The sequence below is a fragment of the Desulfogranum mediterraneum DSM 13871 genome, from assembly GCF_000429965.1.
Classification (GTDB): domain Bacteria; phylum Desulfobacterota; class Desulfobulbia; order Desulfobulbales; family Desulfobulbaceae; genus Desulfogranum; species Desulfogranum mediterraneum.
This window is the reverse complement of record NZ_AUCW01000013.1, coordinates 57672-170056: the sequence shown is the minus strand read 5'-3', so window position 1 is coordinate 170056 and position 112385 is coordinate 57672. Positions and strand designations below refer to the sequence as shown.

The 112385-nt window shown below is 60.4% G+C and carries 98 protein-coding genes (2 of these 98 cut by a window edge); 54 read left to right on the top strand and 44 right to left on the bottom strand.

The annotated features are described in order from the left end of the window. The 3 genes from G494_RS0106375 to G494_RS0106365 form a co-directional block, all read left to right on the top strand. Positions 1-842 carry the 3' portion of an NADH-quinone oxidoreductase subunit B family protein gene (locus G494_RS0106375; protein ID WP_028583860.1) on the top strand. The gene continues 145 nt to the left of window position 1, outside the view, so the window shows 842 of its 987 coding nt (coding positions 146-987); its start codon lies off the left edge, out of view; the stop codon is at positions 840-842. Between the two features lie 130 nt (positions 843-972). Next, the gene (locus G494_RS0106370) at positions 973-2439 is read left to right on the top strand and encodes a Ni/Fe hydrogenase subunit alpha (RefSeq protein ID WP_028583859.1); all 1467 of its coding nucleotides are present in this window, start codon (positions 973-975) and stop codon (positions 2437-2439) included. 69 nt (positions 2440-2508) lie between these two features. Further along, positions 2509-2988: a hydrogenase maturation protease gene (locus G494_RS0106365; protein ID WP_028583858.1), complete on the top strand. Its 480-nt coding sequence runs from the start codon at positions 2509-2511 to the stop codon at positions 2986-2988. Between the two features lie 92 nt (positions 2989-3080). On the opposite strand, the gene G494_RS26650 is transcribed toward G494_RS0106365, so the two are convergent. The 3 genes from G494_RS26650 to G494_RS0106350 form a co-directional block, all read right to left on the bottom strand. Beyond that, complete coding sequence (locus G494_RS26650) at positions 3081-3224, bottom strand: hypothetical protein (RefSeq protein WP_153305779.1); 144 nt, start codon at positions 3222-3224, stop codon at positions 3081-3083. A gap of 136 nt (positions 3225-3360) precedes the next feature. After that, positions 3361-5799 carry an AsmA family protein gene (locus tag G494_RS0106355; protein WP_028583857.1) on the bottom strand — a complete coding sequence of 813 codons (2439 nt, stop codon included), beginning with the start codon at positions 5797-5799 and terminating at the stop codon, positions 3361-3363. Positions 5800-6149: 350 nt separating this feature from the next. After that, positions 6150-6407 carry an AI-2E family transporter gene (locus tag G494_RS0106350; RefSeq protein ID WP_028583856.1) on the bottom strand — a complete coding sequence of 86 codons (258 nt, stop codon included), beginning with the start codon at positions 6405-6407 and terminating at the stop codon, positions 6150-6152. An 842-nt stretch (positions 6408-7249) separates the two neighbouring features. Between G494_RS0106350 and G494_RS0106340 the strand changes: the two genes are divergently transcribed. From G494_RS0106340 to purU, 7 genes are all read left to right on the top strand, one after another. Continuing rightward, on the top strand, positions 7250-7774 hold the full coding sequence (locus tag G494_RS0106340) for a YgjV family protein (RefSeq protein ID WP_028583855.1): 525 nt from the start codon (positions 7250-7252) through the stop codon (positions 7772-7774). An 11-nt stretch (positions 7775-7785) separates the two neighbouring features. Continuing rightward, positions 7786-8745: a GSCFA domain-containing protein gene (locus G494_RS0106335; RefSeq protein WP_028583854.1), complete on the top strand. Its 960-nt coding sequence runs from the start codon at positions 7786-7788 to the stop codon at positions 8743-8745. A 41-nt stretch (positions 8746-8786) separates the two neighbouring features. Beyond that, complete coding sequence (locus G494_RS0106330; protein ID WP_028583853.1) at positions 8787-9062, top strand: Lrp/AsnC family transcriptional regulator; 276 nt, start codon at positions 8787-8789, stop codon at positions 9060-9062. Positions 9063-9072: 10 nt separating this feature from the next. Continuing rightward, a complete protein-coding gene (locus G494_RS0106325) occupies positions 9073-9495 on the top strand; it encodes a PaaI family thioesterase (RefSeq protein WP_035245633.1) in 423 nt (140 codons plus the stop codon). Positions 9496-9586: 91 nt separating this feature from the next. Beyond that, entirely contained in the window at positions 9587-9790 is a 204-nt protein-coding gene (locus tag G494_RS0106320; RefSeq protein WP_153305777.1) for a hypothetical protein, read from the top strand. 532 nt (positions 9791-10322) lie between these two features. Further along, complete coding sequence (locus G494_RS0106310; RefSeq protein ID WP_028583850.1) at positions 10323-10763, top strand: hypothetical protein; 441 nt, start codon at positions 10323-10325, stop codon at positions 10761-10763. Positions 10764-11115: 352 nt separating this feature from the next. Then, positions 11116-11997 (top strand): formyltetrahydrofolate deformylase, encoded by an 882-nt coding sequence (gene purU / locus G494_RS0106305; protein ID WP_028583849.1) that lies wholly within the window; start codon positions 11116-11118, stop codon positions 11995-11997. 41 nt (positions 11998-12038) lie between these two features. On the opposite strand, the gene G494_RS0106300 is transcribed toward purU, so the two are convergent. Beyond that, positions 12039-12326, bottom strand: a complete 288-nt coding sequence (locus G494_RS0106300; RefSeq protein ID WP_153305776.1) for a DUF7352 domain-containing protein — start codon at positions 12324-12326, stop codon at positions 12039-12041. Between the two features lie 287 nt (positions 12327-12613). On the opposite strand from G494_RS0106300, the gene G494_RS0106295 reads away from it, so the two are divergent. Beyond that, positions 12614-14503 carry a transketolase C-terminal domain-containing protein gene (locus tag G494_RS0106295; RefSeq protein ID WP_028583847.1) on the top strand — a complete coding sequence of 630 codons (1890 nt, stop codon included), beginning with the start codon at positions 12614-12616 and terminating at the stop codon, positions 14501-14503. 61 nt (positions 14504-14564) lie between these two features. Here G494_RS0106295 and G494_RS22235 read toward each other — a convergent pair whose 3' ends face one another. The 4 genes from G494_RS22235 to pyk form a co-directional block, all read right to left on the bottom strand. Beyond that, positions 14565-15860 (bottom strand): two-component system sensor histidine kinase NtrB, encoded by a 1296-nt coding sequence (locus G494_RS22235; protein WP_028583846.1) that lies wholly within the window; start codon positions 15858-15860, stop codon positions 14565-14567. Between the two features lie 327 nt (positions 15861-16187). After that, a complete protein-coding gene (locus G494_RS0106285; RefSeq protein ID WP_084456484.1) occupies positions 16188-18182 on the bottom strand; it encodes a phosphoenolpyruvate carboxykinase domain-containing protein in 1995 nt (664 codons plus the stop codon). Between the two features lie 479 nt (positions 18183-18661). After that, on the bottom strand, positions 18662-19363 hold the full coding sequence (gene pgl / locus G494_RS0106280; protein ID WP_035245631.1) for a 6-phosphogluconolactonase: 702 nt from the start codon (positions 19361-19363) through the stop codon (positions 18662-18664). An 8-nt stretch (positions 19364-19371) separates the two neighbouring features. After that, the gene (gene pyk / locus G494_RS0106275; protein ID WP_035245629.1) at positions 19372-20814 is read right to left on the bottom strand and encodes a pyruvate kinase; all 1443 of its coding nucleotides are present in this window, start codon (positions 20812-20814) and stop codon (positions 19372-19374) included. Between the two features lie 475 nt (positions 20815-21289). On the opposite strand from pyk, the gene radA reads away from it, so the two are divergent. The 3 genes from radA to G494_RS27240 all read left to right on the top strand — a co-directional run bounded on the left by radA (position 21290) and on the right by G494_RS27240 (position 23750). Beyond that, positions 21290-22657: a DNA repair protein RadA gene (gene radA, locus G494_RS0106270; protein ID WP_028583842.1), complete on the top strand. Its 1368-nt coding sequence runs from the start codon at positions 21290-21292 to the stop codon at positions 22655-22657. 82 nt (positions 22658-22739) lie between these two features. Further along, complete coding sequence (locus G494_RS22230) at positions 22740-23351, top strand: hypothetical protein (RefSeq protein WP_035245627.1); 612 nt, start codon at positions 22740-22742, stop codon at positions 23349-23351. A gap of 237 nt (positions 23352-23588) precedes the next feature. Further along, complete coding sequence (locus tag G494_RS27240) at positions 23589-23750, top strand: LiaI-LiaF-like domain-containing protein (RefSeq protein ID WP_167331678.1); 162 nt, start codon at positions 23589-23591, stop codon at positions 23748-23750. A gap of 35 nt (positions 23751-23785) precedes the next feature. Here G494_RS27240 and G494_RS0106250 read toward each other — a convergent pair whose 3' ends face one another. Further along, positions 23786-24172 carry a cupin domain-containing protein gene (locus tag G494_RS0106250; RefSeq protein ID WP_232362497.1) on the bottom strand — a complete coding sequence of 129 codons (387 nt, stop codon included), beginning with the start codon at positions 24170-24172 and terminating at the stop codon, positions 23786-23788. A gap of 238 nt (positions 24173-24410) precedes the next feature. Between G494_RS0106250 and G494_RS0106245 the strand changes: the two genes are divergently transcribed. Beyond that, complete coding sequence (locus G494_RS0106245) at positions 24411-26444, top strand: molybdopterin-containing oxidoreductase family protein (protein WP_028583840.1); 2034 nt, start codon at positions 24411-24413, stop codon at positions 26442-26444. Continuing rightward, positions 26444-28132, top strand: a complete 1689-nt coding sequence (locus G494_RS0106240) for a TPM domain-containing protein (RefSeq protein WP_028583839.1) — start codon at positions 26444-26446, stop codon at positions 28130-28132. Before G494_RS0106245 ends, G494_RS0106240 begins: the two co-directional genes overlap by 1 nt. Positions 28133-28165: 33 nt before the next feature. Here the strand turns inward: G494_RS0106240 and G494_RS0106235 are convergent, their stop codons facing one another. The 4 genes from G494_RS0106235 to G494_RS0106220 form a co-directional block, all read right to left on the bottom strand. After that, positions 28166-28693, bottom strand: coding sequence for a nitroreductase family protein (locus tag G494_RS0106235; RefSeq protein ID WP_028583838.1), 528 nt, complete (start codon positions 28691-28693; stop codon positions 28166-28168). 165 nt (positions 28694-28858) lie between these two features. Beyond that, positions 28859-32386, bottom strand: coding sequence for a translocation/assembly module TamB domain-containing protein (locus G494_RS27890; RefSeq protein ID WP_028583837.1), 3528 nt, complete (start codon positions 32384-32386; stop codon positions 28859-28861). Further along, positions 32386-34173, bottom strand: coding sequence for an autotransporter assembly complex protein TamA (locus tag G494_RS0106225; RefSeq protein WP_028583836.1), 1788 nt, complete (start codon positions 34171-34173; stop codon positions 32386-32388). Before G494_RS0106225 ends, G494_RS27890 begins: the two co-directional genes overlap by 1 nt. Positions 34174-34202: 29 nt before the next feature. Beyond that, positions 34203-34544, bottom strand: a complete 342-nt coding sequence (locus G494_RS0106220; protein ID WP_028583835.1) for a zinc ribbon domain-containing protein YjdM — start codon at positions 34542-34544, stop codon at positions 34203-34205. A 248-nt stretch (positions 34545-34792) separates the two neighbouring features. On the opposite strand from G494_RS0106220, the gene ade reads away from it, so the two are divergent. After that, the gene (gene ade / locus G494_RS0106215) at positions 34793-36526 is read left to right on the top strand and encodes an adenine deaminase (protein WP_028583834.1); all 1734 of its coding nucleotides are present in this window, start codon (positions 34793-34795) and stop codon (positions 36524-36526) included. Between the two features lie 128 nt (positions 36527-36654). Here ade and G494_RS0106210 read toward each other — a convergent pair whose 3' ends face one another. The 4 genes from G494_RS0106210 to G494_RS22225 form a co-directional block, all read right to left on the bottom strand. Beyond that, on the bottom strand, positions 36655-37398 hold the full coding sequence (locus tag G494_RS0106210; protein WP_028583833.1) for an ABC transporter permease: 744 nt from the start codon (positions 37396-37398) through the stop codon (positions 36655-36657). Then, positions 37382-38125 (bottom strand): ABC transporter ATP-binding protein, encoded by a 744-nt coding sequence (locus G494_RS0106205; RefSeq protein ID WP_028583832.1) that lies wholly within the window; start codon positions 38123-38125, stop codon positions 37382-37384. Before G494_RS0106205 ends, G494_RS0106210 begins: the two co-directional genes overlap by 17 nt. A gap of 7 nt (positions 38126-38132) precedes the next feature. Continuing rightward, complete coding sequence (locus G494_RS0106200; protein WP_028583831.1) at positions 38133-39077, bottom strand: MetQ/NlpA family ABC transporter substrate-binding protein; 945 nt, start codon at positions 39075-39077, stop codon at positions 38133-38135. A gap of 348 nt (positions 39078-39425) precedes the next feature. Beyond that, positions 39426-40199 (bottom strand): class I SAM-dependent methyltransferase, encoded by a 774-nt coding sequence (locus G494_RS22225; RefSeq protein ID WP_161629946.1) that lies wholly within the window; start codon positions 40197-40199, stop codon positions 39426-39428. Between the two features lie 407 nt (positions 40200-40606). Between G494_RS22225 and G494_RS0106185 the strand changes: the two genes are divergently transcribed. Continuing rightward, the gene (locus tag G494_RS0106185) at positions 40607-41152 is read left to right on the top strand and encodes a GNAT family N-acetyltransferase (RefSeq protein WP_035245625.1); all 546 of its coding nucleotides are present in this window, start codon (positions 40607-40609) and stop codon (positions 41150-41152) included. 67 nt (positions 41153-41219) lie between these two features. Here the strand turns inward: G494_RS0106185 and G494_RS22220 are convergent, their stop codons facing one another. Beyond that, entirely contained in the window at positions 41220-42521 is a 1302-nt protein-coding gene (locus G494_RS22220) for a sodium:solute symporter family protein (protein WP_051305451.1), read from the bottom strand. Between the two features lie 296 nt (positions 42522-42817). Here G494_RS22220 and G494_RS0106175 point away from each other — a divergent pair, with 296 nt between their 5' ends. Beyond that, positions 42818-43024 (top strand): hypothetical protein, encoded by a 207-nt coding sequence (locus tag G494_RS0106175; RefSeq protein WP_028583828.1) that lies wholly within the window; start codon positions 42818-42820, stop codon positions 43022-43024. Positions 43025-43040: 16 nt separating this feature from the next. Here G494_RS0106175 and G494_RS0106170 read toward each other — a convergent pair whose 3' ends face one another. The 5 genes from G494_RS0106170 to G494_RS22215 all read right to left on the bottom strand — a co-directional run bounded on the left by G494_RS0106170 (position 43041) and on the right by G494_RS22215 (position 50486). Continuing rightward, complete coding sequence (locus G494_RS0106170; RefSeq protein ID WP_028583827.1) at positions 43041-44510, bottom strand: SDR family oxidoreductase; 1470 nt, start codon at positions 44508-44510, stop codon at positions 43041-43043. Further along, complete coding sequence (locus G494_RS0106165) at positions 44503-45462, bottom strand: YbgA family protein (RefSeq protein WP_028583826.1); 960 nt, start codon at positions 45460-45462, stop codon at positions 44503-44505. Before G494_RS0106165 ends, G494_RS0106170 begins: the two co-directional genes overlap by 8 nt. Before the next feature lie 276 nt (positions 45463-45738). Next, positions 45739-45927 (bottom strand): ferredoxin, encoded by a 189-nt coding sequence (locus tag G494_RS0106160; protein ID WP_028583825.1) that lies wholly within the window; start codon positions 45925-45927, stop codon positions 45739-45741. 315 nt (positions 45928-46242) lie between these two features. Continuing rightward, positions 46243-49407 (bottom strand): efflux RND transporter permease subunit, encoded by a 3165-nt coding sequence (locus G494_RS0106155; RefSeq protein WP_028583824.1) that lies wholly within the window; start codon positions 49405-49407, stop codon positions 46243-46245. After that, entirely contained in the window at positions 49404-50486 is a 1083-nt protein-coding gene (locus G494_RS22215; RefSeq protein WP_051305450.1) for an efflux RND transporter periplasmic adaptor subunit, read from the bottom strand. Before G494_RS22215 ends, G494_RS0106155 begins: the two co-directional genes overlap by 4 nt. A 149-nt stretch (positions 50487-50635) precedes the next feature. Between G494_RS22215 and G494_RS0106145 the strand changes: the two genes are divergently transcribed. The 8 genes from G494_RS0106145 to G494_RS22205 all read left to right on the top strand — a co-directional run bounded on the left by G494_RS0106145 (position 50636) and on the right by G494_RS22205 (position 57316). Next, the gene (locus G494_RS0106145; RefSeq protein WP_051305449.1) at positions 50636-51574 is read left to right on the top strand and encodes a YceI family protein; all 939 of its coding nucleotides are present in this window, start codon (positions 50636-50638) and stop codon (positions 51572-51574) included. A gap of 249 nt (positions 51575-51823) precedes the next feature. Continuing rightward, positions 51824-52357, top strand: coding sequence for a chalcone isomerase family protein (locus G494_RS25205; RefSeq protein ID WP_051305448.1), 534 nt, complete (start codon positions 51824-51826; stop codon positions 52355-52357). A 16-nt stretch (positions 52358-52373) separates the two neighbouring features. Beyond that, a complete protein-coding gene (locus tag G494_RS0106130) occupies positions 52374-52790 on the top strand; it encodes a nuclear transport factor 2 family protein (protein WP_028583822.1) in 417 nt (138 codons plus the stop codon). Then, the gene (locus G494_RS0106125; protein WP_028583821.1) at positions 52787-53515 is read left to right on the top strand and encodes an SDR family NAD(P)-dependent oxidoreductase; all 729 of its coding nucleotides are present in this window, start codon (positions 52787-52789) and stop codon (positions 53513-53515) included. The genes G494_RS0106130 and G494_RS0106125 overlap by 4 nt, the downstream gene beginning before the upstream one ends. Continuing rightward, entirely contained in the window at positions 53512-54750 is a 1239-nt protein-coding gene (locus G494_RS0106120) for an NAD(P)/FAD-dependent oxidoreductase (protein WP_035245624.1), read from the top strand. The genes G494_RS0106125 and G494_RS0106120 overlap by 4 nt, the downstream gene beginning before the upstream one ends. Beyond that, positions 54747-55499: a DUF1365 domain-containing protein gene (locus tag G494_RS0106115; RefSeq protein WP_028583819.1), complete on the top strand. Its 753-nt coding sequence runs from the start codon at positions 54747-54749 to the stop codon at positions 55497-55499. The genes G494_RS0106120 and G494_RS0106115 overlap by 4 nt, the downstream gene beginning before the upstream one ends. Continuing rightward, the gene (locus G494_RS0106110) at positions 55496-56749 is read left to right on the top strand and encodes an SAM-dependent methyltransferase (protein WP_035245623.1); all 1254 of its coding nucleotides are present in this window, start codon (positions 55496-55498) and stop codon (positions 56747-56749) included. The genes G494_RS0106115 and G494_RS0106110 overlap by 4 nt, the downstream gene beginning before the upstream one ends. 9 nt (positions 56750-56758) lie before the next feature. Beyond that, the gene (locus G494_RS22205) at positions 56759-57316 is read left to right on the top strand and encodes a DUF2878 domain-containing protein (RefSeq protein ID WP_084456482.1); all 558 of its coding nucleotides are present in this window, start codon (positions 56759-56761) and stop codon (positions 57314-57316) included. A 266-nt stretch (positions 57317-57582) separates the two neighbouring features. Here the strand turns inward: G494_RS22205 and G494_RS0106100 are convergent, their stop codons facing one another. Both G494_RS0106100 and G494_RS27235 read right to left on the bottom strand, forming a co-directional pair. Beyond that, positions 57583-59196 carry a sodium:solute symporter family protein gene (locus G494_RS0106100; protein ID WP_028583817.1) on the bottom strand — a complete coding sequence of 538 codons (1614 nt, stop codon included), beginning with the start codon at positions 59194-59196 and terminating at the stop codon, positions 57583-57585. 11 nt (positions 59197-59207) lie between these two features. Next, positions 59208-59384, bottom strand: a complete 177-nt coding sequence (locus tag G494_RS27235) for a symporter small accessory protein (protein WP_167331677.1) — start codon at positions 59382-59384, stop codon at positions 59208-59210. A gap of 363 nt (positions 59385-59747) precedes the next feature. Between G494_RS27235 and G494_RS0106090 the strand changes: the two genes are divergently transcribed. After that, positions 59748-60218 carry an Lrp/AsnC family transcriptional regulator gene (locus G494_RS0106090; RefSeq protein WP_028583816.1) on the top strand — a complete coding sequence of 157 codons (471 nt, stop codon included), beginning with the start codon at positions 59748-59750 and terminating at the stop codon, positions 60216-60218. 318 nt (positions 60219-60536) lie between these two features. Here G494_RS0106090 and G494_RS27230 read toward each other — a convergent pair whose 3' ends face one another. Next, a complete protein-coding gene (locus G494_RS27230; RefSeq protein WP_167331676.1) occupies positions 60537-60707 on the bottom strand; it encodes a hypothetical protein in 171 nt (56 codons plus the stop codon). Between the two features lie 528 nt (positions 60708-61235). On the opposite strand from G494_RS27230, the gene ilvB reads away from it, so the two are divergent. Beyond that, a complete protein-coding gene (gene ilvB / locus G494_RS0106080; RefSeq protein WP_028583815.1) occupies positions 61236-62918 on the top strand; it encodes an acetolactate synthase large subunit in 1683 nt (560 codons plus the stop codon). After that, positions 62905-63216 carry an ACT domain-containing protein gene (locus G494_RS0106075; protein ID WP_035245622.1) on the top strand — a complete coding sequence of 104 codons (312 nt, stop codon included), beginning with the start codon at positions 62905-62907 and terminating at the stop codon, positions 63214-63216. The genes ilvB and G494_RS0106075 overlap by 14 nt, the downstream gene beginning before the upstream one ends. A 645-nt stretch (positions 63217-63861) precedes the next feature. On the opposite strand, the gene pyrF is transcribed toward G494_RS0106075, so the two are convergent. The 9 genes from pyrF to G494_RS0106030 all read right to left on the bottom strand — a co-directional run bounded on the left by pyrF (position 63862) and on the right by G494_RS0106030 (position 71373). Beyond that, a complete protein-coding gene (gene pyrF, locus G494_RS0106070) occupies positions 63862-64569 on the bottom strand; it encodes an orotidine-5'-phosphate decarboxylase (protein WP_028583813.1) in 708 nt (235 codons plus the stop codon). Further along, positions 64566-64898 (bottom strand): hypothetical protein, encoded by a 333-nt coding sequence (locus G494_RS0106065; protein WP_028583812.1) that lies wholly within the window; start codon positions 64896-64898, stop codon positions 64566-64568. The genes pyrF and G494_RS0106065 overlap by 4 nt, the downstream gene beginning before the upstream one ends. A gap of 33 nt (positions 64899-64931) precedes the next feature. Further along, positions 64932-66245, bottom strand: coding sequence for a PhoH family protein (locus tag G494_RS0106060; protein WP_028583811.1), 1314 nt, complete (start codon positions 66243-66245; stop codon positions 64932-64934). Between the two features lie 175 nt (positions 66246-66420). Then, on the bottom strand, positions 66421-67530 hold the full coding sequence (locus G494_RS0106055; RefSeq protein WP_028583810.1) for a M24 family metallopeptidase: 1110 nt from the start codon (positions 67528-67530) through the stop codon (positions 66421-66423). Position 67531: 1 nt separating this feature from the next. After that, complete coding sequence (locus G494_RS0106050; protein WP_028583809.1) at positions 67532-68122, bottom strand: DUF6657 family protein; 591 nt, start codon at positions 68120-68122, stop codon at positions 67532-67534. A gap of 73 nt (positions 68123-68195) precedes the next feature. Continuing rightward, positions 68196-69614 carry a 16S rRNA (cytosine(967)-C(5))-methyltransferase RsmB gene (gene rsmB / locus G494_RS0106045; RefSeq protein ID WP_084456480.1) on the bottom strand — a complete coding sequence of 473 codons (1419 nt, stop codon included), beginning with the start codon at positions 69612-69614 and terminating at the stop codon, positions 68196-68198. A gap of 218 nt (positions 69615-69832) precedes the next feature. Further along, positions 69833-70360, bottom strand: a complete 528-nt coding sequence (locus G494_RS0106040) for an Hsp20/alpha crystallin family protein (RefSeq protein ID WP_028583807.1) — start codon at positions 70358-70360, stop codon at positions 69833-69835. A gap of 118 nt (positions 70361-70478) precedes the next feature. Further along, positions 70479-70865, bottom strand: coding sequence for an Hsp20/alpha crystallin family protein (locus G494_RS0106035; protein ID WP_028583806.1), 387 nt, complete (start codon positions 70863-70865; stop codon positions 70479-70481). A 61-nt stretch (positions 70866-70926) separates the two neighbouring features. Beyond that, positions 70927-71373 (bottom strand): Hsp20/alpha crystallin family protein, encoded by a 447-nt coding sequence (locus G494_RS0106030; RefSeq protein WP_028583805.1) that lies wholly within the window; start codon positions 71371-71373, stop codon positions 70927-70929. A gap of 208 nt (positions 71374-71581) precedes the next feature. Here G494_RS0106030 and G494_RS0106025 point away from each other — a divergent pair, with 208 nt between their 5' ends. Further along, a complete protein-coding gene (locus G494_RS0106025) occupies positions 71582-72154 on the top strand; it encodes a hypothetical protein (RefSeq protein WP_028583804.1) in 573 nt (190 codons plus the stop codon). Positions 72155-72157: 3 nt separating this feature from the next. Here the strand turns inward: G494_RS0106025 and G494_RS0106020 are convergent, their stop codons facing one another. Next, a complete protein-coding gene (locus tag G494_RS0106020; RefSeq protein ID WP_028583803.1) occupies positions 72158-73051 on the bottom strand; it encodes a metal ABC transporter solute-binding protein, Zn/Mn family in 894 nt (297 codons plus the stop codon). 256 nt (positions 73052-73307) lie between these two features. Between G494_RS0106020 and G494_RS0106015 the strand changes: the two genes are divergently transcribed. Then, positions 73308-76421 (top strand): DUF748 domain-containing protein, encoded by a 3114-nt coding sequence (locus G494_RS0106015; RefSeq protein ID WP_028583802.1) that lies wholly within the window; start codon positions 73308-73310, stop codon positions 76419-76421. A gap of 77 nt (positions 76422-76498) precedes the next feature. After that, a complete protein-coding gene (locus G494_RS0106010; protein ID WP_028583801.1) occupies positions 76499-77341 on the top strand; it encodes a competence/damage-inducible protein A in 843 nt (280 codons plus the stop codon). A gap of 138 nt (positions 77342-77479) precedes the next feature. On the opposite strand, the gene G494_RS0106005 is transcribed toward G494_RS0106010, so the two are convergent. Beyond that, positions 77480-78181 (bottom strand): hypothetical protein, encoded by a 702-nt coding sequence (locus tag G494_RS0106005; RefSeq protein WP_028583800.1) that lies wholly within the window; start codon positions 78179-78181, stop codon positions 77480-77482. 301 nt (positions 78182-78482) lie between these two features. Between G494_RS0106005 and G494_RS0106000 the strand changes: the two genes are divergently transcribed. Beyond that, positions 78483-79409, top strand: a complete 927-nt coding sequence (locus tag G494_RS0106000; RefSeq protein WP_051305444.1) for an HAD family hydrolase — start codon at positions 78483-78485, stop codon at positions 79407-79409. A gap of 188 nt (positions 79410-79597) precedes the next feature. Here G494_RS0106000 and G494_RS0105995 read toward each other — a convergent pair whose 3' ends face one another. Next, a complete protein-coding gene (locus G494_RS0105995) occupies positions 79598-79996 on the bottom strand; it encodes a hypothetical protein (RefSeq protein WP_028583798.1) in 399 nt (132 codons plus the stop codon). Positions 79997-80852: 856 nt separating this feature from the next. On the opposite strand from G494_RS0105995, the gene G494_RS0105990 reads away from it, so the two are divergent. The 3 genes from G494_RS0105990 (at position 80853) to G494_RS0105980 (ending at position 83175) form a co-directional block, all read left to right on the top strand. Further along, positions 80853-81446, top strand: a complete 594-nt coding sequence (locus tag G494_RS0105990) for a metallophosphoesterase family protein (RefSeq protein WP_028583797.1) — start codon at positions 80853-80855, stop codon at positions 81444-81446. Beyond that, positions 81430-82545 (top strand): ParB N-terminal domain-containing protein, encoded by a 1116-nt coding sequence (locus tag G494_RS22195; RefSeq protein ID WP_051305443.1) that lies wholly within the window; start codon positions 81430-81432, stop codon positions 82543-82545. Before G494_RS0105990 ends, G494_RS22195 begins: the two co-directional genes overlap by 17 nt. 84 nt (positions 82546-82629) lie before the next feature. Next, positions 82630-83175 (top strand): nitroreductase family protein, encoded by a 546-nt coding sequence (locus G494_RS0105980; protein ID WP_028583796.1) that lies wholly within the window; start codon positions 82630-82632, stop codon positions 83173-83175. Here the strand turns inward: G494_RS0105980 and G494_RS0105975 are convergent. Next, positions 83162-85666, bottom strand: coding sequence for an AMP-binding protein (locus tag G494_RS0105975; protein ID WP_028583795.1), 2505 nt, complete (start codon positions 85664-85666; stop codon positions 83162-83164). The two genes, G494_RS0105980 and G494_RS0105975, sit on opposite strands and share 14 nt — an antisense overlap. Before the next feature lie 410 nt (positions 85667-86076). On the opposite strand from G494_RS0105975, the gene sbtM reads away from it, so the two are divergent. The 9 genes from sbtM (at position 86077) to G494_RS22180 (ending at position 95878) form a co-directional block, all read left to right on the top strand. Beyond that, positions 86077-87537, top strand: coding sequence for a thio(seleno)oxazole modification radical SAM maturase SbtM (sbtM, locus tag G494_RS22190; protein WP_051305442.1), 1461 nt, complete (start codon positions 86077-86079; stop codon positions 87535-87537). Positions 87538-87710: 173 nt separating this feature from the next. Then, on the top strand, positions 87711-89396 hold the full coding sequence (gene ettA, locus G494_RS0105965) for an energy-dependent translational throttle protein EttA (protein ID WP_028583794.1): 1686 nt from the start codon (positions 87711-87713) through the stop codon (positions 89394-89396). Between the two features lie 100 nt (positions 89397-89496). Further along, a complete protein-coding gene (locus tag G494_RS0105960; RefSeq protein ID WP_153305775.1) occupies positions 89497-90735 on the top strand; it encodes a hypothetical protein in 1239 nt (412 codons plus the stop codon). 323 nt (positions 90736-91058) lie between these two features. Beyond that, on the top strand, positions 91059-92213 hold the full coding sequence (gene metX, locus G494_RS0105955; protein ID WP_051305441.1) for a homoserine O-acetyltransferase MetX: 1155 nt from the start codon (positions 91059-91061) through the stop codon (positions 92211-92213). After that, the gene (gene metW / locus G494_RS0105950) at positions 92194-92826 is read left to right on the top strand and encodes a methionine biosynthesis protein MetW (protein WP_232362496.1); all 633 of its coding nucleotides are present in this window, start codon (positions 92194-92196) and stop codon (positions 92824-92826) included. The genes metX and metW overlap by 20 nt, the downstream gene beginning before the upstream one ends. Positions 92827-92831: 5 nt before the next feature. After that, a complete protein-coding gene (locus tag G494_RS22185; protein ID WP_035245680.1) occupies positions 92832-93821 on the top strand; it encodes a serine O-acetyltransferase in 990 nt (329 codons plus the stop codon). Continuing rightward, positions 93818-94744 (top strand): cysteine synthase A, encoded by a 927-nt coding sequence (gene cysK, locus G494_RS0105940; protein ID WP_028583790.1) that lies wholly within the window; start codon positions 93818-93820, stop codon positions 94742-94744. Before G494_RS22185 ends, cysK begins: the two co-directional genes overlap by 4 nt. Positions 94745-94754: 10 nt before the next feature. Further along, positions 94755-95204 (top strand): MOSC domain-containing protein, encoded by a 450-nt coding sequence (locus G494_RS0105935; protein ID WP_028583789.1) that lies wholly within the window; start codon positions 94755-94757, stop codon positions 95202-95204. Further along, positions 95204-95878 carry a zinc/iron-chelating domain-containing protein gene (locus tag G494_RS22180; RefSeq protein ID WP_051305440.1) on the top strand — a complete coding sequence of 225 codons (675 nt, stop codon included), beginning with the start codon at positions 95204-95206 and terminating at the stop codon, positions 95876-95878. The genes G494_RS0105935 and G494_RS22180 overlap by 1 nt, the downstream gene beginning before the upstream one ends. A 51-nt stretch (positions 95879-95929) precedes the next feature. Here G494_RS22180 and G494_RS0105925 read toward each other — a convergent pair whose 3' ends face one another. Together G494_RS0105925 and G494_RS0105920 are read right to left on the bottom strand one after the other, a co-directional pair. Continuing rightward, the gene (locus tag G494_RS0105925; protein WP_028583788.1) at positions 95930-96157 is read right to left on the bottom strand and encodes a DUF2798 domain-containing protein; all 228 of its coding nucleotides are present in this window, start codon (positions 96155-96157) and stop codon (positions 95930-95932) included. A 50-nt stretch (positions 96158-96207) separates the two neighbouring features. Beyond that, a complete protein-coding gene (locus G494_RS0105920; RefSeq protein ID WP_028583787.1) occupies positions 96208-96570 on the bottom strand; it encodes a DUF2628 domain-containing protein in 363 nt (120 codons plus the stop codon). Positions 96571-97084: 514 nt separating this feature from the next. On the opposite strand from G494_RS0105920, the gene G494_RS22175 reads away from it, so the two are divergent. The 4 genes from G494_RS22175 to G494_RS0105895 all read left to right on the top strand — a co-directional run bounded on the left by G494_RS22175 (position 97085) and on the right by G494_RS0105895 (position 100777). Beyond that, a complete protein-coding gene (locus G494_RS22175) occupies positions 97085-97561 on the top strand; it encodes a MauE/DoxX family redox-associated membrane protein (protein ID WP_051305439.1) in 477 nt (158 codons plus the stop codon). A 2-nt stretch (positions 97562-97563) separates the two neighbouring features. After that, the gene (locus tag G494_RS0105910; protein ID WP_028583786.1) at positions 97564-98091 is read left to right on the top strand and encodes a rhodanese-like domain-containing protein; all 528 of its coding nucleotides are present in this window, start codon (positions 97564-97566) and stop codon (positions 98089-98091) included. 260 nt (positions 98092-98351) lie between these two features. Next, positions 98352-99623 carry a M48 family metallopeptidase gene (locus G494_RS0105900; protein WP_035245621.1) on the top strand — a complete coding sequence of 424 codons (1272 nt, stop codon included), beginning with the start codon at positions 98352-98354 and terminating at the stop codon, positions 99621-99623. After that, the gene (locus G494_RS0105895; RefSeq protein WP_028583783.1) at positions 99620-100777 is read left to right on the top strand and encodes a DUF2786 domain-containing protein; all 1158 of its coding nucleotides are present in this window, start codon (positions 99620-99622) and stop codon (positions 100775-100777) included. Before G494_RS0105900 ends, G494_RS0105895 begins: the two co-directional genes overlap by 4 nt. A gap of 85 nt (positions 100778-100862) precedes the next feature. On the opposite strand, the gene G494_RS0105890 is transcribed toward G494_RS0105895, so the two are convergent. Together G494_RS0105890 and G494_RS0105885 are read right to left on the bottom strand one after the other, a co-directional pair. After that, positions 100863-103715: a bifunctional diguanylate cyclase/phosphodiesterase gene (locus G494_RS0105890; protein ID WP_035245619.1), complete on the bottom strand. Its 2853-nt coding sequence runs from the start codon at positions 103713-103715 to the stop codon at positions 100863-100865. A gap of 104 nt (positions 103716-103819) precedes the next feature. Then, positions 103820-104686 (bottom strand): D-amino-acid transaminase, encoded by an 867-nt coding sequence (locus G494_RS0105885; RefSeq protein ID WP_028583781.1) that lies wholly within the window; start codon positions 104684-104686, stop codon positions 103820-103822. Between the two features lie 495 nt (positions 104687-105181). Here G494_RS0105885 and G494_RS22170 point away from each other — a divergent pair, with 495 nt between their 5' ends. The 4 genes from G494_RS22170 to G494_RS25195 all read left to right on the top strand — a co-directional run bounded on the left by G494_RS22170 (position 105182) and on the right by G494_RS25195 (position 111588). Continuing rightward, complete coding sequence (locus tag G494_RS22170; protein ID WP_084456474.1) at positions 105182-106483, top strand: OmpP1/FadL family transporter; 1302 nt, start codon at positions 105182-105184, stop codon at positions 106481-106483. Positions 106484-106610: 127 nt separating this feature from the next. Further along, entirely contained in the window at positions 106611-108131 is a 1521-nt protein-coding gene (locus tag G494_RS0105870; protein WP_028583780.1) for a cyclic nucleotide-binding domain-containing protein, read from the top strand. A 3-nt stretch (positions 108132-108134) separates the two neighbouring features. Beyond that, complete coding sequence (locus tag G494_RS25200; RefSeq protein ID WP_051305437.1) at positions 108135-109847, top strand: HD-GYP domain-containing protein; 1713 nt, start codon at positions 108135-108137, stop codon at positions 109845-109847. A gap of 22 nt (positions 109848-109869) precedes the next feature. After that, complete coding sequence (locus G494_RS25195; RefSeq protein ID WP_051305436.1) at positions 109870-111588, top strand: HD domain-containing phosphohydrolase; 1719 nt, start codon at positions 109870-109872, stop codon at positions 111586-111588. Between the two features lie 143 nt (positions 111589-111731). On the opposite strand, the gene G494_RS0105855 is transcribed toward G494_RS25195, so the two are convergent. Next, positions 111732-112385, bottom strand: the 3' portion of a protein-coding gene (locus tag G494_RS0105855; protein ID WP_028583779.1) for a helicase-related protein. It continues 345 nt past the right edge of the window; the window shows 654 of its 999 coding nt (coding positions 346-999); its start codon lies off the right edge, out of view — the gene reads right to left on this strand; its stop codon occupies positions 111732-111734.

Sequence of the window (112385 nt, the reverse complement as noted above, 5' to 3'; positions counted from 1 at the left end):
AGTATTGCGACCTGGAGGAGATGGAGGATAACTCCATTGATGTGGCCTTTGTGGACGGCATGATCCGCAACACCGAGAATGAGCACACCGTCAAGGTGCTCCGGGCCAAGTCCAAGGTCCTGGTGGCCTTTGGTGCCTGCGCCACCCTGGGCGGTATCGGTGCCCTGGGTGATCTCCACACCAAGGAGGAACTCTTCAAGCAGGCCTACCAGGACTCCTTTTCCACGGATAACCCCGACGGGGTGATGCCCTCGCCCGAGTATCTCCTGGACGGCAAGTATGAGCTGACCATCCCGGCCCTCTTGGATAACTGTGCCACCGTCGATCAGATCGTGGATGTGGAGTACTATGTGGGCGGCTGTCCGCCCCACCCCAAGTTCGTAGGCCAGATCCTGACCTCGCTGCTGGCCGGTGAGCTGCCCCCGCCAGGCTCCTGGATCACCAGCGGCAAGGCGGTCTGTGATTCCTGTTCCCGTAACCCGGTGCGCAACGGTCAGGAGCGGCTGCCCGTGGGTGAGATCAAACGGACCATCGACGGTACCCCGGATCCTGATACCTGCCTGCTTCAGCAGGGCTATATGTGCTTTGGCCCGGTCACCCAGGGTGACTGTGAGGGCTCCTGTCTGAACGTCAACATGCCCTGTCGGGGCTGTGGCGGTCCGCTTCCCGGGATCAAGGACTTTGGGGCCCGTTGCGTGTCCACCATCGCCTCCAGCATGGCCGATGATGCGGCCGTGGATCAGTTTATCGACAAGTATAACGATATGGCCAAGATGTTTTACCGTTATGCCCACACCGCCGGCAGCCTCAACCGCAAGGTTGCGGCCTTGAAGGACAAGTAAAGGCCCGGCAAGGGACGTATCGGTAATCGGGCCCTGCCGTAGCCAGCCTTAAAGAGGCTTGGCCCGCCAAGAAACAGACACCCGGCTTCGGAGGCCGGGTGGTGATGCAGAGATTGCAAGGAACAGCACCATGAAAAAGATTGAGATTAATCCGATCACCCGCTTGGAGGGGCATGGCAAGATTGCCATCTTCCTCGATGACAACGGCAACGTGGATGATGCCTTCTTCCAGACCGTTGAGTTCAGGGGATTTGAGAAGTTCTTACAGGGCATGCCCATGGAAGAGGTGCCCCGGACCGTGTCCACGGTCTGCGGGGTCTGCCGTGGGGTCCACTATATGGCCTCCACCAAGGCGGCGGACGGGGTCTTTGGAGTCACCCCGCCCCCGGCCGGTCAGAAACTGCGGGAGCTCTTCTTTAATGCCCACTATGTGGAAGACCACGCGGTCATCCTCTATGCCCTGGGATTTCCCGATTTTGTGGTCGGACCGGAGGCCAACCCGGCCGAGCGCAACGTGGTCGGCTTGATCAACAAGGTCGGAGTCGAGCTCGGTCGTGAGGTCCTGCGCAAGCGCGGCCTGGCCGTGAAGATCTTTGAACTGCTCGGCGGCAAGCCCAACCATGCCGTGGCAGCCCTGCCTGGGGGCTGGTCCAAGGGGCTGGATGAGGAGGAGCGCAGGCAGGTAGAGGCCTGGTCCGAGGAACTGGTGGAACTGGGCGAGATGACGCTCAAGATCTTTGATGACGTGGTCCTTAAGAATGACGCCTACATGGAGCTGGTCACCGGGGATGTCTTCAAGGTGGAGGTGGGCTACATGGGCTCGGTCAATGACCAGGACCAGATCACCTACTACGAAGGCACCCAGAAGATCATCGACAGTGGTGGCAATCCGGTGGGCAGCTTCCAGGGTAAGGAGTACCTGGACTTCATCTCGGAGCGGGTCCAGCCCTGGACCTACCTCAAGTTTCCCTATCAGAAGAAGATCGGCGACTGGCAGGGCATCGTCGAGGGACCCGGTACCAACATCTACTCCGTCGGCCCCCTGGCCAGGATGAATATTGCCAAGGGTATGGATACCCCCAAGGCCCAGGCCCATTTTGAGCGCTTTCACGCCACCTTCGGGGCCAAGCCGGTCCATAATATCCTGGCCTACCACTGGGCCCGGGCCATCGAGATGCTCAATGCCGCGGAAAAATGTCTGGCCCTGTCCCGTGATCCCGAGATCACCTCCAAGGATATCTGGAACAAGCCCACCTCCTGTCCCGGAGAAGGGGTGGGGATCATCGAGGCGCCCCGGGGCACCCTGATCCATCACTACTGCACCGATGACAAGGGGATCGTCACCGACGCCAACCTGATCGTGGCCACCACCCATAACAACGCGCCCATCAACCTGGCCGTGAAAAAGGCGGCCAAGCATTTCATTCGGGGCGGCGAGGTGAGCGAGAGCATGCTCAACTATGTGGAGATGGCCTTCCGCCCCTATGACCTCTGCCTGGCCTGTGCCACCCACACCATTACCGCTGGCCAGACGCCCCTGGAAGTGGAGATCTTTGACCACAACGGCAAGCTCTTCAAGGCCATGAAAAACTTCTAGGCCCAGCTGCGCCGGAGACCTCCGCAGGTCTCCGGTGTTTTTTCGTTTCTCGTCTTCCACGGTGTTCGCATGGATAAAAAAACAGTAGTCATTGGTATCGGAAACCCCTACCTCCAGGATGATCGTGCCGGGGTGGTGGTGGTGGAAAAGCTGGAGGAACTCGGTATCCCCTGTGCCACGGAGATCGTCTACACCGTCGGCTTTGAGGTGATGGACAAGGTCAAGGGCTATGAAAAGGCGGTGATTGTCGATGCCTGCATGCTCGGCAATGAACCGGGCTCCCTGTTGGAGGTGAGCGTAGATGAGATCTTCACCAATAACGCCCTGGTCAACTCCCATGCCATTACCCTGGGAACCACCCTGAAGACCGGTTATATCTGTTTTCCCGAGGAGATGCCTGCCGAGATCCATCTGATCCTGATCGAGGTCAGGGATATCAAGGAGTTCACCCAGCAGATGTCGGCAGAGGTGGAGACGGCGGTTGAGCAGGCCGTGGCCCGGATCAGCGAGATCGTTGCAACAGAGCGGCCGCTGGCGGTTAACTCATAGTCCCTCCTCTTTCCCTCCTGCCCCCGGAGGGGTGTGGGGACCTTGGCAGCAACCTTGTCCTGGAGCAGGGCCCTGTTTCGCAGGCTGGTGGCTCAAGAAGAATCGAACCTAGCCGGGCCGGCCAGGCCCGGCTCCATGATCATCATGATCATGTCCAGAGGCAGCAGCTCTATGCTGTCGTCTTTCCGCAGGGTAAGGGCCTCCCTGGTGCTGCTCCCCCCTGACACAGACAACACCACACTCACCGCATTGCAGTTGTGCTTTATCAGCAGAGAGCTGCAATGTTGCGCGGTCCAGCGTGGTCATTCACCGCTCCAATCCGCTGCTCTTGTCTGTATACCCGTCACCACCTCTGTGACTTTTCAAGGTACCCTATTGCTCCTGGTGCCGGTTTTCCCAGGCCATTCGACAGGCTTCGGCCCCATCTTCCGGGACCTCGCCGGCAAAGATCCGTCGCAGGGGGACATGAATCGGACTGGTGATAAAAGAGGCCAGCGAATGGGTGAGGAGGATTGTATTGATACCAATACCAAAGTCATCAAAGCGGCCACTGACCCGGATCGGAGTGGCCAGGCTGAAGAACTCCGGCTTCTTGGTTTGTGGGGTCGCCCTCAGCGTGAGGCGCTGCTTTTTGAAGTCAATGTGTGCCGAGCCTTCGACACTCATATGGGTTGTGTCCATGAACAGGATTCGATCCTCCATGATCCCCTGCTCCAGCTGGAAGCTGGCAACCAGGCAGTTGATCAGCGAAGATGGTCCCTCATCCACCTTCGAGGCCAGTGCCGAGAGCAGGTTGACGGCCCAGAGGTCGATGATGCCGGCATCAAAATTTTCTGGAACAAAGGCAAAATCGAGGTGGCCTCTGGCGTTGGCCATCAGTTGATTAAGGCTGGGAGCCGTAGCCTCCAGGAACATATCCAGATGGAGCCGGCCGCCCATCTTGGTTTGCGGTTTCGCCCGACGGGCCAGGATGCCCAGGTCGAGCCCTTCGATCCTGGCCCCAAGTTGGATTTCTCCAGCCGTCCTGCCTGGGACGTAGGAGAATTCGGTTCGAGCCGTTCCTTCTGCCAGCTGCAGCTCCAGGGGAGTGATCTGAAATCGTCCATCCTGGAGCTTGATCTTCAGCCTACCGCTGCCCAGGGTATCTCCGGAGGACTGGACCTTGTCCAGCCGGACCTGCAGCTCTGCGTTGGCCCTGGCCAGAGTCTCAGGAGAGAACAGGGAGACCATCTCTTGACGGCGTTTTGTTCCTTCTCTATTTTCCGCTTGGGTTGCAGCTTTCTCTTCAACAGCCGCTGCTGATGTTTTTTCCGGTGTCCATTGACCCAGTTCAAAATCATCAAGCTGGAGCAGGCTGCTGCTCAGTTGGATCTCCACCGCCGGTTTCTCTCCTTCCAGGTTAATATGCATCCTGCCGTTGAGATCACTTGCACCGATCTTGATTTCCAGCTTGGAAAGAGTATAGCCTGTTTTGTCCATCCCAAAGATCCCCTTCAGCCTGTAGGGGCCAAGGGGAGGGAGGGAAAGCTTGAGGAGCTGGTCAAGCTGGTTGAGCTTCTCCCCCTGGAGTTCCATGGACAATGTGATGTTTGTATTGGAGAGGGGAACGGCGGCCTTGCCGTGGAAGTCAAGCCTGGTGTCCGCGGCTTTTACCGTTATCTGCAGGGGCAGTTGTTGTGGTTTGCTCAGATAATGCACCAGGGCCATGCCCTGGATGTCGATGGTGATCGGGGTGGTCTCAACCATGCCCCGGAGATGCAGGCTCACCGCCTTGCCGGCAGGCACCTCTACGACCCCCTGGCTGATGGCGATGGGAACGCCCTCTCCCTTTCCGGCACCCTGCAGGGTGTAGGCACCGTCCTGCAGGGAAAGAGAGAGCTTGGACCGGGTGACCATATCGTGGAGATTGTCGCCCCTGAGGCTGAGGCGAAGGGCAAGATGATCGGTCGTTGCCTCTATGCCTTCAGCAAGCTGCAGCCACTCCAGCAGGGCGCCGATATCGATCTTGTCCAGGGTAGCGTTAAGATCCAGCTGTGGGCTCTCCCCCTTCCTGCCGAAACTCCCCCTGGCTGTAAAGGGGCTGGCAACGATCTGACCGCTGATTGAGAGCGGGTAGAGCTGCTGTCTGGGGTGAAACTCTGCCAGTTCATTTCCCTCCAGGGTGAAGCTGTACGGCTTGCCCTGCACACTGCCGGCAGCGGTTATCTTCAGGGGCTGTCCCTGTTGAGCCGTACCCTGGAGTTGTTCCAGGGTAAAGCTAAGGATCCGTTCCAGGCTGCAGTCACGGTAGCGGATCTTGAGTTGCTCCAGGCGGAGTGTGTCCACGGCCTGCAGGCCGACGCCATCTGCTGGAGGAGTGGGCCGGGCTTGATGCCCAGGAGCGCTCCCTGCTCTTGAACCGAGCTGCCAGTTGTTGATTCCCGCTGTGTTGGTTTCCAGGTTTAATCTTCCCCCTACAGCTGTGACCTCACCAAGATCGAGCTCTTTCTTCAGGAGGGCCGGGAGTCCCACTTGGACCCGGGCAAGCTCAATGGCGGCAAAAACCGTATCGGTCCAGCCTGGAGGGTTATCGATCTGTACGCCTCGGACTTCCAGGGTCGGTCTGAGGCCTGGCTGGATGGTGATTGAACCCGCGATGGTTACCTTCCGCTCCAGGGTAGTCGAGAGTGCTGTTTCCACCCCGGGCCTGATGGAATCGAGCCTGAGTGGTATCTCGAGGACGGCCATGATGATGAGGGGGGTGAGTGCAAGAGCACCGAGGGCAAGGGTGCTGATCAACATCCAGGTGAAGATTTTTTTTATCATTGCCATGGAGTTTTTTCCCGCAGTTCAGGCTTAAATCCAGCTCGTGGAGAGCTGGCTTGGAACACTCTGTTTGGCTCTGTTGCTGGAACGCAGCAGCCTTTCAACGATATAGGTCCTGCCACGGAGAATAAACCGGCAAAAAGTATTTGGGCGATATCAAGGCAGGACCTGTTCCTGGCAGTGCTTGCTGCCACGGTCGAGGTCGTGAGCAGGAGGAGAAAGGCGCTCTGCCCGGAGTCCAATGCCCTGGCATGGGGGCCGGCGGAGACCAGCTACGCTCACTCCTTCCTGCTGGTACCTCTGTTGGTCTCTTAAGGGGGTGCCTCCTGGCCATGCTCTTCATCCCCCTGCTCCAGTCATGCCATGAACAGGGTATACATGATGGCAAGGACCACTGCGCCGACAAAGAGGCCGATGATGCCAAAGAGCATCATGCCGCCGAGGGCTCCGAGGAGAACGACCAGCATGGGGATTTTGATCCCCCTTCCCATGAGCAGCGGTTTTAAGAAGCCGTCACTGGCAATGATCACCAGAATCCAGAGGAGAAAGAGTAGCGCATGGATGGTCTCGGCAAGGGAAAAGAGGGAGACGGCCACCCCGACGACAGCCAACATAACCCTGCGGACGGTTAGCCTTGCCCATATGTTGGTTCGGCTGCGTGCGGCTGCTCTGATGGCGAGTCTGCATAGAGGCTGTAGCTTTTTCCTTCTCATTCCAGGGTATCATAAGGGCCTTGTTGGAATCAAATCCCGAAGGGGCAGGGAAGAGGATCCGATCAGCCCGAGCAGAAGAGCCGCTCAGCTGGAGCGCGGCGTGCTCCCCCCTGCTTCAGTCAAGGGGGGCTGTCGATTCTGCCGGTCTTGGTGCATCGACCGGGGGCGGCTGAGGTGAAGCCCATTGGCCCGGTGCTCAGCTGGATCATAAAATTTTGTCTGCAGGATCGACTCTCCCCGAACTCTCCGGGCAGATGGGAGAAAATATGCCAAGACCTGGTTGAAAGCAATCCCTTGGCCTGCCTCTAAGGATGAGTTTTCAGGGACAAGGACCAGCCTGGCGCAATGAGCCGCTCGTCACCGGCTTTTTTCAGCAGAGCTCTCGCCTGCTGCCGGAGATTGCCGCGATCTGGGGGTGCCGCTCCCATCTTACCTGATTTGTATTGAACAAGGCAGGGGATATGGGCTAGGTTCTACCATGATTATGGCGGGCTCTGACCATCCGGCTTGGTGCAAGATGAACCATGGTGTTCAAGCCGGAGCCTGTCCGTCCAGAGATGACCTTTTCGGGAGGCGAGGATGCCGGGGCATTGGAGTACAGCTTGCACAGGCAGAGCTCACTTTCCAGAGGATGAATCTTCGGCCTAAGGCCGAAACAGGTTCAGGCATGGGCGCAAGCACGACGCTTGCCTGCTCTTGCCAGGGCCCGCTTTTTTCCATCGGCTTTGTTGCAGGGAGTAGCCATGTCCCCCTTTGTTCTTTCCCAGGTCCTGGTCGCCATCGCCATCTGCACGGATCTGCTCTCCTTTCAGTTTAAAAATCGGCGACAGATCCTCTGCTGCCTGATCATCTCCTCGATCCTGATCGCGGTCCATTTCATGCTCCTGGCCCACTGGACCGCCGCCGGACTGGGAGTCCTGGCCGGGCTGCGTTTTTTCGTCGGTTACTGGACCACCTCCAAGAAGATGATGGGCCTCTTCCTCACCTGCAGCCTGGGGGTGGGAGTCTTTACCTATGGAGGGCCCCTCAGTCTGCTCTGCACCTGTGGTGCCCTCTGCAATACCGTGGGCTCCTTTGCCGGCGAAGACCGGCGGATGCGCCAGTGGATGTTTCTGGGTACTGGCTGTTGGTTGAGTCATAACCTCTTGGCCGGCTCACCCACGGCCGTGCTCCTGGAGACGATCTTCTTGGCCAGCAACCTGGTGGGCTACTATCGCTACTATCTCAGGCCCTCGCTGGGGACCTGTCCCACCTCCCCGGTCAATTGAGCGAGGTGGAGGTGGCACGGTCCCTGGTCCATCCTGAGCACCTGTTTGCTCCCTGGCAGGTCTGGCCGGGCTCCTATGACAATCCTCAGGCGGACGGCAACTTCCCCCGGCCTGCTGAGTGCGGGTTCCGGATTGATCGCCAGACCCCCATGGCCTCCATGGGTTCCTGCTTTGCCCGGGAGATCAAGTCCTACCTGCTCAACAAGGGGTATCGTTATCTCTGCGAAGAGCAGGAAAATCCGGCCGCCGTCCATGCCAGTGCAGCCTGGGAACGGACCTATAACACCTTTTCCATGCGTCAGATCTTTGACTATACCTTCGCCTCCTTCAGCCCCCGGCTCCGCTGGTGGCCCCTGGCCGACGGTGAACGGGTCCAGGATCCCTATCGGCGGGTGATCCTCTATCGGAGCCGGGAGGAGGCAGAAGCCGACTTTGTCCTCCATTGCCAGGCCTCCAGGCGGGTGCTGCAGACGGCCCGGGTCCTCATTCTCACCCTGGGTTTGACCGAGATCTGGGAAGATCGGGAGGACGGCAGTGTGATTGCCCTGCCAGGAGGTCCCTATGCCAACCAGGGGGGCGACATGTCCAGGTATCGCTTCAGGGTCTCCAGATTCCAGGAAAACCTGGAGAACCTGGAGCATATCCATGGCCTGCTGCGCCAACACAACCCCAGCTGCCAGCTGGTGGTCACGGTCTCTCCGGTCCATCTCTGGGCCACCTTTCGTCGGGATCTGGATGTGATCAGTGCCAGCTGCAACTCCAAATCCACCCTCCGGGCCGTGGCCGATGAGTTTGTCGCCGGCCACGAGCAGGTGCATTATTTTCCAGCCTATGAGATGGCCACCATCTACAGAGGCCTGCTGGGAAAGAGTTACCTTGCCCAGGGCAGGGAGAATTTCCATGTCAATAAGGAGACCGTGAAGTGTATCATGGCCAATTTTTTAAAATTCTATCACCCTGTCTCGGCCTGAGTGGATGGTTGGTTCGGGGAGCTAACGTTTAAGGAGAGCTGATGGTTACCTCAATAATACTTATCAATGCCACCCGGAATAAAATCAATGGCTTGGCAGAACAGCTGGCTGAGTTGGAGGGAGTCTCCGAGGTCTACTCGGTCAGTGGTTCCTATGACCTGGTCGCCATTGCCCGAGTCCCTGCCAACGAGGACCTGGCCCGCCTGGTCACCGATCGGATGTACCGTCTGGAGGGGATCGAGCGGACCGAGACCATGCTGGCCTTTAAGGCCTTTTCCAGGCATGATCTGGAGCGGATGTTTTCCCTGGGGATGTAGGGAGGTGGGGATGAAGGTGCGTAATCCGGAGTATGCACAGGATGTGGCGGCGGTCTTCAGCGGAGCGCCCTTTATCAGGGAGTTGGGGGTCGAACTGGAGGCTGTCGAGCCTGGGTGCTGTCGGGCCCGGGTCCAGGTGCGGCCTGACCATCTTCAACACCTGGGTCGGGTCCACGGGGGCGTGATCTCATCCCTGGCCGGACATGCGGCCCTGGGTGCCGCCATCTCGGTGGTTCCCCGGGGTGAGGTCCTGGTGGCCCCTGAGTTTACCTTTAAGATGTTTCGCGGGGTAGATTCGGGGCTGCTTCAGGCCAGGGCTACGGTGGTTAAGTCCGGGGCTGTGCTGGTCTTTGCAGAGTCAGAGGTGTTTTCTTGCACCCAGGAGAGGCGGCAGCTCCTGGCCAAGGGCAGCTATACCTTTACCCGGGTATGAGCCTGGCTGGTGACGGTAGGGGAGAGTCGATGGAGGTCCTGGTATGAGGGTGTCGGAGCGAGTCCTGGATTATGCGGATGGGGAGTTTGCTGTGAACCCCAGACCCCTGCTTGAGGCCGGCTGCGGTCGATCCTTGGCAGAGGAAGAGTTGGCAGGGCTGTTGGAGGAGTATCCCACGGCCTCCAGTTGGTTGGCGAGCTTGAATGAAGAGGCACTTCTGCGACTGACGGCCTGGCTGGAGCAACGTCATGGCTGCTACGCTCGTTTTGGCAGAGCTCAGCCACCCACGGGTTGAGGCCCCATGCAGGGGCGGAGAGAGGGGCGGAGAGGCTGTGGCGATGATCCCGCTATTCCATGGGCGCCAGCAGTCGCAGCTGACAGGGTTTACAGAGGACTTTTTCAGTGTCCAGAACGCTTCTGCAGCTGGCACATCGCCTCTTGGGGCGCTGTTTTTCGTCTTTAGGCTGCTGCTTCCTGGTGAAGATGGAGCAGGAAAAAAGGGGCATGGGGATTGTCCTTGTCGGCTGTCGGGCCAGACGCTTTGTTTGGAAAGTCGGAAAAAGGTCGGTTCCGTGTTCCCTTGTGGAGACAAGGCTATTATTTAAAGCGATCGATGGAGATGTCAAGGAAAAAGGGAAGGGTTCAGTAGCTCTTGGGGCTGATGACAACTTCTGTCCCCTGGGAAGAGGGGGAAGCGGCCAATGGCTGCCGGCCTGTCGGCGGTGTTGCTTTTTCCGGGCCTGGCATTACTTTATGGGTAAGGCTTTTGTTCCCTGACAGGACCATGGTCCTGTCAGCAACGCTTTCTAGCTCGAAAGGAGAGATCTATGGCAGGATGTAATGTCTTTAATCAGGAACACCAGATGCTGCTCGTCCATTTCTTTGGTGAGGTAACTGCCAGTGACCTGGAGTTGCAGGCGGTCTCTGTCTTCTCCCATCCCGACTTCAGTGCAAGCACCAAAGAGTTGATTAATTTTTCCGATGTGGAAAGTTTTGCCGCTGATGTGGACATGGAGCGGCTTGCAGCCATTGTCAAGATCAATAAGGATCAGTTGGAGAGGTATCCTGAGCTCAAGATCGCCATCCTTGCCCCGGATCCCCTCTCCTTTAACCTGGCCAGGATCTATCAGGAGAAGAGTCGAGACCATCAGCGGCAGGGGAAGATCAAGATCTTTACCAGCAAGTCCGAGGCCGTCCAGTGGCTGGGTGGGAAGGGCCGCCAGTGGGATCTCCTGATCGAACGGGTCTCCACCATGTGTACCATCTGAAACTCCACATCCGCACAGGGAGCACCTGCCGCTCTTGAACTTTGCCCCCCTGGGGAGCGAAAGCAGAGCGCGGAGCATCTGTGATCAAGACCGACCCTGAAAGGCTGCGTCCAGGAAGGCGCAGCCTTTTTGCGTCCTATCCCGGCGGCTCTTCGGCCTGTCTCAGCTGAGGTGCCTGGCCGGCGCCTTCTGCCGGTCCTTGCATATCTCTTTCAGATCTTTTATCCTATCCCCCTTTGTGTGTGCTGTTGACCTTGAGCCGGCATCAGGGCAGGCAGGCCATGGGCAGGACAGCCGGAAGGTCCGGCTGATTGACCCGGATTATATTTCTCCAGGATGAGTGTAAGATATTATGGAACCTCTATACAACGGTGCAAAGGCATCTTCGGCAATCCTGTTGCTCCACTGTCAGGACAGCAAGGGTATCGTGGCCTCGGTCAGCGAGTTTATCTTTAAGAATAACGGCAATATCATCTACCTGGATCAGCATGTTGATGCCTCCCAGGGGGTCTTGTTCATGCGGGTTGAGTGGGACCTGAGCCGGTTCACCATTCCCGAGGAAAAGATCGGAGAATACTTTGACACCCTGATCGCCGGCAAGTATCAGATGCAGTGGGAGTTGCACCTGCCCCACTATGTGCCCAGGATGGCCCTGTTTGTCTCCAAGTTGCCCCACTGCCTCTATGACCTGCTGGCCCGTTGGAAATCAGGGGAGATCAGGGTGGAGATTCCCCTGATCATCAGTAACCATGAAGATATGCGCGGGGTCGCCGAGCAGTTTGAGATCCCCTATCATCACTTTGAGATGACGCCGCAGAGCAAGAAGGCATGCGAGGCCGAGCAGTTGGAGCTGCTGGCCGAGCATGGGATCGATTTCATTGTCCTGGCCCGCTATATGCAAATCCTCTCCGGTTCCTTCATCGATCACTATCAGAACAGGATCATCAATATCCATCACTCCTTTTTACCGGCATTTCCAGGAGCCAAGCCCTACCATTCCGCCTTTGAGAGGGGGGTCAAGATCATCGGTGCCACCAGTCACTATGTAACCGCCGACCTGGACGCGGGACCGATTATTGCCCAGGATGTGATCCAGGTCAGCCATGCCGACTCGGTCCAGGACCTGGTCCGTAAGGGGCGTGACCTGGAAAAGGTCATTCTTTCCCGGGCCATCTGGCATCACCTCAAGCACCAGACCCTGGTGTATCAGAACCGGACCATCGTCTTTACCTAGAGACAGCGCCTTAAAAGGCGGTGAGGCGCAGCCGGGATGGTTCAGCCCTCCCGGCTCTCGTTGCTCGGCTCGATAAAGGCGTGAAACTCCAGGGAGCCGCCAAAGAGCTGGAAACTGCCGCAGTAGCTGCCGGGATCATCCGGAACTTCCGTGCCCGTGGCATAGACGCTCAAGGTGCGTTCTTCCTCGGGTTGTGCTGGGTCGACCAGGGCCCAGAGGATAGGGGCGTCATCTTCCTTGGTCTGGACGCTGAGGATCTCGCTGCCCGCAGGCAACTGGATGGTTTGCAGTTTGTTCGGCTGGAGATGGTATCTTCTGATTGTTTTCATGGGCTGGGCTTGACCTGGTTGAAGGGTTGAGGGCGTGAAGGATAACAGAGTGAACTGTATACCAGAAACCCGGTAAAAATCCAGGGCCATGCGCGCTCCTTACCCGGCCGGAACCCCCTTGAACTCCGGGTAACTCTCCTTGACTGGGAAAAAAAATGGGCTTGCGGATTTTGATAATTCTGGTATCTGTGCAGAGACCTGTGTGCGCAGCACAGCTGTTTTGTATCAGAAAAATTGATAAACCCTTCTGTTTTTGACACTCCATACTACCCCCTAGGATATTTATTATGAATTTTCCCATCGACTTATCCGGTTACACGCCGCTTCAATTTTCCCTGACCCAGCAGGGAATGAGTGGTGAGCAGCGTGCCGCACTGGAGAACAACATCTCCCTGGTACGCGACAGTATTGTCTTCTTTACTGCCCTGGCCAACACCAAAGGACTGGGCGGCCACACCGGGGGCGCCTTTGATATCGTGCCGGAACTGCTCATTGTCGATGGCTTTATGAAGGGCAACGACTCCTGTTATCCGGTCTACTTTGATGAGGCCGGACACCGGGTGGCCATTCAGTATATGATGGCGGTGCTCAACGGTCATGCTGCGCCTGAATCCCTGCTCCACTATCGGGAGTTCAACCAGGGACTCTACGGTCATCCGGAACGCGACGAAGAGAACGGGGTCTTCTTCAGCTCCGGCAGGCTGGGCCATCTCTGGAGTCATGTCAACGGTGTTGCCGAGGCCCATCCGGAGAAGATCGTGTTCATGTTCGGCAGCGACGGCTCCCAGCAGGAGGGCGATGACGCCGAGGCCGCCCGCTATGCAGTGGCCCGTAAACTGAACGTCAAGCTGATGATCGATGACAACGATGTCACCATTGCCGGTCATCCCAGCGAGTATATGCAGGGCTATGACGTGGCCAAGACCCTGGGCGGCCATGGCGTGACCGTGGAGAGCTGTGCCGGTGAGGAGTTGGATGTCCTCTTTGCCCGGGTTCAGCAGGCCATCACCACTGCCGGACCTGCGGCAGTGGTCTGCAAGCGGCTGATGGCCGTGGGCGTTCCCGGTATTGAGGGGCTGCCCAAGGGCCACGATGTCATCCCGGTGTCCATGGCCATAGATTATTTGAAGAGCCGCAACCAGAACGCTGCCGTAGAGCTGCTCTCCCAGGAGGTGCAGGCAGGCGAGAAGCCCGTCTTCCTGGGCAGCAGCGTGGAAAAGGGCAAGAACCGGGATGAGTTCGGTAAGATTATCTCTGAGATCCTGGCTGGGGTTGAAGAGCCGGCCTCCAAGGTGATCGTGGTGGATTCCGACCTGGAAGGGTCCTGCGGCTTGCACCATGTACGCAAAAACTGTCCTGAGGTCTATGTCCATGGCGGGATCATGGAGCGCAACAACTTCTCTGTGGCAGCAGGTTTTGGTTCTGTACCCGGCAAGCAGGGGATCTGCGGGACCTTCTCTGCCTTTCAGGAGATGGTCATCTCCGAGATTACCATGGCCCGGCTCAACCAGGCCAATGTCCTGGCCCACTTCTCCCACTCCGGGGTAGATGACATGGCCGACAACACCTGTCACTTCGGGATCAACAACTTCTTTGCCGATAACGGTCTGGCAGAGCACGATAATACCCGGCTCTACTTCCCGGCCGATCCCCTCCAGTTGAAGGCCATCCTCGGCAAGGTCTACCATGATGCGGGGCTGCGTTTTGTCTACTCCACCAGGTCAGCCACCCCCTTTATCCTGAATGAGGCCGGAGAGAAGCTCTACGGCGAGGGCTACACCTTTAGCCCGGACAAGGATGAGGTGGTTCGTTCGGGTGAACATGGCTACATCGTCTCCTACGGTGAGATGCTCTACCGCTGTCTCCATGTGGTGGAAGAGCTTCGTAGCCAGGGAATCAAGGTCGGTTTGATCAACAAGCCGGTGCTTAATGTGGTGGATGAAGAGATGATCGCCACCCTGGGCAACAGTCCCTTTGTGCTGGTGGTAGAGACCCAGAACAGCAAGACCGGCCTGGGCAGCCGCTATGGAACCTGGCTGCTGGAGCGGGGCTTTGCTCCCAGGTATGCGGCCATGGGTACCTGGAAAGACGGTGCCGGCGGCCTCTCTGAACAGATTCCCTACCAGGGCATGTCCGGAGCAGAGATCCGCGCCAGGATCGAAGAGCTGATGGCCTAAGCCGCCTCATCTCCGAGCAGTTGGTTATCACGGAGCTTCCCGCCAGGGAAGCTCCGTTTTTTTATGGCTGAGTCTCTGGGGAGGCGGCCTGACGCGGCAGGCTGATGGTAAAGGTCGTCCCCTTGCCCGGGACCGAGTCGAAACTGAGGGTGCCGCCATGTTTTTCGCTGACAATGGTGCGGGCAATGGCCAGTCCCTGACCTGAGCCGCGGCCCACGTCCTTGGTGGTAAAGAAGGGGTCAAAGATCCGTTCCCGTATCTTGGGATCAATCCCCGCTCCGTCATCGCTCACCGTGATGAGGACCTTATCCTCATCTGCGCGGCTGCTAATGGTGATCAGCCCCGGTTCACTGGTGGCGCTTGTCTTTTCTGCAATGGCATGGGCCGCGTTGACCACCAGGTTGAGGATCACCTGCCCCATATCTCCCTGAAATACCTCGATCTCCGGGATCGCTCCCAGCTCAAGCTGCACCTCTGCACAGTACTTATACTCATTCCTGCAGACGATCAGGGTGTTGTTGATCACCTGGTTGAGGTCGGTGAGCTGCCGGGTTTCCTCACTGCTATGGGAAAAACCCTTAAGCCCCTGGACCAGCTCGCGGACCCGGTCGACACCATGCTGGGTCTGGGTAAAGGCCTTGGGAACCTCTTCCAGGAGATACTCCAGGTCTGCCTCTTCTTCCTGGTCGCTCAACTGCTGGTTGATCTCGCTTGAAACTGGCCGGAGTTGTTCGTTCTTCCTGAGGCGGCTGTACTCCTGGAGCAGCTGGAGGAGGTCTTCGAATCCCTGTTCGAGAAAGGAGAGGTTGTTGCCGATGAACTGGATCGGGGTGTTGATCTCATGGGCAATGCCTGCGGAGAGCTCGCCAATGGACTGGAGCTTCAGGTTGTGGACTCTTTTGGCCTCCTGGAGGCGCTGTTCGGTGATGTTGCGAAAGGTGAGGATGGCGCCGCTGATCTGATTGTGCTCGTTGCGGTTGGCGCAGACGATGAAGTCTGCGGAAAAGCTGGAGCCGTCCCTTTTCCAGAAGACATCGCCGTCCACATGGTGGGAGCTGCCGTCTTCCAGGGCGGCAAAGAGGGGGCAGAATTCCCAGGGGTAGGCACTGCCGTCATCCAGGGTGTGATGGATGACGGGGTGACACTCCAGGCCGACCAGTTCTTCCCGGCTCCAGCCCAGGATATGGAGGGCCTCCTGGTTGGCCTCGATGATGCGACCCTCACGGTCCACCTCAACCACCGCCACATTGATCCATTTGAGGAGCATCTGGTGCTGATACTGCAGCTGCTTGAGGGTCTCGGTCAGGCGTTCAATGGATCGTTCAGCCGGGTCTGGCTGCTGTTCTTGCTGGGGCATGGGATCCCGAGTGTTCAGGTTGAGTAGGTCAGGAAAGGTCTCTTCGCCTGTCGGTTTCCACCCATAGTAGGGGATAGAGACAAGTGGAAACAAGCTATTTTATGGGTGGAGCCAGGATTTCTGACAGGGAGCGGTCGCTCTTTGCCGGGACAGGGCCGAAGGAGGGCCTGGGGAGGAGGGGGCGCAGCCAGCGGCCATCGGCAAGGTTTTCGGGCAGAGAACCTTGCCATGTTCATCAGGGCCGGTACAGCCGGAGAGGTCGGCTGTACCGGTCTTAAGGCTTAGGCCCGGGCCAGGATGATCCCCGGCCCGGGTTGATCCGTCGGCTCAGCGGGGCTGATTGGCCGCCACATAGGCGATCATCTCATCCGGGGTGACGATGGAGCCTGCAGAGGCCTTCAGGGCGATCAGGTCCCGTCGCCAGGTGGACAGTACCCGGAAGAAGGCGTCGTTCATCCCCTTTTCCTTGGAGAACTCGGTGATGGACATGTCGATCCGTTCCACCAGGTTGTCCACGTAGAGGGAGAACTGCTTGGTGTAGATCTCCTTGCTGTACTCCTTGTTGATCACCTCGGTGAAGAGGGGCTGCAGGTCCTCGTACCTGGGGATACGGCCAATGGGAGTCCAGATGCTCTCCACCTTGCCCTGGTGCATCAGGGCCATGATCCGCATCCAGACCTTGGTGTCCCGCTTCTCACCGACCAGGCCGTCGGCCTCGCCCGGTGCCAGGCTGCCGCGGCCGCTCTTGTGCAGCCAGTAGTTCACCTGGAAGCCCGAGGGCAGGTTGTCCTGGTTGATGGCAGGATTCTCGCCAAAGGCTTTGTAGTGGTTGATGTAGTGGGCCAGGGGGCCGGGGAAAAAGGCCTCGTTGGCATAGGGAGAGCGCTTCTCACTGCCGTCTGCGCCGATCTCGGTGGCCGTGGTGGCGGAGCGGATGATGGCGCCGTGGACCACGGTACTCATCCAGTCGTGGGCCATGACGATGGTGGGCATGGTGGTATAGTCCCGCCCGCCAAAGAGCAGGCCGCTGAGTTTTACTCCGGCGGGATCTTCAGTGGCCGAATCATAGTTCTCCAGGGTATCCAGGGAGATGGTGAAGCGGGCATTCTTATGGGAGGCCAGGGTGCCTGCCTGGGAAGACCATTCCCCCAGGAAGTTGCGTCCCTTCCTGGGAAAGGGTTCGCCCATGCCGTTCCAGTAGGGGCGGCCTTCGGAGACCAGCAGGTTGGAGAAGATCACCTCGTTGCCCTCGCCCTCCAGCACCTTCAAGGTCTCAGGATCATCCTGCTGGTTGACCCCTTCGATGATGCCGAACATCCCCTTTTCCGGATTCACCGCCCGGACCTCGCCGCTCTCGGGCTCGATGAAGATCTTGGCCAGGTCATCGCCCACCAGGTGGGTGCCGGTCATGGCGGTACCGGTCTTGCCGCAGCCCGAGGGGTAGGCGCCGCCAAAGTAGACGACCTCATCCCCCATCTCAAAGCCGGCAATGAACATGTGCTCGTCCAGTCGTTCACCAAAGTGGTTGCGAATATTGTTCATATTGGCAAAGCGGTGATTGATCTTCTTCGGGGCAATGGAGTTGCCGGCATACTGGTTGTTGCTGGAGTAGGAGCGGAAACGCTCCACATCCATATAGATGCGCCGCTGGTTGAGGTCGGCGGAGACCTTGGTCTCGGTGAGGCGGCCGGCACTGTGGTAGTTGATGAACATGTAGCCCTTCTTGGCCACATCATCGGAAAAGGCCTTGGGGCTCATCATCCGGTAGAGCAGGAACTCGCTGTGGGTGACATAGAAGGAGTCCGTAACCTGGAGGGTCGGGTCGGAGACCGGACAGCCCACAGGGCCGCGGGATATGAAGGAGATGACCATCTCCTTGCGCTTCATGATATCGGTGATGATGTTACGCGCCTCCACCACACCGGCATGGAGTTCCTCTTTCTTCTGCAGGGAGCTGATCTCGGTGTCGGTGTAGGCCAGGTACTTGGTGTTGGCCGTATCCCTGCCCTGGTCGTTGGGGCCGTCAAAGTGGCAGGTGTGGTTGGCCTTGGCCAGATGGAACTCTTCACCCAACTCCAGGGCCTGCTCACGGACATAGGCGATATCTTCTGCCGAGCCGGTGTTGATAAAGATGGAGGCAGGGCTCATGCGGGTGGCGCCGTTGTAGATGGGGATGATGACCTCCGGGCTGAGGCCCATCAATTTTTCCTGATTAGAGGCGTCCATCAAGCTGACGAGATAGGTCCGCATCATTTCCAGGCGTGAAATGTCGACATCCATCTTGCTTCGGGTCTGACCGGGTGTTCCAGTAGTATTTTTCATGATAGCTGTGGGGTATGGAAAGAGTTAATCCTGGGTTTTTGCCCAAGGCTGAGCGAAAAATCATCCAAAATTAACATAGATATTACATAACCAATAAAATTTCTATATTTTTCCCCTGGTTGACAGGGAAAAGAGGTGAGCCTTCGCGGAGAAATGCAGTTCAGGACCCAGGAAATCAGGCCGGAGCGCCTGCAGATTGGGAAAGGTTGAGCACCGCATTTCCGCGGGCAGCAGCCGGCCGCCAGTGGAGTCCAGGTCAATTGAGGCGCCATCCTGAGCAGGGCGGAGCAATTGTTTGCTGGCCCTGGGCAGAGTTGCGCTCCAGCAAGCCTTGAAAAAGGAGATTTTTCGATCAAGGTCAAGGCCGCACACCTTTTGCCGTATCTCTCTGCTTGATCTTCCGGGGGGGGGAGTTGTTGCAGGCAAGGCCGGACTTGGAAGAGAACGCAACTCTTCAAGCTGGCCTTATCAAGCTGGCCTCATGCTGCCCAGTAGACCGAGACCGGCACCTCCTCCTGATGAAGGATGGCCCGGATGGGCATCTCCTCGGGATCGGTGCCCTCCAGGGCCTGGTTGTAGACCGCAAGCTTTTGTTTTCCCGTTAAAAGGAGGAGGACTTTCCGGCTGTCCAGCAGGCTGTCCAGGGACATGGTCATCCGCAGGTGGGGGGCACGGGGCGGGCTGATAGCGCAGCAGGGAACCGGTTCGGTACGATCAAGGCCCCTCTTGAGTTCCGGGCTGCCGGGAAAGAGGGAGGCGGTGTGGCCATCCTCGCCCATGCCCAGGAGCACCAGCTCAAAGGGGCGGGGCAGGAGGGCAAGGCGGCGGCTGACCTCGGCCTCTGCCAGCTGGGGAGAGGCTGCGCCGTTGTAGAGGCCGCTAAAGGCGGCCGCAGCTGCCTGGTGCTGGAGCAGGGTGGTGCGGACCAAACCCTCGTTGCTCTCGGGCGAGTCCGGGGGCAGCCAGCGTTCATCGGCCAGGGTGATGCTTACCCTGGGCCAGAGAAAGTTCTGCCGGGCCAGTTCCCGGAACAGCGGCAGCGGACTGCTGCCGCCGGAGAGGACCATGCTCACCTGGTCCTGGCGGAGCAGGCCCTGCTCCAGGGCCCGGAGGATATCCCTGGAGAGGGTCTGGATCAGGTTTGGGCGGTCATCACAGCAGATGAATCGTGGCCTGGCCATGGGGTTTCCTAGCAGATCTCCCGCAGATCAATGATCTCCATCTTGTGGTTGCGGTTGGCATTTTCCGGGGAGGGCCCTTCGGTCTGGATGATACAGCTGCCCTGGAGTTTGTAGCGCACCGCATAGTCCCTGGCAAAATCAGTCCAGTCAAAGGGGTGGTTGCTCTCATAGATGGGAAAGACCCCGTAGCTGAAGAGCAGCTCCTGGCAGGTCTGCTCATTGGCGCTGACCGCCAGGATCCAGGTGGGCAGCTTGAAGCGGGCCAGTCGTCTGGCGGTCAGGCCGCTGTCCGTGGGCGAGAGGATGGCCGCCACATCGTTGGACTGGAGGATGATGCTCTTCACGCTGGAGGCGATGTAGTCGACCTCCCGGATGGGCTGGTAGATGGGCTGGTTCGGGGTCTTGGTGTAGCTGAGCCGGGTGCGATGGGGCTCGGTGGCCTGGGCAATCTGCACCAGCATCCGGGTGGCCTCCAGGGGGTAGTTGCCCAGGGCAGACTCTTCGGAGAGCATCACCGCGTCGGTACCGTCGAGGATGGCGTTGGCCACATCCGTGGCCTCGGCCCGGGTGGGGCGGCGGTTGCTGGTCATGGACTCCAGCATCTGGGTGGCGGTGATCACCGGTCGGCCAAAGAGGTTGGCCCTGCTGGTGATCTTCTTCTGGATCATGGCGATCTCCTCGATGGGGATCTCCACCCCCAGGTCACCCCGGGCCACCATCACCCCGTCGGCCACCTCCAGGATCTCGTCGATCTTCTCGTGGATGGAGGCGCGTTCGATCTTGGCTATGATGAAGGGCTGGTAACCCATCTCTTTGGCTGCCTTGCGCACCGCCCTGATGTCGGCGGCATCGTTGACAAAGGACTGGCTGATCGCGTCCACTCCATGTTCCAGGGCAAAGGCCATGCACTCCCGATCATGGGCGGTGAAGGCGGAGATGCCCAAGTCGATGCCCGGCAGGTTGAGTCCCTTCTGGGAGCGGAGGTTGCCGCCCACGGTGACGATACAGTGGACCCTGGGGCCATCCACCTCTTCGACCCGCAGCTGGATCAGGCCGTCGTTGAGAAAGATGGTGTCCCCGGTCCGGACCACCTTGGGCAGGGGCTTGAAGGTCACCGAGACCTGTTCCCAGTCCCCCATGATGGCTTCGGTGGTCAGGGTAAAGGGGCTGCCGATTTTGATCTCCACCGGTTCCTTGACCAGGCGGCCGATCCGGATCTTGGGCCCGGGCAGGTCGGCCATGATGGCCACCCGGGTACCGACCTTGTCGGCGGCAGCCCGGATTCTTCTGATGAGCTCGCCGTGGGAGCTGAAATCGCCGTGGGAAAAATTCAGGCGGGCGATATTGAGGCCCGCCTCGATCAGCTTTTCCAGCATGGCCGGAGAATCCGATGCCGGGCCAATGGTGCAGACCACCTTGGTCTTATGTGCAGGGAGCAGCTTGGTACTCATGATCTTCTCCTTGGGGGCAGGGGATGGGGTGGTTGTTGTCTCAATCCGTGTTTCCGAGCTTGTCTCGGACTGGCCTCCTCTCCTTGTCAAGGTAGGGTTCTGTTGTTTTCCTGGGCTTAGCTTGAAGTTAAGGGATGGTGAGGATTCGGTCATGACGTCCATCCAGAGAACCGCACTCTCCTCCCCAGGGCCGTCTTGACGAAGGCCCTGCAGGGGGCCCTGTTTCCGCTCCTGGAACCTGCAGTGGGACGGAGGGGAGGGCAAATATCTCCCTCTTCAAGCTCCCCTTTCACTTGCTTTCCCGGAACAGTTGTGGTGACATACGGGTATCTGAGGCACCACAGGGTATACCATAAGGTTCTTTGGTGTCTTTACCAAGGGAAATCAAGCCGGTCGCCGGGGCAATCCCGGGCCAGGCAAGAGCAAATAAAAAAAGGGTCAGGCCTGGGGCCCGGCAGAGCAACGAGGAGCAGCGGTGAGTCGGAGCAAGAGAGCGCAGCCGGTCTTTATCTGCAGTCAGTGTGGACATGAGAGCAGAAAATGGCTGGGACAGTGTCCGGACTGTTCCGCCTGGGATACCCTGGCGGAACAGCAACAAGCCCAGGTCCGCTATGGCAGGCAGCAACCTGCGGCCCCGGAATCCTTGGCTGGAGGTGATCTGGCCGAGCAGGCCCGGCTGGTCACTGCCATCGCTGAGATGGACCGGGTCCTGGGTGGGGGAATCGTACCCGGTTCCATGATCCTTATCGGGGGTGATCCCGGGATCGGCAAGTCCACCCTGATCCTCCAGCTGCTGGCCGCCCTCAGCCGTGAGGATGCCAAGACCCTCTATATGACCGGAGAGGAGTCGGCCCGGCAGATCAAGATGCGGGCCAGACGTCTGGGGATCGACAACCCGGATATCTATATCTCCACAGAAAACAGCGTAGAGGCCATCATCCAGCTGGCCGGCGAGATGCAGCCGGTCCTGCTGGCCGTGGATTCCATCCAGACCATGTTCAGCGAAGAGGTGGCAAGTGCCCCGGGTTCGGTGACCCAGGTGCGCGAATCCACTGCCCGGCTGCTGACCCTGGCCAAGACCAGGGGGCTGCCGGTGCTGCTGGTGGGCCATGTCACCAAGGACGGCGCCATCGCCGGCCCCAGGGTGCTGGAGCACATGGTGGATACGGTGCTCTACTTTGAAGGTGACCGGGGCCAGGTCTTCCGGGTGGTACGCACGGTCAAGAACCGTTTCGGCTCCACCAACGAGATCGGCGTCTTTGAGATGAAGGAGAGCGGCCTGGCCGAGGTCGCCAACCCCTCGGCCCTGTTTCTGGCGGAACGGCCCGAGCATGTGCCCGGTTCCGTGGTCCTGCCCAGTATCGAGGGGACCCGGCCCATCCTGGTGGAGGTCCAGGCCCTGGTCAGTCGTTCCAATCCGGGCAACGCCCGCCGCACCGCCATCGGCACCGATCCCCAGCGCCTGGCCCTGCTCACCGCGGTCCTGGAGAAGAAACTGGGGGTCACCCTGTTTGACCATGACATCTTTCTCAATGTCGCCGGCGGCATCCGCATCGATGAGCCGGCCATCGATCTGGGGGTGGTGGTGGCGCTGTTGTCCAGTCTCTTTGAAAAGGAGGTGGCTCCCACCACCGTTGTCTGCGGCGAGGTGGGCCTGGCCGGGGAGATCCGGGCGGTTGGCCAGATGGAGCAGCGCTTGCAGGAGGCCTGGCGTCTGGGGTTTCGGACCTTTATCATGCCGGAATCCAGTCTCCGTGCCAGTGACGAGCAGGCACGGCAGGGGATGACCTGCGTGCCGGTACGGACCGTGAACCAGCTGGCGGATTATCTCTTTCAGGGCTGAGCCCTGTTCTTGGGAGCTGCCCCGCAGTCCGGGGGGCTCCTTGAGGTGTTGAAGCGGCTTATAGAAACACAATGGAGGTTGTATGGATTTCAAGCTACACTTTGAGCGGTCATGGCAGGTGTTTACCACCTTTCTGCCCTCGCTGTTGATGGTCACCGTGGTCCTGATGGGCGGCTCCATGCTGAGCCTTGGAATTCTGGCGCCGGTGTTGGCGGCCGGCTACATGCAGTCCCTGCTCCTGGCCGTGCGGGAGGGAAGAAAGCCCGAGGTGCGGGACCTCTTCGGTCAGATGCAGCTCTTTCTCCCCCTGCTGGGATTCGGGCTGCTGATCGCCCTGGCCGTGGTCGTGGGCCTGGCCATGCTGGTCCTGCCCGGGCTGTTGGTAATCGTGGCGGTCTCTTTTTTCTGCATCTACATGCTGCCTCTGATGACCGATCGAGAGCTGGGGTTGTTTGACGCCCTGCAGGAAAGCTCGCGTATGGCCATGGAGCAGCCCCTGAGCGAGCATGTCGCGGTGGTGGCGGTCTATCTGGTCCTCTCCTCCCTGGGGAGTTCCATGGTCCTGGGCAGTCTCCTGACTACCCCCTTTGCCACCCTCTTTGTGCTCTCGGTCTATGAGGCCAAGATTGTCCGTCAGCTGCCCGGGCCATCGGCCACGCAGCAGGGGCCGCCTCCGCCGCCCCCGGGAAGCTGACTCGCAGCGCTGGTCAAGAGAGCTGAAACAGGGTCCTCCGCTCGGCTGAGGGCGGAGGAAGCAATGAAATGAACTTTAAAGGGTACCTTGAAAAATTAGATTTTTCGATCAAGGTCAAGGCGCGCTATAAATTTTACCGCAGGCATATATTTGATATTCCGAGGATAAAACTTTGAGCGCAACGCCGAGATTGGAAGAAAAAGCATTTTTTCAAGGTGGCCTAAAGGATGAACTGCTATGCGGGGCAAGCTGATCCCTATTCTTCTGATCGTGGTGGGGACCTTCTTTCTCCTCTCCAACCTGGATTTTCTCCCCATGGGGCAGATCAGGGCCATCCTCCGCGAGTGGTGGCCCCTGATCTTGATCGTGGTGGGGGTGCTGCAGTTGCGGGGAAGGTAGCTCTTGCCGCTTGGGCACCAGGGGCTGGAGAGCGCTCAGGTTTCGCTCTCTTCCAGTTCCTGGTAGCAGGCCTCCTGGAACCTGGGGGTACAGACCGCCAGGAAGAGGAGGTCGCCCTGGCCGTTGTTGGTGATCCGCTGGCTGACCCCGGCCGGGATCAGGACGCTGTCGCCGGCCCGGACCGGGCGGGGAGGGCTGCTGCCGAGCTCGACCAGGCCGCTGCCCTCCAGGATCAGGTAGCGCTCGGTGATACCGCTGAGCCGGTGGCGGCGGGTGGTGGTGCCGGCAGTGACCCTGGCCCTGGCCACGGAACAGGCCTGGTCCCCGGGCTGGTTGTGGAGTTCGCTGATATAACAGCCTTCCCGGAAGTAGTATTCTCTGACCTGGGGGCTGGCTGCTATGGTCTCGGGGTGTTTGGACACGGTGGTGCTCTCTGGGTTGAAAGGAGTGGAGGAGTGGGGCTGGCTAGGGTAGGAATCTACCACGGCTGCCTTTCGTTTGATACTGAAAAAGGCTGTCATCGGAAAATGGATCATAGCCGCTGATCTCTGTTTTCCCTGCCCGGGAGAGAGCAAGGCAGGTGGAGGGATGGCCAGAGTCAAAGGGGCGGCAGCAGTGCCGTTCGCTGCCGGTTGAAGAGCAAAAGCGAGGGAGGAAGCCATGGAGACCAAAAGAACCGTATGTCCCCTGGACTGTCCGGACAGCTGCGGCATGATCGCCACCCTGGAGGCAGGCAGGGTTACCGAGCTGAACGGGGATAAGGAGCATCCCTACACCCGGGGGGTGATCTGTCGCAAGATGCGGGGCTATCCCCAGCGGCTCTACATGAAAGATCGGCTGTTGGAACCCCTGCTCCGGGTGGGCCCCAAGGGCGCGGCCGAGTTTCGGCCCATCAGCTGGGATGCAGCCCTGGAGCTGATGGCAGAGCGGCTGCAGGAGGTACAACAGCGCTACGGCGGCGAGGCCATCCTGCCCTACGCCTATGCCGGCAACATGGGGCTGGTCAACCGCTTTGCCGGCTTTCCCCTGTTCCATAAGCTCAACGCCTCCCGGCTGGAGCAGACCATCTGCTCTGCAGCAGCCGGCAGCGGCTGGGAAAAACAGTGCGCTACCCTCCCGGGAAGTCCCCCGGAACAGGCTGCAGAGGCCAGCCTGGTGGTCGCCTGGGGGATCAATATCAAGGTCACCAACCTCCATTTCTGGCAGTACGTGGCCCGGGCCAGGAAGCAGGGGGCCCGATTGGTGGTGATTGACCCCTATCGTAATGCCACGGCCTCTTCAGCCGATGAGCACCTGATGGTCAGGCCCGGGGGGGATACGGCCCTGGCCCTGGGGCTCCTCAAGCAGTTGATTCAGGATCAGGGCTTGGATCAGGCCTTTATCCGGCAGCATACCCGGGGATTTGCCACCCTGGCCGCCTACCTCGGTGAGTTGGGTTGGGAGGAGCTGACCCGGCAGAGCGGCATCAGCCGGGCAGCGATCCATAACCTGGCCCGCCTCCTGGTGAGCAACCCGCAGACCTTTGTCCGCATTGGGGTGGGGCTCAGCCGCAACAGCCGCGGCGGGATGGCGGTGCGGGCCATCACCGCCCTGGCCGCCGGCCTGGGTCTGTTTCGGGGTGGGCCCGGTCGGGGGGTGCTGCTCTTCAGCGGCGCCTTTCGGGGCAAACAGGAGAAACTCTGCTACCCTGCTCTGGCCAGCGAAGCCAGCCGGAGGGTAAACATGATCCACCTGGGACATGCCCTGACCCGGCTGCAGCCGCCGGTGCGGGCCCTGGTGGTCTATAACGCCAACCCCCTGTCCGCCAATCCGGACACCACCATGGTGCGTCAGGGGCTGGCCCGGGATGACCTCTTCACCGTGGTCCATGAGCAGCTGATGACCCCCACGGCCCGTTACGCCGATCTGCTCCTGCCTGCCACCACCTTCCTGGAGAACCATGATCTCTATAGCGGCTATGGCCACTTCTATCTCCAGGTTGCTCGACCGGTGGTGGAACCCCAGGGGCAGGCCAGGTCCAACTTCGAGCTCTTCCAGGGGCTGGCCCGGCAGATGGGCTTCAGCGATCCGCCTTTTCTCCAGAGCTGCGAGGAGCGGATCCTTGATTATCTCCAGGATCTGGAGGGCCTCCCGAAAGGGATCGATCCGGAGGAGGTCCTGGCCGGTCAGCCGGTGCTTTCCAGCAGGAGTTGTTCCCCCGAGGGCCCCCTCATCCAGCTGGGCGGCAGCTATGATTTCGCCCCCTCCGGGATCGGGCCGGAGCCCTCCATACCCTGCCTGACGCCGGGCGGCGAGTTTACCGATCCGGACCTGCTGGCCAGGTTTCCCCTGCGCTTGATCATTCCGCCCCATGACGACCTGCTCAACTCCACCTTTGGCGAGCGCTATCCCGGGCGCGTCGGCGAGGTCCTGGTTCATCCCCAGGATGCAGCTCCCCTGAAGATCGGTGACCAGACCAGGGTCTGGCTCTACAATCACCGGGGCCGGGTCCAGCGTCTGGCCAGGATCAGCAGCGATACCCAGCCGGGGCTGGTGGTGGCCGAGGGGCTCTTCTGGCCCCAGGAGTCGGTGGAACACCCCGATGAGGGTGCGGCGATCAACGACCTCACCTCCCAGAAGGTGAGCGACATGGGAGGTGGCGCCACCTTTCACGAGTCCCTGGTGGGCCTGGCCCCGGTGGACGAGGGACCCTGATGGGACCGTGGCGGTTCGGCCTGCGGCCCGGACAGGGCAGGGGGGGCAGCTGGTCAGTCCCGCTCCGGGCTGCGCTCTCGCTGCTCCTTGTCCTGATCCAGCTCGCGGCCTGCTCCCGGGAGCAGCCCTCTCTGGAGCAGCTGCTGGCCAGCCGGCCCGAGGAAGGGCAGCAGCTCTTTGACTCTCTGGGCAGCCTGGAGGATCTCCGCGAATCCACTGTTCAGGCCCTGCAGTCCCTGAAGAACCGCTATGATCTGGAGATGGTGATCGTCCTCCTGCCCACCCTGGAGGGACGCTATACCACCAGCCAGGCCGCGGTGGAGCTGTTCAGCAACTGGCGGATCGGCCAGGACGCCTCCCGAGGCGGGGTGCTCCTGCTCCTGGTGGAGGAGAGTAAGGAGGTCAAGCTGGAGATCAGCCATGAGCTGGAAGGGGTGTTGACCGACCTCTTTACCGGCAGGGTGGAGCGCAGTCAACTGCCGCCCCGCTTTGCCGCCGGTCAGTTGGAGCTCGGCCTGGTGGCACTGCTGGAGGAGGTGGAGGCCCGGGTCCAGCTCCTGGAAGAGGAGATCCCCAGCCAGGAGGCGGTGGCCAAGCTGGAGGCCCGCTACCTCTCCCAGGGCGCCGGGGCCGGCCTCCGTCTCCAGGCGACCGGGGGCCAGGTCGCCGGCCAGGCCCGCCTCAATCCGGCCTATCCGGCGGGAAAGAGCCCGGAAGAGGCCTGGCAGATCATGCTGCGCCGCTGGCAGGCCATGGAGCGAGATCCCAACCTCCAGCTGCTGCTCCCCACCGGCCGCCTGGCCTACCGCGACTTTGCGACCATGGACCGGCAAGGCCTGCAGGAGCAGTATGCCACCTACCGCAACCGGACTTACCAGGTCCTGGAGAAGGGCGATTATGCGGTGATCTTTTTCGGCCGGCGCCAGGGCTGGGACAATGCCCCCTTTCTGTTCTGCCGGACCCCCGAGGGCTGGCAGTTTGATCTGGTCCACCAGAAACGGTTCATCCGCATGGGGCCCTCACCCACCTGGGGGGTGGAGTTTGGCGAGCATCCCTATATGGAGCTGCTCTGGGAGGCCTTTCGTTTTTATGGCCAGGATCTTCCCTCCCTGGGGGCGGAAGGCTATCAGCTCGGCAAAGATCCGGCCCTGGCCGCCGCCATCCTCAAGCTGGAGGCACGGGCGGCCGGAGCCGAGGACTTTGCCGTCCTGCTCGAGTTGGGGCGCCTCTACGCCCTGACCTCCATGAGCCGCAAGGCCCTGACCACCCTGAACAGGGCGGTCCGCCTTGAGCCTGCAGATCCGCGGCCCTACCCTTACCTGGCCCTGGCCCATGTCAACGGTTTCTATCAGTATCAGAGTGGACTGGAGGCTCTGGACAGGGCCGTGGCCCTGGGAGGGGCTGTGCCCTTTGTCTATAACCTGCAGGGCTATCTCCACTATCAGCAGAAACAGTACCTCCAGGCTGCCCGGGCCTTTGAACAGACCCTGGTCCTGGAGGGGGAGGACCCCTATGCCCACTACTACCTGGCCTTCAGCTATGCCTGGCTCTCCAACCTGGCAGGCTCCCCGGCCAGGAGGGCCGAATACCGGCAGCGCTACCGCAGCCATGCGGCCAGGGTGCAGAGCCAGGCCTCGATGCCTGAGCTCAGAAAACGACGCTTCCGGGAGTGGCTGGAAAACAACTAGTCCCTGCTGTACTTCCTGAGAGGGCGCCTGTCCCTAGTTGCTAAAGCGCTCGAAGTGGACCTGGTTCTGGAGCAGGCTCTCCTCGCTATGACCGGGTTTTTCTTCCACCGGGTGGCCGATGCCGATGATGGCCTCCACCATGATCTGCTCGGGAAGGTTGAGCAGTCTGCTCAGGTACTCCTGGGCGCTCTTTTCTGCGTCATGCTCCCGGAGGCGGATCTGGGCCCAGCAGGAACCCAGGCCCAGGTCCGCGGCAGCCAGGTGGAGGATCAGGGCGGCGATGGAGGCGTCTTCCACCCAGACATCGGTCTTGCTGCTATCGGCACAGACCACCACGGCCAGGGGCGCATTCTTGAGAAAGGCGGCGCCATGGGGCTTGGCCGTGGCCAGCTGCCTGATCGTCTCCTGCTCCTGGATGACCAGAAATTCCCAGGGGTTGATCCCCTTGGAAGAGGGAGAGCGGAGGGCTGCCTCCAGCAGCAGGTCCAGGTCTTGGCGACTGACTGCCTGGTTGCTAAAGCGGCGGATACTACGTCGTTTTCGTAAGAGCTTGATCAGCATGATAGCCTCGTCAGGTATGGATTGATAAGAACGCCCGGGTCTTGGTGCTGCTGCCTCTCCCCGGGTATATGGTCCCAGAGATACCCTCGAGCCAGGGGGGCGTCAACTGTTCCCTGGCCCTTATTCTCGGAGCAGAGCAGGAACACCGCCTGGGGCTCCAGAGAGTTACTGCTCGAATTCATAGGAGATATCACCGCTGCTCTGGGCGTTGCCGGTTTCGGTTTTCAGGTAAAAACCCTTGCCCAGGGAGTAGCGGGTGAAGAAGCTGGCTGAATCGTCCAGCAGGTTACGGCCATAACTGATATAGAAGCGCGGGGTCAGCCAGGAGCCGATGATCAGGGAGACGCTCTCCAGTCCCGGGTCAGGGCTCAGCTGGATGTTGTCGATATGGAGCAGCTCTTTTGAGCGTTGCACCACCCTGTTCACCGCGCCGAATCCCACCCGCTCGGCCAGATCACTCACCACCCCACTGGTATCTGTCCCTTCTCCCGGTTCGTTGCTGCCGTTGAGCAGTCGCTGGATGATCTCGTACTGTTCCATGGGCGGGGAGGAGTAAAAATGAATTTCCGGAGCACTGAGAAAACCACCGATCTCTACGCCTGCGGTCACGCCGTCCTGGCGCTTCTCCGTCCGGATCTCCAGTCCTGGGTCGTCAAGGGGGCCGCCGCTGTAGATCAGGCGGCCCAGGTCAATATCCAGCCGTTTCCCGTAGAGACTGAAGCCGCCCTGCCGGATCAGCAGGGAGCCGCTCCCCGTGGGGAGTGCTCCTCGGCTGTTCTCGATCTGCAGCTCTCCCTGGAGTTGTCCCCGCAGCCCCTTGGCATTGATACGGACCTCTTCGCCGGCCCGCAGGGTTATGTCGCTGCGCAGGGCCCAGGGCGATGACTCTTCTTTGCCAGGCTCATCCACCACCCGTACATCTGCGGAGGGGTGGATCACCCCGTCCTCTTCTCCTGAGCTGATTTCGGCTTGGGGAAAGGTGATGGTGCCGTTGATGACCGCCTCCCGGCGATCCACCATGATCTCCAGTTCAGGCGTGACCAGGGCCTGAAGCTCATCCGTGTTGATCAGCTCGAAGTCTTTGCCCTCCACCCGGAGGTGGAGAGTTTCCAGGGCCTGGCCCGGGGGGAGAGGGGTGGAGCTGATGGTGATGGAGCCGGGCCCGGAGCCGGCGGTCGCCAGCAGGCTGAGCTGCTTGTCAGCCAGCTCGGCCCTGGCAGAGAGCGGATCCAGGCTGATCCCCAGGGGGAAGATGCGCCCCTGGCCCTGTTCAAGATCAAGGTGGCCGCGGAGTTCGGGCTCCCTGGCCGAGCCGCCGATGGCCAGCACTCCGTTCAGGGCTCCCTGAATCCTGCCATACTCCTGGATAAGGGGGTTGATCACCGAGATGTCCCGGAACCCGAGGACAAGCCTGCCGTCCAGCCGGGCATTCTTGAATCCCGCAGCTGTTGCCTGGTCAAGGCTCATCTTCAGGCTGGAGTTGAGGCGGCCCTGGTCCGCCAGCAGCAGCTTCCCGCTGGCCTGGAGTAGCCCCCTGCCATAGTCGGCGCTGAGCTGGGCCTGGAGCTGGTGGAGCAGCTCCAGTTCCGTGGTGATGATCTCTGCAGGGGGCTGGAAGGCGCCTCTCTCCAGTTTGAGACGCAATCGGCCCTGCTGCAGCTCCTCTCCCCGGCCGTCCAGGGTCAGCGAGCCCCGGATATCGCCCTCCAGGACCAGGGCTTGGGGAAAGAGGGGGTGGAGGGAGTCCAGCGAGAGCCCGGGAATCGTGGCTGCCATGGTCCAGGAGCGGCTTGGTCCATAGGAGCCGGAGAGGCAGAGTTTGTCCTCCAGATCGCTGCCCAGGCAGCCCTGCTCCAGGCTGAAGCCGCCCTTCGCGCCTGGCTGCCAGTGGAGGGCGGCTGGCTGGTCGAGCCGCCACTCGGCCCTTGACAGGCCCTGGAGCTGGAGCTCCTGGAGGCTGCCCTGCCAGCCCTGGCTGTTCTTTTCGCCGTTCAGGCTCAGGCTCAGCTCCGTCTCTCCGGCCTTGAGCCTTGCCTGGATACGGGGTTGGCTGAGGGTGCCTGCAGCCTTGAGCTGGAGCTGATCAAGATCCTGGCCCTGCACCTTGAGTCCCTCGGCCTCGAGGTGCAGGGCCAGGGGGCTGTCCGAGGTGAAGCCGGTTCTTGCCTGGAGGGAGACGGTTGCCAGCTCCAGTTGCTGCCAGTGCAGCCCTGCAGCCTCCATGGAGGTGATCAGGGTCGGGCGGGCCTGGTTTCCCTGGATGGACCCCTGGCCATTGCCGCTGCCGGAGAGTCCCGGCCAGAGTTCTTCAAGCCTGGGGGCGGTCAGTCGGAATTGCAGTGCAGGCTTGGGACCCCATACCCCCTGGAGAGCCAGCCGGGCGGCCCCGCTGCTCAGCTGCAGGTCGCGCAGCTCCAGGGTGGCGCCGTCGAGTTGGGCGCTCCCCCGGGCCTGGACCGGGTAGCCTCGGAGTCGCCCCTGCAGCCCGTTCAGGGAAATGGTGGTCCGGATGGTCTGCCCGTCCTGGCCATCCAGGGGCTGAAGCCCACCTTGTATGCTGAGGGTCTCAAGCTCCAAGGCTCCCGGCCACCGGGGGTACCATTGACCTGGATCGATGCTGCTGGCGGAGATGTCCGCCTGCCAGGAGAGCCGCTCCTGCCAGGAGAGGGCCCCACTGCCCTGGAGAAGGCTCTTCCCCTGCCTGAGCTGCAGCTGGCGGAGGGTGAGACCTGTTGTTTTCAGTTCCAGCTCGGCCTGAAGGGAAGCAGGGGGACGGTGGGGGGGCGTGGGCGGAGCGATCTCTCCGCTCAGGCTAAGCCCGGTTCTCTCCAGGTTGCCTGAGCCGTGCAGCCTGAGTTCGTCCAGGGCGATCTCCGGCCAAGCCTGCTGCAGGAGGGCGAGGCAGACTCGCCTGCTGTGGGCACGAAACTGCCACTGAGGGCTGGGGGCATCCAGCTCGAATCTTGCCTCCAGCTCGGCCTGGAAGGGCTGCTCCAGGACGGCTTGGAGAGAGGGGCGGAACAGGGGGCCTTCGAGATGGGCCCTTCCTGCGAGCTCCTCCCAGCCGGGAGGCTGGAGACGATAGTCAAGCTCCAGGGCCAGGGGGTAGTCACCACGGGTCGTCAGCCTGCCCCGGAGGTTCAGGCGGAGTCGCTCCTGCTGCAGCTGGAGGGAGCCGATGCTCAGGCTGGTCTCCCTGAAGAGGGTCTTGTTCAGCTGAACAGGACCAAGGTTGAGGCGGCTGCTGCCGTCGGCGGCCAGGATCTCCAGCCCCTCCAGCTGTCCGGTTCTGATCTCCAACTCCAGGGGCAGGGAGATCCGGGGCAGTGGCCCGGGCAGGCTCGCCGAGCTCTCTGCGGCAGGGGGTGATTCCCGGTACTGAACGCGGCCCAGCTCGAGCCGACTGATGGTCAGGCGACGGCGGAGCAGCTGGCTGGGGTCAAGGAGCAACTCCAGGTCGGCTGTGCGGATGCTCTGGTTCTGGTCGGTATAGCTCAGGCCGCTCAGCCTGGCGCCGGTCAGCAGGGAACCCTGGACCTGGTCCACCACCAGTCGGCCGGGCAGCAGCAGCTCGCCGAGGTGCAGCAGGGTGCTCAGGCCCGAAGTGCTCAGGCTGAGGTAGCCGCAGCAGAGCACGATCAGGCTGGTCAGCAGGAGCAGGGCCACCAGGGCCGGGCGGAGGATTGCACGCATCAGAAGTCCGCCCCCATGGTGAAGTGGAGCCGCCAGCAGTTCCCCTGGTCCAGGGCCTTGGCGATATCCAGGCGTAGTTGGCCAAAGGAGGCGCTCCAGCGCAGGCCGATTCCGGCGCCCTGGCGCATCCGGAGCTCATCCCAGGAGTTGCTTGCGGTGCCGGAGTCAAAGAAGAGGGCTGCCCCCCACTCCCCAAAGAGCTGCTGTTCCAGCTCAAGACTGTAGGTCAACAGGTAGCGGCCGCCGATGACGTTGCCGGCAGCGTCTTCAGGGCCGATCCGTTTGTAGCCATAGCCGCGGACGCTCTGATCGCCACCGGCATAGAAGCGTAGCGAGGGCGGCAGGGCATAGAATTCGTCGGCTGCGGTGGCACCGATCTCTCCCCTGGAGATCAGGCGCAAGGAGCGAAACAGGGAGAGGATACCCTTGGCCTGCAGGGTCCCCTGGGTAAAGGTGGTATCTGAGAGCAGGTTGTGATCGCCGCCGATCAACCTGGCGCTGAGACTGAGGCCGTGATCGGCTCTGATGCGATTGTCGGTCCAGCGCCAGCTCACCAGGGCGCCGGGACTCAGCACCGTGGCGTGGCCGCTGTCCAGGCCGGCGACAAAGTCCTCGTCAAGGAAACGGACAAAGAGACTCAGCTCGCCCTTATCCGTGAGCCGGTCATAGCCGATGGTGGAGTTCCAGCCCTTGGTCTCGGTATTGTCAAAGTTTTCGTTTTCCCACTTGGCCACCAGGGATAAACGCTCCTTTTTGGGGTTACTGATGGGGATGGTGTAGACCCCGCCAAAGTGGCTCTTGCGCTGGGAGGGCTGCAACTGGATATCCAGCTGGTGACCGTAGCGGTTGAGCCGCTGGTTGTACCAGTCCAGGCGGCCCCGAAAACCGGTATCCGTGCCGTAGCCGAGCCCGGCCCCGTAGCGGTTGTTTACTCCCGGGGTGAGGAGCATGGTGATGGGCACCTGGCGGCCACGGGCCTGGTCCAGGTCATAGCGGGCCTCGGCAGTGGCAAAGTAGCCGCTGGCCAAGAGGGATTGGCGCATCCGGGTCAGGAGGCGGGGGGAAAAGGGATCGCCCTGCCTGGACGGGGCAATCCGTTCCAGCAGACCGTGATCCAGGAAGTCGCACTCAAAGGTGATGGGACCAAAGTAGTAGCGGGGACCCAACTCCAGGGTCAGGGTGATGGTCGCGCTTGCCTCCTGTCGGCGGACGTCGATCCGGTGTCTGCTGAAACGGGCCTGCTGATAGCCCTGGTTGAGGGCTGCCGTGGCCAGGCGCTGTTTGCCCTGGGTGTAGAGGCGTTGGTCCAGGATATCCCCCTGGCCCAGGGGAAACTCGGCAAGCAGCTGCCGGAGCCAGGGATCCTCGCAGCCCTCACCCGGACAGTTGATGGTGACCTGTTCGACCCGTACCGTCGGCCCTGGTTCCACCCTGATGGTGATGACCGGCGGTTGGGACTCCAGCTCCCGCTCAATGGTGATTCGTGGGGAGTAGTAGCCAAAGGGCTGCAGCGCCCGCTCGATCTCCCGGGGTGCCTTGTTCAGGTAGCCGGTCAGTTGCCGGCTGGAGTAGGGGGCCTGCTGCTGGTATTTTTTGAGGGAGAGTGAGGCCAGCGCATTTTCCCGGAGTTCATCCGGGAGGCCGTGGAGGAGGATGCGGGGCCCCTGCCCGGTCTGCGCCAGGGCCAGGTTCGGCAGGCAGCAGCAGAGCAGGAGCAGGGAGAGGAGCGCCGGCAGCAGGGAGCCTGCCCGGGAAGGACCGTTATGGCTGCAGTGGCGCAGGACCATGACCGCTCTGTTGGGCGCAGCCTGATCGGCTAGACCTTCTTGACGAACTGGGATTTCAGCTTCATGGCCCCGATTCCGGGGATCTTGCAGTCGATGTCATGGTCACCCTCGACCAGACGGATGTTTTTCACCTTGGTGCCCACCTTGATTACGCTGGAGGAGCCCTTGACCTTGAGGTTCTTGGTCACGGTTATGGTATCTCCATCTGCCAGGGGGTTACCGTTGGCGTCCCGGATGGACGATTCCTGGGACGCGGTCTCGGCCGGTTGTTCGCTGGACCACTCGTGGCCGCACTCCGGGCAGATGAAGAGGCTGCGGTCCTGGTAGGCATATGTTGAACTGCAGAGGGGACAGTTGGGTGGTTGACTCATGGTGTTTCCTTGCTTGTTGCTGTGTTGTCTGGGGTGGCTGGGGAGTGTCTCTGCCAGGGGAAGAGGCTGGATCAGCTCAGGGCTGCCCTCTGTTTGAGGACCCCTTGATTATTGTTGTCTGTTTTTTCAGGGACCAGTATACAGAAAAGCGGGGCATCCAGCCGTATTTTTCTGGAGCCATAATCAGGCCTGCAGGCACCCCTTGGGGTGTGCCATGAGTAAGGAGGGTAGAGATGAGTCGAGCAAAGATGGTGAGCAGAGAGGCCTTGAGCCGGCGGATAGCCATGGCAGCGGGTCGTGAACCGGTGGAGCTGTTGATCACCAACGGCCGGATTGTGGATGTCTTTAACCAGGAGATCATCCAGGGATCCCTGGCCATCGCCGGGGGCACCATCATCGGCGTCGGCGACTATCGCGCTGCCCGGACCATGGATGTCGGCGGCCGCTACCTCCTGCCCGGCCTGATGGACAGCCATGTCCATATCGAGTCCAGCCTGCTGACCCCCCGGGGCTTTGCCGCCACTGTCCTGCCCATGGGGACCACCACCGTGATCGCCGATCCCCACGAGATTGCCAATGTCCAGGGCAGCGACGGGATCCGTTTCATGCTGGAACAGAGCCGGGAGCTGCCCCTCAACATCCGCTATATGCTGCCCTCCTGTGTGCCGGCCTCGCCCTTTGAGAACAGCGGCGCGGTCCTGGGGGCCAAGGAGCTGGCCGCCTTTATCGGGGAGGAGCAGGTCTTGGGTCTTGGCGAGGCCATGAATTTCCCCGGAGTGGTCGCGGCCGATCCCGCGATCCTGGACAAATTGCTCCTGGCTCTGCAGCGGGGGAGGGTGGTGGACGGTCACAGCCCGGGCCTGGAGGGGATGGGCTTGAGCGGCTATGCCGCAGCCGGGGTTCGCACCGACCACGAGTGCTCCACAGTCGAAGAGATGCTTGCCCGCATCCGGCGGGGGATGTATGTCCAGATCCGGGAGGGCTCGGCGGTGCGTAACCTGGCTGCGCTGGTTCAGGGGCTGAGTCCGGCCAACAGCCGCCGTTGCCTCTTCTGTACCGATGACCGGGAGCCTGAGGATATCATCCGGCGCGGCCATATCAACGGTATCCTTGCCGCGGCCGTGGCTGCAGGGGTCGAGCCGCTCCAGGCCGTGACCATGGCCACCCTCAACCCGGCGGAGTGTTATGGCCTGGACAGCAAGGGGGCCCTGGCACCGGGCTATGATGCGGACCTGATTGTGGTGGAAGACCTCCGGGACTTTGTGGTGGACCAGGTCCTGGTCCGGGGCCGTCTGGTGGCCTCCCGAGGGCGGATGGAGCCGGGCGGGATCGCCGAGCCTGCCGGCTCCACCGTCAATACGGTCCGGATCCGGCCGCTGGCTGCGGCTGACTTTGGCCTGGAGGTCCAGGGGGCCCGAGCCCGGGTGATCGGCCTGGAGCCGCGATCCATCCTGACCAGAGAGCGTATCCGCGAGATCCGGGCGGACGACCAGGGGTGGTTTCAGGCAGAGCTCAACCCCGGTCTGACCAAGCTGGCCGTTATCGAACGCCACCGGGCCAGCGGCAATATCGGTCTGGGGCTGTTGGAGAACTACCAGCTCAACAGAGGCGCCATTGCCACCACCATTGCCCACGATGCCCATAATATCGTGGTTGCCGGTAGCCGTGACCAGGATATGCTGGTGGCTGTTCGCGAGCTGGAACGCCTGGGCGGTGGCATCGTCCTGGCCAGAGAGGGAGCGATCCTGGGGGCGCTGCCCCTGCCGGTGGCCGGCCTGATGAGCCAGGCCTCTGCAGCCGAGGTGGGAGCGCGCCTGGAGGAACTCATCAGCCTGGCCCACCGAGAGCTTGGGGTCAATCCGGCGATTCAGCCCTTCATGAGCCTCAGCTTCATGAGCCTCTCGGTCATTCCGGAGCTGAAGCTCACCGATCAGGGACTCCTGGATGTGAGCCGGATGGAGCTGGTGGATCTCTGGCTCTAGGCTCTGGTTGCGGGAACGGAGCTGGGGCGTGCTCTTCAGTTCCCGGCCATTCTCCCTGCTGAAAGTGAGCTGGCTTGGGAAAGGCGGAGACCAAGGTGCTGTTCAATCCTTGGGTCTGGTTCTGCCTCTTATTCCAGGTGGTTCCAGGGGCAGAACCGTCGCTCCAGGCGGTCCAGCAGCAGGTAGAGGCCAAAGCCCAGCAGGGCCATACCGGTGATGGCGCTATAGAGGGCGATATAGTCGGCACGGCCCCAGGAGTCCATGATCAGGTAGCCCAGCCCCCTGGTGGTGGCAAAGGATTCCACAAAAAAGAGGATCGCCACGGCGGTGCCGATGGAGATCCGCAGGGCGGTCAGGATCTTGGGCAGGGTGGCCGGCAGGATCACGTGGCAATAGAGCTGCCAGCTGCCGGCCCCCAGGGTCTGCAGCGAGTAGAGGTAGTTGGGGGGGATATCTCTGCTCGCATCCCGGGTGGTCACCAGGATCTGAAAAAAGATGATCACCCCAATCAGGACGATCTTGGAGAGGTTGCCGATCCCAAAGAGAATGATCACCAGGGGCAGCAGGACCACGTGGGGCATGGGGTAGAGCAGGTAGATAAAGGGTGAGAGCCTGCGGTTAAGGGCGGGTTCGTTGCCGATGAGCAAGCCCAGGGGAATGGCGCTCACCGCACCCAGGGCGACCCCGGCCAGGGCCCGCAGCCCACTGATCAGGATGTCGTCCAGCAGTCGGCCGCTGAGCAGCTCGGTTCCAAATTCTGTCAGGACCTGCCAGGGTTGGGGCAGGGCCATGGAGTTAAGCAGCAGGGCGGCAATCTCCCAGCCGCAGAGCAGCAGGGCCGCAGCCAGCAGCAGGTCACGCTTGGCGCACATCGCACTCCTCCAGCAGGGTCGAACGCAACAGGTTGCAGCGCTGAAAAAAGAGGCTGCTCTGGCGGTAGTTGATCTTCCCTGCCTCCCTGTTTTCCACCTGGGCGATGATTCTTCCCGGCGCATTGCCCAGGACAATGATCCGGCGACCGAGAAACACGGCCTCTTCAATGGAGTGGGTGACCACCACCGGCATCACCTGCCGTTCCTGCCAGAGCTCCAGGATCAGGTTCTGCAACCGTTCCCTGGTCAGGGCGTCCAGGGAGGAGAGGGGTTCATCCATGAGCAGGATATCCGGTTGAATGACCAGGGCCCGTGCCAGGGCCACCCGCTGCTGCATCCCGCCTGAGAGTTGGCCCGGATAGTAGCGGCTGAAGGCGGCCAGGCCCATCTCTTCCAGGGCCGCTCGTACCCGCAGGCTGCACTCAGCTTTGGCTACCTTCTGCAGTCTCAGGCCCAGGGCAACGTTTTCCGCGACGCTCTTCCAGGGAAAGAGACCGTAATTCTGGAGGATGGTACCGCAGCGGGCCCCCTCGGCAAGCCGTACCCTTCCCTGTTCGGCCTGGAGTAAGCCGGCGAGCAGAAAGAGCAGGGTGCTCTTGCCGCAGCCCGAGGGCCCGATGATGGCGCAACTCTGCCCTGCCTTGACCTGAAAGGAGACATCCTGGAGCACCTGCTGTCGCACTCCCTGGGACTGATAGCAGAAGGAGAGCTGTTCGACCGTGATCATGAAGAGCTCAGTGATACAGGTCAATGGCGACGAGCTGTTCATAGGCCAGGGGCCTGACCAGGCCTTTGCCAACCAGCCACTCCATCACCGGTGTGTAGAGCTCGCGGGGAAAGGGTGCGGGCCTGGGGTAGTGGGGGATCGGGTAGTCGGGCGCCAGCTGGGGCGGGATCCGGCCCTTTTCAACAAAGAGCGGGCGGTACTGTTCAGGATTGGAGTTGATCAGCTCCACGGCCCTGGTATAGGCCCGAAAAAAGCGGGCAACATCCTCCGACCGCTGAGCCAGGACCTCTTTGCGAAAGACCATCACCGTCTGGGAGAGGCTCTCGCTGCTCTGGCCATCGCTGAGTAGTCTGACCGCGCCCTTGCTCGCCGCTATCGAGGCCAGCGGCTCGGGTAGGGTTGCTGCCTGGATGGCGTTGGCCAGCAGCATCTGCATCCGGATGGGCATCTTCTTGACCTCGATCTTGTGGATCTCTGCTGGAGTGAATCCCTGGGCGGTCAGCATCCGGTCCGTGACATACTCGATGATGGTGGAGTTGGAGACCCCGATGGCTACCTCTTTCAGCTCCTCCACCCTCTTCAGCCCTGACTTGGGGGCTGCCAGGATGGCAAAGGTCCCTTCAGCAGCTGTTGCTCCCAGGCAGAGCGAGGTGATTTGGATCAGGCCGCGGCCCTGATCCAGCAGGATGGCGCCCACCGGATCATCGATGGCGCCGTCTATGGCCCCGGCGGTCAGGGCGCTGTCCCGCTCCAGGGCGCTCAAGAAGGGGATCAGTTCCACTGCCAACCCCTCCTGGCGGTAGAGCCCCTGCTCCTCGGCCAGGTAGAGCGGGACCACGTCTTCAATCAGCAGGGTCCCGATCTTCAGGGGGGCAGCCGCCTGAACAGGGCTGGTGATCGCCAGTAGGACGAAAACGACGAAGAGAACGAAGCAGGAGCTGAACTGTTTCATGGGGGTATCCTTCTAGTTGAGAGGAGCGGCACGGTCGGGACCAGCCCGGTTGACGCTGCTCATCATCCCTCAGGGATGGTAAAAAAAGCCGTTCTGTCCAGGTAAAGGGGAGGGCTCCCTGTACAGCCCGGAAGTAGGTAGCGTCTCCGGGAAAAAACGGGTGGCTGACCGGAAATGATCCATTAAACTACCATCTTCTGGACTGCTCGGGGAGGGGAAAGAGGAGGTTTTTGCAAGAAAAATGGGGCTGTGCTGCCTGGCACCGGTTGAGGCGCCAGGCAGATGTCAGTTTGTCAGCTTGTTAGCTTGGATTAAGTTTCTGTAGTTCAGCCAACCCTTGGCTGCCAGCTATTTGCTTGCGAGACAGAAGGTCACGGCCTCCGAGCCGTACAGCTCAGAATCAGGGAGAACGCCATCAGAGCAGGCCGTGGTCCGGAAGCCTGCAGCCGAGAGCAGCACGGCAAGATCGTTCTGGGAAAAGGTATGTATCCAGAAGCGATACACCTCCCTGCCCCCATCCTCATCGATGATTGTATGCTGGTTCAAGCTTACCTGCTCCTCTTCATAATAGAACGACTCGCTAAGCGCCAGGTAGGGAGAATCCCTCCAGAAACCCTTTAAAGAGAGTTCCCAGTCCTTTGCTGCTGTTGTTGTTACTGCTCCATTATGATTGAGCACGTCAAAGAGAAAGGTCCCCCCAGGTTTGAGGGCTCGATAGATCTTGTTGAGAAGGTGTGTCCGCTGTTCAGGGACCAGGACGCCGAAATCAGTGAATATCAACAGGATAAGGTCGTAGCTGTTTTCTGCTGTCAGCTCCAGGTAGTCCTGCTGCAGATAGGAGACAGCCAGCTTGTTGCTCTGGGCTGATTTCTTGGCGTAGCTGAGGGAGTTGGCCGAAACATCCATGCCCGTGACCCGGTGTCCAGCTCGGGCGAGTCGCTCGGCGTAGAGTCCAGGTCCACATCCAAGGTCAAGGATGTTCAGCCCTTCCCCGGGTACCTGCTCCAGGATCCATTGGACGGTGGAGGAGATGGTGCCTTCTCTCCTGCTTGCCAGATCCGTGTCCTGGCTCAGGTGGGTTTCCAGAAGTTGGGTGGAGATATGCTCATCCGTCCACATCATGGCAGTTCCTGGGGTATAGATTTCCGGCTTTTTCGTTGTCTTTATCAGTTTTTTGATGTTCATGATAACCTTGCTCCGACCCTTATAACGAAAAGAGACTAAAAAGGAGGAGCTCTCCTTGTCATCTGGGCGGAATGTTGGAGTACAAATAGTGGAAGGTCGGCGCTGAAAGGTCACCTTTCGATGGGCAGTGCCTCACTGCAGGCGCACCTCTCCTCTCTGATGACTACGACTTGGCTTCCCTTGGGTGGGCAAAAAGGGGGGATATATGATCAGGCGGTTTTCATGATAGGGCAAGGAGTAATGGAGATGGTCCCGGCTGTCAAGGTAATTGTCGTTCCCTTCTTGCTGGAGCTGCGGGCCGATTTCAGGGACAAATTTTCAAGGAAACAGGGAGGATCGTTCGCATGGAGGTGAGAACAGCCAGCGCATTGGAGAGAGAGGCCGTTGCAACCATCCATCAACAGGCCTTTGGCCCGGAGATGGGAGCTGTCACTGCCGAACTTGTCCGGGTCATGCTGGAGGATCCGACCGCCATGCCGATGTGCTCCCTGGTGGCGGTTGAGGGGGGGCAGCTGACAGGACATGTGCTCTTTACCAGGGCCACCATCGGCGAAGCCCCTGGGGAGGTCTCTGCCCGGATACTTGCCCCCCTGGCCGTTTTGCCGGAGGTGCAACATCGGGGAGTGGGCGGAAAACTCATCCGGGCAGGGTTGCGCTGTTTAAGGGCATCAGGGGTTGAGCTGGTTTTTGTCCTTGGACATCCGGGCTACTATCCGCGCTATGGCTTCAGACCCGCAGGAGTTCTTGGTTATCAGGCCCCCTATCCGATACCTGAGGAACATGCCGCAGCCTGGATGGTGCAGGAGTTGACTCAGGGAGTGATCGGCAGGGTCAGAGGGCAGGTCCACTGCTGCGCAACCCTGGATCAGCCCGAGCACTGGCGGGAATAGGGGCCTTACCCCGGCCAGCCGGCGTATCCCAAAGGCCTGGGGGCGCAGGAACGGGGAGTCCCGGACGCTAGCAGAGATTGAGACCGATGTAGGCGAGGGGAAGGGTGTAGAGGATGAAGAGGACCAGGCGGGATCGATGGTGCTTTTTCAAAAAAACCAGGACACAGAGGCCTGCAAAGACGGCAGAGCCTCTCAGACCCATGGACATATAGCTCCACTCGAGGATGGTTGAATCAAGGCCGGTGGTCACCAGCAGTGCAGCAAGCAGGAGCACCAGCGAGGTGATCATCCTGAGCAGTCGCAGCTGGGGGATCCTCTGGAACACACCCCGGGGCCTGGTGAGGAAATCGCAGTAGATGTTGGTGGTCACGCCGAGTACCAGGCCTGCCCCTGTTGCGAGTACAATCAACAACAGGCCGGCAGCAAAGAATGCGGCGATCAGCGGTGAAAAACTCTGGAACAGGAAAAAGGGCAGGGCCTGGGCACTGTTGGCTCCAAGTTCAGGGGAATGAGCCCTGAGATAGAGACCGATAACAAGGCCAAGGACGCCGATGGGCGGGATCACTGCCGCACTCAAAAAGGCCCCGTTTCGGGCCTGCCTGACATCCTTGGCCGAAAAGATGGCCTGCAGATAGATCTGGGTGGACAAGACCCCCACCACCATGGACAAGAGGTCCATGGCCGCAGAGCCGGCACCATAATGTGCAAGGCTCAGCAGCTCGCTGTCCCGGGGAAGCTGGCTGATAATCTGCTGCAGACCTCCCCCCCGGTAGAGGGCCAGGGTCGCACTGATGGCCATGATCAGGTAGAGCATAAAAAATTTAAGCTTGCCCACTAGGCCGGCAGCGGAAATACCCCCTGTACCGACAAACAGGCCGATGAGCAGCATGGTGAAGAGTACAGAGAGAAAATCTCCAAAGCCAAAAACGGACTGCAAGATGGCTATGGAGGCCAGGAACTGGGCCACCACATGGATGAACATCCCGGTTGAACTGAGGGCGCTGCTGTAATATCTGAATCCCTGGCCAAAAGAGTTGCCCAGATATTCTGCAACCGTGACCACCCCCTGTTCGCGAAGGGCCTTGGCAAAGAAACAGCCGAGCAACAGGCAGGAGAGGCTGCTGCCAAAGGTAAATATGCAGGCAGAGATGCCATGGGTATAGGCCGTCTGGACCGTTCCCATGGTGGAGATGCCCCCGACCAGGGTACCGATAATCACCCAGGAGACCCCGGTGAAGGGCAGGGAGCGGTCTGCAAGCGCAAACTGGCTTGCAGAGCGAAGAGCTGAGGAGCGTCTGGTGGTGAGCAGTGCGATCAGGGCGAAGGTGATGATAAAGGTGGTTTTATAGAGGATGGAGTCTATCTGCATGGAAAGAGCCGCGGCAAGGGTGAGCTGGCAGGAGCTGGAGACAGGAATCTTGAGTTTCCCGATGGGTTCTCCTTGTACACCCCAAGGCCGGGGAGGGCAAGGTTCGGCGATGGACTTCAGGCGAGCTTGAAGAACAGGGAGGCCTGTTCAGGTGCAGGGCAGACGAGAAAGAGGACCACCGGTGGAGACAGGGATCCGGAGGATAGTCCGAGGATAATTTGTCAGGATAACGCCGTGGTCGGGCAAGAGGCTAATGATTCAGGTGCATTGCGGCAGCTCAACGTAGAGGAGCGGACATGTCAGCAGGACAGGGCGGAGAGCCAAAACAACAGGGGGGGCTTGGCCGGCCGGCCGGACTCAACTGCAGCGGCTGTGGGATTGAGCTTGAGCCGCTGGCCGAGGAGCTGATCTGGGAGGATGATCAGCCCTTTTGCAGCTGGTGCTGGAGCAATGACTGCTGCCGGGTCAGTCGGGAGGCGGCCGGGCAGGGAGGAGAAGAGTAAACCTTTCCCCGATGGCTTAGGGCGATGGCGGCTTTTTTGTCTCTGTACGGGCAGCCCGGACAATGGTCCGGGCCAGGTTGGTGAAGACAAAGAAGTGAAAGGGGTAGACCGCGTACCAGTAGAGCCTGCCCCACAGGCCCCGGGGGATGAAATGGGCGGTCTGGACCAGTTGGCGGGGTTGGACATCAAATTCCAGCCAGGCCTGGCCAGGGAGTTTCATCTGGGCATAGAGCAGTAATCGTTTGTTTTCCTTGAGGTCGACCACCTTCCAGAAGTCAAGGGCATCGCCCAGCCGCAGCTGCCGGTGGAGTCGTCTGCCCCGGTTCAGGCCATAACCGCCAAAGATCTTGTCGATCAGGCCCCGAAGCTGCCAGAGCAGGTTGTAGCGGAACCAGCCGTTGGGGCCGCCGATGGCACAGGCACTCTGGAAGACCGCCTCCTGCTCTTGCTGCTCTGTGTAGACCACGGTGCGGCTGTCGCGGAGGATGGCGCCGCTGGGGTCATCGAAGTCTTTGATGTCACAGGCCTGCAGGCCGGAGCTGTCGCACCAGCGGCTGAGGACCTGGTGCTGCTCCAGCTCCCGGAGGGCGCGGGCCACGCTCTCCCTAAAGGAGCTGGTTCTAATCCCAGGGAAATAGTGGGCCGCAGCCTGGTTTTGGAGGATGGTCTCGCTCTTCAGCCCCTCCACCAGGGCTGCGGCCAGTCCAAGGGGAATGGGGGTGAAGAGGATCAGCCAGTAGGAGGAGAGCCTGGGGGAGAGCAGGGGCACCGGAATGAGCAGCCGTTTCAGGCCCATGACCTCGGCTGCCTGGGCCATCATCTCCTGGAAACTGAGTTGCTCGGCCCCGATATCGACCACTAGGTTGTCCTCATACCCCAGCTCAAGGGAACCCTCCAGGTAGGCCAGGACATCGTCGATACCGATGGGCTGGGTCTTGGTTCGCACCCAGGAGGGGGTGATCATCAGGGGCAGCTTCTGGGTGAGGTTGCGGATGATCTCGAAGCTGGCGCTGCCTGAGCCGATGATCACGCCGGCCCTGAGCCAGATGGTCTGGATTTCCCGGGGCCGATTGCTGAGGATCTCGCCGGTTTCGATCCGACTGAGCAGGTGTGCGCTGGCATCGGCCTTGACCCCCAATCCGCCCAGATAGATGATCCTCCGGACCCCGGAGGCGATACAGCAGTCTCTGAAATTCTCCGCACTCCGCCGGTCCAGCTCCTGATAATCCTGAGTCGAGCCCATGGAGTGGATCAGGTAATAGGCCGTATCCACGCCTTCCAGGGCCTGGGAGAGTGCTTCCCGGTCAAAGGTGTCTCCCTCGTGGATATCCACCTGCTCGCTCAGGATACGCTGGACCTTGTTGCGGTTGCGGACCAGGATCCGAATGGGGTGGTTGGTATCAGCCAGCAGCCGATGGCTCAGCCTTCTGCCGATATAGCCGGTGGCACCGGTGATCAGGATGGTGGCGGGCATGGTCTCAGGCATGGTTGCGCAGTTTCAGTTCCAGGGGATGGGGATGCAGGTAGTATTGGCGCTGGAGGTAGGGCTCCTTATACTTGCGGACATAGTGGTTGATCAGGGTGATGGGAACAATCAGGGGCAGATGCTGCTCACCGTAGCGCTCAATCAGCTCAAGCAGCTCTTTCTTTTCGTCACTGGAGAGCAGCTTCTTAAAGTGGCCCACGATGTGGAGCAGGACGTTGAGGTGTTTCTTGACCGTGGGCTTGAGCCGCATGGCAGCCATCAGGGGGGCCTGGTAGCGCTCAAGCAGGGTGGGCAAGTCCTGACTGCCTGCCTCGGCGACGATCTTGCCGAGCTGTCGGTAGAGCTTTTCGCTGTGGGCCCGGAGGAGCATCTTGTGCTCGCTGTGGAAGGCGACCAGTTTGCCCGGGCTGGGGGCGGCCAGGAGCGCTCGCCAACGGCGGTAGACAAAGACCGATTCGATAAAGTTTTCCCTGAGTCCCATATCGTGCAGGCGGCCCTCCTCTTCGGTGGGCAGCAGCGGGAAGTGTTCCTTGAAGATCCTGGCAAACAGCCCCACGCCAACGGCTCGGGGGACATTGTTGTGGTCATAGACCTTGACCCGTTCCATCCCCGAGGAGGGTGACTTGCTCTTAAAGATAAAACCGCAGATCTCCTCATCCTCCAGCTCGCGTACCCGTCGCCGGGCCCAGCGGTTCATCTGCTCGCTGAGGTCGATCCGGGAGGTGACGGTCACCAACCTGGGGGCTTCGGGATCCCCCACCAGCCGCATGGCCTCCCGGGGGACCGGCAGGCCGCACTCCACCTCCGGGCAGACCGGTACAAAATCGAAAAATCGGGAGAGGGTATCGGTGAGATAGGGGTCGCGCTGGTGGCCGCCGTTATAGCGGACCTGGTTGCCCAGCAGGCAGGAGCTGATGCCAAGGCGGATCTTGTCGTTGTTTTCCTGGGCCATGGTCCGTCCTCCTTGCAGGTTGAGGAATCTTCTCTCTCTGCACTATAGCATGAATGAGCTGGAAACGAAGCAGGGAATGGTTCCCAAAAGGACCGGGGCTCAGCCCTGGTCAGCGGCACTTGGCCTGAGGACGCTGCTGATCTTGGACGGTGATGACAGGGGGGATGGTGAAAGAACTGCAGAGCTGCAGAACTGCCAGGGGGGCAGGTACTGGAGAGGATCTGGTCAGTGCGGTCTCGCAGGCGGGCCGACACCGGCCAGATCAGGTGGGAGCGGTTATTCTTTGAAGATACACTCTGCCGGGCAGGAGGCGATGGCCTCGTCCACGCAGTCTGCCCCGGGATCGGCGCCGTCGATGACATAGGCCTTGGTCTCGTCATCATCAAAGGCAAAGACATCCGGGCAGATCTCTACACAGGCCTCACAGCCGATACACTCTTCCTGGTCGATTCGTATTTCTGCCATGCTGTTTCCTCCACTGTTGGGGTTAGGGCGATCCTTGAGCGGATCGATGGTACTTCTCTGTTGATATTGGGATAATCACCGCCACAGGGCCATCATCGCTGTCCTGAAAAACGGACAGCGGAGCTGGAGGGCGGGAGCACCTGTTGCCGGTCGTCACGGAGGCGTCAGGCAGTGGTGGTGTCTGCTGCTTCCGTCATCGAGGCCTTCCTGTCTGCAGAATATGCCGCTGGAGAGCCGGTATCTTTTCTGATCATGATCTGCAGCCATTGTACCCCTCTGCCCGTAAGTTGCAATCTCTTGCTTGCCTTTTTTAGCTTAGGGTATCTTTTTTTGTCGGTCAAAAGATTTTGTGACCATCTCCCACTGCACCGGAATGATGATGATGGTCAGCAGGGTGGCGCTGCAGAGGCCGGTGACAAAGGTCATGGCCATGGACCCCCAGACGATGGAGTATTCCGGAATTCCCAGGGCCATGGGCAGCAGTCCCAGGGTGGTGGTGAAGGTGGTGAGCAGGATGGGGCGCAGGCGGGTGTTGGTGGCCGTGATGATGGCCTGCTGGCGGCTCATTCCGCTCTGGTAGCAGCGGTTGAGAAAGGCCACCAGCACCAGGGAGTCGTTGACCACCACCCCGGTCACCCCGATCACCGCCACAAAGCTGTTGATGGTAAAGAGGGTTCTGGAGAAGAAGGTGCCGAAGATCACCCCGATCAGGGCAAAGACGATGGCTGTGATGATGATCAGGGGTTGGAGGTAGGATTGGAACTGGGCCGCCAGAATCAGGTAGATGACCAGGGTGGCAACGATAAAGGCATGGGAGAGGGAGATAAAGGATTGGCGGGTGGACTCATGCTCACCGGCAAAGATCAGCGTGGCCCCGGGGAAGGCGCTGCGGATGGTCTGGTAGTAGTCCCGGGTCATGGCGACCACCGCAGCCGCCGAGAGGGAGGCCCCTGGTTTGAGGTTGGCGGTCAGGGTGATGGCCCGCTGCTGCTGGAAACGGTTGAGGATGCCCGGTTCCCGGCTAAACTCCAGGGTGCAGAGATCACCCAGGCGGATCATTCCCCTGGGGTGTTCGATCACCGGGGTATCCAGGAGCTGGAGCAGGTCCACCTCCCTGGGGCGGGCCATCTTGACGATCAGGTCCACCTGCTCTTCGGGCAGGCGCATTCTGCCCACCAGCCGGCCGTTGAGGGTCGCTGCGGCCAGGGCAACGACCTCGCCCGGGTCCAGCCCCCACTCTGCCACCCGTTCCTTGAGCAGGCGGATACGAAAGACCCGGTTGACCTTGCCCTGGTCGTTTTTCACATCCCGGAGCAGCGGCCCTGTATCGGGGTTGCTGGTGAGGAAGGTGCTGAGGCTTGCTGCCAAGGCGGCCACCCCGGCCTCACTGGTGCCCAGAACCCGAATGGTGAGGTCCTTGCCCGTGGGGGGGCCGTCTTTTTCCGGTCGGACCACCATGGTGAAGTCGGCGGGCAGGTGCGGGGCGAGCAGGCTGCGCATATATTCCAGGTGGCGGACCACGTCGTTTTCCGGGTAATCGCTCAGCCGCCTCTGCTCCGACGGGGGGAGGGTGACGGCGATGTGGCCCAGGGTGTTGCCGTACTGGGGGGTGAAATCTTCATCAATATAGTAGCCGCTGAACCCCAGGGCCGATTCCGCCATGCCCGGTCCCTGGTCATGGATGATCCGGGAGAGCTCGAGGATGGTCTGGTTGGTGGTCTCCATGGAGGTCCCGGCAGGGCCGAAGAGTTCCACGTAGTAGAGGGAGTAGTTGTCCGGGAAAAACTGGATTCGCAGCAGCTTGCTCTTGCCCTGGAAAGAGAGCACAAAGATCAGCAGTGCCAGGCCAAAGGCTACCAGCAGCAGCGCCTGGCAGCTGAGGCGAAAACGCAGGGCCAGTCGGATGGCCCGGTTAAAGACGCTCCGCAGCCCTGCCATGATCCGGCCATCCCCATGTCTCCGCTCCGGTCGATGCTGTTCCCCTGCCCCGGAGGAGGCGCGACGCCGGCCGAACTCCAGGTAATGGCAGGGCAGGATGAGCAGGCACTCCAACAGCGAGGCCAGCAGGGCAAAGACGATGGTCTTGGGGATGATGGCAAAAAAATCGCCCACCATACCGGTCATCAGCAGCATGGGCAGGAAGGCGGCAACCGTGGTCAGGGTGGCCGAGAGCACCGGCAGGAAGACCTCGGAGGTGCCGGTGACGATGGCCATCTCCAGCGGGCGCCCCTCCTGGATATGGCGATAGATGTTCTCCACCACCACGATGGCATCATCGACAATGATCCCTGAGACCAGGACAAAGGCAAAGAGGGAGACCTCGTTGATGGAGTTGCCGGTCAGGTACATCAGGATCAGGGTGACCAGGAAGGCAAAGGGGATGCCGATGGTGGTGAGGGCGGCGTTGCGGAAACCCATGAAGGCCCAGATGAGCCAGCAGACCAGGACAATTCCGACCAGGAGGTTGACCCCCAGGACCCGGATCGAGTCCCGGATGTTTTTGCTCGAGTCCTGGCTGACGGAGAGGGTGATCTCTTCCCGGGCATAGAGGGGGGCGAGACGCTCCACCAGTTGACGGACCCCTGCGGCAATGGCCAGGCTATTGCCCTGCTCGCTCTTCAGTATTTGGAGGGTGACGCACTCCCTGCCGTTTACCGAGGCGATGATAAAGGGATCCCGGTGGCTGTGGAGCGCATCCCCGGTTACGTCGGCCACCCGGGTGAACGAACCATCGCCGTCGGTGCGGATGATCGTCTCCAGCAGCTGGTCCCTGGTGGTGAACTGTTCATCCACCCGGAGGCTGAACTCCCCCTCCGGGGTGAGTCCGTGACCGGCGGGCAGGGTGAGGTTGGCCCGGGCCAGGGCGGTGGCGACTTGGCTGAAGGTCAAGCCCCGCTGGCTGAGTTTCTCCTGGTCCAGGAGGAGGTGGAACTCCGGGGTATACGCTCCCAGCAGCTTGACCTCCTGGACGCCCGGGATGGCGCTGAGGGGGATCTTCAACTCCTCGGCAACCAGCTTGAGGGTGGTGTTGCTCTGCCTGCCCGAGACATTGACGCTGATGGCCGGGAACCAGTCCCCCACATCCAGCAGGTTGAACACCGGTGGATCGGCACCCGGAGGCAGGTCCTTGGTAATGGAGAGCACCTTGATCCGGACATCGTCAAAGAGTTTGCGGTAGTCACTGTCATCGGCAAACTTGATGACGATGTTGGAGCGCTCCCGGTAGCTGCTCGAACGGATGTAGTCGATATCTTCCAGGCGCTCCAGGCCGTCTTCGATTTCCCTGGTGACCAGGGTCTCCACCTCCTCGGGTGAGGCCCCGGGGAGAAAGGTGTTGATGTACATCTTGCCGAACTGGATGTTGGGATAGCGATCGATGGGCAGCAGGAAAACGATAAAGGCCCCGATCACGATCAGGAGCACAAACAGGAGGTTGATGACCACCTTCTGCCTGAGGGTGAAGTCGACAACCCGGTTCATGGCGCTGGTGAGGGGGGGCTCTGTTGAAGAAAGCGATCACCGCTGCTCAGGCCCTTGGCGCTGATGATCGCCAGCTCGCCCTCTGCACTGCTGCCCAGGAGGATGACCTGGACCCGTTCTTTATCGGTCCTGACCAGCCAGTGGGCATCATAGCGGCTGAGCAGGGCTGTCTTCGGCACCAGAAAGGCCTGGCTGGTCTCTCTGCTGGTCAGCCGGAGGAGGCTTCGGATGCCGCCCCGGATCCGGGTGCTGCCATGGCGGCCAGGGATGAGCAGCTGGACAGGGATCTTTCTGGTGCCTGCCTCAAACTCCGGTGAGACCCGGTGGATTGCGGCGGGAAGCGTGAGCTTGAGATCCGGGAGGCGCAGGGAGAGCTGTGGTTCTGCCTGCAGGGCCTGCAGTTCCGGAAAGGTGACGGCAAAGGGGACGGTGAGCTCCCGGTAATCGCCCACCCGGGCCACGGCCTGGCCGGTCTGGACAAACTCGCCCGGTTCCACCATTCGCTCGATCAGCTCCCAACCCGGCGGGGCGGTAATGGTGGAGCGCCGGAGTTGTTCCCGGATCCGCTCTTCCTGGTTGTCCAGCTCTTTGAGGGAGAGCCTGTGGAGCTCGGCCTGGAGGCGGACCTCGTCCAGGCTGGCCTGGGGAATCGATTTCTGATCGTGGAGGGTGGTATAGCGGCGGAGGCTGCGCTGCTCGGTGGCCAGTCGGCGTTCCACCTTTTTTCGGGCCAGTCGCTTGGCCTCAAGCTCCAGCCGGAGGAAAGTGGTGTCCAGCAGGACGAGCCTGCCCGAGGCAGGCAGGGAATCCCCCTGATCGAGCAGCACCTCCAGGCAGCGGCCGTTGAGTTCGCTGCTGATGGTACGTTGTTCTTTGGCCCGGGTAAAGCCGGTGAGGGTGAATTCGCGCAGGTAGGGACGGAGGGTAACGGTTTCGGCGGCCTTGGAGGGGGCAGAGAGCGGGAAGAGGATGAACAGCAGCGCCAGCACTGTCCGGACTCTGGTGCTCGTCAGCCGGCAGCAGGGACGGGGGCAGGGGGAGTGCTGGGGGGAGACCCCCTGGGCTAGGGCGAGCAGCATAGTCTACGATGGCCCTCCATGCTCGGTTTATTGGTGGTGGCTGCTTTTTAATAGAGTAATGCTTATTCTTTACATGGCCTATAAAAAAGGAGTGCTGCCCCTTTAAACTGTACTGCAGCTGTTCCTTGCTGCTTTCAGGGAGGTTCCCCATGTCTACCCATCCCGCGGCTACCCAGCTCAGCGTCGAAGAACTGCATCGCTGGCAGGGAGAAGAGCGATCCTTCGTCCTTATCGATACCCTCCTGGCCGACCATTTCAGACAACGGCACCTGCCCGGGGCGGTGAATGTCTGCGTCTTTGAGGTGAGTTTCACCAGGCAGGTGCAGGCCCTGGTGGCGGGCAAGGAGGATCTGGTCGTGGTCTATGGCTCCAGCCCGCGTTCCCTGGATGGACAGCTGGCAGCCGAGAAACTTGTGCTCAAGGGATACAGCCGGGTGTTTGTCCTAAGCGGCGGCCTCGAGGCCTGGCAGCTGGCCGGGTACCCTCTGGAGGGAGAGGGCGGCGCAGAGAGCGGGGGTGCCGACGCCTCCGGGACCCTGGTCCACCTGGATGACGGCAGCTACCGGATCGATACCACGGCCAGCACGGTCCACTGGACCGGCAGGAATCCCACCACCAGCCATTTTGGCACCATCAACCTTGTCCGGGGGGCACTGGTGGTCAGGGATCGGCTCCTCAGCGGCAGCCTGGAGGTCGAGATGGACTCCCTGGTCAGTACCAGCCTGGAGGGAAGCGAGCTGGCCCCGGTTCTGATCCGCCACCTCCAGTCCTATGATTTCTTCCACACCAGTCGCTATCCCACGGCCAGGTTGGAGATCCGTCCCTCTGAACCCCTGCAGACGCCCTACCGGACCGCCCCCAACTACACCATCAACGGACTCCTGGAGCTCAAGGGGGTCAAGGCTGAGCAGCAGTTCATGGCCACCCTGCTCCAGACCCCGGAACAGGAGCTGCTCCTGGAGGCCCACTTTGATCTCGATCGTACCCGCTGGCAGGTCATCTATGGCTCCAGCCGTTTTTTTGAACACCTGGGGATGCATCTGATCTCTGACCTGATCTCGATCCAGCTGCGCCTGGTTGGCCGTTGACGGGATCGGGCAGGGGGCTGCGCTCAAGCCCGTGGGCGCGCCTGGGGATAGCTTGAGTTGTCATCTTTTCCCCCCTTGAGATCGCTTGCTCGCTGTTTTAGGGTAGGTATCAGGGTATCAGGGTATCAGGGTATCAGGGTATCAGGGTATCAGGACGATGAGCTGTTCCTGCAGGGGTTTGGCAGCGCAGCTGACCTTGAAGAGCTGTTTGGCTGCGCACATCTTGTTTTATCAGACCAGGAGGTCGCCATGACGACCAGGGCATGGCTGTTCAGCCTGTTGCTTCTCCTCACAGCGCTGGATGGTCTGGCTGCTCCCCCGGGGATGCAGCTCCACGGGAAGGCAAGCCTCTACTATCTTGGCTTTATCCGGGTCTACGATGTCAGCCTCTATACCAGGGGGACTGTGACTGCCCGGGAGATCCTCGCCCCTGAGACCTCCAAGTGTCTGCGCCTTGATTACAACCTCTCCTTAACGGTAGAGGATATCATCCAGGGGGAAAACCAGGTGCTCTCGGCCCAGCATAGTCCTCTCTATCTTGCCGGCTTCCAGGGGGCCCTGGAGCTGATTCGGCAAGGCTACCGCGATGTGGCCGCGGGTGATGACTTTACCCTCTGCTACCATGCCTCCAGTGGCCAGACCACGCTCTCCCTCAACGGCAGAGAGCTGGTCACGGTGGCAGCGCCTGCCTTTGCCCAGCTCTATTTCGGTATCTGGCTCCATCCTGAGGAGCCGCTGGACCGTGAGCTGCGTAATCGCCTCCTGGAGCGACACGTCCCCTGATTCAGCTGGAGGAACCATGGATCATTTTATTGCAACCTATCAGCAGCTGGATGGCAGTAATCTTGCCTCCCTGGCCACCATCTACAGCCCGGATATCCATTTTATCGATCCGGTCCATGAGATTCACGGCCTGGCCCCACTCACCGCCTACTTTGCAGGACTCTATCGTGAGATCCGGGCCATCGAGTTCAGCTGCAGCCATCAGCTCCAGCTTGGCCTGGAGGGGTACCTCCAGTGGCAGCTGAGCTTCTCCCATTCCCGTCTGGCAAGGGGGCGTCCCGTGCTGGTCCAGGGGGCCAGTTACCTCCGTTTTCAATCCGGGGGTAAGGTTGAGCTGCATCGGGACTACTTTGATCTGGGCGCCATGCTCTACGAACAACTGCCCCTCCTGGGCAGGGTGATCACCACCATCAAGGGGAGGCTGGCACGATGAGGATTCTGATCACCGGGGCGACCTCTGGAATCGGCAGGGCCTTAAGTCTCGATTATCACCGGCAGGGGCATGAACTCTGGGCCGTGGGCCGCAACCGGGCTGCCCTGGCAGAGCTGGAGTCGCGGGGCATTCATGTCTGTCGGCTCGATCTCCGGCAGCGGGAGGAGAGTCTGGCCTGGTTCTCCCGACTCCATGACCAGGGATTGGGCCTGGATCTGGCCATTCTCAACGCCGGGACCTGTGAGTATCTTGATCTGCCTGTGTTTGACAGCGCCCTGGTCAGCAGGGTGATGCGGGCCAACCTGGACTCCATGGCCGTGTCCATCGAGGGGGTGCTGCCCCTGTTGCGCCGGGGAACCAGGCCCCAGCTGGTGGGTGTCGGTTCTTCGGCAGCCTACCTGCCCCTGCCCCGGGCCGAGGCCTACGGGGCCTCCAAGGCTGCGGTGGCCTACCTGCTGGAGAGTCTCCGCCTGGATCTCTACCGGGAAGGGATTGCGGTGAGCCTGGTCTGTCCGGGGTTTGTCCAGACGCCCCTCACCGATCGCAACGACTTTCCCATGCCCTGCCGGGTCAGCACGGCCCGGGCCAGCAGGATCATCCGCCGGGGAATCGGCCGCCGGCAGGCAGAGATTCATTTCCCCTGGCGCTTTACCCTGCTGCTCAAGCTTGGAGCGCTGCTGCCCGGCGGATGGTGGTGCCGTCTTGCCCAGAGGATGATATCATGAAGAAGCGCCAGCAGATAGCCGTTGTCGGTTCCGGAATCGCCGGCCTGAGCTGCGCCCATCGCCTGGCCAGGGACCATGAGGTGACCCTGTTTGAGGCCGCAGATTATCTCGGTGGACACACCCATACCGTTGCGGTGGAGCAGCAGGGGGAAGCGGCTCGAATCGATACCGGCTTCATCGTCTTCAACGATCGCACCTATCCCCGCTTCATGGCTCTGCTTGAGGAGCTGGGGGTGGCCTTCCAACCCACAGAGATGAGCTTTTCGGTGCGTAACGATGCCCTGGATCTGGAGTATAACGGCAACAATCTCAACAGCCTCTTTAGCCAGCGGCTCAACCTGGTGCGGCCCCTGTTCTGGAGGCTGCTTGCGGAGATTATCCGTTTCAACCGTGAGGTTCGCCTGGAGGGGGAATCGTCGCAGACCCTTGGCCAGTTCCTGGAGCAGCATCGCTACTCCTCCCTGTTTCAGGAAAACTATATTCTGCCCATGGTCTCTGCCATCTGGTCCATGGGGCTGGAGGATTGTCTGCAGTTTCCCCTGGCCTTCTTTGTTCGCTTCTTTGAAAATCATGGCCTGCTGGACCTGGTCAACCGGCCACAGTGGTTCACCGTGGTCGGCGGCTCCAGCAGTTATCTGGCGCCCCTGAGCAAGCCCTTTGAACGACAGATTCGTCTGCAGACCGCGGTGGAGCAGGTGGAGCGATTGGCCCAGGGGGTGGGGGTGAAGGCGGGGCAGGAGTGGTATCGGTTTGATCAGCTGGTGCTGGCCTGTCATGCTGACCAGGCCCTGGCCCTGTTGAGGGAGCCGAGCCCGGAGGAGCGGCAGGTGCTCGGCGGCTTCAGTTGCGCTGAGAATCTGGTGGTTCTCCATACCGATACCTCCCTCTTGCCCAAGAGGAGAGCGGCCTGGGCCAGTTGGAACTATCGGCTCCGGGAGGGAGCCGGACGGCAGACCATCCTGAGTTACAACATGAATATTCTTCAGCGGCTCAACCTGGCCACGACCTACCTGGTCAGCCTGAACCAGGAGGTGGAGGAGCGATATCTCCTGGGGCGGTTCAACTATCGTCACCCCATCTACACCCAGGGTGCGCTTGCAGCCCAGTCCCGCTGGTCCGAGATCTCGGGACAGGAGGGTATTCACTACTGTGGGGCCTACTGGTTCAATGGGTTTCACGAGGATGGGGTCCGCAGCGGCCAGCGGGTGGCAGCGATGATCGGGGAGCGGAAATGAACACCCTTCCCGAGGACAGGGCCCTCTATGTGGGGACCATCGGTCACCGGCGCTATCTCCCCCATGTCCATAGCTTCCGCTATCCCCTGTTCATGTGGTGGTTCAACCTGGACGCCCTGGAGACACAGCCCTGCCTTGGTCGCTGGTTTTCAGTCAGACGCCGGGCCCTGAGCCGGTTTTATCGGCCAGACTACTTCGGTGATCCGGCCGAGCCCCTGGGCGATGCCATCCGCAGGCGGATGGAGGAACTGACCGCTCGGCCGGTCAGCGGCCGGGTCTATGGCCTGCTCAATCTCCGTACTCTGGGCTGCTACTTCAGTCCGGTGAATCTCTACTATGGCTATGACCGGCAGGGGGGGTTCAGCCACTTTATGGCCGAGGTCTCCAATATCCCCTGGAATCAGCGCCACCAGTACGGCCACTATGTGGGTGACGGCAGCCTGGATCCCAGACAGGCCAAGGCCTTTCACGTCTCACCCTTCAACCCCATGGATCAGCACTATTGCTGGCAGCTTCAAGCTCCTGCCAGGGAGTTGGAGGTGCGGCTTGAGCTCCATGACCGGCGAGGCCGGGTCTTTGCCGCTGCCCTGGAGTTGCAGGCCCGGCCCTTTTCCCTGTCCTCGGTGCGACGGCAGCTTGTGAAACAACCGGCCATGACCGTTTTTATGGTGGCTGCTATCCATTGGCAGGCCCTGAAACTCTACCTCAAGGGCGTGCCCTATGTCCCCTATCCCAAGGAGATGCCATGACCCGTGCAACAACCACTCAACCTGTGCTCTCCAGCCACGACCACGCTTCGCTGCTGGATCGTTGGGCCCGGAGGTTGGTCTTCAAGATGCTTGGCCGGGTGCGCTCCGGCCGGATTATTCTCAGCGAGGGCGAGCGGTGTCACACCTTTGGTGCGGCCGGCGGACGGAGTGTCCATATTACCGTGCATGAGCCGTCGGTGTATCGCAGGGTCCTCTTTGGGGGGTCCATTGGTGCCGGAGAGGCCTATGTGGATCATCATTGGGAGGTGGATGATCTCACCGGCCTGGTGAGGATCATGACCTTGAATATGGGGCTGGTGGACCGGATGGAACAGGGCTTAGCCTGGCTGCAGCGCCCGGCCATGCTCCTGGCCCACCTGCTCAGCGCCAACAGTCGTCGCCAGGCCAGGGATAACATCCTGGCCCATTACGATCTGGGGAACAGGATGTATCAATCCTTTCTGGATCCCACCATGATGTACTCTGCGGCTATCTATCCCCACCAGGAGGCTGGGCTTCCAGAGGCGGCCCTTCATAAGCTGGATCTGGTCTGTCGGAAACTGGATCTGCGCCCCGGGGACCGGCTGATGGAGATCGGCAGCGGCTGGGGCGGCCTGGCCATCCATGCGGCCCGCCACTATGGCTGCCAGGTGACCACCACCACCATCTCCGACGCGCAGTACAGGGAGGCTGAGCAGCGGATCAGGTCCCAGGGTCTGAGCGAGCGGATCACCCTGCTCAGACAGGACTATCGTGAGCTCAGCGGCCGCTTTGACAAGGTGGTCAGTATCGAGATGATCGAGGCCGTAGGCCACCGTTATCTGCCCCTGTTCTTCAAAAAATGCCAGGAGCTGCTCAAGCCCGACGGCATCCTCCTGCTCCAGGCAATAACCATCCAGGATCAAAAGTACAGCCAGTATCTTCGTTCCGTAGACTTCATCCAGCGCCATATCTTTCCGGGTGGCTGCCTGCTCTCCAATCAGAAAATGCAGCAGCTGCTGGCGGAAGAGACCGAGCTGGTGGTCCGGCGGCTTGATGATTTCGGCTTTGATTATGCCCGGACCCTGCGGGACTGGCGCCGCCGTTTTGAGGCCGGTTTTCCCGCCCTGCGGGAACAGGGATATGATGAGTCCTTCAGGCGGCTCTGGGAGTTCTATCTCTGCTACTGCGAGGGGGGCTTCTGGGAACGCGCCATCAGCGTGGTCCAGCTGGTGGCCACCGGCCCGGCAAACCGGACCGTCATCCCCTAGCCCGCCGGGATGTGGCTGCTGCTCAATCTTGCCCTCTATCAGGGGGTCTGGCTGCTCTCGGTGTTGTGGGCAGATCTAGGGGGAGTGTTCTCTCTGCCCCTGTTGCTGCTCCATTGTCTGCTCAGCCCCTATCTGGGCCGCGATATCCTCTTGATGCTGGTGCTGCTGGTGCTGGGCTGTCTGTTGGACGGCAGCCTCCAGGCCCTGCAGTTTATCACCTTTACAGAGGCTGGCCGGCCCATTCCCTTCTGGTTGGCCATGATCTGGCTGGCCCTGGCTACCCTCCCCAACCATGCCTTGGCCTGGCTGCAGGGCAGACCAGGGCTCTCCGCCGGTTTCGGCGCCCTGGGCGGCCCTCTGGCCTACTGGGCCGGAGTAGAGTTGGGAGCCGCAACGTTCAGCCAGCCGCTGATCCCTTCGCTGGCGCTCCTGGCCCTGGTCTGGGCGATCCTCTGGCCGCTGGTGATGGGACTGAGCCGCAGCCTGGCCGGCTGTGGCTGGTTCGGTTCGGGCGGCAAAGGGGCTTCTGAAGGGGTGAGCAGGGATAAGACCGGCCGCCGGGGGTGAAGGAGCGTCGTGATCAGCTCCCTTCACATCCGGCTGAAGATCCGCATAGCTGAAGCGTCTGAAAGCGAGGATGGCCTTGAATAGGAGCGTTGGTCAGGATTCCTGTGCGTGTTTTCTAACAATGGAGGAGCTGATGGGACATTGAGCATGAGCTGCTGGTCGCTTCCTTGCGTTGTCTGCTTCAGCAGGGGGGCTCAGCGGCGATGATCGGCTGAGGGTGAATCAGCCCGGGGATGGTGGCCGGCACTATCCCCGGGCCAATGATGCTAACGGATGTTGTGAAAACAGCGCTCGATGTGTTCCCGGGGCAGCTGGCTGCCCCGGCGGCCGAACCAGAGGGTGGCTGCAATGGAGATGGGCAGGGCAATGACCAGGGGATCGACCAGGGTCCAGAGGGTGCCTGCAGCCAGGGAGTCTACCCCGAACAGGGACTTGCAGAGCAGGAGCGGCTTGGACTCCTTCTCATGGATAAAGAAGATCCAGAACATGCTCACCGAGGTGCCGGTTATGAAGCTGGCATAGGCCCCGGCCTTGGACATCCTGGGCAGGTAGATCGCCCCAAAGTACATGGGCAGAAAGGCGGCGGCGCAGATCCCGAAGAAGATCGCCGTGCCCCGGGCAATGATGGCGGTGCCGCCCTCGAAGAAGGCGGGCAGGCCCCAGGCCAGGAAGTAGCTGACCAGGATGGCAAAGAGGATGCCGATCTTGGTGATCAGTACCGAGTTGCCCTGCCGTCCCAGGGCCTTCTCGTAGATGTCCCTTCCCAGAGAGGTGCCCATGGCGTGGAACTGTGAGCTCAGGGTGGACATGGCTGCCGAGAGCAGGGTGACCATGAAGATGGCGGTGAACCACTGGGGCATGGCATGGCTGATATAGAGGGGGATGATCTGGGCCACATTCTTCTGGGCAGCCACCAGGGCGATCTTGCCGCTGGTTTCCGGGTCATAGGAGTAGAAGAAGACGTTGGAGAGGGCGCCGATGATGAAGGCCACGCCCACGGCCACCAGGACGAAGATGCTGCCGATGAGCACCGCCCGGTTGAGTTCCCGGTTGCTCTTCACGGTCATGAAGCGAACAATCAGCTGGGGTTGGGCCAGCACCCCGATACCCACCCCCAGGATGATGGTGGTTACCACCACCAACCAGTAGGGGGAGCCAAAGGCAGGAAAGGTGGTCCAGCCGGTGTGGCCCTTGGCTCCGAAGATCTGGATGGCAATCTCCTTCATGGCGCTGAGCTGCTCGTGGGCCGGGATCACGCCGCCCAGTTTCTGGTAGGTGATCACCAGCAGCACCACCATTCCGCAGAACATGATGGAGCCCTGGAAGGCATCGGTGTACATCACCCCCTTTAAGCCCCCCATGATCACATAGATGGCAATGATAATGGTCAGAAAGAAGAGGGCCGCGTTGTAGTCGGTGGAGAGGATCTGGGCCACAAATTTCGCCCCTCCCATCAGGACCACACTGGCATAGAGGGGCATGGCCAGGAAGATCAGCCCCCCGATGAGGCCCTGGAGTCCCCGGGAGTTAAAACGCAGCCCCAGAAATTCGGGAAAGGTGTGGGCATTGATATTCAGCCCCATGATCCGGGTGCGGCGGCCAAAGAAGACAAAGGCGATGAAGATGCCGATAAAGATGGTCAGAAAGGTCAGCCAGAGCAGGCTCATGCCAAAGACCGCAGCAGCCCCGCCAAAGCCGATGATGGCCGAGGTGCTGATAAAGGTGGCTCCATAGGACATGGCCATGACAAAGGGGTGGATCTTACGGCCGGCCACCATGTAGTCGGCAGCACTGCTGGTGTTGCGGTAGGCCTTGAGGGTCAGAAAACCGATAATGAAAAGGTAGACCAGCACCACGCTGGTCAACAATGGCATACTCATGATAGCTCTCCCTAGAGGTTTTCCTTAACCTTGCTCTCTTCCTCTTTCCAGAGCTGTTCCTGCTCCAGCTCCTCCTCTGTGATGTAGCCCCTGTTCCAGTTGAGTAATCCATAGATGATGCAGAGAACGGTGCTGAGAACGGTGAGGACCATTCCCAAGGGTACGGCAACTCCTTCCAGGCCTAGCATGATCAAACGCTCCTTGGTTCACGTTGTCGATGATAAAGATGGTGGTGAGGGTAAAGCAGCAGTTCTGCTTAAGTTCCTTAGGTGTGGTGGCAGACTGTATAAGGTAATATTCGGTCAGTGTCAATGATCGGTTAATTGTTTGCCAGGCGGCGATCGGTCGAGGTGGGGCGGGGAGGGGCGCAGCTGGGGGCTTTTAGAAAAAGTAGAGGGGCTTGCTTTGGGTTGCAATCTGAAGAGAATTTAGCGATAGTGCCTGCGGAGTGAATAAGGGGTACTTTGAAAAGTTTTTTTTCAAGGTGGCCAGTAGCCCGCAATTATCTTGGCTGCCCAGCGAGTGAGCCAGGGCAGCAAAGAGAGTGAACCATGTCCTTTGATCGAATCGATACCAAAATTCTCAACATTCTTCAGCAGGATGGTCGGATAACCAACGCCAGGTTGGCCAAGGAGATCGGCATCTCTCCGCCGGCCATGCTGGAGCGGGTCAGGCGCTTGGAGGCCTCGGGGGTGATCGATCATTACGCGGCCATCCTGGATCGGGAAAAGGCGGGCTTTGGTCTGCTGGCCATCGTCATCGTCTCCCTCAGTCTGCACCAGATCCCTTCCCTCCAGCAGATCAAGGAGCAGCTGGTCGAGCTGGAAGAGGTGCAGGAATGTCTGCAGCTCACCGGGGATGTGGATTTTTTGCTCAAGGTGGCTATCAAGGACATGCGCACTTATACCGATTTTATCAATGACAGCCTCTCCGGGATACCCGGGATTCAGAATATCCGGACCTCCTTTGTCCTGGATACCCTCAAGTCCGAAACCATGCTGCCCATCCGCACTACACCCTGAGGGGGGGCAGGCTGAGGGGCCAAAAAAAACTGCTTACCGGCAATACCCAGTCGAAATTACCTGTTCCTGCCTCTACCGTCATGCCCGCGCAGGCAGACATCCAGGTTAAGGGTGCCGCATCCTTCGCCAAGACTGGGTTCCCGCGTAGGCGGGAAGGACAGCCAAAACGGGAATGAAGGGAGGGGAGAGCCCCTCGCTGCTCATGGCTTGGGAGATTCGGATAAACCCCAAAAAAGAGCTGCATCTCAGAGGTAAGCAAAAAAAAGCATCCGACCTCAATGGTCGGATGCTTTTTTCCAGGATCTGGGGGAACAGGGGTTACCAGCGTTCCGTGCCCACAATCTGGTTGACATCTTCGCAGGTTTTTTTCTCGGATTCGCGCAGGTTCTCAAATTTCTTTTCTTCGAGATGATCGTTGTCCACGGTACAAACATACTCTTTTCCTTTCTCATCGTTGACCCATGCCAGGGAACCAAAATCACCTTTCATGACTGAACTCCTTAAGGCTTGATTATAAAATAGATCGCTTGGCATCGGCTGAGGCGACAGCCGTTCCAGCTCAAATAGTTACAGGCGGGAAGGGGTCCCTTGGGTCGTGTTGGTGTCGACCTTCAGGGGAATCACTTCCTTTGTTTTTTAATAGTAAGAATCGGTCCCAATAAGGCAAGGGCCTATCTTCTTTTTTTATCGTTTAAAGTGGCGCCTGGCTCGTGTGGAAAAAATCTTGACTGAGCTGAGAAAGCCTGTTACTCCTTTAGGCACACTACGTATTCATTCTTCAGACCAAGGCCTTCTTTCCATGATCCAGACCGCACTCCTTCCCAACATCGCAGCTGATTTCAGCAGCCTTATTGTGGTCGTAGCAGTGGTCGTCGTGGTGATTATTCGAGTGAGGAGCGAGGCGCCGTAGCGGTTACTGAAACGAATGTTCAACCCCTGCCGGCGCCAGCCGGCGGGGGTTTTTTTTTGCCCCCGCCGACGGCCGGTACACTTTGAGGTATCATCAGGAGAGCTATCATGGAGCAGTTAACGGGAGCAACACTTACCATCAGGTTGTTGGAACACTATGGGATAACCACCATCGCCGGTATTCCAGGAGGGGCCAATCTGCCCCTCTATGAGGCCCTGTCCCAATCCAGCGTCATTCGTCATGTCCTGGCGCGCCACGAACAGGGGGCCGGTTTCATGGCCCAGGGCATGGCCCGCTCCAGCGGCCGGCCTGCGGTCTGTTTTGCCACCTCCGGGCCCGGGGCCACCAACATCCTCACCGCCATTGCCGATGCCTATCTGGACTCCATTCCGGTGATCTGTATCACCGGCCAGGTTCCCCAGGACTTGATCGGTACCGATGCCTTCCAGGAGGTGGATATCTACGGCCTGACCATCCCCATCACCAAGCATAACTACCTGGTCCGCTCCGGCGAAGAGCTGCTCAAGGTCATCCCCGAGGCCTTTGCCATCGCCAGCAGCGGTCGTCCCGGGCCGGTGGTGATCGATATCCCCAAGGATGTCCAGTTGGAAACGGTCCAGGTGGCCGGACTGCCCGAAATTCCGGCCCTGGCAGCCCCTGTCCAGGTACCGGCCGAGTCGCTCCACCAGGCGGCGAGCCTGATCAATCAGGCCAAGGCGCCGGTGCTCTACCTGGGCGGCGGGGTCGTCCACAGCGGAGCCGGCCTGCTTGCCCGCCGCTTGGCCGAGCGGAGCCAGCTGCCCACCACCATGACCCTGATGGGCCTGGGGATTATCCCTCCCGAACATGAACTCTACATGGGGATGCTGGGGATGCATGCGGCCCGCTCCACCAATATCATGCTGGATGAGTGTGATCTGCTGATAGCCGCCGGGGTCCGCTTCGATGACCGGGCCACCGGCAAGATCGCCGAGTTCTGCCCGGATGCCAGGATCATCCACCTGGATATCGATCCCAGTGAGATCTCCAAGCTCAAGCAGGCCCATCTGGGCCTGGTGGGGGATATCGCCCAGACCCTGGAGCGTCTCCTGCCCCTGGTCAGCCGCCGGGAGCGTCCGCTCTGGCAGCAGCGGGTCCGGCAGCTGCGGGCCGCACATCCCTTCTTCTGTGCCGAGGAACTCGATTTCAGCCGTCCCTACGGGATCATCCTCCGGATCGCCGAGATCATCGGCGACCAGGCCCTGGTGGCCACCGATGTGGGCAAGCATCAGATGTGGACCGCCCAGATCTATCCCCTCCAGCGGCCCAGGCAGTTCCTCACCTCCGGAGGTCTCGGTACCATGGGCTTTGGGCTGCCCACCGCCATCGGTGCTGCCCTCCAGCATCCTGATAAGCCGGTGGTCTGCATCAGTGGAGACGGCTCCATCATGATGAATATCCAGGAACTGGCCACCGCCGTGGAACAGGATCTCAACCTCAAGGTGGTGGTGCTCAACAATCAATCCCTGGGCCTGGTGCGGCAGCAGCAGAAGCTCTTCTATGGGGGGCGGATCTTTGCCTCGGAGTACCGGCATAACCCGGATCTCGCCGCCATCGCCCGGGGTTTCGGGATGAAGGCCTTTGACTGCGGCCAGACCCTGCTCTTTGACGAGGTGCTCGCGGTGGCTCTGCAGACCCCGGGGCCCTGTCTGATCAACATCCCCATCGATATCGACGAAGAGGTCTACCCCATGGTTCCCCCGGGAGCCGCAAATTCCGTGATGATAGGTGAAAAATATGAGTGTGCCTGAGTCTAGTCCAACCACAAAGCAAAGCCTGGCCGTCCTGGAACTCCTGGTTCGCAACCACCCCGGAGTGATGTCCCAGGTCTGCGGCCTCTTTTCGAGGCGGGCCTATAATGTCGATGGGATTGTCTGCCTGCCTGTGGCTGGGGGGGGAAACAGCAGGATCTTTCTGCGGGTGGATGAGGAGGGGCGGCTGGATCAGATCGTCAGGCAGATCGAGAAGCTGAGCGATGTCCGGGGGGTTCGGCGCTTTTCCGGGGCCCATCCGCTGTTCAGCGAGATCCAGCCCCACTTCGACAGCTGAGCGCCCAGGGCCTAAGAACAGGGGTGCCCTGGCAGTGGTGAGGGCCAGGGCCCTCTGGGGGGCGGTGTTTAGAGCGCGTTTCCTGGGGAGCAATCCAGACAGCCGCTCTGGTCATCCACAAAAAAGCCCCCGGAAGATGGGGTGGATGGTGCGTCAATGAGGGAAAAGGGGGAAGGGCCCTCAAGTACCTGTCGAGGTGCCTCTGTCGCGGAGTGCTCGGTGAGCGGAATATCGTCTCCAGTCATAATGGCCAGGTCTCATCCAAATAGGTTGAAAGCGACTTAAGGGAGACACCGTTTTGTACCCTTCCAGGTGAAGAGTTCTTGCGTCCCAGTGCAGTATGTCTTGCTGCAGTATGTCTTGCCTAAGGGGTTCAGGTGAGTGCTGGGCTATGGGTTCCTTCATGGCAACGCAAAGAGGATGGGTCGCCTGGGCCGCCTGGCCAGCCGGTCAGATGCGTGGGTGTAAAAGCTGACAAGAGGGGCTGCTCGCTGGAGGAGATGTTTTCGGGAAAGAGCCTTGGCTCAGGTTCGGTCGGGGGGCGGACCCGGAATGGGGGCATCTCTGCGGCCACCCCTTCTCTCAAGGAGGAGGGGTGGCCGTTTCTCTTGGAACCGCTGTTCAGCGTTTCGGTGCCTCAGGGCTTCAGGGTGTCAGGGCGGCAGCGATTTCTGCCTGGATGGCGGCGATCACCTCCACGGGCTGCCCGGCATCCCGGATGGGTCTGCCCACCACCAGATAAGTGGCCCCGTCGGCAATGGCCTGGCCGGGGGTGGCGATCCGCTGTTGGTCGTTGTCGGCGCTTCCGCTGGGTCGGATTCCCGGGGTGACCATCAGAAAGTCCCGGCCGAGTCGAGCCCTGAGCAGGGAGGCCTCCCGGGCGGAACAGACCACCCCGTGGCAGCCCAGGTCCAGGGCAGTGGTGGCCCGCTCCAGGACCAGCTCTTCCAGGCTCCCGGGATAGCGGAGTTCCCTGAGGTGCTCCTCGCCCAGGCTGGTGAGTACGGTGACGGCCAGGAGGTCGATCCCGGTGTCGGCAGCCAGGGCCGCCTCCACCACCGGGCCGCAGGCGTGGACCGTGGTCATGGTGACCCCGCGATCGCGGAACTGCTCCACCGCCAGCCGGACCGTGGCCGGGATATCGTAGAGCTTGAGGTCCAGCATCACCCGGTTGCCCCGTTTGGCGATATACTCCACCACCGGCCAGCCGCCGGCAAAGAAGAGCTGCATCCCGACCTTGAAATACTTGATCCCGCTGTCCAGACGATCGACCAGTTCCATGGCCTGCCGGGGCTCGGCCACGTCCAGGGCAAAGATGATCCGTTCGTTGAGGGCAATATCGGCAGGTTTCATGCGCTGATCATCTCCTCTGCAAGCATGGTATCGACAAAGTTCAGGAGAAAGGTGCGCTGGGCCTTGGAGGCCTGGGCAATGCAGGAGCAGTGCATGTTGCTGGCGCTGCGCACCAGCAGCTCGAACTTGACAGCATGCTCCTCCAGGACCACGGAAAAGTAGAAGGGGCCGCACTCTTCGTGGCCGCGTTGGGCCTCTGCCAGGAGATCCGGAGGTACCTCCAGGAAGTAGACCCCTTCCAGGGAACCCGGCTTGAGGGTGCGTTTCAGGTAACTGTCCAGGTTGTCCCGTTCCAGATAGGAGAGTTCATCGATCATGTAGTAGCGCATGGTGCTCCTCGATAGGGTTCAAAGATAAATGATCTAGAGGTAATCGGCTGCCAGGGCCGAGAGGTGGCTGCGTTCGGCCCGGGTCAGGGTGATGTGGCCGCAGGCACTCTGTCCCTTCAGCCGTTCCACGGTGTAGCTGAGTCCGTTGCTGCTGGCGTCCAGGTACGGGTTGTCGATCTGTTCCGGATCACCGGTGAGCACCATCTTGGTCCCTTCACCGGCCCGGCTGATGATGGTCTTGACCTCATGGGGGGTCAGGTTCTGGGCCTCATCGATGATCACGTATTGGCGGGAGATGGAGCGGCCGCGGATATAGGTCAGCGCCTCCAGCTCGATCAGCTCGTTGCTGATCAGGCCGTTGACCAGCTGCTGGGTCGTCTCTGACTCGTTGCCATGGTGGCCCAGGCCCATCAGATAGGAGAGGTTGTCAAAGATGGGCTGCATCCAGAGCTTCATCTTCTCGTCCTTGCTCCCGGGCAGGTAGCCGATGTCGCGGCCCAGGGGGATCACCGGCCGGGAGACCAGCATCTTCTCGTAGCGGTGCTCATGGATGGTGGAGGCCAGGCCTGCGGCCAGGGCGAGCAGGGTCTTGCCGGTTCCGGCCTGGCCGATCAGGGAGACCAGGGGGATCTCCGGGTTCATCAGCAGGTCCAGGGCCACCCGTTGTTCCATGCTTCGTGGCTTGAGGTGGTAGGCGGTTTCATGGGCCGGGTTGATGGGGATGATCTCATGGGCATTGACGGCCCGCCCGATCCCGGTATGTTTGTTGTTGGCCTCGTCGGTGAGAAGGACGAACTCGTTGGCCTGGAGTTCTTCGGCCTCGATCTGCTGCAGGCCGTCCTGGTAGAGGCCGTTGATCACCTCGCCGGGCACGGTCAGGGGGCGCCAGCCGGTGTAGAGCTGGTCAAAGTCCGCCCTCTCCTTTTCAAAATCCATCACCTCGATCCCCAGGGCGTCGGCCTTGAGCCGGGCATTGATATCCTTGGAGACAAAGATGGATTTTTTGCCCTGCTGATGGAGGTTGTAGGCGGTGGCGATGATGTTGTTATCCGGGATGGTCAGATCCAGGGAGGTGCCGTTCATCTTTTCCCTGTCAACGGTGATCCGCAGGACACCCCCGGAGTCCAGCCGGACCCCCTCTCCCAGGCAGCCCTTGGCCCGGAGCTTATCCAGCATCCGGATGACACTACGGCTGTTGCGGCCCAGCTCGTCGTTGTTCTTCTTAAACTTGTCCAGCTCCTCGATCACAGTCATGGGCAGGACCACGGTGTTGTCGGAGAAGGAGAAGATGGCCTCACTGTTGTGGAGGAGGACGTTGGTGTCCAGGATGAAATATTTTTCAGGCATGGGCAGCTAGGAGTTGGGTTGAGGGAAAGATCAGAGGGTACTTTGAGTAATGAGATATTTTGTCCAAGGTCAAGGCATGCGAGAAAAAGTACCACAGGTATCTGAAAGAGATCCCGAGGAGAATCTTTTGAGCATAGCGCCGAGATGGGGCACAATAGCCATTGTTCAAGGTATCCTAGAGATCCAGTGAGGTTGTGTCCTGGTTGAGCAGTTCGCAGCCGTCTTCGGTGACAATCACCATGTTTTCCAGACGGATGCCGCCCCAGTCGGGGAGGTAGATCCCCGGTTCCACGGTGACCACCATCCCGGCCTTGAGCTGCCGCCTGCTCTTGGGCGAGAGGCGGGGTTCTTCGTGGACCGCAATACCCACCCCGTGGCCCAGGCTGTGCTGGAAGGCCTCGCCGTAGCCGGCCTCGCTGAGGACCTGGCGGGCTGCCCGGTCCACCTCTATCCCGCTGACTCCTGCACGGATAGCCTGGATACCGGCCAGCTGGGCCCGGCGAACCAGGCGCAGCCGTTTGACAAAGGTGGAATCCGGTTTACCGGCCACAAAGGTGCGGGTCATGTCCGAGCAGTAGCCCTTGTAGATCAGGCCCATATCGATCAGGACCAGCTCTCCGGGGTCCAGGATGCGGTCGGTGGGCACGGCGTGGGGCTTGGCCGCATTGGAGCCAAAGGCCACGATGGTATCAAAACTCGGGCCTTCGGCGCCCAGTTCATGCATGGTCAGTTCGATGGCCAGGGCAATCTCCCGTTCGCTCATCCCAGGTTCGATGGTGTTGTAGACCAGCTGAAAGACCTGCTCGTTGAGGCGGGTGGATGCCCGGAGCAACTCCAGCTCGGCCGGGTCCTTGATGATCCGCATCCGTTCGATCAGGTCGGTCTGGGGGGAGAGGGTCACCCCCTTCTTTTGGGCCATGGCCTCCAGGCGAGCGGCACTGGAGTGGAGGGTGTAATCACTCTCAAATGCCAGGGTGTCCACCCCCAGGGCAGGCAGCAGCTTCTCCAGGAGCTTCAGCGGCCCCTTGGGGTAGTTTTCCACCTGAAAGTCGGGACTCTCTTCCCGGGCCTGGAGGATGAAGCGGGAATCGGTCAACAGGTAGGGACGACCTGTCTTGGGGATCAGGAGCAGGCCCGAACTCTCCTGGATGCCGTGATCCTTGGCTGTGTAGCCGCTGAGGTAGCGCCGATTATCGGGTTGGCTGACCAGGATGGCGTCTATCTTCTTTCGCTGCAGGGTCTTCTGGAGGCGGCTGAGCCGCTGGGGGTCGGAGACGGCGGCCATCTCAGACCCCGAGTCGCTGCTTGAGCTGGGTCCGGTATTGCTCCAGGGCCTGCTCATACTGGCCATTGAGTTCACCCTCCAGTCGGCTCCACTCTTCCTTGAACTGGGGCTCGGTGGTGGGGTCGATGTTCAAACCATCTGCAGGCATGCCGGTTTTCTGGGCAACCATCTGTTCAATCTGCATCCGCATCTGTTCTTTGAGCTGCTCGTAGTACTGATTGCGGTGCTTGTCGTACTGGCTGATGATGCCCTGCAGCTCCTGGCAGATGGCCGTCAGGTCGCCGGCACCGCCACCCAGCTCGATGATGCCCTGGATGGCCCGGTCAATCCGTTGGAGACCCTCTTCGTCCCTGGCCAGGAAGAGATTGCGGAGGAGCGCCTCAAGCATGCCCTTGCGGGTGATGACCTGCAGGGAGGAGGCTTGCTGGGCCAGGCATTCTGCCAAGGATTCCGACTCTTGGTTGAGGAATTCGGCTGCCAGCTGCATTCCCTGTTTACGGGAGGCTTCCTGCTCCATCTCATCAGCGGTGGCCTTGCCCATCCGGGCCGCCTTTTCCATAACCAGATCCATGGTTGATCGTATTTCCGCCATTTGCTTGCTACTCCTTGGGTAAGAGGGTTGGTAGAGAGTTCTGGGCCGGGATTATACGCAATGTGGCCATAAACTACAAGGCGCTTCCCCGGCAGAGAGCGGCGGCAAAAAAACCATCATGGTCAGGGGCAGGGGCTGGCCGGAAAAAGCCCTGCTCATCCACCAGCGCATGGGCGGAGACGGGCAGGTAGGTGCGGGCGTCTTCCAGGCGGAAGTCCGGCTGCTCTTTCAGAAAGAGGGCAATGACCTCCTGGTTCTCCTCGGGCTCCAGGGAACAGGTGGCGTAGACCAGGCGACCCTTGGCACCAAGCAGGCCGGCGCAGGTGGTGAGCAGTGCCAGCTGGGTCTGCTGATAGCGGGCAAGGTCTCCTGGCTGACGGCTCCAGCGGATGTCCGGCTGTCTGCGGATAACCCCGCTGCCTGAACAGGGGGCATCCAGGAGGATGGCCTCAAAGGGCTGGGGCTGGCCGAGGGCAAACTCCTCCAGGGTGGCTTGGATCAGGGTCGTCCGGGCTGCAAGCCCCAGGCGGTCCAGGTTCTCGCCCAGCAACTGAAAGCGGCGTGCTTCAGGTTCCACTGCCACCACCATCCCCTCCCGGCCCATGGCCTGGGCCAGGTGGCTGGTCTTGCCGCCCAGGCCGGCGCAGCCGTCCAGTATCCTGGGCCCCCTGTCCAGGGGGCCCAGGAGCAGGCTGGCCAGCTGGGCGGATTCGTCCTGGACCACGAAGCTGCCCTGGGTAAAGCCGGGGAGGTCGGTGATCTGGCCGGAATAGTTGGCCAGGGAGATGCCCAGGGGGCTGTGGGGGCAGGAGCGGGCCTCCAGTCCCTGCTCAAGAAAACTTTGCAGCAGCTCTGTCCGGTCGCTCCGGCGGCTGTTGACCCGGAGGGTGAGCAGCGGGGGGCGGTTGTTTACCCTGCAGATAGCCGTGGCCTGCTGCAGACCAAACTGCTGCTGCCAGCGCGCAATCAGCCATTGGGGGTGATTGAGGATGGGGCGCCCCTGGTCCCGGGCCTCCTCCTCCTGCTCCAGCTGCTGGGCCTGGCGGCTGATGGTGCGCAGCACCCCGTTGACAAAGCCCAGGAGCCAGCGTGGCTGTTTGGCCCTCTTCAGGGTGTCCACCGTGGCATTGACTGCTGCCGAGCCCGGGATCCGGTCCAGGAGCAGGATCTGGAGGACGCCGACCTCCAGGGTGACCAGGGTCCTGGGCTTCATCTTGGCCAGGGGGTGCTTGGAAAACCGTTGAATGGTCCAGTCCAGATACTGCCGGTGGCGAAGCACGCCATAGACCAGGGACTTGGCAAAACCCCGATCCCGTGGATCCAGTCCGGTGGTGAGCCGGTTGAAGTGAAGGTCCACGGGTTTGTGGTCGTCCATCCAGGCCAGGAGGGTCTCGATCGCCGCTGATCGGGCGTTGAGGGGGGCCTTACCGGGGAGCTGAGGAGCGGAAACAGGGACAGTCGGCAGTGGTCGTGATGGCGGGCTAGGGGGCATCGGCGCTGTGGGATCATGGTTGAGAGGGGAGACTGAAGCGGCAGCGCCATGGGGATCTGGTCGGCGGGCATTGCAGTGGTTCTGGCCTGGCCTGGATTTTACTTGAGATGGGGAGATATGGGAATACTTTTTCGGGAGGCTCGCGGACGGGTTCTCCTGGTCGCCCTCAGGTCGCTCTCTGGCCGCCCCCTGGCCAGCCAGGGGGCGTGCAGTCCTGCTTAGTTGATCTCGATGATTTTGCCGCTTGCTTCGCTCACTCTGCGACGGGGCATGGTCACGGTGAGGACTCCCCGTTTAAAGGAGGCCTTGATGTTTTCCTGATCCACATCCTCGGGCAGAGAGAGAATGCGCTGGAACGAGCCATAGCTTCTTTCCATCCGGTAGTAGTTGCCTCTTTTTTCCTCGTGCTCCTGTCGCTTTTCACCGGTGATGGTCATGGTGTTGTTGCTCAGGTTGATCTTGACCTCCTCCTCTTTGACTCCGGGTATCTCTAGGCTGAGGATATACTCCCTCTCCCGGGCGCTGAGGTCGATCCTGGGTTTGAGCAGGGCAGTGGTTTCCAGGGGGAGTTGGAAGGGCTGCTCAAACCATACTCCTCTGCTGGCAGAGAAGAATCGATCTATCAGTTGGTTGAATTCGCGCTCTAAGGGGGCGATGCCTGTCTGTTGCTGTCGGCTGGGGGTGAGCTGGGAGCCATGCTCCTCTTTACTGAACCAGTTCCAGGGGGCGAGTTTTTTCAGTTCCATCCTGTCCTCCCTTGGCTGTGGGCCCGGAGGGGTTCTGGAGAGAACCCCTCCGGGCTGCAGTGTACTGTTCTGGACCACCTTGACTTCAGGTTGAGCTGTGACCAGCTTTTCGTTGCCCTTAGCTGGTGGTAATCTTGATCTGCTTGGGTCGGGCTGCCTCGTTCTTGGGCAGGTGCAACTCAAGTACGCCGTTTTCAAGGTGCGCCGTGACCTGGGTCGTGTCGATGGACTGGGGTACGGCAAAGGTCCGGCTGAAGACGACATTGCCGAATTCGCGCCACTTGGCGGCACCCCCGGCTTCCATGGTACGGGTTCCGGCAATGAAGAGTTTGCCGTTATCCAGATTCAGGGAGATCTCCTCTTTAGCTACCCCCGGCATGGAGGCATGGATTAAGATCTCGTTTTCGTTTTCGTAGATATCCACGTCCGGAGTAACTTCTGGGAATTTATCCGTTTTTTCAAGGTTTTGACCGCTTGGGGTCATTATGTTTTTGGCGGTGTTCATGGTGCTTCTCCTAAAGAGTTCTTGAAGAGTTCCGGGGGTGCCGGGCTTGCTGGCGCAGTCCTTAGCTGATGGCGATCTCTCTGGGCTTGGCAGCCTCGGCCTTGGGCAGGACCATCTTGAGGATGCCGTTCTTGAGGTTGGCCTCAACCTTGTCCGCCTCCACGTCGTAGGGCAGGGTAAAGCTGCGGGAAAAGGCGGCCATGTCCCGTTCGCTGCGATGCACCCTGTAGCCTTCCAGGGGCTTGGTCTGCGGTTGGCCGCTGATTTCCAGATAGTTGCCCTGGACCTTGATCTTGAGTTCCTCCTTGGCAATCCCCGGGAGTTCTACGCTGAGTTCCAGGTTGTTGCCGGTGTCGTAGAGGTTGGTCCTGGGGGTGTTGCCGTTGACCAGCCAGGGGTGGTTGGGGGAGCCTGGGCGATCAAGGGCAGAGAGAAACTGTCCCAGTCCAGGGCGAAAGAAATCCAGAGTGTTGAGCATTCGTTCCAGTTCGTTGAGTCGTGATCGCATCTCGTACCTCATTGCTTATAGGGTAAAAAGTGAGACTTCCTGTGAGCTGTTTCTTGAAAAATAATTACAACCACTTTCTTGTCAACGGTAATAGGCGTAAAAGTAATAAAAAAACTTCATTACTAATTCAACAGTCTTTGACAAAGTAATGGATGGCGGTTATTTTAAGGGCATAACCAGTGATCAGGGGAACCTGGAGGAGGGAGGTATGAGCGTGGATATTCCGGATCTGGGATTAACAGCCGATATCTTGAAGGGGAAACAGTCGGTGCGGGCGACGTTCAAGCTGCCGGCCAGGATGATTAAGGTGTTGAGCATCGCCGCCGCCCAGTTGGGAATCAAACAGAAGACCCTGTTCGACCAGTTGGTGGAAGATCGTGAGGTCCTGGCCCAGGTGGCGGTGGAGGCGGAAAAGTACCGACCCGTTGAGGTGACCCGCCATCAGAAGACCTATGTCCTGAGTCGAAACTCCTTGGTTTCGCTGGAGCAGGTGGCCCGGGCCCATCAGATGCCGCGGGATGTACTGGTAGAGGTCTCCATCAGTCGACTGCTGCCCATTATCAGCGCGGAACGGGAAAAACAGCACCGCAGGGCCAGGGTCCTGGCCGAGCTGGAACAGTATCATCGCGACGGCATCTCCCTGTTGCAGAAAACCGGTCAGCTTCTGGGGGCCAGGGATCCCTTTTTCACCAGCTTGGAAGGGCAACTGGAGCAGGCCCATCGCACCCTCCAGGGGTTGAGGGCCATTGTCGAGCGGGGGAAGTCTCTGGACGAGCTGTAGCGATTATGGGGCCTTTTCGAGTGCTGCTGCCACGGCTGCGGCCATGGCACGCAGGTTGGCCGGGATGTCTTCGGCCAGGGGATCGAGGGGCAGTACCCTGCCGTCGATGGCCCGGGCAATTGCTGCCCCACTCTTGGGGTCAAACTGTGGTTGGACAAAGATCACCCGGATCTGTTCTTTCCTGGCCTGGGCGATCAGCCTGGCAAGTTGCTTGGGGGTCGGTGCTTTTCCCTCCACCTCTACGGCTTCCTGTCGCAGGCCGTAGGCCCTAGCAAAGTAGCCGAAGGAGGGGTGGAAGACGTAGAACGGAGCTCCCTGGTAGGGCTTGAGCTGGTGGGCCAACTCCCGGTCGAGTCGGTCCAGGGTACGGTTCAGCTCTTCCAGGTTATGTTGATAAAAGGCCTGGTTGGCCGGGTCTGCGGCTCTGAAGGCTGCGGCCATATTTCGGGCCATGATCTTCAGATTGGCAGGGGCGAGCCAGATATGGGGATCGAGCAGTTGGGGGCTGTGCCCTCCTTCACCATGGCCATGTTGGTGTTCCTGGCCATGCTGGTCCATGGGAATTTTTCGGACCTGTTTCGCCACATCGACGATGGTCAGCCTCTGGGCGTTTTGGGACAGTATCTTGACCAGTTGGTTCTCGAATTCAAGCTCGACGGTCAGGTAGAGTCTGGCTGCAGAGAGCTGGGCAATCTGCCGGGGGGAAGGTTCAAAGGAGTGGGGTTCCTGATTGTTGGCGATCAGGATGTGGGTGTGAACCTGGTCTTGGCCGATCTGATCGCTGAGCCATTTTTGGGGGGCAATGGAGACAAAAACCTCCAGAGGGGCCGCCGCTGCCTGTCCCAGCAGGCTGCAGAGGAAAATCAGGGTGTAGATGGGGCTGAGTTTGAGCTGCATGCAAGGTACCTCCGAGGGGACGGTGGGCGTTAAACGTGTGGCCGGCCGATTGTTTGTCTCTGGTCTTACCCAGGGGCGGCCAGAAAGTCAACGGGGAGCTGCCGACCGAAGCAGAAGGTCGGCAGCTGGCTGCGGTCGTCTTTGTTTTTTTTTATTCAAGGCTTGAGTAACCCCACTGATTTGGCTACTCTTTATCCGTCCATCTCTTGAAGGTATCTCTACCTCCTTGCCAACTTGAACCGAGGCGACAACTTCCATGGAACACCCCGAAAACGAACCATCTGTTACCTTACCTGCCCGTCTCTGGCGCAAGCCCCTGGTCCGGGTCTGTGCCGCTCTGCTTGTCCTGGGCGCCATCGCCCTGCTGGTCATCCCGGTTGCCGGCAAGCATTATCTCCAGAAGTGGCTTCTGGAGAACGGTGCTGATCAGGCCCTGGTCGACAGGGTGCAGCTGAATCCCTTTACCGGTACAGTGGGCCTGCGTGGAGCCGATATACAGCGTGGCGGGGCAACGGTCTTCAGCAACAGCAACCTGAGTATCAACCTTGGTCTTGGTTGGTTGCTTCGTCACCAGGCTCGGATTGAAAAGGCCACCATTGCCGATCTGATGCTTGATATCGAACAGCACCAGGACGGCAGCCTGCGCATCGGATCCTATTCCCTTGCTGCCGGCCCGGACAGCTCCGAGGAGTTGGCAGAGGTGGATGATTCCGAGGCGCTGAACGCCTGGATCTTCCATGCCCAGGAGGTTGAACTCTCCAATGTGGTGGTCCACTACACCAGGCAGGGGTTTCAGTCTACCCTGGTTATCCAGGAAGGACGGAGTCTGCACCTCTCTACCAACCCGGCTGCTCCCCATGGTAGCCTGATGTTGAAGGGGACCGTTAATGAGGCCCCCTTTGTCCTGGATTTTTCCAAGGTAGCCTTGGTGCCGCAGCCCATCCTGGAAGGTGCGGTGGAACTCTCCACCCTTAAACTCGGGGCCTTTGCCCCGCTGCTCAGTCCCTATCTCAGCCAGTTTCACGGCTTGGCCGGGATCGCCGGTGGACTGGTCGTGACCATGGATAGGGAGCAGGGGCCTGAGCTCAACTTCAGGGGCTCTTTTAACCTGGCAGAGACCGATCTTCGGGGAGCTGACTGGCAGTTGGGCGGTACCGTCGACTGGCAGGGCCAGGTCGGGGTGCAACTCGGTGGGGAACAACTTCGGCTGGAGTCTGACTCCAGCCTTCATCTCAATAATCCAGCCTTTCAACTTGTCCAGGAGACGGGTACGCTCAGTGGTGGGTCACAGGCCGTTACCTGGGAAGGACGGCTGCTCTATAGCGACAAGCGTCAGGCGGGCAAGGAGGATCTTGCCCGGATCCAGGGACATCTGGTTGCCCAGGCCGTGGAGTTGGATCTGCCTGGCGGGCTCTCCCTGGTACAGGCGCGCTTGGAGAGCGAGGGCAGCACCGAGCTGCACCTGGGGCAGGGGCTTGCTGCCGGCTATCAGGGGCGGGTTGAGCTGGAGCAGACCAGGGTGGCAGCGGCTGAACGCCTTGGCGCAGAAGGGCAGCTGCTCAGTTGGGACGGGGCGGTCGGTTATAGTCTGGACCAGGGCAAGCCAAAAATCAGCCTGGCAGGGGAGTTGACCGGCAAGGGCTTGGCTGCAGACCTGATCGCGGCTGCGACCCGCCTGGAAGAGGAGAGCCTGCAGCTGCGTCCGGATTTTGCCATCACCCTGGGAGATCGTCCGGCCTTCAGCGGTGCGGCCTCGGCAGAGGCAGCCTCTTTTAAGCTCAGCAAGGGGGGGGAGCCCCTGTTTACCTTTGCTGGTCTGCAGCTGGCCGAGGTCAAGGACGATGGCCAGGGTGGGCTCCGGGTAGGGGCGCTGGAGGTCAAGGAGTTGCTCCTTCCCCGGTCGAGTCAGCTTCCCCTGGAGGTCAGGCTAGCCGCTGCCACGGTTCGAAATGTTGCCAGTCCGGACCTGGCCTCGGCAACGGTGGAACAGTTGGCCCTGACCGGGGCAGAGGTGTGGCAGGAGTCCGGCAGCGATCAGGATAGGGTCGGCCTCGGAGGCGAGGCGGCAGGCGCAGCAGGGGGCTCGGCGCCCATGGTCACCCTGGATGCCCTGCGGGTCAACCAGAGCCGCTGGTCTTCGGAGCTGGGGCTGGAGATCGACAGCGTGGTGGTTGACACCCTCTTTGCCCGCTTGCGGAAGGCTGCAGACAGCGTGAAGGGTAAGCAGGAGATCGCCGAAAGCGGTGTCCGGCCGGCCGGGGCTGAGCCAGGTACAGAGGCAGGGCCTGCAGCCACGGCGGAACAGCCGGGCGCCAGGGCGCTGCCCCTGGCCATCGCTCGGATTGAGGTGGTCGGCAAGAGTGGTTTTCGTTTCAGCGACTCCAGCCTGGCCAAACCCTTTTCCACCGAATTCCTGCTGAAAAAGGCCGAGGCCCTGGAGATCGACCTCCGCCAACCGGAGCAGTCCTTCGGCTATCTGCTCGAGGGGGCCTTTGATACCTATGCTCCCCTGAAGATCAAGGGAAGGTGCGCCCCCCTGGCCCTGCCGAGGACGCTGGAGCAGGAGACCGTGTTGCGTAACTATTCCCTGCAGCAGGTTTCGCCCTATGTCATGCAGGCCGTAGGCACCTATCTGCAGAGCGGCCAACTCGACCTGAGGTCGACCCTCAAGATCAGAGGCCAGGATATCGAGATGGACAACAACCTGCTCTTTAAGGATATCCGGGCCAAAACCGTTGACGATGCCTTGGCTGCTGAGCTCAACAACAAGCTGCCCGTGCCCATGGATATCGCCCTGTCCATCCTGCGCGATAACCATGGTAATATTGATCTGGATGTGCCCATCTCCGGACAGCTCTCCGATCTCAGGGTCGGAGTGGTTGATCTCCTGGTGACCGCCATGGGAACGGCCATCACCGTCGGGGTCACGCCCTATCTGGCCTACACCTTTCTCGGGCCAACCGGGGCCCTGGTCTACCTGGGGGCGCAACTGGGAACCGCCTTGCTGAGCACGGATTTGCCGGTTCTGGAGTTTCAACCCGGGCAGGCTGAACTCACAGAGCAACACCGCCAGATCCTTGAGTCTGTCGGCCGGACCATTGCCCAGGATGAGGAGACGATGTACAGCATCTGTGCCAAGGTGGCCCTGGCCGACCTGGGCCGTGCAGCCGGAGAGACGACCACACCCTCCCAGGTCCTGGGTGATGAGGCCTCCCGCCGACAACTTTTTCTCCAGGGGGAGAGTCGTTCCCTGGCAGTGAAGAGCTATCTGGAGGAGCACTTTTCGATCAAGGGGGAACAGTTGCTGATGTGTAACCCCAGCTTTGATTTTGAGGGCAGGGGGGTGACCACCATCGAGTTCAGAAAATAAGCTGATCCGGCTTGAGCAAGAGGCTCCGGCAGAATCGTTTTCAAGGGAATGATGATCGGGGAGCAGGGAGGGGGGAGATGGAGGCAGCAAGCAAGGTGGAGATTCTGACCATCGGCAACGAGCTGTTGATCGGCGATATCCTGGATACCAACACCAACTGGCTCTGTCGCCTGCTCCATGATCGGGGCTCCAGGGTGGCCAGGGTGACCATCCTGCCCGATATCCATGGGGAGATTGTCGGGGCTGTTGCCGAGGCGGTGGAGCGGCAGGTGACATTGCTCCTGACCACCGGCGGCCTGGGACCCACCGAGGATGATCGGACCCTGGAGGCCGTTGCCGCAGGCACCGGACGGCGACTGCGGCTCCATCAACAGGCCCTGGCCCAGGTGGAGCAGCAGTATGCTCGTTTTTTTCGGCAAGGGATCATTGCCAGCAGGGAGATGAACCCGGCCAGGGAGAAGATGGCCTGGCTGCCGGAGGGCGCCGAGGCCCTGGCCAATCCGGTGGGGATTGCGCCCGGGGTGTTGCTGCAGCAGGACCAGACCACCATCGTCAGCCTGCCCGGCGTACCGGCGGAGCTCAAGGGGATCATGGAGCAGGAGGTGGGGAAACTCCTGGGGCCAGGGGGGACTGAGGGAAGTTCTTCGCTACGACGTCTCTGGGCGGGCTGCAACGACGAGTCCCTGATGGATCCGGTCCTGCGTCGTCTGACGGCCGCCTATCCTGAGATATATATCAAATCCCTGGCAACGCCTCTGGGTGAGCAGGCCCGGATGGAAATTCTCCTGACCTGCAACGCTCACCAGGTGGGTGAGCAGCTCTTGGCGCAGGCCTGTCTGGAGCTTGCTGCCGCTTTACGGGAGTTGGGGCTTGTGGTGGCAGAGGCGGAGGAGAGCGACAGCGGTGATGGGGGGTGTTAGGGGCCTGGCTCTCCCCGGCCGCACCCCCTGTCCAGCTGATCCACCAGCCAGGGGACCTGCTCGGCCTGTGCGCTCAGCTCCGGCCGGGGACTCGTTCCTCCTGGCCAGCGGATAATCTGATAAGCTGGTGAGGACAACTTAGATCGGCAATCTTGCCCCGATATTTTTGGCAGCCTGGGCCATGATCATCTGCAGGGTAACGATATCCTCCGAGACCATCTCTTCCGACCAGTTCAACTCCTGGAGGGCTTCCCAGGCGATCTCGCCGTTTTCTGCGTCCCAGATCTGGAAGAAGAGACGGAGGGTGGCGCGTCTGGTCTCCACCAGCCGCAGGCCGAAGACCCCCAGTCTGCTGGTACCTCCCTGGTTGAAACCGGCCAGTTTAAGCTGGGCCAGGTAGCGGGTATTGGTGGCTGCGGAGATCTTCTGGAGAATATTCCGTTTAAAGACCCCGGTGTCCTTGTAGTCCCTGTACATGAGTTCGTAGTCCTGGGCCAGCCCGGCCTTGTTGATGGCGCTGAGGGTCTCGGGAAGGGAGAGGATGGTCAGGTCCGGTCGTTCTTCCTTGAGGGCGGCGGCAAAGACAAAGGCTACTGCCTGTTTCTCTTCTTCCTGGCCGGTAACGGTTGAGGGGGTAATAAAGGCGATGCCCTCAACCTTCAAACGGTCACTGGAGAGGGTGAGCTGTTTATGGTTGAGGTTGGAGTAGATTTGAGGGGAACAGCCCGGGAGCAGCAGGGCTGCGACCAGCACCATCCAGATCAGGTTTGAACAGGACGTGAGTAGCCGCAGACCATGGCCTGCGGCCTGGTTGGAGAACAGTAACCTGGGTGATTTCATCTTCATCCTCCAAGGACCCTGTCTCTGTGCAGGGTCCCGTTGAATAATATTTCGACAGGATCAGCATGGTAACTCCGATAGGAGTACTCGAGACAACAGGCATCACAGGTGCTGCTGTAAAGGGATGCTCTATTTTTAACATATTGGTATCCAAGAGGATAAGTCAAGGAAGTTCTTTTGTTAAGCAGAGGTGGACAGCGGCTCAAACCGGATTGCAGGGGGGCCTCGGTCGGGGTTGGCGGCTTGCGCCTGCTGTCGCGGCGCAGTCCACGGAGACCCTTCAATCGGGTGGGAGGTCAGGATGAGACAGGTATGGTCGATTGCCGGGGGAGAGGAATCCTCCGGGGCGGGATCTTCAGGCCCCCATCGGGGCCTTTTTGTGGTGGACCTGGACGGGACCCTGTTGACCAGTCAGCGCCGGCTGGCTGCAAGAGACCGGGAGGCCCTGGAGCGATTGCGGGTCGGCGGTTACCTGGTGGCTGTGGCCACCGGCAGGTCCAATTACTCCTTTCAGCGACTCCTGGTCCAGTTGGCTTGCCTGGACGGGGAGGCCAGGCTGCCGCTGGATTATGTCATCTTCTCCACCGGTGCCGGGATTATGGCCTACCCCGACAGCCAACTGCTGCAGAGTTTCGGCCTGCACCCCCTGGAGGTGGCGACCATCAGCCGCTACCTCCAGGGGCTTGGCCTGGACTTCATGGTCCACGCTCCGGTGCCGGAGACCAGGCAGTTCCTCTACCATGGTCCGGCCGGAGACAACCCGGACTTCTCTTCCCGACTGGATCAGTATCAGGATTGTGCCGCTCCCTTCTCTTCCCAGGCCCTGATAGAGCTGGGCGGAGCCACCGAGGTGCTCTGTATCGTGCCCCAGGATCGGGGCCATGAGGTTGCTGCCCACCTGGGCGAACGTTTCAGCGGCTTTAGTGTGATCAAGGCCACCTCGCCCCTGGACGGGGCCTCGGTCTGGATCGAGATCTTTCCGCCCCAGGTCTCCAAGAGCAGGGCTGTGCAGTGGCTGGCGAGGCGGTGCCGGGTGGCTGCGGCAGATATCTGTGCCGTGGGAAACGACTATAATGATCTTGATCTGCTCCGCTGGGCGGAGAGCAGCTTCATGGTGGCCAACGGCCCCCCTGCCCTGCTCGACCTCTTTGAGACGGTCAGCTCCAATGACCAGGGGGGAGTGGCCGAGGCCGCTGAGCGCTGGCTCTGCACCAGGGGCGGAGGCTGAAGCCTGGCTTGAAAGAATGCCTGTTCTGCCACTCTCTGCCTTCTGGTGGACAATGTATCCTCGGAATATCCGTTGTCTGGATCTTGATCGAAAAATCTGATTTTTTATCACTACCCTGAACTCTAGGGGGCAGCCAAAAACACGGAGCAAAGGTTCCCGCTCTGATCCTGCCAATGTTCTCCTTGATGCTACCTGAATTGGACCTTGATGCGTTTTTCACCGTTGAAAAAACCATAGTACGAGTCGCCTTCCCTGGAGTATTTCATGCAAAAGGAGTTGTCGCTCCTGTCCGAACTATTGCATTTGGCTCCATCTTTTTTAACCAGCCAGGTACCGGAAATCTTTTTTTTGCCACTTGCAACCGTACCTGCATAGGTGCCGTCAGCAGAGTAATGCACCTCTACCTGTTTATTATAGCGGAGATTGGTGCCGTAAGCGGTATGGTCGGAATGCAGGTTTTTTACCTCATCTGCTGTCAGGTAGGTTATCGGCTTCAACTCTCTTGTTGAGCTGGTATCGTTTTGGGTGCATCCCACCATGATGGAGCAAAGCATGAGGCTAAGGGAGAGGGTCACTGCTTTTTTCATTTCATTTTCCTGGTTAAGGTCTGTTATGAATGTTAGGGGCCAGTATCAATTTCTTTTCCATTGCGTTGAGGCGCATATGTTCAATGGAGATATACCCTCTAGCTCTTTGAGGCGAGAAACGATGTGGTTGGCTTGAAGCCATTGCAAGGCCAGCTATTATCCGGGGAGAGGATGCAGGGTGATCACTCCTGTCTTGATCGTTTTTGATACTTGTTGCGTAGAATCAGCAAGTTGTGCGGTAGTCAACTCTTTGCCTTACGGCAAGGAGTTTGTTGGCTCTGTATCGGTCTCATGTTTATATCCGTTGATGGGATCAGAGCGGCAAGCTGGCTGAAATCTTGCGATGGAGGTCCCTGGGATCACCTTGCTTGGGTGGAAAAGACGATACAGCGCCTGAGCCGTCGCGGCTAAAATATTTTTCAAGGTACCCTGGAGTACGTGGGATATCCTCTCCACCCTTGTCGTTATTTTCGGCTCTTTGCCATCTTGCCATCTTGCCATCGTTGCCGAACAGGTGGTGCAGGTAAAGGCTGGTTGCAGGGTGGGGGCCCAGCTTGAAAAGAGAGAGGGGCGAGCCCTTGAAAAGAGCCAGACTCTCTCTTTTTAGCTGAGATTAGGTTTTGCTCCCAGCCGGGCTGGGCTATGATAGAGTTCGGACCAGGAGTTGCCGCCAGGGGGCGGCATGGTGCGGACAGGCGCGGACAGATATGGACAGCATCTGTCTCTGTTTCGTTTTTTGTTGAAAGTGCAGGGGGATGGTTGTTTGGGGCGGCTGGCTGCAGGGCGGGGGACACCTCTGTGACCTGTCTGGCTGTCCCCTTCCGATCACCAGGGACAGAGGGCAGGGACAGGCTCGATGAAGATTTTGGCCATTGCTGATACCGAGGTTAGGGAGCTGATCGATGGCACCATCGATCCCGGAGTCGTCCGAGGGGTGGAGCTGGTACTCTCCTGCGGGGATCTGCCTCCCGAGTATCTCAGCGCAGTGGGCAAGCGGCTGGGGGTACCTGTCTTTTATATCCTGGGCAACCATGATATTCGTTACGCTGTGGCGGCGCCCGAGGGCTGCCTCCATATTCACCGCCAGCTGGTCAGCTTCCACGGGGTCCGCCTGCTGGGCCTGGGTGGTTCGCGCTGGTACAATGGCGGGATCTCCCAGTACCGTGAGCAGCAGATGCGTTCCTATATTCGACGCCTCTGGTTGACCCTCTGGTTGCGCCGGGGGGTTGATATTGTCCTCACCCATGCCCCGCCCCGTTGGTGCGGTGATGCAGAGGATCCCTGTCATCGCGGCTTTCGTTGTTTTCGTTCCCTGATAGCGCGCCATCGTCCCGGGTACCTGCTCCACGGTCATATCCATACCCTGTTCAGCAGCCCGGAAGAGCGGGTCAGCTGGCTGGGAACCACTCAGATTGTCAACTGCTATGGCTACTATGTTTTCCAGATTTAAACGCTCTGCCCGGCGCCTGCGTCTCTTTCCGGGCAGGAGCCGGGTCTCTGCAGAGGGGCCGGTCAAGGAACTGCAATGCTTTGATAGGGTGCAGAGTTCTGAACAGGCCTTTGAATCGGTCAACCGGGGGCTTGCCACAGTGCCCCTGGAGAGGATTGTCGGTACCGTGGGGCGGTATCAGGATTTTGATCGAAAATTCAGACCAAAGAGGACGGAGCAGAACGAGCGCTTGGAGAATATTCTTCAGGCCATGGCAGCGGGCAAGGCGATGCCGCCGGTATCCCTCTACCAGATCAAGGATGATTATTTTATCCTGGACGGACATCATCGGGTCACGGCAGCCCGCCGCCTGGGGCGGGTGGATATCGAGGCGTGTATCCTGGAGCTCTTGCCCGGGGCGGAGAGCTTTGAGAATCAACTCTACCTGGAAAAGATCAGCTTCCGTGATCAGGCTGGGCTCACCGAGACCATCGATCTCACCGAACCGGATCAGTTTGTCCGCCTGGAGGCGCAGATTAAGGCGCATGGCAGCTTTCTCAACCGTCAAACCGGCCAGCAGCTCGACTATAAGCAGGCAGCCGCCGACTGGTATCGTAGCATCTATAAACCCCTGGCCACCATGATCGACAACAGCCGCCTGGTGGAGTCTTTTCCCGGACGGAGCGTGGACGATCTCTATCTCTACATCTCCGTTCACCAGTGGAGCTCGGGTAAGGAGCGAAATTACGGAATAGGAATCGATGGTTTGATTCCCAGAGATATGGAGGCCTTTCGGACGAAAATGGCGGAATATACGGTGGCGGAATATCCGGAGATGAAGCGGGAGGTCACCTTCTTCATGCTCCTTAACGTGGAGGGGCGCTACGAGAACCAGATCATGGATCGGCTGATGGAGCTGGCCGAGGTGGATGAGGTCCACTCGGTGCATGGTTCCATCGACCTGATCGTCAAAGCCACCCTGATGCGGGACCTGCTCACCTCGGACGCGGAGCTGATCTCCCAGTTCACCTATACCTGGGTGCGCAACCTCAAGGGGGTGAAGAGCTCCCAGACCCTGATCCCGGGGATCTCCAGGAGCAAGGAGAGGGGAGGCGTGTGACCAGGATCAGCTCGCTGGAGCATCGCCTGGTGTGGATGAAGATTGTGGAAGAAACTGTATTGTGCAGAAGGGGGAACATGAACGATGAAACTGGCAGCCTTGTTTGAGCAGCGCCAGAGTGTCAGGCGCTACCAGGACAGACCGGTGGAGGAAGCCCTGCTCCATCAGCTGGTGGAGGCGGTGCGGCTGGCACCGTCGGCCAGCAACTCCCAACCCTGGAGACTGGTCCTTGTCACCGAGCCGGAGCTGAGGGAGAAGGTGGCCCGGGCGACCTTCAGTCGGCTGGTCTCCTTTAACCGCTTTGTGCTCCAGGCACCGGTGCTGGTGGTCATGACCCTGGAGCGGCCCAAGCTGATCACCCAGATCGGAGGGCGCCTCAAGGATCGGGACTTTCCCCTGATCGATATCGGCATCGCTGCCGAGCACCTCTGTCTCCAGGCCGCGGAGCTGGGGCTGGGCAGCTGCATGCTGGGCTGGTTTGATGAACCCCGGGTCAAGCAACTGCTCAGGATTCCTGTCCGGACCAGGGTCGGCCTGATGGTTGCCCTGGGCTATCCTCCGGAGGGCTATCCCCTGCGAAAAAAGGTGCGCAAGTCGGCGGCAGAGATTGCCGCCTTCAATCGTTACTGACCCCAGCCTCCTGCCCTGGCTGCTCCCCAGGCAGGCAGGCCTGGATCCGGCTGCGGACCTCATCCTTCAACTCTTCATAGCTCAGGCTGCCGGGCAGGACAGGGCGCTGGAAGTGGACCGTGACCCTGGAAAAGGGCCTGGGAAAGAAACTTCCCCTGGGCAGGGCTGCAAAGGCGCCGCTGATGGTCACCGGCACCACCGGGATGTTGAGCTCTTTGCTGAGGATGGCAAAGGTCTTCTTGAAGGCACCCAGGTTGCCGTCATGGCTACGGGTTCCCTCGGGAAAGATCATGATGTTTTTCCCCCGGGCCAGGAGGGCGGCACTCTTTTGCAGGGAGGCCCGGACATCCGAGTGGATGTCCATGACAATGACGTTGTTGCGCTCGGCAAAGGCGCGGAGCCAGCGCTTGCGCAGGTGTTTCTCCTTGGCATAGAAGTAGGTCCTGGCCATGAAGCGGTTGCTAAAGCTTGAGGCTACAAAGAGGCCGTCAAGGTAGCTCTGATGGTTGGGGGCAAGGATGCAGGGCCCGGAGGGCAGATGCTCCCGGCCCTCGGTGCGGCAGGAAAAGGTGAGGCCCAGCAGGGCCCGGGCCAGATGCTTGAGCAGGTTGGTGCTCGGCCAGGTCGGCAGCAGTTCCAACTCCTGGGGCTCTTGCAGGATCTGCTGCCAGTTGCAGTCCCGGGCTCGGGCCCTGCTTCCCGGCCTGCGCTGGGCGTGGACAAAGCGGCTCAGGCCGGCCGGACTCTGGTGCTGCATCAGCTCCTCCTCTGCAATGACCAGGCCAAAGCTGTTTTTGATAAAGGTTAATAGGCTGATTTTGTCCAGCGAATCCAGACCGATGTCGAGCTCGAGGTGGTCGTCGGGATGGATGGGCTGGGTGCTCAGGGACTCGATATACTCCCTGATGATCGGGTACTCGGCAAGCTCCGGGGGGTGGCCCTGTTTTTTCTGCTGCTGCTGTTTCCGGGCCAGCTCCGGGAGGAGGAAGCGTTGCAGCTTGGAGAGGCGGGTCTTGGGCAGCTCTCCATCGACCAGGGAGAACTTGAGGATCCGCTGGTAGGGGGGCAGGCGCTGGTTGAAGGGCTCCAGGATGCTGGTCCGGAAATAGGTGTCAATCTCGGCGATATTGTTTTCCCTGAGGAGCCTGAGGTCGGGGCGGATGATGGCCTGGAGCAGCTCCTGGTCAAGAAAGACGCCTGCCTCCAGGATAAACTCGCTGCCTGCCTCCAGCTGCTGTTCCAGGAGCAGCGGGTTGATGTTTTTGCCGTTGGCAAGGACCAGGATCTCCTTTTTCCGGCCGGTGATGAACAGCCGGCCCTGCTCATCCAGGTACCCCAGGTCTCCGCTGTGGAGCCAGCCGTCGCGGACGGTGGCCGCCGTCTCCTCCGGCTTGTTCCAGTAGCCCTGCATGATATTCCTGCCCCGGGCAAGGATCTCGCCGTCACAGATCTCGATCTCGGTGCCGGGCAGGGCGGTGCCGGCTGAGCCGATCTTGACCTTGCCCGGCCGGGTAAAGCTGATCATCGGAGCGGCCTCGGTCATCCCGTAGCCCTCCAGGACCTCAAAACCCAGGGTGGTGAACTGGCGGCCCACCACCGGATCCAGGGCAGCGCCGCCGCTGACCAGATACTTGAGCTGACCACCGAACTTGCGATGGACCGAGGCAAAGAGCCGTCTGGACAGGGGGCGGTGCTGCAGCCGTTCGGCCAGCCGGTAGAGGAGCCAGGCTACCCTGTTGTTGCGGATCTTTGCCATGATGGCGCGGCTGATCATCTGGTAGAGTCTGGGCACGCCCACCAGGATGGTGACCCGGTTCTGCTGAAGGGTGGTGATGATATCCTCTGCCTGGAGGGTGGGGCAGAGGGCGATGGTGGCCCCCACGAACAGCGGGGCGACCATGGTGCCCAGCAGGGGGAAGATGTGATGCAGGGGCAGCAGCATCAGGACCCGTTCCTCCGGGTTGTAGATCGGTACACCGTGGGACACGGCCTCGATGTTGGCCAGGATGTTGGCAAAGGAGAGCATCACCCCCTTGGGCAGTCCCGTGGTTCCTGAGGTGTAGATCAGGAGCCCGGTGGTCTCCGGGGCGGGCAGGTCCACTCCCTGGACCGCAGCCCCGGCCTCTGCCGGCGGAGGAAGTTCCTCCAGGTCCAGCAGCAGCGGGGCATAGTCGAGCTGCTCCAGGGCGGCCCTGGTGGTCGCCATGGTCTCGGCGCTGGTGCAGAGGAGCTCAGGCCGGCAATCCCGGAGGATATGGAGGAGCTCTTCCGGGGTGGAGAGGTAGTCCACCGGCACCACGGTACACTCCCTGCTCCAGGCCCCGTAGCAGGCGGCAATCCACTCTACCCGGTTCGGGGCAAAGATCATCACCCGCCGGCTCTGGGGGGGGATGAGCTCTGCAAAGGCCCCTGCTCTGGAGAGGAGCTGGCCATAACTCAGTTGGCGGTCAGGCAGGACGATGGCGGTTTTGTGGTGATCTTGAAGCAGCATCTGGTCTCTTGGCTCTTTTGGGGGTGATTCTGTGAGGGGGCGATCTTCTCGGCAAGAACAGACCTGCTCGCGGTAAAGGTCCTGTCAGGGCAGAGGATTGATCGGGCTATACTAGTCCAGCTGGAGAACCGGGGCAAGATCCATCTGGCTGCTCTGCGCTCCTCCGCATGGCTGGGAGCGAGCGGACCCCCGGCTCGCCCGCCGGCCAGGAGCTCTTTCAACTTGTTGGCAGAGCGTGAATACGGTACTGTTCGTTGGGGCCTGGAGCGCGTTCGACGGCAAGCAGTCAGCTGATCCTATACGCTCTCACAGGCCTCGAACATTGAAACCTTCAGCGTCGGCAGAGATGCAGAGATGAACTGTCGGCGCTGACGGCTTTGGCTCGACCTTAATCCGCAGGAGGTAGAGAGATGGGAACTCGGAAAATCGATGCCAGCCCCTTTCAGGGAGAGCTGAGGGCCTTGGAGCAGGCGATCCAGGCCTGCGAGGCCTTTCCCAGGGGGCGATTGAATGCAGAGCAGGGCTTCCTGCTCAACCCCTCCCTGACCCTGCTGGAGATGGAGTGGACCGGGCTGGCTGCTTTTCGCCAGGATCCCACCAGCCGGCCCCAGCCGGGAGAGGAGCTGCTGGCGGTCTGGAAGGCACCGGCCAGCGACGAGGTCGTACTGCAAAAGCTCTCCCAGAATGAGCTGCTGGCCATCAAGATCGTTCATGAGTCCATGGACCTGCACCAGGCTGCCCGGGAGGGCGGGGTCTCCCTGGGCTTTATCGACGCCATCCTGCTCCAGGCAGTGGCCAGCGGGATCCTGCTGCGGGCGCCTTCCCGGCTCTGTCGGCCGGTTGCCTCCTTTCCCGCCTCCCTGTCCATGGCAGAGGGGTATCGTTCCGCCCCCACCTTCACCCTCCAGTGGCACGTGACCCAGGCCTGTGATCTCCACTGTAAGCACTGTTATGATCGCAGTGACCGGACCATGCTGAAGCTGGAACAGGGACTGAGGATCCTGGATGATCTCTACCGTTTCTGCCAGGCACACAACGTCCATGGCCAGGTTTCCTTTACCGGGGGCAACCCCCTGCTCTACCCCCGCTTTAAGGAGCTCTACCAGGCTGCCGCCGATCGGGGCTTCCTCCTGGCCATCCTGGGCAACCCCACCTCTGCGGCCATCATCGATGAGCTGTGCACCATCCAGGTGCCCGAGTTCTATCAGGTGAGCCTGGAGGGCCTGGCCGAACATAACGATGAGATTCGCGGGGTCGGCCATTTCGGCAGGGTGCTCCAGTTCCTGGAGATCCTCCGGGCGAGGGCGATCTATGCCATGGTCATGCTGACCCTGACCCAGGGGAACCGGGATCAGGTGCTGCCCCTGGCCGAGCTGCTCCGGGACAAGGTCGACCTCTTTGTCTTTAACCGTCTCACCCTCTTTGGCGAGGGGGCCAGTCTCCAGCCCGTGGAGGTGGAATCCTATGATGCGTTTCTGGCTGACTATGAGCAGGCCGCCAGCCGCAACCCGGTCATGGCCCTTAAGGATAATATCCTCAATCGCCGTCGTCAGCTCAACCACGAGGCCCTGTTCGGCGGCTGTGCCGGCTTCGGCTGCGGGGCCGCCTTTAACTTTGTCTCCCTGCTGCCCGACGGTGAGGTCCATGCCTGTCGCAAGTTTCCCTCCCTGATCGGCAACATCTTTCAACACTCCCTTGCCGAGATCTATCACTCGCCCCTGGCAGAGCGATACCGCAGGGGCAGTGAGGCCTGCGGCGACTGCCGGCTGAAGCTGGTCTGTCGGGGTTGTCCGGCGGTGGTCGCCGGTCACGGTCTGGATCCCTTTGTGGATCGTGACCCCTACTGTCCGTCCTCCCTTGACCAGGAGTAAGCGTTGGCTGCGGTCTGCCGCCCGGCTGCCGGCCCGGGACCTATTTCCCCGCCATCCCGGCGCTGTTTGATTGTTTTTTTTGTGGTTGTGCGGTATTTGATCGGGAGCAATCAGCGGTGTGCCGAGGGTGGCAGAGTCGCGCGACCTTCTATTTATCTTTTCAGGAGTCTTTCATGAGCAGCAGTGAGCCGAACAAGGTCATCTACTCGATGATCAAAGTCAGTAAAAAATATAATCAAAAACAGATTCTTAAGGATATCTCCCTCTCCTACTTCCATGGGGCCAAGATCGGGGTGCTGGGACTCAATGGTTCCGGCAAGAGTACCCTTTTGCGGATTCTGGCCGGGATTGATACCGAGTTTGAGGGCAAGACCGTGCTCTCCGAAGGCTTTACCATCGATTATCTGCCCCAGGAACCCAGCTTTGATCCGGCTAAGACCGTGCGCCAGGTAGTGGAGGAGGGGGTCCAGTCCACGGTGGATCTTCTCGAAGAGTTCAACGCCATCAACGAGCGTTTTGCCGAGCCCATGGACGACGATGCCATGCAGGCCCTGATCGAGCGTCAGGGCGAGGTCCAGGACCGGCTGGATGCCCTGGATGCCTGGAACCTGGACCATAAGCTGGACATGGCCATGGACGCCCTGCGCTGTCCTCCCCAGGATATGGAGATGGCCGTTCTCTCCGGCGGTGAACAGCGGCGGGTGGCCCTCTGCCGGATTCTGCTCAAGCAGCCGGATATCCTGCTCCTGGATGAGCCCACCAACCACCTGGATGCCGAGTCCATCTCCTGGCTGGAGCAGCACCTTCAGCAGTATACCGGCACGGTCATCGCCGTCACCCATGATCGTTACTTCCTGGATAACGTCGCCGGCTGGATCCTGGAGCTGGATCGCGGCCACGGCATTCCCTGGAAGGGCAACTATTCCTCCTGGCTGGAGCAGAAGCAGAAACGGCTCTCCCAGGAGGAGAAGAGGGAGAGTAAGCGCCAGCAGACCCTGCAGCGAGAGTTGGAGTGGATCCGGATGAGTCCCAAGGGCAAACGCTCCAAGTCCAAGGCCCGTATCGCCGCCTACGAGAAGTTGCTGAACCAGGAAACCGATGCCATGGACTCCAACCTGGAGATCTACATCCCGCCCGGACCGCGGCTGGGTAAGGTGGTGATCGAGGCCCAGGGCTTGACCAAGGCCTTTAACGAGCGGATCCTGATGGAGAACCTCAGCTTTGCCCTGCCTCCAGGGGGGATTGTCGGCATCGTCGGACCCAACGGGGCCGGCAAGTCCACCCTGTTCAAGATGATCACCGGCCAGGAAGCCCCCGATGGCGGTGAGATCAACATCGGTGAGACGGTCAAGCTGGCCTACGTGGATCAGACCCGCGACAGCCTGGATCAGGAGAAGAACATCTGGGAGGTGATCTCCGAGGGGCAGGATACCATCTGGCTGGGCACCAAGGAGTACAACTCCCGGGCCTATGTGGCCAAGTTCAACTTCACCGGCAGCGAGCAGCAGAATAAGGTCAGCGAGATCTCCGGTGGTCAGCGCAACCGGGTCCACCTGGCCTGTATGCTCAAGGAGGGCGGCAATGTCCTGCTCCTGGACGAGCCGACCAATGACCTGGACGTCAACACCATGCGCGCCCTGGAAGAGGCCCTGGAAAACTTCGCCGGCTGTGCCGTGGTGATCAGCCATGATCGCTGGTTCCTGGATCGCATCGCCACCCACATCATGGCCTTTGAGGGGGATTCCGAGGTGGTCTGGTTTGAAGGCAACTATTCGGACTATGAGGCGGATTTCAGGAAACGCAAGGGGGCCGATGCCGAGCAGCCCCATCGCATCCGTTATCGTCAGATGAGCCGCTAGCCGGCTCTCGCCGAGAGAGGGTGGTGATTGCAGGGGCAACCGGCAACGCTCTTCGTTGCCGGTTGCCTTTTTTGCTGATGAGACCCAAACAGGGGGGGAGATGAACAGAGGATTTCTGTTGGGAGCAGTGTTCCTGGGAAGTGTCTTGCTGGCCAGCTCGGCTGTGGCCGAGGTGAGCGTGAAGGGCGATGCCCGGGCCCGGTATATCCACCGGGACAGGTATGATTTCGGTAATTACGACCAGGACGGGGCCGGCTACTTTGACAGCCGGGTACGGTTGGTCTTCAGCGGCACAGCCGCAGGCGGCGCCTATGCCCGGGCCCGGGTGCGGCTGATCGATACCCGCTTCAACGGCGAGGCCGATCCGGCAGAGAGCAAGAATATCTGGTCCGACTATGCCTATATCGGGGTTCCCATCGGACCCACGGTGGTGGAGGCGGGTAAGATCAAGTCCAATATCAGCCGTTTCCTGGAGTGGGATCAGGGGGTGGGCAGGCTCAGCGTGGACTGGACCATGGGGGCGTATCAGCTCATCGGTCTGCTTGATGTGGAGCGTGAGGGGCAACTCTCGGAGGTCGAGATCGATCGGCTGGAGGATAATGACTGGCTGATGTACGGGCTGATCCTCAAGGGGCAGCTGACTGAGCAGTGGTCAGGGCAGCTCAACCTGATGTACTCCGATGATCAGCGTGACGAGTTCGGCACCGGCAGCTATGTGGCCGATAAAACCGGTTTCGTCGGTTCGCTCCTGGTCAGGGGGGAGCTGGGGGATGCGGCCCTGGAGACCGAGCTGGCCTACAGGGCGGCCCGGATGCTCAACTCCCGGGATGAGAGCGGCCCGGTCTTTGCTCAGCTGAGCAGTGATTCCGATGGCGGTTGGGGCTGGTATGGTCAGCTTGCCTACAGCATGGATAGTTTTACCCCCTCTCTGAACATCGGCCTGGTGACCAACGGCTTTGCCGCTGATAACGACTTTGGCTGGATCATGACCGGTAACGGCAACAACGAACCCATCGCCGTGTTCGACCGCCTGGGTGATGGCGGCGACTGGTATTGGTTTGCCCCCTCCCTGGCCTATAGCATCAGCGAGCGCTGGAAGCTGGTCGGGAACTTTGTCTGGGTTACGGTGAATGGCAGCGACCATGCCCCGCTGGATGATAAACGGCTGGCCAGCCTGATGGAGCTCTCCGGCTCCATGGAGTACCAGATCTCGGCCGGAACCGTGTTTACCTGGAAAGCCGGCTATCTGCAGCCTGATTTTGATGGCCGTCTGGACGGGGCCGGGGTTGAAGATGACCCTGCCTTTGGTACCTATGGTCGTCTGGAGGTCAGGTTCTGATCCAGGTCGAGAGCGAAGGCGAGAACGGGTCCCCAGGGGGGATCCGTTTTTTTTTAAGCAAGGGCCGCTGCGCCGGTTGAACCCGGTGCCAGGGAAGGGGACCGTTTTTTAGCTGGCATCAGAGCCGAGTTGTGCTTATTCTCAGCTCATAGCCGTGCCCGGGGTTAAGATGAGCTGGCGGGATGTCCTACGCTGTGGTATGATGCCTGCCTCTTGCTCTCTGACCGGCGGGGACGGCTACGCCTGTGGCCCTGCGGTTCCCTCTGCGGGGCCCCCTGGTGCAGAGGGGGAATTTGATAATGGAGGCGCAAGGATAGAGCAGGATGGAGAGCCCAGCGAGTCAAGATTTGAAAAAGATGGTGGTGGAGCGCAGGTACTTTACCTTTGCTCAACCGCCCCGGGAGATGATCCTTGAGTGCGGGGCCCGCCTCGGTCCCATCACCCTGGCCTATGAGACCCTGGGCCGTTTGAATGCGAGCAGGAGTAACGCGATCCTGGTCTGTCATGCCTTTTCCGGGGATTCCCATGTGGCCGGCTATCTCCATGAAGAGGATGAGCGGCCGGGCTGGTGGGACAACATGGTGGGTCCGGGCAAGCCCATTGATACGGATCGCTACTTTGTGATCTGCTCCAACATTCTGGGCAGCTGTGTCGGCTCCACCGGACCTGCGTCCCTGAATCCGGCCACAGGGCGGCCCTATGGACTCAGTTTTCCCATGGTCACCATCAAGGACATGGTCCAGGCCCAGAAAGAGCTTGTCGAGCACCTGGGCATAGAGCGTCTGATGTCCGTCGTCGGCGGCTCGGTGGGCGGGATGCAGGTCCTGCGCTGGTGCGTGGATTATCCCGAGATGATAGTCTCGGCCATCCCCCTGGCCACCACCATCCGCCACTCGGCCCAGGCCATAGCCTTTAACGAGGTGGCCCGCCAGGCCATCATGGCGGACCCCAAGTGGAACAGAGGGGATTATTATGATAACCCAGGTCCCTCCCTGGGGCTGGCCGTGGCGCGGATGATCGGTCATGTCACCTATCTCTCTGACCATGCCATGCGGGAAAAGTTCGGTCGGCGCCTCCACCGTGACGCCCTCTCCTTTGCCTTTGAGGGTGACTTCCAGGTGGAGAGTTACCTCCACTACCAGGGCAGGAAGTTTGTCGACCGCTTCGATGCCAACTCGCTGCTCTATATTACCAAGGCAGCCGATTACTTTGATCTTGAGCGGCAGGGAGGCAGCCTGCTGGTCAACGAGGGCTTGGCCGGGGTCTGTTTTTTGGTGGTCTCCTTCAGCTCTGACTGGCTCTATCCCACCTACCAGGCCAAGGCCCTGGTCTCGGCCCTGAAGAAGAACGGCAGCGATGTCAGCTTTTGTGAAGTAGAGGCCCAGGGGGGGCATGACGCCTTTCTCCTTCCCAGTGAACGACTAGACGGTTTGATCCGTGGATTTCTCGGCAGGGTGTATGATGAGCAGTGTGGTTGATCCCCCAGAGCAGATGCGTTTTGATCTCCAGGTGATTGCCTCCTGGGTTGAGCCGGGATCCCGGGTCCTGGACCTGGGCTGTGCCAACGGTGATCTCCTGGCCTATCTTAAACAAGAGAAACAGGTGCAGGGCACGGGGATCGATTTCTCCGAGGCCAAGGTTGCCCGCTGCATCGAACGCGGCCTGACCGTGCTTCAGGGGGATTTCCGCCAGGAGGTCAGCGACTATCCTGTGAACCGTTTTGATACGGTGATTCTCAGTCAGACCCTGCAGCAGATCCGTGATCCCAAGGAGTTGCTGGTCGATCTCCTCCGGATCGGCAAGCGGGTGATCGTCAGCTTCCCCAACTTTGCCCACTGGTCCTGTCGCTTGCAGATTCTCTGGTTCGGCACCGCTCCGGTCACCGATCAGCTCCCCTACGAGTGGTATAACACCCCCAACATCCGGGTGATCTCGATCAGGGATTTTAAACGCTTTCTGCATACCATCGGGGTGCGGATCGTCAAAGAGGTGGCCATCAATACCCACCATCATGACTTTAAGGGAAACAGTGTGCGTTACTTTAAAAATATCAGGGCCACCTACGGAATCATGATGGTGGAGCAGGTGTAATGCGTATGAGTGGATATCAGGGCCTTCCCATGGGCCAACAGGAGCGGGTCAATGATTCCTGCAACAGCGATGCTGCGGCCATGGCAAACATCGATAATCCCATTCCAGGGGTGGTAGCGCAACTGGCCCAGGGGTTCAAGGACGGCCGCCTGGCCAGCCATATCGAGCCGGTTCCCATCCCCTCCAAGGATGCGGTCATCGGTCTGATCGAACAGGCCCAGCAGATTCTCTTTCCCGGTTTTTTTACCCCCATGAGCCTGCGGCCGGAGAACCTGGAATACTATCTGGGCCAACAGCTGAGCCTGCTCTATGAAAATCTGGCCACCCAGATCAGTTCGGCCATTCGCCATGACTGCTTCCGCCACAATCAGGTCTGCACCCACTGTGGTGAGCGCAGTTATGCGGCTGCCGCGGCCCTGCTCCAGTCGCTGCCCGCCATCCGCGAGTTGCTGGAGACCGACATCCAGGCCACCCTGGTGGGCGACCCGGCTGCTGCCAACGCAGATGAGGTCATCTTCAGCTATCCCGGGCTCTTTGCCACCATGGTCTACCGTCTTGCCCATCGGCTCCACCAGCTTGGGGTGCCGCTCTTGCCCAGGATCATGAGTGAGCACGCCTTTCACCGCACGGCCATCGATATCAACCCGGCAGCAGATATCGGCGGCAGTTTTTTTATCGATCACGGTGCCGGGGTGGTGATCGGTGCCACCACCCGGATCGGCAACCGGGTCCGCATCTATCAGGGGGTCACCCTGGGTGCGCTCTCCCTGCCCCGTGATGCCGGGGAACGGCTGCGCAACGTCAAGCGGCACCCCACCATTGAAGACGATGTCATCGTCTATGCCAATGCCACCATCCTGGGCGGCCGGACCGTGGTCGGCAAACGCTCGATCATCGGCGGAAACGTCTGGCTCACCGAGTCGGTGGGGCAGGATACCAAGGTTGCCCTGGAGCAGCCTGAGCTTGTTTATCTCGGAAAAGAGGATCAAGGATGAAGCCAAGCTATTACTCGGATATCTCCCAGGCCGTGGGCGCGACACCGCTGGTCCGCCTGGGCCACTATGCAGGCACCGGCGGAGTGGAGTTTTTTGCCAAGCTGGAGGCCGCCAACCCCCTGGGCAGCGTCAAGGACCGGGTTGCCCTGGCCATGATCAGCGATGCCGAGACCGCGGGTCTGCTCAAGGCCTCCACCCTGATCGTTGAACCCACCAGCGGCAACACCGGCATCGGCCTGGCCTTTCTCTGTGCCAGCCGGGGCTATCGCCTGATCCTGACCATGCCCGAGAGTATGAGTGTGGAGCGGCGGGCCCTGCTCAGGCACCTTGGCGCGGAACTGGTTCTCACCCCGGCAGCAGAGGGGATGCAGGGGGCCATTGCCCAGGCCGAAGAACTCTGTGCCCAGGCCGGCGATGCCTGGATGCCCAATCAGTTTGCCAACCCCTCCAACCCGGCCATGCATCGTCGCACCACCGGGCCCGAGATCTGGAGCCAGTTGGGCGAAGAGGTGGATATCCTGGTGGCCGGAGTGGGTACCGGCGGCACGGTGACCGGTGCCGGCGGGTTTCTCAAGGAGCAGAATCCGAACCTCCTGGTGATCGCCGTGGAGCCGGCCGCCTCGGCAGTGCTCTCCGGGGGGGCTGCGGGACCCCATAAGATCCAGGGGATCGGCGCAGGCTTTGTCCCTGCCATCCTGGATCGCAGCCTGATTGACGAGGTGGTCCAGGTGGAGAATGAGGCAGCCATTGCCACGGCCCGCGAGATAGCCCGGCTGGAGGGGATTCTCTGCGGTATCTCCTGTGGGGCGGCCATGGCCGGAGCCCTGGAGATTGCCTCCAGGAGCGAGCATGCAGGCAAACGCGTGGTGGTGGTTTTCCCGGATACCGGGGAACGCTATCTGAGCACCGATCTGATGGCATAGGAGGAAGCATATGGCCACGATTATTTCCTTGAATATAAGCACCCAAAAAGGGGTGGATAAGGAGCCTGTGGAGCAGGTGAGCCTTAAGGTGGATCACGGCATAGAGGGGGATGCTCATGCCGGGGACTGGCATCGTCAGGTCAGTCTTCTGGCCGAGGAGTCCATTGATTTCATGCGCAACAAAGGCCTGGAGCTTGCGCCCGGGGCCTTTGCAGAAAACATCACCACCCGGGGGATCGAGTTGGCTACCCTGCCGGTGGGGACCTTGTTGAAGAGTAATACGACCCTGCTGGAGGTGACCCAGATCGGTAAAAAATGTCACCAGGGCTGTGCCATCTTTCAGCAGGTGGGCGACTGTATCATGCCCAGGGAAGGAATTTTTGCCAAGGTGATCACCCCGGGGGTCCTTTGCTGTGGGGATCCCATCGAGGTGGTGCAGCCGGGAGATAAGATATCGTGATGAAGACCAAGACCAAGAGCCAGTGTGATCGCTGCGGACAGTGTTGCCTCCAGGGCGGCCCTGCCCTCCATACCCAGGATCTGGAGCTGATCCGGCAGGGGCGGCTGAGCTTTGCCGACCTGGTTACCGTTCGCCGGGGAGAGCTGGCTCTGCCCCCCCTGGGTAGCGAGGCGGAACCGGTGGCAGCGGAATTTATCAAGCTCCAGGGCCATGGGGGCAGTTGGAGCTGTAGGTTCTTCGCAAAGCAGGGGGCTGCCGGCGCCTGCCAGATCTACCAATATCGCCCTCTGGCCTGCAGGGTGCTGGAGTGCAGTTCCCCGGAGGCGCTGCTCACCATCACCGGTAAGCATCTGCTCAGCCGTTTTGACTGTATGGATGAGCAGGAGCCGCTTCTGCCCCTGATCCGGGAGCATGAAGAACGCTGCAGCTGTCCCGAGCTGGCCACGGTTCGCGAGCAGTGGGCTGATGAGCAGCAGCGATCGGAGATCCTCGCGGCCATACAGGAGCTGGTGGACCTGGATTTGCAGTACCGCTGTGCGGCAGCCCGTCACTTTGCGCTGCCCGTGGAGAGGGAGCTGTTTTACTTCGGTCGTCCGCTGTTCCAACTCCTGGCGGCCACGCTGGGAGTGAGCCCGCTCCAGGAGGGAGAGCGGATAATTCTCCAGCAGGCCTAGCCCAGGGGGACAAAGAGCGGCTTGTTGTCCCCGGGCCTGAGGAGAGGCGGTTTATGAGGGGGCAACCACCCGGGCCACGATTCTTCGTACCAGGGGCACCACCAGGAGCACCACGGGGAAGGCGATGGAAAAGGCCTTGATAAAGGCATTGAGCCAGAGCAGGACAAAGCCGTTGACTACACCCAGGTTGATGAAGGTGATCACCCCGGACATCAGCAGCGACATCAGCATGGACATGAAAAAGGCAAAGACCAGCGGTTCAAATCGTTTGGGGATCATGGGGTCTGCTCCAGAGGGATATTCCCGGCCCGGCCTGCTGTAGGTCGAGTCTAGGGCTGGCTTTGGTGGTAGATGGCCAGGGCGCCCTGGGGGGTGGTGGCGGCCACGATGGTTTTCTCTTCATAGCCCTGGGACCAGAGGGCGGCCTCCCACCAGTCATTGCCCTTGAGGCCAAAGATAATGGAGATGGCGATGGAGATGATGTTGATGATGGAGTCGCCCTGGGCGCCCATCTCTGCCTGGCCGACAACGGCTCCCAGGGTCAGGGAGGCGAGGAAGAGGGCCGTACCGGTCAGCCACATCTTTTTGGCGATGGCCCAGAAACAGCTGAAGAAAAAAGCCGGCCAGGACCAGCCCTGCTTGACGGCCTCGGTGGAGCCGTCCGGGTGTTGAAAAATTTTATACTGTTTCATGCTCTGTTCTCGGGTTGAACTCCGCCCGGCGCCCTTGACGCTCTGGCGCTCTGCTGTTCTGTGAGGCAGCGGGCCGTTCTGCTCAAGCGCTGAGCTGCTCCTGCCGTCAATTTCCTCTTCAAGATTTGCGATAATAGTCGAACGCCGCTAGAAAGCAAGTCCCTATTTTCCCCCTTCTCTCCGCTCCCTGGTCCGTTCCCGCTCCCTGCACCACTCTTTTCCTCCCCGGTTCCCTGGTCCGCTTCTTTTCAAGGCTGCAGCCGTACAACCACGGCTCCTTCGCCGGCGAGTCGTGTCCGTATCTTCAAAGAGGTTACCTCAGAAAAGCGGCAGGGCCCAGCTTCAGCCCGGATCGTTGCTCAAGGGAGTGGCTTGAGTGACTCCAGGCTACCTTGAGTGCGCGGACTGATAGGAATGTTAGATTTAGTCGTGGTTGGTATTGGAATTACCTATTGTACAAACAGGCTGATTTTCGCTTTACTGTCCGGGTGAACAGTAAAGAGGTACCGTTATCATGAAATCGAGAGTTGTTTGGCTGGCACGGTTGGCGCGCTGGTTTCTGGCCGGGATATTTCTCTACTCCGGGGTGGTCAAGCTGACCGATCCGACGGCCTTTGCCGTGGTGATCCAGGGCTATGGCCTGCTCCCGGAGTGGTTGATTCAGCCTGTGGCCCTGTTGCTGCCCCTGCTGGAGGTCATCCTGGCCCTGGGTCTCCTGGCCCGGGTACGGGGGAGTCTGCTCTTGGTCGGGGCCATGCTGATTGCCTTTATGGGGGTGCTCCTCTACGGCATCATCCTGGGCCTGGATGTGGACTGCGGCTGTTTTGGTGCAGGGGATCCCGAGTATGCCTATAAAGGACTGCGCCTGGCCCTGGGCCGTGACCTGTTCTTGCTGGCTGTCCTCTTATTTCTTGGTTGGTACCAGAACAGGGCCCCAGTCAAACCGGGGCAAACTAAGAGCGCAACTGCACTGCGCAGGGAGAAACAATGAACATGGGAAAATGGGTGTCTGCAGGCTTGGCCGTGACCCTGGTGCTGGGCGTGAGCGTCTCTGCCCTCGCCTTTGGTACCAACAAGTTTGAGGCAGAGGTGAAGAGGGAACAGGGCGCAGTCAAACTGCTGCGCGAGGTAGAGCGAGGCGATTACGGGGTGATCACCGCAGCCGAGTTGAAGCAGCTGATGGACAAGGGGGAGGAGATGGTCATCGTCGATACCATGCCCTACAAGGCCTCCTACCTCAAGGGACATCTCCCGGGTGCGGTCCAGTTCCTCTTTCCCATTGCCGAGATGGAAGAGTGGGACAGCGAGGAGACCGGCGGCCAGGACCAGGCCGCATACCAGGCCCTGCTGGGGCCGGACAAGGAGCGGACCGTGGTCGTCTACTGCGGCTTTGTCAAGTGTACCCGCAGTCATAACGGGGCGGCCTGGGCGAGGAGACTCGGCTATGGCAAGGTCCTGCGTTTTCCAGGTGGGATCTTTGCCTGGAAGGGTGCGGACTATCCCGTGGTCAGCGGAAAATAACGATCCCCGGCCGCTGACAGAGAGGATCTCCAGCCCCTCTCTGTCAGCGGCTTGCCTTTACCTCCCCTGCCACCTCCCGGCTCACTCTCCTCCGGGCTCTTTTGCTCCTCCTCTTTTTCCACAATTTCCTTGCAGCTCCTCCCCATCTTGGCTAAGCCTGTGCCTGCCATGGCCTGAGCAAGGGTGCTGCACCGCGGCTCCCCTGCAGCACCCCCAGTCCACCTCTCCAAAAGACGGATCCTGTCCACTGAGTAATGACTATGAATGTTTATCTTCTCTGTATCGTAGGTTTTATCTGCCTCCACTATCTGCTGGGCCTGGTCGATTCCCTCTTGAACCTGCGGGCCCTGGCCCCGCTGCTGCCCCCGGAGTTTGCAGGGGTCTACGATCAAGAGGAGTATCGGCGTTCCCAGGTGTACACCCGGGTCAGCACCAGCCTCTCCCTGGTCCAGAGCAGCACGGTCACCGGCCTGACCCTGGTCTTTATCCTCGTAGGCGGGTTTAACCAGGTCGATCTCCTGGCCCGTTCCCTGGGCCTCTCTGCGCTGCCCACGGGTTTGATCTTCATCGCTCTCCTGGCCCTGCTCTCCTTTGTGGTGAATCTCCCCTTCAGCCTCTACTCCACCTTTGTCCTGGAGGAACGCTTCGGCTTCAACACCACCACCTGGAAGACCTATCTGTTGGATCTGGTCAAGACTGCGCTGCTGGCCGTGCTCCTGGGCGGTCCCCTGCTGGGATTTATCCTCTGGTTTTTTGCCGTCAGCGGTCCCCTGGGCTGGCTCTACTGCTGGCTTGCGGTGATGGTCTTTGTGGTGGTGGTCCAGGGGCTTGCCCCGGTGGTGATCATGCCCCTGTTCAACACCTTTACCCCGCTGGAAGAGGGGGCCCTGAAGGAGGCGGTCACCACCTATGCCCGTGGCCAGCAGTTTGCCCTCCAGGGAATATATACCATGGACGGCTCCAAACGGTCTACCCGGCTCAACGCCTTTTTCACCGGTTTCGGCCGATTCCGGCGGATTGTCTTCTTCGACACCCTGGTGGAGAAGCTGAGCGTTGCCGAACTGGTGGCGATCCTGGGCCATGAGATGGGGCATTACAGGGAAAGACACCTGCTCAAGATGATGGTGCTCTCCATGGCCCAGACCGGGGTCATGTTCTATCTCCTCTCGCTCTTTCTGGGTAATGAGCAGCTCTTTGCCGCCTTTCAGATGGAGCATATCTCGGTCCATGGGGGGCTGGTCTTTTTCGGTTTTCTCTATGCACCCATCTCCACCCTGCTCTCCATCGGCCTGCACGCGGTCTCCCGGCACCACGAGTATGCTGCCGATGCCTATGCCGTCTCCTCCACCGGTGAGCGGGGGAGCATGATCCGTGGCCTGAAGAAGCTCAGCGTCACCAATCTCAGCAACCTGACCCCCCACCCCTTCCATGTGGTGCTCAACTACAGCCACCCGCCGGTCTTGGCCAGGATTCGTGCCCTGGAGCAACTGGAGCTTTCCGAGCAGGAAACGTCCGGGGAGGAGAGGGCATGAAGGCCGGGACCAGGGAGGAGGGGAGCAGGTCGGCCCGGGAACTCGGCTCCAGGCTGGAGCAGGCCTGGTTGCTCCAGTTGGGGCGGGAGTATGATGATATCTGTTACCAGTACGGGCTCAAACTGGAGCCGCCCGTCTTCCGGCTCAGCCATTCCCGCCGGGTCCTGGGCTGCTGGTCGGCAGGGTCGCGATCCCTGAGCCTGAGCAGCGAGCTGATCGCCAACTATCCCTGGCCGGTGACCATCCAGGTCTTGAAGCATGAGATGGCCCATCAGCTCTGCAGCGAGCTCCTGGCTGCTGACCAACCTGCCCATGGCCGCGGCTTTAAAGAGGCCTGCGACCGGCTCGGGGTGGAGTCGGCCTTCCAGGGGGCCAGCGCCGATACGGCCGAGTTCCTCCAGGGGCTGACCCGGCTTGATCCGGTCTCTCCGGACCAGAAGATTCTGGAAAAGATCCGCAAACTCCTGGCCCTGGGAGAGTCGGCCAACGAGCATGAGGCCAGCCTGGCCCTGGCCAAGGCCGGCAGCCTGCTCCGTCGCCACCAGCTCTCCCTGGCCAGTTTGAGCGAAGAACAGCCCCTGATCCAGCGGACCATCAACACCGGCAGGCAGCGGATGGCGGTCCACCTGAAGTCCATCTGTTCCCTGCTCAACACCTTCTTTTATGTCCGGGTGATCTGTGCCTCCCAGTATGATCCCATTACGGACAGGAGTCATAAGACCATCGAACTCTTTGGCTCCAGGGAACAGGTGGCCATTGCCGCGCACTGTTTTGCCTTTCTGGAAGAACGGCTGCAGGTGCTCTGGGAGCAACACGGCGCCGCCATCAGGGGGGAGCGGCGGGTGGCGAAGAAGAGCTATTATCTTGGGCTGCTGGCCGGCTTCAGGGAGCAGCTGGCCGAGGAACGAAAGAGAGCAGCAGTGGCCGGCGCAGCCACAGCAGCCACAGCCGAGGTCTCTGAGGCGCTGGTCGCCACCGAGGCGCGGCTGGAGCGTTTCGTCGGCCAGCGCTACCCTCGGCTGCGTAAGGTCAGCTCTAAGCGGTCGAAGATCTACGATGATGCCTACCGCCAGGCCAGGGCCACCGGCAGAACCCTGCAGCTCCACCGGCCAGTGGAGGATCGGGGCAGCGACGAGCCTCGCCTGCTCTCCTGAGCCGCTCCGGTTCTCTCCGCTCACCCCTGCCTGCTGCCGGCCAGGGGAGTCCCCGGATCATGGCTGCTGCGCCCGGCAGGACGCTCTACCCCTGCTCGCTGTTGATGAAGTCGATACAGGCTGCGGTCGGCAGGGGTGGTGAGAACAGGTAGCCCTGGATCTCGTTGCAGCCGCTCTTCTGCAGGCAGGCCAGCTGCTCCTGGGACTCCACCCCTTCGGCCACCAAGCCCAGGTTCAGCTTGGTGGCCATGAGGATGATGGTCTCAACAATGGTCCGGCTGTCGCTATCGGTGAGGATATCATCGATAAAGGACTTGTCGATCTTCAGCACCGAGATAGGCAGTTTTTTCAGGTAGGCCATGGAGGAGTAACCGGTTCCAAAGTCGTCCACCGCCAGCATGATCTGCTGTTGGTCCAGCCAGGCCAACAGGGGCTGGGCCGCATCCTTGGATTCCATCAGGAGCGACTCGGTGATCTCCAGTTCCAGCTTGGCCGGGGAAAGCCCGGTCTGCTCAAGGCAGGTGCTGAGCATCTCCTGGAACCCCTGGTCGCTGAACTGCTGGGAGGAGACGTTGACCGAGAGCCGCAGGGGCCGCCCGGTCTGTTCTTCGATGGTCTGGAAATCCCGGATGGCCCGTTCAAGGATCCGTTGGCCCAGGGAAACGATCAGCCCGCTTTCTTCGGCCAGGGGGATGAAGATGTTGGGCGGGACCCTGGTGCCGTCACCCTTGGTCCATCTGGCCAGGGCCTCCAGGCAGATGGTTCTCCCGCTCCTGCTGTCGACCCGGGGCTGGAAGGCGACCTCCAGCTCATCCTTTTCCACGGCTTGACGGAGGGCGGCTCCCAGCATCACCCGACGCTGGAGATGTTCCTCCATCTCCGAGGCAAAGAGGTGGTACATGTCCTTGCCCTGGCTCTTGGAGTGGTACATGGCCGTGTCGGCGTTTTTCAAGAGCTCGTCCGGGGTGAGGCCGTCGTCGGGGAAGAGGGCCATGCCCACACTGCAGGTGATGTGGAAGACCTGTTGGTTCAGATGAAAGGGCTGGTCGAAGATCGACTGAATTCGTTTGGCCACTGCCTCGATCTCTGCGGGATCTTCGATGTCCGGGACCATGATGATGAATTCATCTCCACCCAGTCGGGCCACGGTATCGTTGAGCCGGGTGGCCTTCCTCAGCCGCCCGGCGGTCTGTTGGAGGAGAATGTCGCCCATGGCATGGCCGATGGTATCGTTGACCATCTTAAAGTTATCCAGGTCAATGAAGAGGATCAGGATGCGGCTGCTGTTGCGCCTGGCCCGGGCAATGGCCAGGCCGAGGCGGTCTCCCAGGAGTTTCCGGTTGGGCAGGTTGGTGAGCGGGTCGTGATAGGCCAGGTGCCTGATCTGCTGTTCTTTCTCCTTGAGCTCGGTGATGTCGTGAAACACCGCCACATAGTGGAGGGCGTGGCTCGTAGGGTTCTCGATGGTACTGATGGTCAAGAGCTCCGGATAGACGGTCCCGTCTTTGCGGTGGTTGACGATCTCCCCAGACCAGTGGCCCTGCAGGCGGAGCTGCTCCCAGATGGCGGCGAAAAAATCGGGATCGTCCTGGTCGGATTTCAGGCGTTCAAGGTGCGCTCCTTCGGCTTCCCTGGCCTGGTAGCCGCTGATGCGCTCAAAGGCGGGGTTCACCAGTTGTACGCAGGCACTCTCATCGGTGATACAGATCCCTTCGACAATATTGTTGAACACCTCCTTGAAGATATGGAGCTGCCGCTCTTTGTCCTCGCGGATGATGATCTCCTCCTGGAGCTTTTGGTTGGCGGCTTCCAGGTTGTCCATGAAGCGGTTGAAGCTGATCGCCAGCCGGCCTATTTCATCCCTCCGATCCTGGGGCATCCGAATGGTCCAGTCATGCTCTCCCTGGTTGAACTGCCGGATCAGGCTGTTTAAGGGGGTCAGGAGGGTGGCGCTGATCAGGAGGGTGACCAGGGCGGTGATCACCAGGGAGGAGATCAGGATGATGGCAAAGAGTTTCTTGGCCCGGACCAGGGGGGCGAATACCTCTTCGGCATAGATGGATGAGGCCACGATCCAGCCAAAGTCAGGGAGAAAGGTATAGGCCACGTACTTTTTCCGGGCCAGCTCCTCTGAAGGGTTCTGCCACCAGTAGTAGAGACTGCCGTTTTTGCGGTTGATCATCTCCTGGAAGATGTAGTCGCCCCCGGCATCACTGGTCTGCAAGAGGTTCCCGCTGATTTTCGGATGGATGACGAGCTCGCCCCGGCTGTCCAGGACAAAGGTGTAGCCGCTGGTGCCGAAGGTGAGATCCAGGATCTTATCGCGGAAATCTTCGATGTTGATCAGCTCGAAGAATTCATCCTTGTAGGAGGAAACAGAGATGATCCAGTCCCAGGGTTCAAAGTAGGACATGTAGAGGGCCTTGGACCGTTCGCTGGCCTCATTGGGGTTCTTCCAGAGGTATTCCAGGTAGCCGGTTTTCAGGGCGACCTGCTCTTGGATGAAGCGTCGATGGGCAAAACTTTTTCCCTGGACCCCGCTGCGGGGGTGAACCCGGAAGGTCCCTGTACTGTCGATGCAGTAGATATAGCCGGTGGTGCCGATGGTCTGACTCCGGAGCAGGGCCGTGGCCTGTTGCTTGGCCTCCAGGGCGCTGAGTTCGCCCCGGATGTGGCGGTTATGGATGGCGGTGATGATCTGAAGGTTATTCTCGGCAGTGGCACGGAGATGGTTCCTGATGGAGACCGTGGTGGTGGTCTCCACCATGTCGCCGATGATCTTGTTGGCCTTACGCAGCTCGGTCTCAATGTTGCTGCTCAGACTCTGCTCAAACTGGAGGTAGAGCAGGGAAAAGCTCAGCGGGAAGATGAGGAGGAACATGGTGCTATAGGCCAGGAACAGCTTGGTCCGGATGGAGAATCTGTTCAGTATCTTCATAATCGAGATCAATATCCTTTCAGCAGGGGAGAGCATCGGCAGAGAAGAGGGGGGAGCAAGGCCAACCAGCAGGGGGCCTTGGATCAGCGCTCAAGCCTGATCGCCTAATCCCTTTCCCCTGCCTCCCGGAGGGCCCTCTCGGTGTAGAGCTTCCGTAACCTGGTGGTGAGGGGGCCTGGCCTGCCGCGGTTGAGCTGCCGGTTGTCAATCTTTACCACCGGCAGGACAAAGGCGGCTGAACCGGTGACAAAGGCCTCTCTGGCTGCCAGGGCCTCGGAAACCGAGAAGGGACGTTCCTCGATGGAGAGGCCGGCCTCCCTGGCCAGCTCCAGGATCGAACTGCGGGTGATCCCCGGGAGGATGGCCTGGCTGAGGTGACGGGTGACAATGGTGTTGTCCGTGGTGACGATGTAGGCATTACAGGCCGAGCCTTCGGTGATGTAGCCCTCGCTGTCCACCAGTAGGGCATCGTCTGCTCCCGCCTGGAGGGCCTGCATCTTGGCCATGCTGGAGGCCAGCAGGCCGACGGTCTTGATATCCGGTCGACCCCAGCGGATATCCGGGGTGGTGATCACCGAGATCCCCTCCTCGGCCTGGGGAGAGGAGAGCAGGGGCTTGACCTGGGTAAAGGCAACCATCGTGGGTTGTGCCCCGGTGGGAAAGACAAAGTCCCGGTCAGCTGCGCCGCGGCTGATCTGAAGATAGACGACCCCTTCGCGGAGCTCGTTGCGCCGGATCAACTCCTCCTGGACCGCAACAATCTCCGGGTCTGTCAGGGGCGAGTCCATGGCCAGTTCGTCCAGTGAACGGTGCAGTCGGCGGAGGTGGTTCCGGTTTTCTATCAAACGATTGTTGAGCACGGCCGAGACTTCATAGACTGCGTCGGCAAAGAGGAAGCCGCGGTCAAAGATGGAGATCGTGGCTTGGTGTTCAGGGAGATAACGGCCATTGACATAGACGATACGGGGCATGGGTGATCCTGTGAAGATATGGGTGGTTGGGCCTGGTTCTCTGCTCCTGTTGCTGCGTTTTTCCCAAGGGCATGGTGCTCTGTGCCAATTGCTTAAGGATATCAAGGCAGGAGACGATGATTCATACTCTAGTAGTCGCATTATCTTCCCTGGGCTGTCAAGACTGAAGTGGCCGGAGTCGGAGAAAATGGCTCCTCCACGAGGCAGAGGAGCGCTGGGGCCGGTAGGCCCTGGTCAGGATCAGGTGTTGTTGGTAACTGAAGTCCCGGTTGTTGGAGTGGTGGGAAAAATGGCCGGCAGCTCTGCCAGATCCAGGAAAAGAGCTTGTTTCAGCCACGTTTTTGACGCATAATAAGAGCAAAGCTCTGTCCCGGATGGCCAATTGTCACCTGTCGGCCCTGTCCAGGAGGGGGAGTTTTTTCTTTAGGGTGCCTTGGAAAATGAGATTTTCGATCAAGGTCAAGGTGGCCTTTCGCGCAGCCGTGGTCTACCCCTATGCCTACTCTTCAAGAAAACACTATTTTTCTCCAACTGCAACTTGGCTGGTTGACGGCCCTTGTTCTCCTCTTGATCTCCGGATCGGCCCACTGTTCAGGATTTAGGATCGCCAATCAGTCGGCTGCTGCCGTCGGCCTTGCCGGGGCCCACGTCGCCTACACCCCTGGAGCCGATGCCGCCTACTACAACCCCGCCAACCTGGGGCTGCTGAGCGAAGGGGCTCAGGCAGAGGCGGGCCTGACCCTGCTCCAGCTGCCTGCAATCGATTACAGTGATCGCCGCTCCCCGCTGCTGGATGGCAGCTCTGCAGAGGAGCTCTTTGTGCTCCCCCTGCTCCACCTGGTCTCGCCCCGGTATAACGAGCTGAGATTCGCTTTTTCGCTGACCGCTCCCTTTGGCCTGGCCAAGCAGTGGGAGCAACCCTATCCCAGGATGTCGGCCCGGGACTTTTCGCTGCAGGTCTTTGAAGCGAACCCCACCCTTTGCTACAGCATCAACCAGTCCCTCAGCGTGGCTGGAGGGCTGCGGCTGCTCTATGGCCGGGGCAAGGTGGAGAACCTGGTGACCAACCCACCCGGGGCAGAGATCGCGCCCCTCTCCAGCCTGGGACGCTCACTGGATGGTGATGGCTTTGACTACGGCTACAACCTGGCTGTCAGTTTTCAGCCCAATCCCGGCTTCCGCCTGGCTACCACCTATCGTTCCGAGGTGGAGTTGGAGCTGGAAGGTGAGGCCCTGCTCCAGGCTCTGGCCGGATCGGTAAGCGCAGCCCGCTACCGCGGCGGCGGTTCCCTGGCCGTTCCCCTGCCTGCAGTCTGGGCCGTGGCTGCTGCCTGGACCTGGGAGGACTTGACCGTCGAGCTGGTCTGGGATCGAACCTTCTGGTCGGTTTTCAAGGAGATCGACACCAACTTTGACCAGGCCATCACCAGCCCGCCTTTGGCGGTTTTTAACCTGCCTCTGAGCAAAGAGTGGCAGGACAGCGATGCCTTCAGGCTGGGGATCTGGTACGACTGGAGCGATCGGCTGACCACCACCCTGGGCATTGCCCTGGAAGAAACCCCTGTCCCAGCCGAAACCCTGGGCTTTGAGCTGCCGGACGCCGATGCGCTGGTCTACTCCCTGGGGATCCGCTATCACTACAGTCAGCAGCTGAGCATCGGCCTCTCCTATATGTATCATCATACCAAGAATCGTTCGCTGACCAATCCCGGGGCAGCCGGCATCGCCGGAGTGGATGGGACCTTTAGCGGGGGCGGAGCCCATGCCCTCACCCTTGGCCTGAGCAGGATTTTTTAAACAGCCGGGGAGAACCTTTGATGGTTATGGTTCGGCTGGGCCCCGGCCTTGAACATTTCGTCCTGCCCTTTTTTCGGCGCCGCTCCAAGGGGGCGGCCTGAACCCTTTGCCATGGTATGGAGCCTCTATGAAACCAGATCCTGTCCCCACCTCTCATGCGGTTGCTGCCGACCAGGATGATCAGGAGCTGTTGGCCGCGGTACTCGACCACGCGGTTCAGCTGGCCTTTGCCCCGGGTGAGTCCATCCTCTCCCCGGAGACCGTTGCCGATGCCTTCTACCATGTCAACAGGGGCAGCGTTGAGGTGAGCTACACCGATGCCCATGACACCCGGATCACCGTCGCCCTGATCGGTGAGGGCGAGTTCTTTGGAGAGATCGGCTTTTTTGACGGTGAATCCAGGGTGCGGGATATCAAGGCAGCCGAAGGGGCCAAGATCGCCATGTTCAACCAGCGGGTGATGGCAGAGCTGCAGGCTGCCGATCCCCAGCTCTACATGCGCTTTCTGAACAGTATCACCCGGAAGATCTGTCATAAGTTCAGGAGGATCGCCGGTGAGCGGGAACCTCTTGCCGGCTATGCCGAATCCCTCTCCAGCCGGAGGTCCGGCCGCTATGCCCAGTCCAGACCCCTGCCGGTCTCTCTGATGCACTCCGAGCTCTGGCACGGGGTCAGCAGTCGGATGGAGGGGTTCAAGGCCGAGTTGTTTAACCTCTCCCATGAACTCCAGCAGAAGGAGGCCCTGGGGGAAGAGGATCCGGAGTGTGAAGCGCGCTGCTATCAGGTGTTGACCAGACTCAACCAGACCTTGCCGCTTTTTCAGAAGAGCATGGCCGGCAGCGGTTATGAGCAGGTGATGTGGGGCTATGTCTTTAAAGAGATCTTCCCCTACTTCATGCGCAGCCGTTTTGCCGAGCGTGCTTACTTTAAGCCCAAGGGCTATGCCGGTGATTTTTTGATGATGGAGCACATCTATGCCGATCAACCGGCAGGGGAGGGTACCCTGGGCATGATCATCGACCGCTTCTGTCTCCAGCGGCCAGGTTCCCTGGCCATCCGGGGGCGGCGCCGGCTCCTTGCCGCAGAGTTGGCCCGTTTAAGCGGCGAGCGGGCGGCTCTGGGGAAGAGCACCAAGATCATGAACCTGGCCTGCGGACCCAACCGCGAGTTGTTTGACTTCCTGGCAGCCTGCGACTACAGCGAGCTGGTGGAGGCCCTCTGCGTGGACATCGACTCCGATGCCCTGCGCTACACCAACCAGCATGTCAATGTCTTTCCCCATCGGGCCTCGGTCCGGCTGATGAGTGAGAATGTGATCAAATGGTCCCTGGGACGGGTGCGGCACCACATCGAGCCCCAGGATATCATCTATTCCGCCGGGCTCTGCGATTACCTCGAACCCCGTCTGTTCAGGGCCCTGGTCAGCCAGTGCCACAGGCACCTCAAGCCTGGCGGTACCCTCTTGCTGGGCAACTTTGCCTTCTATGATGACTCCCTGTTTCTGGACAAGCTGCTCCGCTGGGAGCTGATCTACCGCAGTGCCGAGGAACTCAGGGAGCTCTTTGCCCCCACCCCTTTTGGCGATCAGGTGACCATCCTTGCCGAGCGACAGGATGTGAACCTCTTTGCCATGGCCAGGAAGGAGTAGGCCATGGCAGGCCCGGGCGATGGTGATGCCGCCAGGCTGGCAGCCGAGCTGGATCTGCTCTTTTACCGGAGAAGCCGGGTCTGTCTCTGGCTGGGGGTAATCTTCTTTTCCCTCTTTCTTGTCCTTGATTTCACCTGTTATCCTGAGCTGGTGCTTCTGTTCGGTCTCTACCGTCTCAGCTTTGTGGTGATCCTGTTGCTGCTGCTGGTCTTCCTGGGGCAGCCCCTGGGCATGCGCCTGGTCCGCGGCTTGATGGTTCTGGGGATGCTCCTGGGAACCATGACCATCTCGCTGATGGTGGTCCAGCTGGGCGGTTTTGTCTCAGGTTACTATGTGGGGATCATCCTGATGATGGCCGGCGGGATTTCGGTATTGCCCCTCAGCGCTGTGGAGGCCGTCGGCTTGGGGACGGCCATGTATCTGGTCTACGTGGTCACGGTGGTCGTCGGCAGCGGCGGAGTCCTGGACGAGCAGAGTCTGCGCTATGGCTTGAACAACACCTTCTTCTTCTTTGCCATTGTCGGGGTGACCGCGATCCAGAGTCTGGATGACCTGCGCACCCAGCTCCACTCCCTGTCAGCCAAGAAACGTCTGCGTCTGCTTACCGCCGAGTTGCGTCAGTATACCGGCAACCTGGAGGGCTTGGTCCAGGAGCGGATGCGCCAGCAGGAGGAGACGGAACTCCGTTTTAAGGATCTCTATCAGACCATCGATGACCTGATCCTGGTCATCGATGCAGGCGGGCGGATCCGGCGGTTCAACAGGAGGGCAGCAGCCGTGCTGGCGGCCGACGATACCTCCCTGAGAGGGCGATCCTGGTCGGAGTTTCTCTACGATCAGCGGAGCCGGGAGCGGTCTGCAGGTATCCTGAAGCGGTTGGAAACCGGCCTCCAGGTCAGCGGTCGACAGCTGCAGCTGCAGACTGACGGCCAGGACCTCATCGAGGTGGAGCTGAGCGGGGCCAGGGTAGGGGAGGAGGTGGAGCAGTACCCCCTCTATCAACTGATCATCCGCGATATCAGCGTGATCAAGGCGGTGGAGCAGCGGGTACTGGAATCCCGGCAACTGCTTGATTCCTCCAGACAGGCGGCGATCTTCGGGCTTGCCCATCTTGCCGAATGCCGGGACGGGGAAACCGGGGCCCACCTCCATCGGATGCGGGAATACTGCCGACTGCTGGCTGAGCAGCTGAGGGTGGATTCTTCCCTGCAGGGCAAGATCAGCGAGAGCTTCCTGGTGGACCTCTATCGTACCGCAGTGCTGCACGACATCGGCAAGGTGGCCATTCCCGATGAGATCCTGCTCAAACCAGGCCGTCTGATCCCGGCCGAGATGGAGATCATGGAGCAGCACTGTGAGATCGGCAGTTTTGTCCTCAAAGATGCCGAGCAACGCTCCGGGGGAGGCTCCTTCCTGACCATGGGTCAGGAGATCACCCGCAGCCATCATGAGTGGTGGGATGGCTCAGGCTATCCCGACGGGCTGCGGGCCGAAGCCATCCCCCTGGCAGCGAGGATCGTGGCCGTGGCCGATGTCTATGATGCCCTGACCTCGAGCCGAAGCTATAAACCGGCCTACTCCCATGAGTATGCCTGTGAGCTGATCTGCAGGGAGAACCGAAGTCATTTTGATCCGCTGGTGGTGGACGCCTTTGTTGCCAGTGAGCAACGTTTCAGGACCGTGCGCAAGGAGCTGCTGCTCAATGAACCGAGCTAGCGGGGAACAGAGGAGAGGGACCATGGCATGGGATCAGGAACGATATCTGACGGAGTTGAGGGAGCTGCACCACCGGCGGGTCTACCTGATTCTCTTCCTGGGCCTGGCCATGATGGTCGGCTTCAGCCTGCTCGATTATATTATCGCTCCCAGTTACTTCTTTCTCTTCCTGGGCTACCGTGCGTTGGCCTGTTGCCTGGGGATGGTGCTGCTCCTGGCCAACTACTATGACCGCCGGCGACGCTGGTTTCGGGAGCTCGGCCTCTTGGCCTACATCCTTGCCGGGTTGGTGGCTCTGCTGATGATCAGGAAGATGGGGGGAAGCCTCTCCCCCTACTATGTGGGCCTGATCGTGGTCATGACCATCTATACGGCCCTGGCCCCTCTGACTCCGCTGCAGACCCTGGGCAGCGGGTTCCTCCTTATCAGCGCTTACCTCTTGACCGTGCTCAACGGCTTTGGGGGAGAGTCTGCTGAATTTTCAGAGGTTTTCAGTAATTTTTTCTTTCTCTTCTGTTTCAGCTGTATTGCCGCCACCCAGAGTCATACGGAGACCAGCGGTCGGAAAGAGGAGTTGCGCCTTCGCCTTGAAAAGGAGCAGGCCGCCCAGGCCCTGGAGCAGGAGGCTCTGCGTTTGGAAGAGGAAGTCAGGCGGCGAACCGCCCAGCAGCGTCGTTCTGAACAACGCTACCAGGTACTGTTCAACAGCCTGGTGGATGATGTGGTCCTGGTGAACCCGCAAGGGGTGCTGCTCCGGGCCAACGAGGCCTTTCTCCGTCACTTCGGCCGAGGGGTGATCGATGGTCATCGCACCCTGTTTGCGCTGTTGCCGCCGGAGTCCCAGGGAGACCTCCGGGAGGCACTCCAGGGAATGCTCAAGGGAGAGGAGGAGTGTGCACCCTGTCAGTTGCCCCTGCTCCACCAGGGGGGACAGCGGATGTTCATGGAGATTAAGGGGGCTGTGCTGCGGCGCCGGCAAGAGGTGGTCGGGGTGCAGCTGATTCTCAGGGATATCCAGGTCAGACTCCAGTTGGAAAAGGTGTTGCTCCGCAGCCTGGAAACCATCCGCCAGACCGAAGAGGCGGCCATCCTGGCCCTGGCCAAGCTTGCCGAGTACCGGGAGGGGCGCTCAGGGCGTCACCTGGAACGGATCCGGGAGTATTGTCGGATCCTTGCCAGTCAACTGGCCCGGGATTCCGTCTATGGCCGGCAGCTGAGCCCCGGCTTTGTCAAGGACCTCTATCAGGCATCGATCCTCCACGATATCGGCAAGGTGGCCGTTCCCGATACCCTGCTCAGGAAGAGCACCCCGCTGACAGAGCTGGAACGGGATACCATCCGTCAGCACACCGTGGCCGGTGGAGAGGTGATCAAGGAGATGGAGGCCGAAGGGCATGGCAGCAGCTTTCTGACCATTGCCAAGAAAATTGCCTGCTTTCATCATGAAGATTGGGATGGTCTCGGCTATCCCCATGGCCTCAGTGGTGAGGATATCCCCCTGGAGGCGCGTATTCTGGCGGTAGCCTATGCCTACGAGGTGAGGACAGCCGGCAAGAAGGATGACCGGGAAGCGTATCGAGCCACCTTGGAGTGGCTGCAGCAGGCGAGCGGCAGCCGCTTTGATCCGGTCATTATCAGGGCCCTGATGGCCTGCGAACAGGAGATGGCGCAGTACCAGGAGAGCGGTGATGAGACTGAGCAGGGGGTGGCGTTTCCAGGGAAGCCGCAGCGGTCAGGCTGAGCAGAGGAGGTGTCTCGCTACGGCCCGTATATTTTTTTGAAGATCAAGCTCTCGGTCAGCTGGCAGGATCCCAGGGGCTGCCTCTTCCAGCCTCATCCGGGTCGGTTTCTTCCCAGGACAAAGGGCAGAGGCTGGCCCCCGGTTCAGGCCTCCTCCAGCAGCTGCCCGGCCTCTTCCAGCAGTTGGGCCACCAACTCCCTGGGTACGGTGCTGGCCTGGCAGAGTCCCTGGCAGCGCATGATCAGGCCGGCTTCATCCTGGGTCAAGATCTTGTTGGGCAGAGCCTCGCTGTAGAGCCAGACAGCGGCCGCCGATGGTTCCGGAGGGAGGTTCAATCCGGCCAGGTCGGCCGCCTTGGCCAGCAGGGCTGATAACAACAGCTCCAGGGCAACGCTCTCCAACTGCTGGTTGAAGACCAGCCCTGCCGCCTCCAGCTTTTCCCTGGCCAGGGCGACAAGTCTGCTCGGTCCAGCTGCCTCTTCTTTCTGATCCTTTTCCTGATCCTTTAGGAAATAGGTCTCGGCCCCTGCAAGCGGTGAGGCCCCAGCCAACCTGGCCAGGCCTTTGAGGGCGAGATGATCGATCAGGGCCACCGGGATGGTTGCCGATAATTCCACGGCCAGGCCTTCGGCCGCCTCGTCCACCTGGTCGAGCACGGCAATAAGACCCCCCTGGGCCCCCAGGATGCGTTCAATCCTGGAGCCAAGCTGTTCCTGTAGTCGCTCGATACAGCAGCGGATCTCCTCCTCCAGGTGGGTATCCCGCGGGACCTGCGCACGCTGTTTCACCTTTTGAAC

What these genes read in the sequence shown, in the direction of transcription:
- G494_RS0106370 (WP_028583859.1), top strand. Translation starts at nt 973, where the DNA reads ATGAAAAAGATTGAGATTAATCCGATCACCCGCTTGGAGGGGCATGGC.
- G494_RS0106365 (WP_028583858.1), top strand. Translation starts at nt 2,509, where the DNA reads ATGGATAAAAAAACAGTAGTCATTGGTATCGGAAACCCCTACCTCCAG.
- G494_RS0106355 (WP_028583857.1), bottom strand. Translation starts at nt 5,799, where the DNA reads ATGGCAATGATAAAAAAAATCTTCACCTGGATGTTGATCAGCACCCTT.
- G494_RS0106350 (WP_028583856.1), bottom strand. Translation starts at nt 6,407, where the DNA reads ATGTTGGCTGTCGTCGGGGTGGCCGTCTCCCTCTTTTCCCTTGCCGAG.
- G494_RS0106340 (WP_028583855.1), top strand. Translation starts at nt 7,250, where the DNA reads ATGTCCCCCTTTGTTCTTTCCCAGGTCCTGGTCGCCATCGCCATCTGC.
- G494_RS0106330 (WP_028583853.1), top strand. Translation starts at nt 8,787, where the DNA reads ATGGTTACCTCAATAATACTTATCAATGCCACCCGGAATAAAATCAAT.
- G494_RS0106325 (WP_035245633.1), top strand. Translation starts at nt 9,073, where the DNA reads ATGAAGGTGCGTAATCCGGAGTATGCACAGGATGTGGCGGCGGTCTTC.
- G494_RS0106310 (WP_028583850.1), top strand. Translation starts at nt 10,323, where the DNA reads ATGGCAGGATGTAATGTCTTTAATCAGGAACACCAGATGCTGCTCGTC.
- purU (WP_028583849.1), top strand. Translation starts at nt 11,116, where the DNA reads ATGGAACCTCTATACAACGGTGCAAAGGCATCTTCGGCAATCCTGTTG.
- G494_RS0106300 (WP_153305776.1), bottom strand. Translation starts at nt 12,326, where the DNA reads ATGAAAACAATCAGAAGATACCATCTCCAGCCGAACAAACTGCAAACC.
- G494_RS0106295 (WP_028583847.1), top strand. Translation starts at nt 12,614, where the DNA reads ATGAATTTTCCCATCGACTTATCCGGTTACACGCCGCTTCAATTTTCC.
- G494_RS22235 (WP_028583846.1), bottom strand. Translation starts at nt 15,860, where the DNA reads ATGCCCCAGCAAGAACAGCAGCCAGACCCGGCTGAACGATCCATTGAA.
- G494_RS0106285 (WP_084456484.1), bottom strand. Translation starts at nt 18,182, where the DNA reads ATGAAAAATACTACTGGAACACCCGGTCAGACCCGAAGCAAGATGGAT.
- pgl (WP_035245631.1), bottom strand. Translation starts at nt 19,363, where the DNA reads ATGGCCAGGCCACGATTCATCTGCTGTGATGACCGCCCAAACCTGATC.
- pyk (WP_035245629.1), bottom strand. Translation starts at nt 20,814, where the DNA reads ATGAGTACCAAGCTGCTCCCTGCACATAAGACCAAGGTGGTCTGCACC.
- G494_RS22230 (WP_035245627.1), top strand. Translation starts at nt 22,740, where the DNA reads ATGGATTTCAAGCTACACTTTGAGCGGTCATGGCAGGTGTTTACCACC.
- G494_RS27240 (WP_167331678.1), top strand. Translation starts at nt 23,589, where the DNA reads ATGCGGGGCAAGCTGATCCCTATTCTTCTGATCGTGGTGGGGACCTTC.
- G494_RS0106245 (WP_028583840.1), top strand. Translation starts at nt 24,411, where the DNA reads ATGGAGACCAAAAGAACCGTATGTCCCCTGGACTGTCCGGACAGCTGC.
- G494_RS0106240 (WP_028583839.1), top strand. Translation starts at nt 26,444, where the DNA reads ATGGGACCGTGGCGGTTCGGCCTGCGGCCCGGACAGGGCAGGGGGGGC.
- G494_RS0106235 (WP_028583838.1), bottom strand. Translation starts at nt 28,693, where the DNA reads ATGCTGATCAAGCTCTTACGAAAACGACGTAGTATCCGCCGCTTTAGC.
- G494_RS27890 (WP_028583837.1), bottom strand. Translation starts at nt 32,386, where the DNA reads ATGCGTGCAATCCTCCGCCCGGCCCTGGTGGCCCTGCTCCTGCTGACC.
- G494_RS0106225 (WP_028583836.1), bottom strand. Translation starts at nt 34,173, where the DNA reads ATGGTCCTGCGCCACTGCAGCCATAACGGTCCTTCCCGGGCAGGCTCC.
- G494_RS0106220 (WP_028583835.1), bottom strand. Translation starts at nt 34,544, where the DNA reads ATGAGTCAACCACCCAACTGTCCCCTCTGCAGTTCAACATATGCCTAC.
- ade (WP_028583834.1), top strand. Translation starts at nt 34,793, where the DNA reads ATGGTGAGCAGAGAGGCCTTGAGCCGGCGGATAGCCATGGCAGCGGGT.
- G494_RS0106210 (WP_028583833.1), bottom strand. Translation starts at nt 37,398, where the DNA reads ATGTGCGCCAAGCGTGACCTGCTGCTGGCTGCGGCCCTGCTGCTCTGC.
- G494_RS0106205 (WP_028583832.1), bottom strand. Translation starts at nt 38,125, where the DNA reads ATGATCACGGTCGAACAGCTCTCCTTCTGCTATCAGTCCCAGGGAGTG.
- G494_RS0106200 (WP_028583831.1), bottom strand. Translation starts at nt 39,077, where the DNA reads ATGAAACAGTTCAGCTCCTGCTTCGTTCTCTTCGTCGTTTTCGTCCTA.
- G494_RS22225 (WP_161629946.1), bottom strand. Translation starts at nt 40,199, where the DNA reads ATGATGTGGACGGATGAGCATATCTCCACCCAACTTCTGGAAACCCAC.
- G494_RS0106185 (WP_035245625.1), top strand. Translation starts at nt 40,607, where the DNA reads ATGGAGGTGAGAACAGCCAGCGCATTGGAGAGAGAGGCCGTTGCAACC.
- G494_RS22220 (WP_051305451.1), bottom strand. Translation starts at nt 42,521, where the DNA reads ATGCAGATAGACTCCATCCTCTATAAAACCACCTTTATCATCACCTTC.
- G494_RS0106175 (WP_028583828.1), top strand. Translation starts at nt 42,818, where the DNA reads ATGTCAGCAGGACAGGGCGGAGAGCCAAAACAACAGGGGGGGCTTGGC.
- G494_RS0106170 (WP_028583827.1), bottom strand. Translation starts at nt 44,510, where the DNA reads ATGCCTGAGACCATGCCCGCCACCATCCTGATCACCGGTGCCACCGGC.
- G494_RS0106165 (WP_028583826.1), bottom strand. Translation starts at nt 45,462, where the DNA reads ATGGCCCAGGAAAACAACGACAAGATCCGCCTTGGCATCAGCTCCTGC.
- G494_RS0106160 (WP_028583825.1), bottom strand. Translation starts at nt 45,927, where the DNA reads ATGGCAGAAATACGAATCGACCAGGAAGAGTGTATCGGCTGTGAGGCC.
- G494_RS0106155 (WP_028583824.1), bottom strand. Translation starts at nt 49,407, where the DNA reads ATGAACCGGGTTGTCGACTTCACCCTCAGGCAGAAGGTGGTCATCAAC.
- G494_RS22215 (WP_051305450.1), bottom strand. Translation starts at nt 50,486, where the DNA reads ATGCTGCTCGCCCTAGCCCAGGGGGTCTCCCCCCAGCACTCCCCCTGC.
- G494_RS0106145 (WP_051305449.1), top strand. Translation starts at nt 50,636, where the DNA reads ATGTCTACCCATCCCGCGGCTACCCAGCTCAGCGTCGAAGAACTGCAT.
- G494_RS25205 (WP_051305448.1), top strand. Translation starts at nt 51,824, where the DNA reads ATGACGACCAGGGCATGGCTGTTCAGCCTGTTGCTTCTCCTCACAGCG.
- G494_RS0106130 (WP_028583822.1), top strand. Translation starts at nt 52,374, where the DNA reads ATGGATCATTTTATTGCAACCTATCAGCAGCTGGATGGCAGTAATCTT.
- G494_RS0106125 (WP_028583821.1), top strand. Translation starts at nt 52,787, where the DNA reads ATGAGGATTCTGATCACCGGGGCGACCTCTGGAATCGGCAGGGCCTTA.
- G494_RS0106120 (WP_035245624.1), top strand. Translation starts at nt 53,512, where the DNA reads ATGAAGAAGCGCCAGCAGATAGCCGTTGTCGGTTCCGGAATCGCCGGC.
- G494_RS0106115 (WP_028583819.1), top strand. Translation starts at nt 54,747, where the DNA reads ATGAACACCCTTCCCGAGGACAGGGCCCTCTATGTGGGGACCATCGGT.
- G494_RS0106110 (WP_035245623.1), top strand. Translation starts at nt 55,496, where the DNA reads ATGACCCGTGCAACAACCACTCAACCTGTGCTCTCCAGCCACGACCAC.
- G494_RS22205 (WP_084456482.1), top strand. Translation starts at nt 56,759, where the DNA reads ATGTGGCTGCTGCTCAATCTTGCCCTCTATCAGGGGGTCTGGCTGCTC.
- G494_RS0106100 (WP_028583817.1), bottom strand. Translation starts at nt 59,196, where the DNA reads ATGAGTATGCCATTGTTGACCAGCGTGGTGCTGGTCTACCTTTTCATT.
- G494_RS27235 (WP_167331677.1), bottom strand. Translation starts at nt 59,384, where the DNA reads ATGCTAGGCCTGGAAGGAGTTGCCGTACCCTTGGGAATGGTCCTCACC.
- G494_RS0106090 (WP_028583816.1), top strand. Translation starts at nt 59,748, where the DNA reads ATGTCCTTTGATCGAATCGATACCAAAATTCTCAACATTCTTCAGCAG.
- G494_RS27230 (WP_167331676.1), bottom strand. Translation starts at nt 60,707, where the DNA reads ATGAAAGGTGATTTTGGTTCCCTGGCATGGGTCAACGATGAGAAAGGA.
- ilvB (WP_028583815.1), top strand. Translation starts at nt 61,236, where the DNA reads ATGGAGCAGTTAACGGGAGCAACACTTACCATCAGGTTGTTGGAACAC.
- G494_RS0106075 (WP_035245622.1), top strand. Translation starts at nt 62,905, where the DNA reads ATGAGTGTGCCTGAGTCTAGTCCAACCACAAAGCAAAGCCTGGCCGTC.
- pyrF (WP_028583813.1), bottom strand. Translation starts at nt 64,569, where the DNA reads ATGAAACCTGCCGATATTGCCCTCAACGAACGGATCATCTTTGCCCTG.
- G494_RS0106065 (WP_028583812.1), bottom strand. Translation starts at nt 64,898, where the DNA reads ATGCGCTACTACATGATCGATGAACTCTCCTATCTGGAACGGGACAAC.
- G494_RS0106060 (WP_028583811.1), bottom strand. Translation starts at nt 66,245, where the DNA reads ATGCCTGAAAAATATTTCATCCTGGACACCAACGTCCTCCTCCACAAC.
- G494_RS0106055 (WP_028583810.1), bottom strand. Translation starts at nt 67,530, where the DNA reads ATGGCCGCCGTCTCCGACCCCCAGCGGCTCAGCCGCCTCCAGAAGACC.
- G494_RS0106050 (WP_028583809.1), bottom strand. Translation starts at nt 68,122, where the DNA reads ATGGCGGAAATACGATCAACCATGGATCTGGTTATGGAAAAGGCGGCC.
- rsmB (WP_084456480.1), bottom strand. Translation starts at nt 69,614, where the DNA reads ATGCCCCCTAGCCCGCCATCACGACCACTGCCGACTGTCCCTGTTTCC.
- G494_RS0106040 (WP_028583807.1), bottom strand. Translation starts at nt 70,360, where the DNA reads ATGGAACTGAAAAAACTCGCCCCCTGGAACTGGTTCAGTAAAGAGGAG.
- G494_RS0106035 (WP_028583806.1), bottom strand. Translation starts at nt 70,865, where the DNA reads ATGAACACCGCCAAAAACATAATGACCCCAAGCGGTCAAAACCTTGAA.
- G494_RS0106030 (WP_028583805.1), bottom strand. Translation starts at nt 71,373, where the DNA reads ATGCGATCACGACTCAACGAACTGGAACGAATGCTCAACACTCTGGAT.
- G494_RS0106025 (WP_028583804.1), top strand. Translation starts at nt 71,582, where the DNA reads ATGAGCGTGGATATTCCGGATCTGGGATTAACAGCCGATATCTTGAAG.
- G494_RS0106020 (WP_028583803.1), bottom strand. Translation starts at nt 73,051, where the DNA reads ATGCAGCTCAAACTCAGCCCCATCTACACCCTGATTTTCCTCTGCAGC.
- G494_RS0106015 (WP_028583802.1), top strand. Translation starts at nt 73,308, where the DNA reads ATGGAACACCCCGAAAACGAACCATCTGTTACCTTACCTGCCCGTCTC.
- G494_RS0106010 (WP_028583801.1), top strand. Translation starts at nt 76,499, where the DNA reads ATGGAGGCAGCAAGCAAGGTGGAGATTCTGACCATCGGCAACGAGCTG.
- G494_RS0106005 (WP_028583800.1), bottom strand. Translation starts at nt 78,181, where the DNA reads ATGAAATCACCCAGGTTACTGTTCTCCAACCAGGCCGCAGGCCATGGT.
- G494_RS0106000 (WP_051305444.1), top strand. Translation starts at nt 78,483, where the DNA reads ATGAGACAGGTATGGTCGATTGCCGGGGGAGAGGAATCCTCCGGGGCG.
- G494_RS0105995 (WP_028583798.1), bottom strand. Translation starts at nt 79,996, where the DNA reads ATGAAAAAAGCAGTGACCCTCTCCCTTAGCCTCATGCTTTGCTCCATC.
- G494_RS0105990 (WP_028583797.1), top strand. Translation starts at nt 80,853, where the DNA reads ATGAAGATTTTGGCCATTGCTGATACCGAGGTTAGGGAGCTGATCGAT.
- G494_RS22195 (WP_051305443.1), top strand. Translation starts at nt 81,430, where the DNA reads ATGTTTTCCAGATTTAAACGCTCTGCCCGGCGCCTGCGTCTCTTTCCG.
- G494_RS0105980 (WP_028583796.1), top strand. Translation starts at nt 82,630, where the DNA reads ATGAAACTGGCAGCCTTGTTTGAGCAGCGCCAGAGTGTCAGGCGCTAC.
- G494_RS0105975 (WP_028583795.1), bottom strand. Translation starts at nt 85,666, where the DNA reads ATGCTGCTTCAAGATCACCACAAAACCGCCATCGTCCTGCCTGACCGC.
- sbtM (WP_051305442.1), top strand. Translation starts at nt 86,077, where the DNA reads ATGGGAACTCGGAAAATCGATGCCAGCCCCTTTCAGGGAGAGCTGAGG.
- ettA (WP_028583794.1), top strand. Translation starts at nt 87,711, where the DNA reads ATGAGCAGCAGTGAGCCGAACAAGGTCATCTACTCGATGATCAAAGTC.
- G494_RS0105960 (WP_153305775.1), top strand. Translation starts at nt 89,497, where the DNA reads ATGAACAGAGGATTTCTGTTGGGAGCAGTGTTCCTGGGAAGTGTCTTG.
- metX (WP_051305441.1), top strand. Translation starts at nt 91,059, where the DNA reads ATGGAGAGCCCAGCGAGTCAAGATTTGAAAAAGATGGTGGTGGAGCGC.
- metW (WP_232362496.1), top strand. Translation starts at nt 92,194, where the DNA reads ATGATGAGCAGTGTGGTTGATCCCCCAGAGCAGATGCGTTTTGATCTC.
- G494_RS22185 (WP_035245680.1), top strand. Translation starts at nt 92,832, where the DNA reads ATGAGTGGATATCAGGGCCTTCCCATGGGCCAACAGGAGCGGGTCAAT.
- cysK (WP_028583790.1), top strand. Translation starts at nt 93,818, where the DNA reads ATGAAGCCAAGCTATTACTCGGATATCTCCCAGGCCGTGGGCGCGACA.
- G494_RS0105935 (WP_028583789.1), top strand. Translation starts at nt 94,755, where the DNA reads ATGGCCACGATTATTTCCTTGAATATAAGCACCCAAAAAGGGGTGGAT.
- G494_RS22180 (WP_051305440.1), top strand. Translation starts at nt 95,204, where the DNA reads ATGAAGACCAAGACCAAGAGCCAGTGTGATCGCTGCGGACAGTGTTGC.
- G494_RS0105925 (WP_028583788.1), bottom strand. Translation starts at nt 96,157, where the DNA reads ATGATCCCCAAACGATTTGAACCGCTGGTCTTTGCCTTTTTCATGTCC.
- G494_RS0105920 (WP_028583787.1), bottom strand. Translation starts at nt 96,570, where the DNA reads ATGAAACAGTATAAAATTTTTCAACACCCGGACGGCTCCACCGAGGCC.
- G494_RS22175 (WP_051305439.1), top strand. Translation starts at nt 97,085, where the DNA reads ATGAAATCGAGAGTTGTTTGGCTGGCACGGTTGGCGCGCTGGTTTCTG.
- G494_RS0105910 (WP_028583786.1), top strand. Translation starts at nt 97,564, where the DNA reads ATGGGAAAATGGGTGTCTGCAGGCTTGGCCGTGACCCTGGTGCTGGGC.
- G494_RS0105900 (WP_035245621.1), top strand. Translation starts at nt 98,352, where the DNA reads ATGAATGTTTATCTTCTCTGTATCGTAGGTTTTATCTGCCTCCACTAT.
- G494_RS0105895 (WP_028583783.1), top strand. Translation starts at nt 99,620, where the DNA reads ATGAAGGCCGGGACCAGGGAGGAGGGGAGCAGGTCGGCCCGGGAACTC.
- G494_RS0105890 (WP_035245619.1), bottom strand. Translation starts at nt 103,715, where the DNA reads ATGAAGATACTGAACAGATTCTCCATCCGGACCAAGCTGTTCCTGGCC.
- G494_RS0105885 (WP_028583781.1), bottom strand. Translation starts at nt 104,686, where the DNA reads ATGCCCCGTATCGTCTATGTCAATGGCCGTTATCTCCCTGAACACCAA.
- G494_RS22170 (WP_084456474.1), top strand. Translation starts at nt 105,182, where the DNA reads ATGCCTACTCTTCAAGAAAACACTATTTTTCTCCAACTGCAACTTGGC.
- G494_RS0105870 (WP_028583780.1), top strand. Translation starts at nt 106,611, where the DNA reads ATGAAACCAGATCCTGTCCCCACCTCTCATGCGGTTGCTGCCGACCAG.
- G494_RS25200 (WP_051305437.1), top strand. Translation starts at nt 108,135, where the DNA reads ATGGCAGGCCCGGGCGATGGTGATGCCGCCAGGCTGGCAGCCGAGCTG.
- G494_RS25195 (WP_051305436.1), top strand. Translation starts at nt 109,870, where the DNA reads ATGGCATGGGATCAGGAACGATATCTGACGGAGTTGAGGGAGCTGCAC.